Raw genomic sequence first — 111,607 nt, 5'->3', positions numbered from 1 at the left:
ATGCGAAGGTTCGAATCCTTCCTCCCCAGCCAAATAAAAGCGTGTAAGTTTTCTTACACGCTTTTTTACGCTAAGAGCAAAATAACGCTGAAAAACTTTTTTTTACCCGTTTTTACGAGTATAATCGCATAATTAGTGTCTTAGACATGGGGCAGAGGGAAGCGTAATGTTTTCTGAGCGTAAATCAAATCTAGAATCAGGTGAAGATATGGCTGCTTATGACAGTTTAATGGTGTTTACCGGTAATGCAAATCCGGAATTGGCGCAACGTGTTGTCAAACATTTGGATATTTCACTCGGTGAAGCCACCGTTTCCAAATTCTCTGATGGCGAAGTAGCCATTGAATTGTTGGAAAATGTGCGTGGTCGCGACGTGTTTATTTTGCAACCTACCTGCGCGCCAACCAATGACAACCTGATGGAAATTTTGACTATGGCCGATGCACTCAAACGTGCTTCTGCCGGTCGTATTACTGCCGCGATTCCTTACTTTGGCTATGCGCGTCAAGATCGCCGTCCTCGCTCTGTCCGTGTGCCGATTTCTGCTAAATTAGTGGCAAATATGTTGTACTCGGCAGGCATCGACCGCGTATTGACTGTTGACTTGCATGCCGACCAAATTCAAGGTTTCTTCGATATTCCGGTAGATAATATTTACGCTACCCCGATTTTATTGAACGATATTAAACAACAACGTATCGAAAATCTGACTGTTGTCAGCCCTGATATCGGTGGTGTTGTACGTGCACGTGCTGTTGCTAAATCTTTAAATGCTGATTTGGCCATTATCGATAAACGCCGTCCTAAAGCCAACGTGGCTGAAGTGATGAACATTATTGGCGATATTCAAGGCCGTACTTGCTTGATCGTAGATGATATGATCGATACGGCAAACACCTTGTGTAAAGCGGCTGTTGCCCTGAAAGAGCGCGGTGCAGAACGTGTACTGGCATACGCCAGCCATGCAGTATTCTCCGGTGAAGCAGTGAATCGAATTGCTTCTTCCGAAATTGACCAAGTAGTTGTGACAGATACGATTCCGTTGTCTGAAGCAGCTAAAAAATGTGAACGCATCCGTCAAGTTACCATTGCCGGTTTGCTGGCTGAAACGGTACGCCGTATCAGCAATGAAGAATCCGTCTCATATCTTTTCAATGAAGATGTGATGACTGGCGGCATGTTGCTGCCATAACCCGATGTCGTCTTAAGCTGGTCGCGGCCGATGACGACGATTTTATCTAAATTGGAGTATTAAACATGACTTACGAAATTCAAGCCTCTGTTCGCGAAGCCCAAGGCACTGGTGCGAGCCGCCGCCTGCGTCGCGAAGGCCAAATCCCTGGCATCCTATACGGTGAAGGTCAAGAGCCTGTTGCTATCGCTGTAGATCACAAAACTGTATTCTACGCATTGGAAAAAGAATCTTTCCATACTGCTTTGATTAAACTGTCTTTGAACGGTGAAACTAAAGACGTTATCGTGCGTGACTTCCAAATGCACCCATTCCGTCGCGAAGTTCAACACATCGACTTCCAAGCTGTAAAAGCTGATCAACCTGTACGCATCCGCGTTCCTCTGCACATTGTTAACGCTGAAAACTCTCAAGCTGTTAAACTGCAAGGTGGTCGCGTATCTCTGTTGAACACTTCTGTTGAAGTAGTTGCTTTGCCTGCAAACATTCCTGCTTTCTTGGAGCTGGATTGTGCATCAGTAGTTGCCGGCGACATTCTGCACTTGTCAGACATCAAATTGCCAGAAGGTGTTGAAAGCGTTTCTCTGAAACGTAACGAAAACTTGGCTGTTGCTACTGTTACCGGTAAAAAACGCTAATAGGTAGTTAAGATAAGAAAACCGTATCAGATAAATCTGATACGGTTTTTGTTTTGCATATAAAATCATTTGCTATAAAACTAGGTCAAATGTAACAGCATATGTACTTTATAAGATTGAAGCAATTTCATTGCGAAGTTTATTAAGAAAGCGGCCATGCCGTACCCATTGTGCGGCTGATTCATAATCCTGTTGTTCAAATGCTTGTTGCAAATCTTGATATAGGTTGTTTTGTACTTCTTGAATTTCTTGATCCAGTGCTCGGATGGCATCATGGTTTTGTTCCATTTGTGCATCCATCAATGTTTCCCGCCATTCCATCTGCTGCATGAGGAATTCTGGTGAAAACGAAGTATGTTCAGGTGCATCAGCATCGATATTTTGACTTTTCAAGAGATAAGCGGCCCGATCAATAGGGCTTTTTAATGTGCGGTAGGCATCATTAATTGTAGAAGACATCATGACGGCTTGTTTCTGCTCAAAAGCTGAGGCAGAAGCAAATTTATCAGGATGAAAGCGGGCTGCTAAAGTACGATAGGTCTGTTCGAGTGCTTCAGTATCAATATTGAAAGATGGCTCAAGCTGGAAGAGGTTGAAGTATTGAGACATGATATTAAAGGAAAAAATCTAAAGAAGAGGATTATTTTACGATATAATCCAGAAACTGTTTATACGAAAGGAAAACAATATGACCGGTAAGGTGCAATACAATAAAGGCAAAATACGAGACAATGCCTTAAAAGCCTTAGTCAAATCTGATTTGTTCCGACACAAAGTAGAACGAAAAAGAAAAGGCAAGGGCAGCTATAATAGGTAAGAAGCCAAAAAATGGCGGGATGGTTTTGATACTTTCCCGCCATTTTTTATATTTTAAACGTGGAAGCTCTCACCGCAGCCGCAAGAGTCTTTAACGTTTGGATTTTCAAATTTGAAACCTTCCTGCAAACCTTCTTTGGTGTAATCGACCTGCGTGCCGTCTAGATAAACCAAGCTTTTCGGATCGATATAAACGCGCGCGCCGTGTTCTTCAAAAATCAGATCATCCTCGTTCACTTCATCGACAAATTCCAGGTTGTATGCCATGCCCGAGCAGCCGCTGGTTTTCACACCCAAGCGCACGCCCAAGCCTTTGCCACGTTTGGTCAGGTAGCTATTGATGTGTTTGGCTGCATTTTCTGTGATGGTAATCATGCTTTTTTCCTCATTTCGCAATCATTTTCTGTTTTGCCTGCTTTTTTATTTCAGACGGCCTCTTGACTATCAGGCCGTCTGAAAACGCTGTTTTGCCCACTCTATTGCAGCGGCAATGGCAGCTTTTGCCTGCGGACTGTTTTTCCAACAGGTCGAGCCGGTCAATTGTGCGCCCTGTTCCAAAATATCGTCCAAATCTGCCGCCGCCAGCTTGGCAACATCATCCACCCCCATTTGCTGCAAACGCTGCAACACGGTTTTGCCTATGCCTTTGACGGCAAGCAGGGATTGGATTTCTTTATTGGTAAAAGGCATATCGTCTTCTTTGATTTTTCAGGTATAACGCTAAATATAAGCTGTAGCTTATTGCCCTCTCCCTAACCCTCTCCCGCGGGGAGAGGGGATAGATCGACAGGTAGTCCCAAACTTGGTAGTAACTTCAAAACGATTAAGTTTCTGCATACTTGGTTTTTCCCTACAAAAGAAGAGGGGAATGAACCACCAAATTTGCTTTTCTCGAAGACTCGCCAGAAATCTTGGGAACACTTGCCGACAAGGGTTCGCTGAATCCAGTTATTTGTTTTCCTGACGTTTGCGATAGTCGGCAACGGCTGCTTTTACTGCATCTTCAGCCAAGATGGAGCAGTGGATTTTCACGGGCGGCAATTCCAACTCTTCGGCGATTTCGCTGTTTTTGATTGCCAGTGCATCGTCAAGGCTTTTGCCTTTGACCCACTCGGTAATCAGGCTGGAAGAAGCGATGGCAGAACCGCAACCGTAAGTTTTGAATTTTGCATCTTCGATAATACCCTCATCGTTTACTTTGATTTGCAGACGCATTACGTCACCGCAGGCCGGTGCGCCGACCATGCCGGTACCGACAGACTCGTCGTTTTTGTCGAAAGTACCAACGTTGCGGGGGTTTTCGTAATGGTCGATTACTTTATCGCTGTATGCCATGATGTGGTTTCCTTTGTGTTTTTAGTGGTGTAAATGGTTTGTTTACGAATATTCAGACGGCCTGAAGTTTAGATTTTGCACGCGCCGCCTTCGCAGCCGTCATCATTCTCTGAATCAACGCCGCCTTCTACGGTAACGTCGTCAAAATCTTCGAGCAGGTTGTCGAGATTGTCGAGGTCGATTTCTTGTTCGTTCATGGGTTGTATCCTTGATTCTAATGTGGTGGCTTTTAGGTCGTCTGAAAAGGCCTTTGGGGATTTTCAGACGACCTTTTTTATTTATAGGTAGGTTGGGTTATTAAACTCAACATTTCAGGCGCTTTAATAGACTCGTTGGGTTTCCAACCCAACCTACGCTTGCTTAAAATATCGTGGTTTGTTGATGTTTTAGTCGTCTGAAAAAGACGATTGTTCTAAATTTTCTAAAATTAGGCATGCCAATAAGCTGCTATCGACATGGTATGCCTGAATACAGGCTTGAATCATTTGTTCGGCAGAGATATTTTGCCAATGTATCTGCAAACCGTTTTTCATTGCCAATTGCGTCATAAACAGGCGCAATGTTCTGCCGTTTCCTTCACGAAAAGGATGTAGGACGTTCAACTCGCCCAAATAATAGGCCACACGCTCGGCGAATTTATCTTTATCCAACCCCCGCAAATAGTTTTCGCTTTGCAGCTTCTCCAAAAGTGTACGGCTTTCGTTTTCGATAAAAGCAAAATTGGCAAATCGGGTATTACCTTTGGAAATATCAATTCGCCGGATTTCTCCTGCCCAATTATAAACATTGCCAAACAGTTCGCGATGAATGGTCTGTAAATGCGCCAAATCGAAATTGCCTGTAATGGGTTGCAAAAGCAGATTTTGGGCGGAAATAGCAGAAATGTCTCTTTCGACCTTTTCTAATTTAAGTGGATCTTGAATAGCTAATTTATTTCTAAATACACCATCATTCATATAGATTATGTCTTCACCACCGTATTTACTCATTTTTTTAGAACCTTTGTTTAATTTTTCTTATTTCTTTCTCAATATTTGTTTTACCAATCTTTAGAAGTTGCATTGCATATTGAGTTTGTCGACTAATTTCTAAATTCTCCATTTTCCATGAACCAGTGATATCATCAACATCTTTTGTCCAATGATCTTCAATAGTTAACCATTCCAAACTTCCTTTATCACGATCAATAATATCAAGATGATGTCCTCCTTGATAAACAAAAATGTTTTTACTCTTAAATAAGGAAGAGAATTTATTGAATATAGATCGATTGTATTCAATAACAGATAAAGCAAATTCAATATCTTTTTTTAATACGTCTAAATCTTGTTCATAATCTAAGTCAAATTGTTCAAAATATTTTCCATAAATAATACGTTTATAACCATTTGGCAAATTAATAATTTTAACTTTCATGGTATTCTTTCTATGAAAATAGCATACAAGACTGTCTATAAAAAGTGTTTTACTGTATTCAAAAATCAGACTCACTTTCTCAGACAGCCTTTGTTTGACATCAATCTTAATGCGCTGCCCATTCAATCGAGTTCAAATCAATCCCGTCTTTGAACATTTCCCACAGCGGAGACAGTTCGCGCAGTTTGCCGATTTTGGATTTGATCAGTTCTGCTGCGAATTGGACTTCTTCTTCGGTGGTCATGCGGCCGAAGGTGATGCGCAGGGAGGAATGTGCCAACTCGTCGTTGCGGCCGAGTGCGCGTAAAACGTAGCTTGGCTCAAGGCTTGCGGAAGTACAGGCGGAGCCGCTGGATACGGCGAGTTCTTTGACTGCCATAATCAGGCTTTCGCCTTCGACGAAGTTGAAGCTGACGTTCAGGTTGTTTGGAGCGCGGTGTTCGAGGTCGCCGTTGATGTAGACTTCTTCGATGCCTTCGATACCTTTGAGGAAGATATCGCGCAGTTTCAGGTAGTGCGCAGTGTCTTGTGCCAATTCTTCTTTGGCAATGCGGAAGGCTTCACCCATGCCGACGATTTGGTGGGTCGGCAATGTGCCGGAACGGAAACCGCGTTCGTGGCCGCCGCCGTGCATTTGGGCTTCGAGGCGGACGCGTGGTTTACGGCGTACATACAGGGCACCGATGCCTTTAGGGCCGTATACTTTGTGGCCGGACATAGACAACAAATCAACTTTGGCGTCTTCAACGTCAACAGGCACTTTGCCGCATGCTTGTGCTGCGTCAACGTGGAAAATGATTTTGCGTTCGCGACAGATTTCGCCGATGGCAGGAATATTTTGAACCACGCCGATTTCGTTGTTTACCCACATGACGGAAACGAGGATGGTGTCTTCGCGGATGGCGGCTTTCAGTACGTCTAAGTCAACCAAACCGTTTTCTTGTACGTCCAGGTAAGTTACTTCATAACCTTGGCGTTCGAGTTCACGCATGGTGTCGAGCACGGCTTTGTGCTCGGTTTTCACGGTGATGAGGTGGTTGCCTTTGGATTTGTAGAAGTGCGCCGCGCCTTTAATGGCGAGGTTGTTGGACTCGGTCGCACCGCTGGTAAAAACGATTTCTTTGGAGTCGGCGTTAATCAGGGCTGCAATGTCTGCGCGTGCTTTTTCTACGGCTTCTTCTGCTTCCCAACCGAAGCTGTGGCTATTAGAAGCTGGGTTGCCGAAAATATCGGACAGGTAGGGAATCATTTTTTCGGCAACGCGGCGGTCAACGGGAGTGGTTGCGGCGTAGTCGAGGTATACGGGGGTTTTGACGGTCATGGTTTGCTCTTTCGTTTGGTCATCTGCCTGCGGTCTTTGCCGCAAGTCGGTTTAATGAATGTGTGTAAAGGTAACGACATGACTGCTGTCGCTGCAGTTTTTTTGTTCAATGATGCTTTGCAGCGTAACGCCGCTGAGGTAGTCATTGATGGTTTTGTTTAAGTTTTCCCAAAGGTCGTGGGTCAGACAGGGGGCGCCGTGGTGGCAGTTTGCTTTGCTGCCGCATTGTGTGGCATCCAGTCGGTCTTCGGCTGCGGAGATGATTTGTGCAATATTGATTTGCTCGGCGGGAGCGGCAAGGATGTAGCCTCCGCCTGGGCCGCGTAGGCTTTCAACCAATCCGGCACGGCGCAGCTTGCTGAATAATTGTTCGAGGTAGGAAAGCGATATGCTTTGTCGTTCGCTGATGGCACTGAGTTTGACAGCGCCTGTTTGCGCGTTCATCGCCAAATCTATCATGGCGGTTACTGCAAATCGCCCTTTGGTAGTCAGTCTCATGGTGTGGTTGCCTGTGTGGGGCGTTTTTATTAGTGGGGGAATTGTCTAATATCTGAGTGTTTCAGTCAAGTATGTGGCAGCTCGGTTTGATTGTTTGTTTAAATGGTGGCATTGGCTGATTTTTAAATTGGAAAATATTTTCTTTATTTTTCTGTAATTTGGATTTAAGGCCGTCTGAAAAAAGGCTATCAACCCTACAGATATCAGGGTTAAAATGTTTTGATTTAATATTGATACTAATATAGATTATCAAAATTATTCTTAAAATTTAGTTGTTTTGATGGAGCAGAGCAAAGGGTTGTTTGAAATATTCAGACGGCCTGAACCATCCGTCTTTACTTGAACAGAGGCAATCGACAATGAAATGTGATTTAAGCAAAATAACCTGTATCGAAGACTTGCGCCTTGTTGCCAAACGTAAAATGCCGCGTATGTTTTATGACTATATTGACTCAGGCTCTTGGACGGAAACCACTTATCGTGAAAATACGTCGGATTTTAAAGACATCCGTTTCCGTCAAAAAGTATTGGTTAATATGGAAGGACGCAGCCTTGAGACCAAAATGATCGGGCAGGATGTGAAAATGCCGGTAGCGATTGCGCCGACAGGTTTCACGGGCATGGCGCACGCCGACGGTGAAATCTTGGCGGCGCGGGCGGCGGAAAAATTCGGTATTCCGTTTACGCTGTCGACCATGTCTATTTGTTCGATTGAAGATGTGGCTGAAAACACCAGTTCGCCGTTTTGGTTTCAGCTTTATGTGATGCGCGACCGCGAGTTTATGGAGAACCTGATTAAGCGTGCGAAGGATGCCAAATGTTCGGCTTTGGTATTGACAGCCGATTTGCAGGTTTTGGGTCAGCGTCACAAAGACATCAAAAACGGCCTGTCTGCGCCACCGAAACCGACCATCGCCAATTTAATCAATCTGGCGACCAAACCGGAATGGTGTATGAAAATGCTGAACACGGAACGCCGCACTTTCCGCAATATTGTCGGTCATGCGAAAAACGTGGGCGATTTGTCTTCGCTGTCTTCATGGACTTCCGAACAATTCGACCCGCGCCTGAGCTGGGACGATGTGGCGCGCATTAAAGATTTGTGGGGCGGTAAGCTGATTATCAAAGGCATTATGGAACCTGAAGATGCGGAAAAGGCAGCGAAAAGCGGCGCGGACGCATTGGTCGTTTCCAATCATGGCGGTCGTCAGCTTGACGATACCGTGTCTGCCATTAAAGCTTTGCCTGATGTGGTCAGCGCAGTCGGCAGCGATATCGAGGTTTGGATGGACAGCGGCATCCGCAGCGGTCAGGATATTTTGAAGGCTTGGGCTTTGGGTGCGAAAGGTACGATGATTGGCCGGGCGTTTCTGTATGGTTTGGGTGCGTATGGTGAAGAAGGCGTAACCCGTGCGCTGGAAATCCTGTATAAAGAAATGGATATTTCCATGGCGTTTACCGGTCATCGCAATATTCAAGATGTGGATTCCAGCATTTTGCGTTCTACACATTGGGCTCAAGATGAATTTTAATTTTTAAACATAAGAAAAGGCCGTCTGAAAATCTGTTTTCAGACGGCCTTTTTATAGGCGGCTATTTCTCGTTTTTGCGATACCATTCGATGAAGGCATCAGGTTTGACAAAGCCTAATAAGGGTTCGCTATGACTGCCGTCGGCGCGGACAACAAACACGCCCGGAGGACCGAAGAGGCCGTATTCTTTCAGTAAGGCCTGATGGTCGGGAGTGTTGGCAGTTACGTCGATTTGGAAGAAGCGCTGCATATCGACCGCTTCGTGTACCTGCGGTTGGTTGAGCGTGTAGGCGGCCATTTCTTTGCAGGATACGCACCAGTCGGCGTAGAAATCAATCAGCACGGGCTTGCTTGGGTCGGCTTTCAAGGCGGCATCCATAGCGGCTTTGAGTTCGCCGACATCGGTAAACATTTTGCCGTGGTCGGTTTCTTGTCCGGCTTCGGATGGCGGGACCAGCGTTAAGAAGTGGTGCAGGGCGGTGGTTTGTTTATTAAAGCTTTGCCAGCCAAACCATGAGCCGCCAATCAGCAGTAAAAAGCCCAATACGGCGGCAACTGTTTTCAGACGGCCTTTTTGTTTGCCGGATTTCGCCAAAAGCATAAGGGCGGGAACAATCATCAGCAAGGTGTAGAGGCCGACTACTGCGAAATAAGGCAGATGCGGTGTGGCAAGGTATACGGCAACGGCCAGTAAGATGAAGCCGAATGCGTATTTGATGCCGTTCATCCAGTCGCCTGCTTTAGGCAGGATATGGCCGCCGAATGTGCCGATGATGATGAGCGGCACGCCGGTGCCGAGCGCTAATGCATAAAGTGCAAGGCCACCCAATACGGCATCGCCGGTCTGGCCGATATAGCCCAAAGCAAATGCCAGCGGAGGCGCAACGCAAGGGCCGACAATCAGCGCGGACAAAATACCCATGATGAAGACGGAAATGATTTTGCCGCCGGAGAGTTTGTTGCTTTGGTTTTGGAAATAGGATTGGACGGAGTTGGGCAGTTGGATGTTGAAGAGACCGAACATGGACAGCGCCAGTACCACCATCAACGCGGCGGCAGCAAGTACGACCCACGGCTGTTGTAGCCATACGGTCAACAGCGCGCCTGTCAAACCGGCAATCACACCGACCAAGGTATAGGTCAATGCCAAACCTTGTACATACACCATAGACAAGATGAACGCGCGGCCTTTGCCGGCTTTTTTATCGCCCACGACAATGCTGGAAACAATCGGCAGGAGTGGATACATACAGGCTGTAAAGCTTAAGCCCAAACCTGCGACAAAAAACGCCAACAGGTTGGCGTTTAAAGTATCCCAAGAGAGCTTGAAGCGGCTGCTGTCGGGATTGTTTGTACTGGGTTGCGTGGGCATTTGGCCGTCTGAAGAGGCGGACGGTTGCAAAAAGCGGTCTTTGGCAGAAACCGGCTCGTCGCTTTGCGGCTGGTAAACCCCGTTGCCTTTTACGTCAAACTCGGTGTCCACAGGCGGATAACACACACCCACTTCGGCACAGCCTTGATAAGTCAGTGTCAGTTTGTATTGCGGTACGGCTTGTTTGTAAGGCAGGTTAACCTGTGCAGTATGGTGGTAAACCGTTTGTTTGCCGAAGAATTCGTCTTCTTTTTCTTCGCCTTTGCTGAATTTGGGTTCGGCCAAGACTTTGTCAGGATTGGTCGCAGCAACGATTTTGGACTGGTACATATAGTAGCCGTCAGCGATCTTGAACTGAACGCTGATGCCTTGATCGGTTACATTGACTTGAGGTACAAAGGCTTGCTCTGGAGGCAGCAAATCATTGGCGTCTACTGCGAATGCGAAGCTGCTCAAGCCTAAAAATGCAATGAGGAAATAAAGGAATTTTTTCATAGTATCTACGGAGATGCCGTTGAGGAACCGTCATTATAAATGATGGAAAAAATAAACGGCTTAATTTATGTTAAATATTGCGAGAGAAATCTAATGCTTTTGAATTATATCGAAATAGAGTTGCCCATATATGACCGATAGTCTCATGTTATCGTTCAATCTATGCCAAAGGCCGTCTGAAACTTTCAGACGGCCTTTATTTCTATTCGGCTCGGCTTTTAAGGATAAGCGATATAAGCGTAAGCGGAATGGTTGTGTATCGATTCGAAGTTTTCGCTTTCGACAACAAACGACTCGATGCGTTTGTCGGCAATCAGCGCAGTGGCTACATCGCGAACCATGTCTTCGACAAACTTCGGATTTTCGTACGCTTTTTCCGTTACATACTTCTCGTCAGGGCGTTTGAGCAAGCCGTAGAGCTGGCAGCTTGCTTGCGCTTCGACGTAATCGATAATTTCTTCAATGCCTACATCTGCGTTTGCAATCAGGCTGACCGTCACATGCGAACGTTGGTTGTGTGCGCCGTATTGGGAAATTTCTTTGGAACACGGACACAATGAAGTAACCGGAACCATCACTTTCAGGCTGTGGCTGTATGTACCGTTTTTGATTTCGCCGGTCAGGGTGACATCATAGTCAAGCAGCGATTGGATGCCGGAGACAGGCGCACTTTTCTTGCGGAAAAACGGGAAGGAAACGCTGATTTTGCCGGAATGGGAATCCAACAGGGCAACCATATCGGCGGTCAGTTTGTGCAGCGTATCAAAATCCAAAGCATCGGTTTGTTTTTCCATCAGGGCGACAAAGCGCGACATATGCGTGCCTTTTTGGTCGGCAGGCAGAAAAACCGTCATGGTCAGGCGGGCGACGGTGGATTGTTCGCCTTCTTTGCTTTTGAGGGAAATCGGAAAGCGCAGGTCTTTGATGCCGACCTGATTAATCGGCAGGTTGCGTAAATCGCGGCTGGATTGCACGTCTGCAATGGCGTTCATGCGTGGTATGTCCTTCATGATAGGATTGTTGAGATGCGTGTGGAGGGAGTCGGCTCGTGTCGGCCGATTTGCAAATGCGAGATTATATCACTTGCTTTATCTGCCTGCATTGATTGTTTCTATTTTTCAGATAGTGATAAAATCTTTGATTATTCACATCTACATAGGCAGAGACTAAATGAAATTCGCCACGAAAGCCATCCATTCCAGCTACGATTGCGACGAACACAACCGTGCGCTGATGCCGCCGATTTATCAAAACAGTATGTTTGCGTTGCACGAGATTGGCGAAAATGTGCCTTACCGCTACTCGCGCCTGAGCAACCCGACCCGTCAGGTTTTGGAAGATACCGTTGCCGATTTGGAGCATGGTGCGGCTGGTTTTGCGTTTTCCAGCGGCATGGCGGGGATTGATGCCGTGTGGCGCACTTTCCTGCGCTCGGGCGATACCATTGTCGCCGTCGCCGATATTTACGGCGGCGCTTATGATTTATTGGTCGATATTTATCAAAAATGGGGTGTGAACGTTGTTTTTGCCGATTTGGGCAATCCGGATAATTTGGATGAGTTGCTCAACGCACACAATGTCAAACTGGTTTGGCTGGAAACGCCGTCCAATCCACTTTTGCGCTTGGTGGACATCAAAGCGCTTGCCGCAAAAGCCAAAGCAGCCGGTGCGCTGGTCGGTATCGACAACACCTTTGCCACGCCGTATCTGCAACAGCCGTTGGATATAGGTTGTGATTTTGTGTTCCATTCCGCTACCAAATATTTGTGCGGCCATTCCGACGTATTGATGGGCGTAGTCGTTGCCAAAACCAAAGAGCTGGCTCAGCCTTTGCACGACATGATGGTGCATACTGGCGCGATTGCAGGTCCGATGGACTGCTGGCTGGTGTTGCGCGGCATCAAAACGCTGGCCTTGCGCATGAACGCACATTGCCAAAACGCACTCGAAATCGCGCGCCGTTTGGAAGCCCATCCTGCCATTGAAAAAGTGTTCTATCCCGGCCTGCCGTCTCACGAACATTACGAACTAGCCCAAGCACAAATGCCCAAAGGCATCGGCGGCGTGGTTACGGTTTATCTCAAAAACGACACGCGTGAAGCAGCCAATAGCGTGATTAAAAACATGAAACTGGTCAAAATGGCTTCCAGCCTCGGCGGCGTGGAAAGTCTGGTTAACCATTGCTATTCCCAATCCCACAGCGGCGTGCCGCATGATGTGAAAATGGAAATGGGCATCAAAGTCGGCCTGCTGCGTTTCTCGGTTGGAATCGAAGATGTGGACGATATTTGGAACGATATTTCCAAAGCATTGGATACAACTTTGTAAATAAGGCTTAAAGGTCGTCTGAAGATGAATGGTTTTTCAGACTGCCTTTAGCAATACATAAGGAATAGATATGAAAACATTATTCGGCGCATTAATGAGTATGGTAGTTTTGGCAGCTTGTACATCTCCTTCAGCATCTCAGCCTGAACAAGCCTCTAAAGCGCAGGTACAAACTCAACAAGCTGCGCAACCTACTTTAGCCGCCAAATGGCGTGTGGTCGCTTTCAATAAATTCACTGAAAAAGAATTGGCGGATAAAAACGCCTATTTGGATTTCAGCAAAATGCCTAAGGCTCATGGCAATATGGGTTGCAACGATATGATGTTTCAAGCGAATGTAATCGGAGTGGGCAAAATTGATTTTGGCCATATTGCGGTAAGCATGATGCTGTGTGAAGACATGAAGCTGGAAGATGCGTTTTTGCGCAAACAAAGCGTGTGGAACTATCGTTTTGACGGTAACGATTTGATTTTGGAACAAAAAGGCATCAGTATCCGTTTGCGCCGTGAATAATCTAAAGGCCGTCTGAAAATAAATATTTCAGACGGCCTTTTGAATCTTTATAATAAGCCCTATTTGAAACTGATACCGAATATCAAGGAAACCTATTATGGCAGCTTCTCCAGAAGCCAAGTTTACTGAAGAAAAAGTCTTGTGGATCAAACACCATACGCCTAAGCTGATGACTTTTGCCATCAGCCGCCCCGAGTCCTACCGTTTTTCGGCAGGGCAGTTTTCGCGCCTTGGTTTCCGTGACGGCGAGGGCTTTATTTGGCGCGCGTATTCCGTCGTGTCTGCCGAATACGCCGATACGCTTGAGTATTTCGCGGTATTAATCGAAGGCGGCCCGATGTCGGCGCGTTTTACTGCGATGAAAGAGGGTGATACTATTTTGCTGGATAAAACGGCTACCGGTTTCCTCTTGCCCGAGCGTTTCCCCGACGGCAAAGATTTGGTTATGCTCTGCACGGGTTCCGGCATTGCGCCTTTCCTCTCTATTATCGAGCAGCCTGAAATCTGGCAGCGTTTCGACCGTTTGGTTTTGGCGCATTCCGTCTCTTACGCCGACGAGTTGATTTTCAACCAACGCCTTGCCGATTTGAAAGGGCATCCGCTGATTGAAGAATATTTCCATAAATTCACTTTTGTGCCAGTCACCACGCGTGAGGAAACGGAAGGCGCATTGAGCGGCAAACGCATTCCCGAGTTGCTGAAAGACGGCAGCCTCGAAGCATACGCGGGATTCAAGTTCACCAAAGCGGACACGCGCTTTATGGTCTGCGGCAATCCGGCAATGGTCAAAGATACTTTCCAAGCACTGATGGATTTGGGCTACGCCATGCACCGCAACCGCATCCCCGGCGAAATCATGATGGAAAATGGTTTTTAACAGATAAATGGTCAAAGGCCGTCTGAAAGTTTCAGACGGCCTTCAATATTAAATATAAACCGAAAATTAGAGAAAATATGAATATCAAACAAATTATCCAAGCCCTGCCCAAAGCAGAGTTGCACGTCCACATCGAAGGGACGTTCGAGCCGGAGTTGATGTTTGAAATCGCCAAGCGCAACCACATAGCGATTCCTTATGAAAATGTCGATGCGGTACGGCAGGCTTATGATTTTCACAATTTGCAGTCGTTTTTGGATATTTATTATGCCGGTGCCGGCGTATTGTTGCACGAGGCGGATTTTTACGATTTGACCCGCGCGTATCTTGAGCGTTGCCATGAAGACAATGTCGTGCATACGGAAATATTTTTCGATCCGCAAACCCATACTGTGCGGGGCGTGGCGTTTGAAACCGTGATTAACGGCATTGTCCGTGCCTGCCGTGAAGCCGGGCAGCAATGGGGCATAAGCACGCGTTTGATTATGTGTTTCCTGCGTCATTTGTCGGAAGAAAGCGCATTTGAAACCTTAAATCAGGCTTTGCCATATAAAGAACACATCATCGGCGTAGGCTTGGATTCGAGCGAATTGGGGCATCCGCCGTCTAAGTTTGAGCGCGTGTTTGCGCAGGCGCAGGCGGAGGGTTTGTTGACGGTGGCACATGCTGGAGAAGAAGGCCCGCCCGAATATGTTTATGAGGCTTTGGACTTGCTGCATGTCCGCCGTATCGATCATGGCGTACGGGCGGAAGAAGATGAGGCGTTGATGGCGCGTTTGATTAAAGAACAAATGCCCTTGACCGTTTGCCCATTGAGCAATTTGAAATTAAAAGTGTTCCCTGAAATGGCGAAACACAATTTGCGCCGTATGTTGCAACGTGGCGTCTTGGTAACCGTCAATTCCGATGATCCGGCATATTTCGGCGGCTATATGAACCGCAATTTTGAAGCGCTTGCCGAGGCTTTAGATTTGAGTGCGGAAGAAATCAAAACCTTGTGCACCAATTCGTTCCGCGCTTCGTTTTTGAGCGAGGAGGAAAAGGAAGAGTGGATACGGAAGATTGAAGGTTTTGATGCTGAATAACGATAAAAGGCCGTCTGAAAAAGTTTTAGACGGCCTTTTATGTCGGCGACGGGCTTATTCGCCTACGGTTTTTTGTATCAGTTTTTCGGCGTTTGCCAAAGTGTTTGCCACTTCGTCAAAACCGATGCGGCTGCCGGCGATGAGGGCGCGCGTATCGGTATAGGCGGCGCGTACTTTGCCGTCCGTTTCGGTAACGAGGACGCGCAGGGGCAGTTGCAGGGCGAAGGCGGGGTCTTTGACCATCAGCGGCGTGCCGGCTTTGGGCGTGCCGAAGACGATGACTTTTGCCGGCTGCATCGTTAAGCCGTTTCGGCGGGCGGCTTCCTGATGGTCAATGACGGCAAAAATGTCCATTCCTTTGCTTTTTATGGCGGTTTCAAGGCGGCTGACGGTTTCGTCAAAGCTGTATTTTGAGGTGAGGGTATGCGTGGTCATAGCGGTTTCGTTTTGGGTGGACGGTTCGCCGGTAGGATGTGCCGAAGCGGTTGAAATGCAGAGTGCGGATGCGGCAATCAGGGGGAGTATGTGTTTCATCGTATTTCCTTATCGGTTTGTTTATCAGGCTTCGGACGGGGCGGCACGCGCCGCGCCTGATGTTGCGCCGCGTGCCGGAGTGCCGTATGCCGTCTGAAAGCCTGTCCTTTCAGACGGCATTATGATGGCGGTTAATAGTCGACTTTGATTTTAGGCGTTTCCTGCGCGGCTTTGTATTCTTCTTCCAATTCAAAGCGCAGCGGATACAAATTCAATTTTTCCATCAGCAGGCGGTCGCCGTCTTCGTCCGGATTGCCCGTAGTCAGCAGTTTGTCGCCGTAGAAAATCGAGTTTGCACCAGCCATGAAACACATGGCCTGCATGGATTCCGGCATATTGCTGCGGCCAGCGGAGAGGCGAACGTAACTGTGCGGCATGGTAATGCGCGCGACGGCAATGGTGCGGACAAATTCCGTCCAGTCCAAATCTTCGGCATCGGCCAGCGGCGTGCCTTCTACTTTAACCAACTGGTTAATCGGCACGCTTTCGGGCTGAGGGTCGAGGTTGGCAAGGCTGGCAATCAGGCCTGCGCGTTCGGCGCGGGTTTCGTTCATGCCGACGATGCCGCCGCAGCAGACTTTCAAACCGGCATTGCGGACTTTGCCCAAAGTATCCATGCGGTCTTCGTGTTTGCGGGTGTGGATGATGTCGTTGTAGCGTTCGGGGTCGGTGTCGAGGTTGTGGTTGTAGTAGTCCAAACCGGCTTTTTTGAAGTCTTCCGCCATGCCGTCTTCGAGCATGCCGAAGGTGCCGCACACTTCCATGCCCAAGCCTTTCACTGCGCTGATGATTTCGGAAACGACGGCTACGTCTTTGGGTTTGGGTCCGCGCCATGCCGCGCCCATGCAGAAACGGCTGGCGCCGCGCGATTGGGCGATTTTGGCTTTTTCGACGATTTCGTCCACATCCATCATCTGCTCTTTGCCCAGATTGGTGTTGTGGTGTGCCGATTGCGGGCAGTAGGCGCAGTCTTCGGGGCAGCCGCCGGTTTTGATGGAGAGCAGGGTGGAGAGTTGGATTTCGCGCGGGTTGAAGTTTTGGCGGTGGATTTCGGCGGCTTGGAAAACGAGGTCGAGGAAAGGCAGTCCAAACAAAGCCTCGACATCGCATTTTTTCCAATAACGCGCAGTCGGATGCGGCTTGCGCTCGGTTTGGCGGCGCAAGGCTACGGGAGATACGGTCATAGTGTGTTCTTTCGTGTTTACAGCGACGCAGTGTCGCTGACGGCTTGACTGCCGGCGCAATGACGGCAGCAGCAGGTTTGAAATCAATATAAAAGGCCGTCTGAAACGGCGCAGCAAGTGTAACGCTTTTGATAATGTAGAGCAAATGTTTCAGACGGCCTGAAATATGGTCTGCCCGGGTTTGCTATAATCGCATTTTTAATTTTTCCGTTTTCTTATGAACGCGCCCAAAGCCTTCGCCATACTCGGCCCGACCGCCGGCGGTAAAACCGCACTGGCCTTAAATATTGCCCGATCGTTGCCGGTGGAAATCATCAGTTTGGATTCCGCACTGGTGTATCGCGGCATGGACATCGGTACGGCCAAGCCGACTGCCGAAGAGCTTGCCGCCGTACCGCATCATTTGATTGATATTATCTCGCCGCTGGAAAGTTACAGCGCGGCGGATTTTGTCGGCGACTGCGTGCGCTTGGTGAACGAAATACATACGCGCGGACGCTATCCGCTGATTGTCGGTGGCACAATGATGTATTTCCACGCGCTGACGGAAGGTTTGAACGATTTGCCCGGCGCAGATACGGAGGTGCGCGCACAGCTTCAGGCAGAAAAAAACGAACACGGTCTGGCAGGCCTGTATTGCCGTTTGCAGGAAGTTGACCCGATTACGGCAGGCCGTCTGAAAGCCAATGACAGCCAGCGTATTGAGCGCGCTTTGGAAGTCTATCTTTTGACCGGCAAGCCTTTGAGCGAACATTTCACAGAGCAGAAGCAGGCTGCGCCTTTATTGGATTTATGTACGGTTGCCCTTATCCCCGAAGAGCGCCATTTGTTACACCGTCAAATCGAAAAACGCTTTTTAAGTATGTTGGAACACGGTTTCCTCGATGAAATGCACGCCTTACGCCGCGATTATCCGCAGCTGCATGCCGATATGCCGTCTATGCGCTGCGTGGGCTACCGTCAGGCTTGGGATTATCTCGAAGGCGAAACCGATTATGATACCTTTGTCGAAAAAGGCATTGTCGCCACGCGCCAGCTTGCCAAACGCCAGTTGACCTGGTTGCGGAAAATTCCTTTGGCGCACACGTTAGATCCTTACGCAGACAGCGATTATGTTCAGACGGCCTTAGCCTTGGCGCGTCAGCATTTTCAGGAATAATCCATGCTGACCACGCCACCACTTGCGCCTAAGACGTTGGCCGCATTAAAAAAATTGGGTATTCGTACACTGGAAGATTTACAGGAAATCGGCGCAGTCCGCGCATTTCTATTGCTGAAAGCGTCGGGTTTGACCGTAACCAAAAGCACCTTGTGGCAACTGGACACGTTGGTTTCGGGTGTGGATGTCCGGCATATTTCCGAGGAGAGAAAGACGGAGCTGGGCGAGGCCTTGAAAAACCATCCGCCTGTTGCTGTTTTTCCTTCTCAAAACGATATGGAAGCCTTTATGTGGCTGGCGATAGAACAGGCCAGACAATCGGCGGCATTGGGCGAAGTACCTGTTGGCGCGGTCATCGTATATCAAAGCGAGGTAATCGCAGCGGCACACAATACCTGCATTGGCGACCACAATGTCAGCCATCATGCCGAAATCAACGCGCTTGCCGCCGCTGGTAAGGCCTTGCAAAACTACCGTTTGGAAGATTGCGACGTGTACATCACATTAGAGCCTTGCTCCATGTGCGCATCTGCCTTGATACAGGCACGGGTCGGGCGCGTGATTTATGGTGCGGCAGAAGCTAAAACCGGTGCGGCAGGCAGCGTGGTTGATTTGTTTGCCGACAAACGTCTGAACAAGCATACCGCAATTTTAGGCGGCATATTGGCAGAAGAATGCCAAAGCGTATTGCAGGATTTCTTTGCGGCCAAACGTAAGGCCGTCTGAATTTCAGACGGCCTGTCAGCAAAAAAAAACTTTATTTTAAATTTTCGGATTTCCCATGTCAGTCAATCATTACGAAAACTTCCCTGTCGGCTCCATTGTGTTGCCACGCCGTTTGCGCAAGCCGGTTCACGCTGTTTACGCTTTTGCACGGACGGCGGACGATATTGCCGACGAAGGCAACGCCGAAGCAGCCGAACGCCTGCACCAACTGGACGAACTAAAGGCAGAGTTAGACTGCATTGCACAAGGCGGTAAACCGCAAACAGCTTTGATGCAGAGTTTGCATAACGAAGCGATTGAGCCGTTTCAATTACCGTTGCAGCCGTTTTATGATTTGCTGGCGGCGTTCGGTCAGGATGTGGTCAAAACCCGTTATGAAAACTTTGGTGAATTGATTGCCTATTGCCGCTTGTCCGCCAATCCGGTGGGGCGCATTATGCTGCATTTGTACGGACAAACCGATGAAGTGAGCATGGCGCAAAGCGACGGCATTTGCACTGCCTTGCAGCTGATTAATTTCTGGCAGGACGTGGCGGTGGATTGGCAGAAAGGGCGCGTGTACATCCCCCAGGAAGATTTGCAGAAGTTCAAAGTTAGCGAAGAACAGATTGCGGCCGGTAAAGCCGACTTTGCTTTTCAACGATTGATGGCGCACGAGTGCCAACGTGCCTTTCAAATGCTGAAGGCCGGCTCGCCGTTGGGCAAAACCCTCAAAGGGCGAATCGGTTTTGAGCTGCGCATGATTATTGTCGGCGGCCAGTTGATTTTGCAAAAGCTGGACGGTTGCAAATATGACGTGTTTAACCAGCGCCCGCTGTTGGATAAGAAAGACTGGATGATTATCATCAAGCGGGCTTTGATGAAGAAATAAAAAAAGGCCGTCTGAAATTGATGTTTCAGACGGCCTTGATGTTTTTCGATTAGCGGTTTTTCAAACGGCTGATGCGGTTGTCCAAAGAAGGATGGGTACTGAACCAAGAATCTTTGGCTTCGCTGGCAATGCCCATTGCAGTCATGGTTTGCGGCAGGTCGCTGGGGTTGCCTTTCAAGCGTTGCAGGGCGGCAATCATTTTCGGCGCACCCACCAGTTTTGCAGCGCCTGCATCGGCGCGGTATTCGCGTTGGCGGCTGAACCACATCACAATGATGCTGGCGAGGAAGCCGAATACGATTTGCAATACCATGCTGACCATGAAATATGTACCTTGCGACGTACTGCCGTCATTGTTGCGCGCCACCATGCTGGAAACGATACGCGCCAAGAAGACGACAAAAGTATTCACAATACCTTGAATCAGCGTCAGCGTTACCATATCGCCGTTACCGACGTGTGCCATTTCATGCGCCAAAACGGCTTCGACTTCATCGCGGGTCATGTGGTCGAGCAGGCCGGTGCTGACAGCGACAAGCGAGCTGTTTTTGGTCGCGCCGGTTGCAAAGGCGTTAGGCTCTGGAGAGTCGTAAATCGCTACTTCCGGCGTTTTCAGATTCCATTGGCGGGCTTGCGCTTCAACAGTTGCCAACAGCCAAGCTTCTTCTTCGCTTTGGGGCTGGTCGATGACGACGGCGCCAACCGAATGTTTGGCGATGGTTTTCGACATCAGCAGGGAGACAATCGAGCCGCTGAAGCCGACGACTGCGGAATAAGCCAACAGGCTGCCGACTTGGTCGGTACTGTTGATGCCCAAGATGGCCAAAATAACACGGATGACAACCAGAACTGCGATATTGGTTGCGATAAATAAGAAAATGCGTTTCACCGATTATTCCTTTTTAGTGTGGTTTGTGAGGTGATTTTTATATGGGCGCATTGTCTCAAAAACTCTATAGAGATGAAACAGCGCAATAGGCAAAGGTATGCAAATTCAAAGCAATTGAAGCAAAGGCCGTCTGAAAAAGCAGGATTTATGATTAAAAACAGCTTTTCAGACGGCCTGATTGCAAACAGATATTATTTTCCGAATTCCTGCAGCCAGTCTCGCGCTACCAAAAATTGATTTAATGCGGCTTCTGGAGAACCTTCTTCCGGCGCATATTGATACTCGAAGCGTACTAAAGGCGGCATGGACATCAAAATGCTTTCCGTACGGCCGCCGCTTTGCAGGCCGAACAGCGTGCCTCTGTCCCAAACCAAGTTAAATTCCACATAGCGTCCGCGACGGTAGAGTTGGAAATCTCGTTCACGTTCTCCATAAGGTGTGTTTTTGCGTTTGGCCACAATCGGCAGATACGCTGCGATATAGCCTTCCCCGACTGCCTTGATAAAGTTCAAGCAGGTATCGAAATCCCAACGGTTTAAATCGTCAAAAAACAGGCCGCCCACACCGCGTGTTTCGTTACGGTGTTTCAAATAGAAATATTCGTCACACCATTGTTTGAATTCAGGATAAACCGATTCTCCAAATGGCGCGCATACGTCCCGCGCCACTGTGTGCCAATGCACGATATCTTCTTCAAAAGGATAAAACGGCGTCAAATCAAAGCCGCCGCCAAACCACCAAACCGGCTCGGCATTTTCAGGGTAGGCAATAAAAAAGCGCACATTGGCATGGCTGGTCGGAACATAAGGATTTTTCGGATGAATGACCAGCGACACGCCCATGGCTTCAAACGCCGCGCCTGCCAATTCCGGACGATGGGCCGTAGCAGAAGCCGGCATTTTTGTTCCCTTTACATGCGAAAAATTCACACCGGCCTGCTCGAATACTGCGCCGTTTTTCAATACACGGGTTTCGCCGATACCCAGCTTCCCAGTCCATACTTCATGCACAAATTTGGCTTCGCCATCTTCTTGCTCCAGCGCGGCGCAGATTTGGTTTTGCAGTGTTTTGAGGAGGGTTAGAACGGATTCTGTGTGCATGATATTTCCTTGATGGTTTCGTATTTGTAAAATGACAGGGCGGAAGATGATTTAAGTTGTTGAAACTAATTGTTATTTTTCTGTTTCTTTATTATGGGTAAATTTTTGCATAGGCGTATCTTGCAATCAAGCGTTACTCATCGGCAATAGATTGAAAGGTATTACGGGGTTAAAAATACAGTTGCTATTCTTGCTGCATGATATTGGCAAGATTTAATTTAAATGTTTGTTGAATCTTGTTTACATCCTTAGCAAAAATATGATAGTCACTCGAAGAATAGATAGATTTTATTCTATCCAAATTAGTTTGTTGATAACATTTTTTCATTTCCGCGATGAAAAAATTATCTTTTCCTCTTTCATTGAGACAGTTATTTTCTAACAGATAGATTGCCCATGCTGTAAAAATAAATGTACTATCTTCCGGATATTCAGATAAATAAATTTCGAATTCAATTATAGAATATTCAGCTGCTTCAATTAATGTTATATCTAAATCTCTGACAAATTTTTCCGTTATATTTTTAAATAATTTCTTGAATTCTATATAATTTTTTATTTTTTCCATGATTCTATTTTCCTGTAAAAATATTTAATTGAATATTTGGATAGCGATTTCTAAACTCTAAAATAACATTGCTGCAAGATTGACAGGCCTTTAATGATGATATTGCGATACCTTTCAGACGGCCTTGATTTATTCAGTAAAAAAAGTATGTGCACCCAAATAGTTTTTGGCGTAAAACGGGGTGGAAAGTTTTTCGGTTTTGATGGTTTTGCCGCTGCTGGGGGCGTGGATAAATTCGCCGTTGCCGATGTAGAGGCCGACATGGGAATATTTGTGTGCGCCTCCGGTGTTGAAAAAGACAAGATCGCCAGCTTTTAATTTGCCGTCGGGAATTTTTCGGCTGGCGGCGGCCATATCGCGTGCGGTGCGTGGCAGGTTGACATTGAGGGCGTTTTTATAGACGAATTGGATCATGCCGCTGCAGTCAAAGCCTGTGGCTGTGGTGCTGCCGCCCCATTTGTAGGGCGTGCCGATCAGGCCTAGGCTGTGAAGCATCAATTCCTGCGAACCTTGGGTGCGGTCGATATGGGAAATGCGGACAGGTTGGACTTTTCTGGCGGTTGTTTGCGGCTTGTGGGATTTATGCTTGCCAGTGATGCCGCAGGAGGCCAACAATAGGCTGGCTGTACAAACAAATAGGGTTTTGCAGATGAGTTGATACATGGTGAATTCCTCCGGCCGCATGATTTCTGTTTTCAGACGGCCTCTATAATAATCCTTCTATGGGTAGGATGGACAGGATTTTTGAAGTAATCCGTTTCCAGAACTTGGCTTCGGGTTCGTGTGCGTAAGTTCGTTTTTCGCTTGGGTCATACCAATACAGTTTGTTGTAATTGCCAAGCGTTACCTGATAGGCGTAGTTTGGGGTGGTCGTAACGAGGGTGCGCTGCATTTGGCCTGCGATTTCGGGGCTTTCGATGACAACGCCCATTTCGGTATTGAGGCGTGCGGAACGTGGGTCGAGGTTGAATGAGCCGATGAAAACGCGTTTCTCGTCCACGATGAATGTTTTGGCATGCAAGCTGGTGGTGGAGCTACCGGTTAAGCCGCGGTCTTTGGTGGTCGGAACGGCATGATTGGGTTGGAGTTCGTATAGTTTGACCCCGGCTTTGAGCAAAGGCTTGCGGTATTTGACGTAGCCGGAATGGACGGCGGCAACGTCGGTTGCTTGGAGCGAATTGGTCAAAACGGTAACGTCCACGCCGTTGTGTATCAGTTTTTCTATGGCTTTGACACCTGATTTTGTGGGTACAAAATAGGGCGAGACAAGGTAAACGCTTTTTTCAGGTTGCTTGAGGGCGTCTTGCAGGCGTTCGGAAATAGGCGGTTTATGTCGGTCTCGGTCTAAGCCTTTGGCCGGATCGTCGCTGATTAAACGTGTGCTGACGCTTTGCCATTCCATAAGGTTGCTCTGCATTTTTTGATAGAGACTGGAATGCTCGATGCTTTGGCGATAGCGGATAAGCGTTTGGTTTTTATCTTGGTCGGTGTAATTAAGCTCTGCCAATCCTTTTTGCAGGTTTCCCCGCTTGATGATGCTGGTCGCGTTATAGGCGGAGTGGCTTGCCCAATAGCGGTCGAAGTCTTGGGAAACTTCGGTTACGACGCGGCCTGTGGCAAGGATATCGAGGTCGGCAAAGATGGTATCGTCGTTAACCTTAAAATATTCGTCGCCGATATTGCGTCCGCCCAAAATGGTGGCACGGTTGTCGGTGGTAAACGATTTGTTGTGCATTCGGCGGTTGAGTCGCGGAAAGTCGGCAACGTAGCCGAGTGCACGCCATTTTCTGAAAATAAAGGGATTAAACAGACGCACTTCGATATTGGGATGATTGTCGAGTGCCAGCAGGAGATCATCCATGCCGTTGGTGTTGTTGTCGTCCAGAAGCAAACGCACACGGACGCCGCGTTCGGCCGCGCGATGAATCAGGTTGAACAGAAGCTTGCCGGAGATGTCGTTGTGCCAGATATAGTATTGCAAATCGAGGGTATGGTCGGCGGATTCAATCAGGGCAGCACGGGCAACAAAGGCTTCATGGGCATCGTTCAGCAGATAGATATGGGAAACATCGGTCTTGGAGGATGTAGAAGGAATGCCTAATGCGCTGTCCAGCCGCGGAGTTGAAGGGATGTCAAGATAACTGCTTTGGGTGCGTTCATTCAATGAAGGCAAAAACGCGACGCACCCACCCAATAGCAGGATATAAAGAAAGGGAAGATGAAATTTCATGGGGAACCGGTACAAACAATCCCTACCTAAATGACATTTAGGCAGGGATTGAAGTGAAATTAGGTTGTTTGAATCAGCTTAGAAGGCAACATAACTTGCCGGATTGACCGGTTTGCCGTTTTGACGGATTTCAAAGTGCAACTGAGTACGAGATGCATCGGTATTACCCATGTGCGCAATGGTTTGACCGCGTTTAACGGTTTGGTTTTCATTAACCAGCAGACGTTGGTTGTGGCCGTATGCGCTCAAGAATGAGGAGTTGTGTTGGATGATGACCAAGTTGCCGTAACCGCGCAAGCCTGAGCCTGCGTAAACGACTTTACCGTCTGCCGCTGCAACGACAGGCTGACCTTGTGTACCAGCAATATCCACGCCTTTGTTGCTGCCGCCGAAGTTGGCAATAACGTTACCGGTAGTCGGACGCTGCCATGTGATGCCGCTGACGTTGCGACTGCTGCCGGTAGATACGGTTGGTGTATTGGCAGGAGTGCTTGGAGCCGGAGCAGTGGTTGTCGTTGTTGGCGTAGAAGGTTTGCTTGCAGAAGTTGCAGGTGCAACGTAGCCTTCTGGTTTCACGCGCAGGGTTTGACCAATGCTGATGGTGTTGTCGGCCAGGTTATTCCATGCACGCAGATTGTCTTGGGTAATGTTGTAGCGTTTGGAGATGTTGTAAACGGTATCACCACGAACAACGGTATGTGTCGCTGCATTAATATCAACAGGCGCGTAAGAAGGCGTGTAAGTGCCGGTGCTGCCGCTGTTGTATGTTGGAGCAGGTGTACTTGCCGGCGGAGTGTATGGAGCATCTGCCGCTGGGCTGGTGTTGGTATTGTAAGGCGCTGCGCCGTAAGGATTGTCAACGGTAGAGCCTGTTGTTGAACCACCGCTTTGTGTGCCGACGACTACAGGAGCCGGTTGTTGGCTGGCACAGGCTGCAAGTAATAAAACCAAAGCTGCCGATCCGGCATAAGATACACTTTTTTTCAACATGTTAATGACTTTCGTATTCGGGTAATTGTTCTCGTCGAGGCATATCATAATAAAAATATGCTTGTTTCTCAAGTGTTCGGCTGTTAGGGACTGTTAAGGCGCAGGGATTTCTGACCAAAAGGAAGCAGTTTGCTCCATTTGTCCGTAGGCAGTCAAATCGACTTGCAGGGGGGTTATCGTGATGAAGCCGGACGCGCATTCGCCAAAGTCGGTACCTTCTTCGCTGTCGGAAACATCGCCGACCGGCCCAATCCAATAAATTTGTTCGCCACGTGGATTATACATGGGAACAATGCTTTGTTCATGATGACGACGGCCGAGCCGTGTAATTTTTATGCCTTGGATATCCTCAGGTGCGACGGCAGGGATATTGATGTTCCATAAGATGGGTTCGGAAATAGGGCGTTTGAGAAAGTAGGAAAGCAGTATCCAAGCGGCTTTTTCCGCGGTTTCCCAATAACGGCCGCTGGAGTCGGCAAGCGAAAAAGCAATGGCGGGAATGCCCATTAAATAGGCTTCAGTCGCGGCGGCAACCGTACCGGAATAAAGCGTATCGTCGCCCATGTTTGCGCCGTTGTTAATGCCGGACAAGACTAAGTTGGGTTTGAAGTCGGCAAGGGCATGCTGGCCGACATGAATGCAATCGGTGGGGGTGCCGTTCACATAGTAAAACCCGTTTTCCGCCTGTTTCAGTTGTAAAGGACGGTCTAAAGTCAGGGAATTGCTGACGCCGCTGCGATCGCGTTCGGGCGCAACCACCCTAACATTGGCAAATTCCGAGCACACTCTTGCCAAAATAGCCAAACCGGGCGCAAGATAACCATCGTCGTTTGAGATTAATATGTTCATGTGACAATATTGTGTCTATCGGTAAGATGGGCCGTATTGTACTGGTTTGCTTGAGCGATTGTCCATGAATCGGCAACGTTTGGGCGGAAAGGATAATAATGAAACATTATGAGTTAGACCCCAAAGCTTTATTGGGCGGCGTGATTGCTTCAGACGGCAATCAGGAGATTGTTCAGCTTTCACTGCAGAAGAATAATGAAATTCCGGCATATGAGGCGGATGCGATTATTTTGCTTTTGGTTTTAAACGGCAAAGCCGAAATCAAAACGGTGGACGAAGTTTTGCAAACCGAAGGCTTGCAAGTTATCCGTCTTGAGCCAATGGAAGCGCATAGCATTCGCGCGTTGGCCGATAACACCAATATTTTGGTTATCAAACAATTAATTCACGAAACAGGTCTCAGCAAACGTTTGAGATTTGGAAGTTGCTGTCTGTGATGTCAATAAAGGCCGTCTGAAAAGTATCAGACGGCCTTTTTAAAATCAACCAGATTTATTTCAAACCTTTTTTCACCAAGTCTTCATAACCGCCATGGTTGGTTACGTTGGTGTAGCCCGCTTTTTTCAGCTCAGTCAGCGCGGCTTCTGCACGGCGGCCACTGCGGCAGTAGAGGTTGACCGGTGCGTTTTTATCCGGGCTGACGGATTTGATGCGGTCAACGATTTGGTCATGCGGAATATTGAGCGCACCTTGCAAATGGCCTTCTTTAAATTCTTCGGCAGAGCGGACATCAATCCAAACGCCTTTTGCTTTTGCAGGTTGTGCCGCACTTTTTTCAATCTTAGGCATAGAGGCTGCGGAAGCGGCCAAAGGAGTGGCAATAGCAGCGGCAAAAAGTACGGCGGTCAGCAGTTTCTTCATGGTTCAATCTCCTATTAGACAGAAAACAAATATGATGACTTTATCAGTTTAGCATTTCATCAGGCCGTCTGAAAGGGGAGTCGGCTTTCAGACGGCCTGATTTTACAAACCGATTAGCGTTGGGTTTCTACTGCTTCCAAAGCGCGTAAAGCGTAGGTATAAGCGGCACCAGCGTTCAGGGCGATAGCAGTGGCCAATGCGCCGGCGATTTCACTTTCGGTTGCCCCAGCTTTGGCTGCGGCGGCTGCATGCACGCTGATGCAGCTTTCGCAACGCGTGGTAATGGCAACGGCAATGGCGATCAGTTCGCGTGTTTTGGCATCCAGTGCTTCGGCAGCGGCTGCTTGATCCAGTGCGCCGTAGGCTTGCAGCATTTTAGGATGGTTTTTACCCAGTTCGCCGAATGCTTTTTTTACCAAGGCGGTATGTTCAGGCCAGTCTTTAAACATGATATGTCCTTTCTTAAGGTGAGTGGATAAGATAAAAAATCCTATCCGTTTGTGTTTGGTGTGTGTATTATTGCAATAATTGGAAGACTTAAATCGTCAAAACATCTCATTTATTGGTAAAAAACACTATGGATATTTTGGATAGGCTGGTCGAATTGGCGCAGGTAAGAGGCAGCGTGGATGTTCAATGTCTGTTTCAGGGGGAGTGGTATGTACGGCATGAATCAAAGCGTGCGCATGGTTTGGTTCATATCGTAACTGCCGGTTCGGGTTATATCCGAATTGATGGGGAGCAAGAGGCCAGGCTGCTGAGTGCGGGGGATGTCATTTTTTTCCCGCGCAGCGTAGGGCATACTTTGAGCAGCGACAGCAGTTGTGAAAATCTTGGCGTCAACGTGCTGACGAGTGAAAAAGGCGCATTTAAAGTCAAGCAGAGTCATACAGGAGGCGATGCGGCTTTGCATCTTTTCTGCGCACGGTTTGAATATGAAGCGCAGGCAGATATTATGGCGGGGCTGCCTGACACGGTTTTGCTGAATATCAACCATCCGTCTTTACAGTATTTGGTGGCATTGTTGCAGTATGAGAGCGGTCAGGCTTTGTCCGGTTCGGTAGCGGTTGTAAACGCATTGGCTTCGGTGTTGCTGGTATTTCTACTTCGAGCCAGCTTGGAAAAAAATGGGGAAGCGCAATTAAGCGGTTTGCTGAATGGTTGGCAGGACAAACGCCTGCGGAATTTACTTCAGGCAGTAGTAGATAAGCCGGAAGAAGAATGGAATATCGAGAAAATGACCGCAATTGCCAACTTGTCTCGCGCCCAGTTAATGCGGGTATTCAAGCAGCAGACGGGAACAAGCCCGCATGCCTTTGTAAACAGTATCCGCTTACAGCAGGGGGCATTATTGTTGAAACAGACGGCAGATTCGGTTTTATCGGTTGCACTATCGGTCGGTTTTCAATCGGAAACGCATTTTGGCAAGGCATTTAAAAAGCAATATGGGATATCGCCGGGGCAATATCGTAAGAATGATCGCGCTGATGAAGCAGCAGTACAAGCGGAAGAAATGCCGATTTACTTTATTTGAACAGATGATAAAAGGCCGTCAGAAAGTGTAAAAATGAAATCTAGGATTTCTAAAACACTTTTCAGACGGCCTTAATTTTAAAATGCGTCAATCAAACAGAATCAGTCCAGTTTTTTGAAATGACGGCGACGTTCCAATTCGCTCAAATAGCGTTTACGCAGGCGGATGGATTGTGGCGTAATTTCAACCAGTTCGTCATCGTCGATGAACTCAACTGCACCTTCCAAAGTCAATTTGATTGGCGTAGTCAGGCGCACGGCTTCATCTGTACCGCTGGCACGGACGTTGGTCAGTTTTTTACCTTTCAGAGGGTTTACCACCAAGTCGTTGTCGCGACTGTGAATACCGATAATCATACCTTCGTAGACTTTGTCGTTTGGAGAAACGAACATACGGCCGCGGTCTTCCAAGTTCCACAGGGCGTAAGCAACGGCTTCACCTTGCTCTTGAGAAACCAGTACGCCGTTGTGACGGCCGGGCATATCAGGTTTAACCGGTGCGTAGTCGTCAAAAACGTGGCTCATCAAGCCGGTACCGCGGGTCAAGGTCAGGAACTCGCCTTGGAAACCGATCAGGCCGCGTGCAGGAATGTGGTACTCCAGACGGGTACGGCCATTACCGTCGCTTTCCATATTGGTCAATTCGCCACGGCGACGGCCAAGCTCTTCCATAACGGCGCCTTGGTTGTCATCAGGTACGTCCACAGTCAGGTTTTCGTAAGGCTCGCATTTTTGACCGTTAATTTCACGGAATACCACGCGCGGTTTACCGACTGCCAATTCAAAGCCTTCGCGGCGCATGTTTTCCAACAAAATGGTCAGGTGCAATTCGCCGCGGCCGGAAACGCGGAATACATCAGCGTCGGCGGTATCTTCAACACGCAGGGCAACGTTGGTCAGCAATTCTTTTTGCAGGCGGTCGCGGATTTGGCGGGAAGTCACGAATTTGCCTTCAGTACCGGCCAAAGGAGAAGTGTTAACCATAAAGTCCATGGTCAGGGTCGGCTCATCTACGCTCAACATAGGCAAGCCTTTAGGATTGTCTTTGTCGGTAATGGTTACGCCGATACCGATGTCTTCGATACCGGAAATAATCACGATATCGCCGGCTTCAGCTTCTTCCAAAGGTACGCGTTCCAAGCCTTGGAAGCCCAACAGCTGGTTGATGCGGCCTTGGGCGACTTGTTCTTCATGATTCATAACGGCAACGACTTGGCCGGGTTTGATGCGGCCGTTCAGGATGCGGCCGATACCGAGGCGGCCGGTATAGTTGTCGTAGTCCAGTTGGGAAATTTGCAGTTGCAGCGTTTCGTCCGCGCTGCCGCTTGGTGCAGGCGTGTGTTTCAAAATGGTCTCGAACAGAGGACGCATATCGCTGCTCTCGTCGTTTTCATCCAGTTTGGCAAAGCCGGACAGGCCGGAAGCATAGACGATAGGGAAGTCCAATTGCTCGTCGGTTGCGCCCAAGTTGTCGAAGAGTTCGAAAGTTTGGTCGATAACCCAGCTTGGACGGGCAGACGGTTTGTCGATTTTGTTGATAACAACGATAGGTTTCAGACCCAAAGCCAAGGCTTTTTTGGTCACGAAACGGGTTTGCGGCATAGGGCCTTCTTGTGCGTCAACCAACAGTACGACGCAGTCAACCATGCCCAATACACGTTCCACTTCGCCACCAAAATCGGCGTGTCCCGGGGTATCTACGATGTTGATATGGTAGCCTTCGTATTCGATGGCGGTATTTTTAGCGAGAATGGTAATGCCGCGCTCTTTTTCAAGATCGTTGCTGTCCATGACGCGTTCTTCGACTTGTTGGTTGGAACGGAATGTACCGGACTGGCGCAGCAATTGGTCAACTAATGTGGTTTTGCCATGGTCGACGTGGGCGATGATGGCAATATTGCGGATTTGTTTCATGATGATTTATGTGTTTCAGCTAGGTGCTTAAAAAAAAGATAACTGGTAATTATAGCACGATTCCTAAGTATTGACCGAGTAGAAGATTCAAAAAAATGAGGCAAAAGCAGTTGAGAATAATTCATAATTAAATTTGATTGATTTTGTTGGATTATTTGCTTTTATTTATGGTTAATGAATGTAAATGTTTTTGAATAATGCAATGGATTCTTAATACTAATGTCAAAAAATTGTTATTAAAAACAGGGGATTAATTTTTCAGACGGCCTTTTAAGCGGGTTAAATTTTTTGATAATTGTTTGTATTTTAAATAGAAAATTTGTCAAAAGTGCTACTTGTGCATACAATTACCTCATTCCATAACAACACACGAATCTTCATTTCGTGATTATCAACTTTTAAAAGAAAGAGAAAGAATTATGCAAGGCAACCAAGCAGTTATTGATTACATGAACGAATTATTGTCTGGTGAGTTGGCTGCTCGCGACCAATATTTTATCCACTCTCGCCTGTACTCTGAATGGGGTTACACCAAACTGTTCGAACGTTTGAACCACGAGATGGAAGAAGAAACCACTCACGCCGAAGACTTCATCCGTCGTATCCTGATGTTGGGCGGTACGCCTAAAATGACCCGTGCCGAACTGAACATCGGTACTGACGTAGTCTCTTGTCTGAAAGCAGACTTGAATACTGAATACGAAGTACGCGATGCGTTGAAAAAAGGCATCAAATTGTGCGAAGAAGCTCAAGACTACGTTACCCGCGATTTGATGGTTGCCCAACTGAAAGACACTGAAGAAGATCACGCTCACTGGTTGGAACAACAACTGCGTCTGATCGAATTGGTCGGCGAAGGCAACTACTACCAAAGCCAACTGTAATCTAGCCTATAACATATAAGGAGCTGAATATGAAAGGCGATCGCTTAGTTATTCGCGAGCTGAACAAAAACTTAGGTTTGTTGCTGATTACCATTAACCAATACTTCCTGCATGCCCGCATTTTGAAAAACTGGGGTTTTGAAGAATTGGGCGAACACTTCTTCAAACAATCCATCCGCGAAATGAAATCCGCAGACGATTTGATCGAGCGTATTTTGTTCTTGGAAGGCCTGCCTAATCTGCAAGAATTGGGTAAACTGTTGATCGGTGAATCTACCGAAGAAATCATTGCCTGCGATCTGAAAAAAGAGTATGAAAAACATGATGCTCTGGTTGCAGCCATCGCTCTTGCAGAAGAGCAACAAGACTACGTCAGCCGTGATTTGTTGGAAAAACAAAAAGACATCAACGAAGAACACATCGACTGGCTTGAAACTCAGCAGGAATTAATTGGTAAAGTTGGTTTGCCAAACTACCTGCAAACAGCGGCGCAAGAGGACTAAAACACAAACCACTGCCAAATATAGCAGTCCCTGCTCCCATCAACGGCATATCTTTACGATATGCCGTTTTCTTTTGTGGAAATGCTTAAAGGCCGTCTGAATGTTCAGACGGCCTTGATTTTATATCGCTTTCAAACAGTATAGATAAGTAGTTTCCTTGTTTCTGGCAAACGCCAAAGGATCGGATTCATCTATTGCTTTTTTGTGTTGCGGTTTGGTTTTCAAAATATCGACTACATTGAGTGAGGCCGTCTGAAAGCATTGGTTTAGAAAGTCTTTATCACGCAAATGCAAGTGTTCTGCCAAATCTGAAATAATCAGCCAAGCTTCGCCGTTTGGATTTAAGTGATGACGTACGCCGTTGAGGAACGCAGTCAGCATGGCATGATTGGGGTCGTAAAGGGCAGTCTCAATAGCGGAGGTCGGTTTTGCCGGCAGCCAAGGCGTATTGCAGACGATAAGGTCGGCGCAACTTTCGGGAAATAAATCAATCGATTGAATGTTTACGGCTTTATCAAGGCCTAGGCGTTCGAGGTTTGCTGTGGCGCAGCCTATTGCTTTTGGGTTGGTGTCTGTAGCAATGATGTCGGGTACGCCTCGCTTGGCCAAAATGGCGGCAATAACGCCTGAGCCGGTGCCGATGTCAAAGGCCGTCTGAATATGGGGAGCGAGTGGTGCTTGGGCGATTAAATCCAAATATTCGCCACGCAGTGGAGAGAATACGCCGAAAGGAACATGGATTTTTCCGTCTAGCTGCGGAATATCTATACCTTTTTTGTGCCACTCGTGCGCACCGATAAAGCCCAGTAATTGATTCAGCGGCAAGAGAAACGGTTTGTCGTTTGGTGTATCGTAAACATCGCACAGGGCGGCGTAGATGTCGGGTGCACGTGCATTATCCAGTTGAAAATTCGGTTGGATTTCAACGGCAAGCATATTGAGCAAACGACTTTGTTGCGCCTGTTTCATACGGTGGGCGTGAAAGGCCGTCTGAATATCGGCAGGTGCGCCTTTCTTTTTTTCAGACGGCCTGCGGATACGTTTTTTCATTGCAGATAAGACTTGCTTGGCATTGTGAAAATCGCCAGTCCAAACGGTTGCAGTTTGCGCGTGGGCATTTTTTAAAATTTCTGCTGCGCCTGCTTCTTGGATGTAAACTGCCTGCTTAGGTGGCTTTTGTGTACTTTCATTGCGCCATTCAATGTTGGAGCGGTTGGTAGGGATGGTATAGGGCATAATGCGCTTCAAATCGAGGAAATAGGGGATTAGTTTACTATATTTAGGATGGGTTCGGTTTGAGATGGGCTTTTAATAGTCTGAATTAGACAAAATGTATAAAAATTTCTCAAGTTTTAAAATTTAAGCTAATATTTTTATAAAAACAGATTGTCGTTTTGTCTAAAATGAGTATAATGCAAAACCAGAATACAATAATCTTAATCAGATTTGGACAAGGAACATCATGCAATTAGACATTGACCGTTTGGTTGCCTATTTTGGTGGCGTAAACGCGCTGGCCGAAGCCCTGAAACAGCACGACCCGGAAAATGCTGCAACGACGGCGGCTATCTATAAATGGCGTACACGCGGTTCCCTGCCTTTGGCTCAGTTGCAAAAACTGACCGCTTTGGCGGAAGTGCAAGGCAGACCGCTTGATTTGAATGCTTTTTTACAAAAAAACGAATCTCTGGAGAGAACAGAAATGACACAAACCAACCGCGTTATCATTTTCGATACCACCATGCGCGACGGCGAGCAGTCGCCCGGTGCATCCATGACTAAAGAGGAGAAAATCCGTATTGCCCGCCAGTTGGAAAAGATGGGTGTTGATGTGATTGAGGCAGGTTTTGCAGCAGCCAGTCCGGGCGATTTTGAATCGGTTAATGCGATTGCCAAAATCATTACCAAATCTACAGTTTGCTCATTGGCGCGTGCCGTTGAAAACGATGTGCGCAAAGCAGGCGAAGCTGTTTCCCCTGCTCCGAATAAACGTATTCACACTTTTATCGCTACCAGCCCCATCCACATGGAGCACAAACTGAAAATGAAGCCGCAGCAGGTCATCGATGCGGCGGTCAAAGCGGTGAAAATTGCCAAAGAATATACTGACGATGTGGAATTTTCTGCCGAAGACGCAGTGCGTTCTGATTTGGACTTCCTCGCCAAAATCTTTACGGCGGTTATCGAGGCAGGCGCAACCACCATCAATATTCCCGATACTGTCGGCTACTCAATCCCTTCCGTATGGTACGAGCGTATCAGCAACATCATCAAAAGCGTGCCCAACGGCGACAAAGTAGTCTGGTCGACCCACTGCCATAATGACTTGGGTATGGCGGTTGCCAACTCGCTGGCTGCTGTTCAGGCAGGTGTGCGTCAGGTGGAATGTACCATCAACGGCTTGGGCGAACGTGCGGGTAATGCCAGCCTTGAAGAAATCGTGATGGCGTTGAAAGTGCGTCATGATTTGTTCGGCTTGGAAACCGGCATCGATACCACGCAAATCGTGCCGGTATCCAAACTGGTATCTACTATCACCGGCTATCCGATTCAGCCAAACAAAGCAGTAGTCGGCGCAAACGCCTTTGCGCACGAATCAGGCATCCACCAGGACGGCGTGTTGAAACACCCTGAAACCTATGAAATCATGACTGCCGAATCAGTCGGCTGGTCAACCAACCGCCTGACTTTGGGCAAACTCTCCGGCCGTAATGCTTTCAAAACCAAGCTGGCAGATTTGGGTATTGAGTTGGAAAGTGAAGAGGCATTGAATGCGGCATTTGCACGCTTCAAAGAGCTGGCGGATAAGAAACGCGAAATCTTTGATGAAGACCTGCACGCTTTGGTGTCTGACGAAATGGGTAATATGAATACCGAAAGCTACAAATTCATTTCCCAAAAAATCAGCACTGAAACCGGCGAAGAACCGCGCGCCGATATTGTGTTCAGTATTCGCGGTGAAGAAAAACACGCTTCCGCTAGCGGCTCAGGCCCTGTTGATGCCATCTTCAAAGCCATTGAAAGCGTGGCTCAAAGTGGCGCAACCTTGCAGATTTACTCTGTCAACGCAGTAACGCAAGGCACAGAAAGCCAAGGCGAAACTTCAGTCCGCCTGCAGCGTGGCGATCGTGTGGTTAACGGTCAAGGCGCAGATACCGATGTGTTGGTGGCGACTGCCAAGGCTTATCTGTCTGCACTGAGCAAATTGGAATTCGGTCAAGCCAAGCCTAAAGCACAAGGCAGCGGCATGATTTGATTTATTGAAAAAAGTAAAGGCCGTCTGAAATCGTAGTGATGCGTTTCAGACGGCCTTTTTTATTTGGTCAAAAAATAGTTTGTTTATTGAAGTTTAAGCAGTCGGTCTTGTTCAACAGACAATACGCCGTTTACTTTTTTGAAATAGGCAATGGCATCTTCAATATTGGTCTTGGAAGCCGGACGAATAGCAATGCCGTTCAGGTTTTTGTATTCGTAAACCAAAGTTGCACCAGAGGTTTTCACTGCTTTTAGCAATGGCGCAGAACCAGTTTGGGCATCATAGAAGATAATCAGGTTGCCGGTTGTATCTTGGGTTTGTTGCTGAGATGGAATAGCAGTTAATTGAGTAGGAGTGCTTGGGCTTTGACAGGAACAAAGCAGGGTGGAGAGTAGGACGAATGCTAGGATTTTCATGGCATTAATTCAATTTGATAAAAGAAAAAAGGCCGTCTGAACAATCGTAAAACAAAATCAAAGTTTCTCTTTACAACTTTCAGACGGCCTTTGTTCCTTATGCTTCAGGCAATTCCATGGCTAGAACGGTTTGTTCTTGTTTGGCACGGAAAGCAGCCAATTTTTCAGCCAATTCAGGATTTTCGTTGGCCAAAAGTGAAATGGCAAACAGCGCTGCATTGGCCGCTCCTGCTTCGCCAATGGCAAATGTGGCAACAGGAACGCCTTTGGGCATTTGCACAATCGAAAGCAGGGAGTCTTCGCCGCGCAGATATTTGCTGGGAACGGGAACGCCCAAGACGGGAACCGTGGTTTTGGCTGCAACCATGCCTGGCAAATGCGCTGCGCCGCCTGCGCCGGCAATGATGGCTTTGATGCCGCGTTCGCGTGCGGTTTCGGCGTATTCAAACATCAAATCAGGCGTACGGTGTGCAGAGACGACACGCGCTTCGTATTCAACGCCGAATTCTTTGAGAAATTGTGCTGCCTGCTGCATCACCGGCCAATCGCTGTTGCTGCCCATAATAATGCCGACTTGGATCATGAAGAGTTCCTTTTGCTTGAATGGATTAAGGGTAAAAAAATATTCAGACGGCCTTGGGGATGACAAGGCCGTCTGAACGTTTATCTTTGTTTGAGACTGATGGAAGCACGTTTTGCCGCTTCACTATTGGGGAAGCTTTGTATCAGTTTGCGCCATGTGCTGCGGGCGATGTCTTTTTGTTGCAGTTTGTATTGGCATTGGCCGATGCTGTACATGGCATCGGGAGCTTGCGGGCTGTTGCGGAATCGGTTGGCGTAGCGGTTGCCAATTTCGATAACGGATTCGCAGTTACCCAGACGTTGTTGGCTTTGCAGGAGCAGGTACATATTACGGCGGGCAATTTCGCTGCCATTGCCGCCGTCAGCCTCTTTCAAAATGGCTACTGCGGCAGAGAAGTTGTTACGCTGATAGTATTTTTGCGCCTGATTATAAAGGCGCAGTTCATTTTGTGAAGCTGAGTCTGTTTCAGACGGCACGCTGCCGCCATTGGCCAAATAGTTCATTTTCAGCTTGCGGTCGTCTAATCGCTGGGCCTTGGGGTTGGAAGCCGAAGTAGTCAGACGTTTGATGTTTCGTTGTTGTTCCAATGTGTGCAAGCGTTGATTTAATTCTTCAACCGTACGTTCCAGTCGGGCAATTTGTATGCCCAAGTGGTCAATCTGGGTTTGTGCGTCTAAACGCGGATAGGGGATACTTTTTTCATGTAAAGGCTCACGCGGAATATCCGGCAGGACAAAGTTAGGATTGTCGGCAGGTTGAGGAGGATGGGAAACGGCGCATGATGCGGCCAATAGAGTAAGCGGCAAAAGAAACAGGGAATGTGATAATGTTTTCATCGGATTGTGTCGTTTTATTTTTTTAGTAGTAATGTCAAACCGTCGCCGATAGGCAGGGTAATGGGAATAATGCGTGTATCGTGCGGCAGATTTTGGTTGAAATGGCGCAGGATATCCAAGCTGGGCGGATCATTTTCGGCAGCTTCATTCATGACGCGTCCTCCCAACAAAATATTGTCGATGGCAATCACGCCGCCACTCCGTACCAGTTGCAAACAGCGTTCGAAATATTGCGGCGTAGGCGGTTTGTCGGCATCGATAAGTGCCAAGTCGTAGCTTTCCGATTCGCCTTGCGCAATCAAATCGTCCAAAGTTAGCAAAGCCGGTTGCAGATGAAGCGAGATTTTATGCGCTATGCCTGCTGCCTGCCATGTTTCGCGGGCAATATCGGTAAAGGTTACATTGATGTCGCAAGCCGTGATTTTGCCGTCTTCGGGGAGGGCAAGCGCCATGGCGGTGCTGCTGTAACCGGTAAAGACGCCAACTTCCAAATATTTTTTGGCATTCAATAATTTGGCCAACCACACCAACATGGCTGCCTGCTCTTGGGCGATGGCCATCTTTCCCAGACGATGTGATTGGGTACGCTCGCGCAATGCGGTCAAAACGGGATGTTCGGATTGACCGATGCTGTTAAGGTAATGTTGTAATGCCGGATCGGTATTGTGCGTGTTGGTCGTCATGCCGATACGGGATTAGTCTTGATAGTAGGTGTAGGGTTTTTTATTGACTTTGGCTGCTTCAAATTCGGCCTGCTCTATCGGATTGAGGGTAACATCCCACAGCAAATGGCGGTTTTCGAGGCGTTGTGCTTCCATTTCGGGATTGTCTTCCATGAGTTTGTCGAGGAATTGGGTAGCTTCGGATTTGTAGTGGTACATGATGTTCTGCCTGAATCGTTGTCAGACCGTCATTATAGCCGATATTTTTTGCCAATACGCTAATTAATCGAACTTCCATAAGGTATAATGGCACGTCTTTTTTAGGCCGTCTGAAGCCTTTGCTCAATGTTTTGTCCCTTCTGCGGCAGAATATTGTGCAAAGGCTTAAGCCAGACAAGTTTCAGACGGCCTTTTTTATTGTGAAAAGAGCTGCTTATGTTAAAAAAATGGCTGCATAAAGTGTTGCCTAAAAAACACGTCAAATCGTTGCCCGAAAAGGAAATTATCCCACTTGAGCAACACCGTATCCGCGCGGATATGTTGAGCTTTGCCGCGGAAAAAATTGCCAAACGTCTGCATGAAGCCGGTTTTCAGGCTTATATTGTCGGTGGTGCCGTTCGGGATTTGTTGCTCGGGGTCGAGCCCAAAGACTTTGATATTGCAACGGACGCCACGCCGGAGCAAATCCGCAAAGTATTCCGCCGCAGCCGCATTATCGGCCGCCGCTTCCAAATCGTTCATGTGATGATCGGCCCAGAAACCATTGAAGTGACGACGTTCCGTGGCGGCGATAAGGTTCAGCAAAATGCGCAAGGCCGCATTATGAAGGACAATACTTACGGCAGCATTGAAGAAGATGCCATGCGTCGCGATTTTACTTGCAATGCGCTGTATTACGACCCGATTAAAGAGGAGATTTGGGACTTCCATCAGGGTGTGGCTGATGTTGCTGATAAAAAATTGGTGATGATAGGCGATCCTGCCGAACGCTATCAGGAAGATCCTGTCCGTATTCTTCGTGCTGTACGTTTATCGGGCAAGTTGGGCTTTGAAGTGGAAGAGCAAACGGCTTTGCCGATTGCCGAATATGGAGGCCGTCTGAAAAATGAGCCTGTTGCTCGTCTTTTTGACGAAATTCTGAAAATTCTGTTTTCCGGTTATTCCCGTGCCTGTTTGAAACGGCTAAACGAGTTGGGTATTCCCGAAGGCATCCATCCGCTTTTAGATGCCTTGAAAACTGCTGAAGCGGCTGAAAACCGTATGATTATGTTGGCCTTGAAAAATACCGATGAGCGTATCCGTGCGGATAAGTCCGTTTCCGTCGGTTTCGTATTGGCGGCGGTATTGTGGCCGACACTAAATGCTATGTGGCAACGCAATCTAAGCCATGGACAAAAACCTGTCCCTGCATTGATGGATGCGATGAACACCATGCGAGATACGGTAGAGAAGGGTTGGGGCGTACCGCAACGATTTTCTGCAACCATGCGTGAAATCTGGCAATTTCAGCCGCAATTTGACAATATGCGTGGCGCACGCCCGTATCGCCTGTTATCACAAGCCCGTTTCCGAGCCGCTTATGATTTCCTGATTTTGCGTAGCGAGGTTGGTGAGGTTGATAAAGAGATGGCTTCTTGGTGGACAACTTTCCAACATGCCGATGAGGAAACACGCCAGCAAATGACTGTTGCCAATGATCACAAACGTCAGAAACAAAGTGGATCAACTGATGGCAAACCCAAACGTCGCCGCCGCCATCCGAAAAAGAAAACCACTGAGGCTGAATAAATTATCAAAATAAGTTTAAGGCCGTCTGAAACGATTAAATCTTTTGAGATTTGGTTTTCAGACGGCCTTTTTGTATTGCAATAAAAAACCGCAGGTCTTTCAACCTGCGGTTTGCTTTTATGATTTGTTTTCTTCGCTGTCGAGGAAGCTGCGAAGGCGGTCGCTACGGGTCGGGTGGCGCAACTTGCGCAGGGCTTTGGCTTCGATTTGACGGATACGTTCACGGGTTACGTCAAATTGTTTGCCGACTTCTTCCAAAGTGTGGTCGGTATTCATATCGATACCGAAACGCATACGCAAAACTTTGGCTTCACGCGGCGTCAGGCTTTCAAGGATTTCTTTGGTCACTTCGTGCAGGCTGGTGTACATCGCAGCTTCTGCCGGTGCAACGTTGTTGGCATCCTCGATGAAGTCACCCAAGTGCGAATCGTCGTCATCGCCAATCGGTGTTTCCATGGAAATCGGCTCTTTGGCGATTTTCATGATTTTGCGGATTTTGTCTTCCGGCATTTCCATTAGCTCGGCCAGTTTAGCAGAATCAGGCTCTTCACCGGTTTCTTGCAGGTATTGGCGCGAGATACGGTTCATTTTGTTGATGGTTTCAATCATGTGAACCGGAATACGGATGGTACGCGCTTGGTCGGCGATAGAACGGGTAATCGCTTGACGGATCCACCATGTGGCGTAAGTTGAGAACTTGTAGCCGCGGCGGTATTCGAATTTGTCCACCGCTTTCATCAGGCCGATATTGCCTTCTTGAATCAAATCAAGGAACTGCAAGCCGCGGTTGGTGTATTTTTTGGCAATGGAAATAACCAAACGCAAGTTGGCCTGAATCATTTCCTGTTTGGCTGCTGAGGTTTCTTTTTCGCTCAACACCATGTTTTTGTTGATTTCTTTCAACTCTTCGATGGAAATTCGGGTTTCGGCTTCCATATTTGCCAGCTCGGTTTGTTTTTCGAGGATGGCGTGGCGGAAACGATCCAATGCGTTTGCCCATACACGGCCTTTGGCTACTTCTTCTTCTACCCATTCCAAATCGGTAATAGCTGGCAGGAAGTTTTTGATGAAGTAGTTGCGATCCATACGGACGCGGTCGATACAGATGTCGCGGATTTCACGCTCGAGTTTACGGATGTTTTCAACGCGGCTGCGCAGGTTGCTGCTCAGGTTTTCGATTTGACGTGTGGCAAAACGGACTTCTAACAGTTTGTTGGCAATGGCATCACGGTGTTTCAGGTAGTTGGCGTGCAGGCTGCCGTATTTTTCCAACTGCTTGATCATTTTGCCGTATTCGCTCTCGATAAAGGCGAAGTGTTCCAAAACTTTTTGCTTCAGTTCGGCCAAATGGGCAGCGGATATGGCTTCAGAGTCGCTACCTGAATCGTCTTCATCTTCATCGTCGCCATCTTCATCATCGCTAACGGTTTCGCCTTCTTCGTCATCTGGTTTGGCATTTTCCAAATGACCCAAGCCCAATTCGTTCAACAAGACTTCATTAGGGTCGATGATGGCTTCAACCACTTCATCCACACGGATTTCGTCGTTGCGGACTTGTTCGATCAAAGCCAGAATTTCGGCAATTGAGCCTGGGCAGGCGGAGATTGCCTGCACCATGTTTTTCAGTGCATTTTCGATTTTTTTGGCGATGATGATTTCGTCTTCACGCGTCAACAGATCGACTTGACCCATTTCACGCATATACATACGCACAGGGTCGGTTGTGCGGCCGAATTCTGAATCTGCACTGGAGAGTGCTGCTTCGGCTTCTTCAACGGCATCGTCGTCGGTCATGGCGGCGGCGTTGTCGCTCAAGAGGATGTCTTCAGCATCGGGAGCTTGCTCGGTTACTTGGATACCCAAGCCGGAAATCATGCTGACGATGTTGTCGATTTGCTCGGCATCGGACATATCGTCGGGCAGGGCATCGTTAATTTCGGAATAAGTGATGTAGCCGCGTTCTTTACCCATGATAATGAGTTGGCGCAGACGCGCGCGCTGCTCTTCGATACTCAAAGGACGGTTGTCGTCTTGGTCTTGGTATTCTTCGTAGTTTTGATTTTTAGACATGGATTGCTCTCTAGGTTGGTAGGATGCCGACGGTTTACGGTGATGTGGCCGTACCTGAAGGCGGAGCAGAGCTTTTTGTTGTGAAATCAGATTTCACTTTAATACTCTGAGGCCGTCTGAAAATATTACAGATGGGGTGTTCTGCGTGTCATGTTTCGCAGCGTGTGTTTAGATTGTTCAGACGGCCTGAGGGGTTAGTTTTGCTTTGCCGTCAAAAGTGACAGCAAGAGCCTTTTTTCATTTTCGGTCAAACCAGTTTGAATACTTTTTTGCTTTAAAGTTTCGATTTGACTGTATTTTAATTCATTTAACAACTTTTTCATGCCGATTTGGAAACTTTCGCAATCTTCTTCGTTATCCCCTTCCATTTCTTCAGAGTGAAGGGTCGATAAAAAGATTTGATTGACGGTTTCCTCATAGGGCGAACCGCGCATATATTCAAGCACTTGCGCAGTTGCAGGAGTCGTATCGTGATGCTTGATGGTTTCGGCTAAATTGGCAAGGCAGGCGAAGTCGCCGCTTAAAGCCAGATAATCGGGCAGGTCTATATATGAAGCCCAAGCCGGATTTATCAAGAGGCTGCGTATCTGTCTTTGAACCAGTGTCAGCATGGTTGGCTGTTTGACAGAAATAGGCGGCAGTTTGTAACTTTTTTGTTTGACGTGCCGCTTGGGCGCTTCTTGTCCGAGTAACTGGGCGAGGTTGTCAGGGTCAATGCCCACCAACTCGCTGAGTTTTTGTTTCAGGAGATAGCCCAATGCCGGCGCGGTAATTTGCGCTAAAAGCGGAGAACTGGTTTTGACCAATTCTGCTTTGCCTTCTTGTGTATTGAGGTTGAGGCCGTCTGAAAGATGTTCCCAAAAGTATTCCGATAGGGGCTTGCTTTGGTTTAACAAGGCATCTTCAAATTGAGCCTTGCCATAGGCGCGAATGTAGCTGTCTGGGTCGTGTTCTTCGGGTAGGAATAGAAAATGCAGCGATTTATCGTCTTTTAATTGCGGCAACGCATTTTCCAGCGCGCGCCAAGCCGCTTTACGTCCTGCGCTGTCGCCATCAAAACAAAAATAAATACTGTCTGCCTGGCGCATCAGGATTTTGACATGTTCCGCCGTGGTTGACGTACCTAAAGCCGCTACGCCGTAGCCGACGCCAAACTGCGCCAATGCGACCACGTCCATGTAGCCTTCGACCACCAAAATCCGTCCAGCCTCTTTTACGGCAGCACGCCCTTCATATAGTCCGTAAAGGTTTTTCCCTTTGTCAAACAAAGGCGTATCCGGCGAGTTGAGGTATTTGGGTTTAGAGTCGTCCAATACGCGGCCGCCAAAGCCGATAACCTGCCCGCGCGGATTACGGATAGGGAACATAATCCGATGGCGAAAGCGGTCGTAATGTTTGCCTTCGTTATCGATGACCATGCCCGTATCCACCAACGCAGTATTCGGATAGGGTTGGAACACTTGCGCCAAAGGTTGCCAACCGTCAGGTGCATAGCCCAAGCCATAATGCGCAATAACTTCCGCACTCAAGCCGCGTTTGTCCAAATAAGCCTTCGCCGCCGGATTGAATTTCAACTGTTGCGCATAAAAATCTGCTGCCGCTGCCGTCGTTTCTTCCAAAGTCTGCTGTTTTTTCTTACGTTCGGCACGGATTTCGGGATTGTCTTCCTGCCCGCGAACTTTAGGCACCGTCATGCCGACGCGATCAGCCAAAAACTGCACCGCCTCTGGAAACGACAGTCCCTGATGTTCCATCACAAAACCAATCGCCGAACCATGAGCCCCGCAACTGAAGCAATGGTAAAACTGCTTGGTCGGGCTGACTGAAAACGACGGCGTCTTTTCCTTATGAAACGGACAGCAGGCCATATAGTTCGCCCCGCCTTTCTTCAGCGGAACCTGCTCGTCGATAATATCGACAATATCGACTTTGGATAAAAGCTCATCAATGAAATCAGATGGAATCATGGCTCGACAGAAGAGGATGGACGGAAAATATTTCAGACGGCCTTATAAACAGACAAAGGCCGTCTGAAAATGGAATTTTGGATGAGGGTTGAAATGAGGTTTGTATTATAGCAAATTGTTGTAATACATGTGTCTTATCCTTTTGAGGTAGAGTATTAATAATCGTATTTCATTCGTAATTAAGATGGATATGATGTCGATAAAGCAAAGGCTGTCTGTAAGATATTCAGACGGCCTTTTCTGTTGGTTTATTTTTTGATTTAGTTGCACTTTGATGGTATGAATATGATAATGAACGTATATCCTCGGTTTTAGAAAGGTCGTTTCTCATGAAAGATTTTGCCCGTTTGCTCAATCATCCCGATATTTCCTTTTCTCCGATTCCAAATGCCATTAAAGTTGATAACCCTGCAACAGGTGAGGCTTTGGCATTTGTCCGTAAGACTGGTTCAGACGGCCTGAAGCTTTTGATTCAAAAGGCAGAGACGGCACAAAAATTATGGGCGGCAAAAACCGCGTTGGAACGCGCCGATGTGTTGTGGCGTTGGTATTTCTTAATTAAGGAAAACAAAGAAAAACTGGCGCGGATCATGACGATGGAGCAGGGCAAAAGCCTGGCTGAGGCGCGTGGCGAGATTGATTATGCGGCTTCGTTTGTGCGCTGGTTTGCCGAAGAAGCGCGGCGGATTGACGGCGATGTGCTGACGAGTGTGAAAGCATCGCAAAAACTGGTCGTGTTGAAACAGCCCGTCGGCGTTACCGCCGCGATTACGCCGTGGAACTTTCCGTCTGCGATGATTGCGCGTAAAGCCGCGCCTGCTTTGGCGGTGGGCTGCGCGATGATAGTCAAACCTGCGTCGCTCACGCCCCTGAGCGCGTATGCGCTGGCGCTACTGGCTTACGAAGCGGGCGTGCCGCAGGATTTGCTTCCCGTCGTTAGCGGTCGTTCTTCGGAAATCAGCCATGAATTTGCCACGAACCCGACCGTGCGCAAAATCAGTTTTACCGGTTCGACCGAAGTTGGCGCGAAAATTTTTGCCGACAGCGCGGCGGACATTAAAAAACTCAGTTTGGAACTGGGCGGCAACGCGCCGTTTATCGTGTTTGACGATGCCGATTTGGACAAAGCCGTCGAAGGTGCGCTCTCCAGCAAGTTCCGCAACAGCGGTCAAACCTGCGTCTGCACCAACCGCGTTTACGCCCAATCTGGCATTTACGACGAATTTTGCCGCAAATTAAGTGAAAAAGTGGCCGCGCTCAAATTGGGCAACGGCCTGGATGAAGGCGTGAACCAAGGACCGCTGATTGAGGAAAAAGCGGTGGAAAAAGTCGAGCAGCACATCGCCGACGCGCTCTCCAAAGGCGCAAGCTGCCTGACCGGCGGCAAACGTAGCGCATTGGGCGGAACGTTTTTTGAGCCGACTGTTTTAAGTGGTGTTACGGCGCAAATGGCGGTAGCTCGCGAGGAAACCTTCGGGCCTTTGTGTCCAGTGTTCCGTTTTGAAACCGAAGTCGAAGTCATCGAGGCTGCAAACAATACGGAATACGGTTTGGCAGCTTACCTTTTTACCTCCGACACCGCCCGTCAGTGGCGCGTCGGCGAAGCCTTGGAATACGGCATGGTCGGCATCAATACGGGCTTAATCAGTAATGAAGTGGCACCGTTTGGCGGCGTGAAACGCAGCGGTTTGGGACGCGAAGGTAGCAAATATGGTGCGGACGAGTATTTAGAATTGAAATATTTGTGCATTGATGTAGCGGAATAAGGCTGTACAGTAAAGGCCGTCTGAAATTTGGTTTTCAGACGACCTTTTTCAAATGCAGTAAAGCTACTTGTTAATTTTGATATTATTAGAACGAGCTTTATAAAAAAGTAAAACCATAAGAAACAAAGTTTCAAAAATTTTGTCACATGTATATAAAATTAGCTTAATAACTATTTTATATGTTTTTAATTTCATTATATGTGTATTCCAAATTTCTGGAGTTAGTTTTTCTTTAAGCGAAGGCAGCGGAAATTTTGGTACCTATATCGGCGGCAATACAACAGTGAGCAAGGCAGGATTGGTTCTTTTTGCTCACACAGTGTGGCTCATATCGATAGCGTGGGAACTTTATCTAGGCTGCAATGTTTGAAAAAAGGTGATGTGAATGTTTAAGAAAATTTTAGTCCTGTTTTGTGTAGCTTTTATCGGCGCATGCAGTTCCTTTGATGGGAACGGTTTGACAAATGGCTCATATTCTCAAGGGAAACGGCTTGATCCGAATTGTGATCATTATGCTGTCGGCGGTAGTGGCGGCGGTTGTACACCGTCAGGTCAATGGCATCTTAAAGATAAACAAGGACAAAGAATGCCATTCTAGCTTTTAAAAATGATTGTAGAACGGGCATTTAATTATTTAGGCCGTCTGATAGTTGGTTTTCAGACGGCCTTTGTTTTAGAGTAGATCCTGGATGGCTGAACGTTCTTCTTCTAATTCGGCCAGTGTGGCGGCAATACGTTTTTGGCTGAATTCGTCCGACAAATCTAAGCCTTGGACGATGCGGTAGCTGCCTTCGTCACAAATGACGGGGAAGCCGAAAATCAAACCTTCGGGAATGCCGTAAGAGCCGTCGGATGGAACGCCCATGGTTATCCATTTGCTGCTGCCGAGCAACCAGTCGCGCAGGTGGTAGATGGCGGCATTGGCGGCGGAGGCCGCGGATGATGAGCCACGCGCAGCGATAATGGCGGCACCGCGTCCGGCGATTTTCGGCATGAAGACTTCGGTGTTCCAGTCGGGTTCGGTAATCATGTCTTGGACGGACTCGCCGTTGCTGGTGGCGTAGCGATAGTCGGCGTACATGGTCGGGCTGTGGTTGCCCCAGACGCACATCTGCTCGATGGAAGTAATCGGGCGGTCGATTTTTTCGGCAATTTGGCTGACGGCGCGGTGATGGTCAAGACGCATCAGGGCGGTAAAATTTTCCGGCGGGATGTCGGGTGCGGATTTCATGGCGATGTAGGCGTTGGTATTGGCCGGATTGCCGACGACGAGGACTTTAACGTTGCGATTGGCAACTTTGTTCAACGCCGCGCCTTGTACTTTGAAAATTTCGCCATTGGCGTGCAGCAAGTCGGCGCGCTCCATGCCTTGGGTACGCGGGCGCGCTCCAATCAAGAGGGCAATGTCGGCATCTTTGAAGGCGACTTCGGGGTCGTCTGTGGCGAAGATGTCGGCAAGGAGCGGGAAGGCGCAATCCTGCATTTCCATAATCACGCCGCGCAATGCCTGTTGTGCCTGCGGCAGGTCGAGCAGCTGCAGGATAACGGGTTGGTCGCGTCCTAGCATGATGCCGCCGGCGATACGGAAAAGGGTGGCATAGGCGATTTGGCCTGCCGCGCCGGTAACGGCGATTCGGACGGGTGGCTTGAGGGTCATATTTTTCCTTTTGAAGTCGTTGTTTTACTTGATTTTCGGATTATAGCAGTATTATGTGGCGAATGATGTAGGAAGGCCGTCTGAAATTTGATTTTCAGACGGCCTTCAGTGTTTGAAAAGATTATTCGCCGTTTTTCTTTTCAGCTTGTTCTTCTGCTGCTTCATAGGCTTCGACGATTTTCTGCACCAAAGGATGACGGACGACGTCTTCGCTGGTGAAGGTGTGGAAATACAGGCCTTCTACGTCGCGCAGTTTTTCGCGTGCATCTTTCAAGCCGGATTTGATGTTGCGTGGCAGGTCGATTTGGCTGATGTCGCCGGTAATGACTGCTTTGGCACCGAAGCCGATACGGGTCAGGAACATTTTCATTTGTTCGGGCGTGGTATTTTGCGCTTCGTCCAAAATGACATACGCGCCATTTAAGGTGCGGCCGCGCATATAGGCCAGCGGTGCAATTTCAATCAAACCTTTTTCCATTAATTTGGTTACGCGGTCGAAACCCATTAAATCATAAAGCGCATCATAAAGCGGTCGCAGGTAGGGATCGACTTTTTGCGCCAAATCGCCCGGCAGGAAGCCTAATTTTTCGCCTGCTTCGACTGCGGGACGCACCAAAACAATGCGTTCGATTTGATGTTTTTCCATGGCATCGACTGCGGCGGCAACGGCAAGATAGGTCTTACCCGTACCGGCAGGGCCTAAGCCGAACACGACATCGTGGTTGAGCAAGGCGCGGATATAGCCGTTTTGACGCGGGGTGCGGCCGCCGATGCTGCCGCGTTTGGTGCGGAAATAGTATTGTTGGTCGTGGTGTTTTTCTTCGTGTTTTTCATCTGCGGTTTTTGCTTCGACGGCCGCGAGGCTGATGGCGTTGTCGTCCAAGTCGCCTTTTTCTGCGGTTTCGGCAAGCGACAGCAAGGCACGGCGACCTGCATGTGCCAGTTCACCCATGAAGGTGAAATGTTCGAAGCGGCGGCTGATTTGGATATCAAGGGCTTTGCCTAAGGCTTCGAGATTGCTGTCGAGCGCGCCGCACAGGCGTTGCAACACGGTATTGTCAATTTCTTCAAACTGCAGATGGACGGTGTGGGTCATATTGGTTTCCGTAAATAAATCTAATTTTTCCGTATTATACCCTTGTTCAGACGGCCTGATTTATAATACGTCGCTTCTTTTTAATAAACCGGTTCAATCAAAATGAATCACACTGCTTCTCCTCAATCGGAATTTCTGCGCGGTATCAAAGAATGTTCCCCCATGCTGATCGGCTTGTTGCCGTGGGCACTGATTTTGGGTATGCAGGGCGGGCAAAAGGGCATGAGCTGGCTGGAAATGCTGTTGATGACGGGTATGAACTTTGCCGGAGGTTCGGAATTTGCCGCAGTCAATTTGTGGGCAAATCCTTTGCCGATTATGCTGATTGCAACAGTTACGTTTATGATTAATTCGCGCCATATACTGATGGGTGCGGCGATTGCGCCGTATATGAGGGATATGCCGCTGAAAAAGGCGATGCCCGCGCTGTTTTTTATGTGTGATGAAAGCTGGGCAATGGCGTTTGCTGAAATTCAAAAGCGTAAGGCGGCAGGTTTGCCAGCGTTCAATATGCCGTTTTATGCCGGCGTGTGTTTTATTTTGTATGTAACTTGGATTGGTTTTGCGGCATTTGGCGCGGCAGTCGGTCCGATATTTGGCGATGTGGCGGCTTGGGGCTTCGGTATGGCATTTCCTGCGGTGTTTTTAGTGTTGCTGCGCGGGATGTGGAAGAACTTTGCGGCTTCGCGCCCTTGGTTTGTCAGCCTGATTGTGGCGTGCACAACCTATTTGACCGTGGATGGCGCATGGTATGTTCCGGCCGGAACGTTATCGGGTTTGTTGGCGGCGTATTTGTGGGGAGAGCAAAAATGAAGGATTTGTTGTCGCTGCAATCGTTTCTGCTGTTTTTAAGCATGTTGGCCGTTACCTATTCAACCCGATTAATCGGCTTTTTTGCATTGCGCAATCGTACCTTGAGCCGTCGCGCGCAAGTGGTTATGGAAGCCGCGCCGGGTTGCGTGTTGATTTCTGTAATTGCGCCTTATTTTGTATCGGACAAACCACATGAGCTGATTGCCATTGCTTTGACGGTATTGGCCGCCAGCCGGTTTTCAATGTTGGTAACGGTATTAATCGGGGTCGGTACTTCGGGCATACTCGGTTATTTGATGAAATAAAAAATTTTCAGACGGCCTTACTTGTTATAATAGCCGTCTGAATTTTTTGATAAAGCAAAAACATGGCAAACCAACGACTCATCTATGGCTTTCACGCCGTCAATGCCCGTTTGTGGCAAAACCCGAAATCGATTACCGAACTCTATATCCAAGAGGGCAAATCCGATGCACGCACCCGCGATGTATTGGATAAAGCGGCCTCTGAAAACGTACGCGTGCATTTTGCCGATGCCGACCGCCTGAATGCCATCAGCAAAGGGGCGCGTCATCAGGGTGTGGTCGGGTTTATCGATGCCTCCAAAAACCATGTTCACTTGGAAGATGTGTTGGAAAACCTGAGCGAACCACCGTTTTTGCTGGTATTGGACGGCATTACCGACCCGCACAACCTCGGCGCGTGCCTGCGTACTGCCGATGCGATGGGTGTACATGCCGTGATTGCGCCCAAAGACAAAAGCGCCGGCTTGAATGCGACTGTCAGCAAAGTTGCCTGTGGCGCGGCGGAAACCGTGCCGTATATTACCGTAACCAATCTTGCCCGTACTTTGCGTGAATTGAAAGAATACGGCATTTGGATTGTCGGCACGGACATGGGCGGCGACTCCGACCTTTACCACTGCGACTTGCCCGACAGCGTGGCTTGGGTAATGGGCAACGAAGGCGAAGGCATGCGCCGCCTGACGCGCGAACATTGCGATATGCTGGTATCGATTCCGATGTTTGGCACGGTAGAAAGCATGAACGTTTCCGTCAGCGCAGGCATGGTATTGAGCGAAACCCGCCGTCAACGCGTGTTGAAATCGGAAAAATAAAAAGTTTAATTAAAAGGCCGTCTGAATGTTTTTCAGACGGCCTTTCAAAATTTTAATGTTGTTCCAAACGTTTGATTTCCGTTTCTTCTAAAACTTCCGCCTCCACCAAAGGAATCGTAACATCGGCATCTGTTGATGGTTTTAAAAGCTCATATACGGTTTTTTTAACGGCTGTTTCAATACGAGAACGCATTGCCCATACGAATAAAAACAATAAGATAAAAAATGAGGTAAAGATAAATAGTCCGTATAGGTAGCTGCCTAAAAGCTGGCCTATATAGAGTGAAAGGCTAAGTAAAACCAAAATGACGGCTACTGCTCCTGTAATGGCGAAGAGTAGGTAGAAAACGCTTGGTGCCGCATATTCAGAAGCCGTTTCTGCCAATTGTTCCTGTTTTTCTCGAACACTGTCGGAAATCGGGTCAATGATGGCTTCACGAAATTTCCGCTTTATAAAATCAAACATAGTTTCCCCTTTTTTATAATGGTTAAAGAAATAGCATTATCTTATAAATAAGAAATTTATGCCAAAGCATTTGGAAATTTGGATGTATTGGGAAGTAGTAAATATACCGATTAGTTGAGATGAAGGGATAGGCTATTATTGAGTACAGCCTTGTGAAGGTTGGAGCAGCTCTTCTTATATTGAATAATAAAGTAGAAAAAATATAAATTATTCAAATATTTAAAATAAATGGAATAAATTTGTAATAATATGTTTTGTGCTAAAAGATTTGAGTTTTAATTCTCTTGATTTTTATGACTAAAGCAAGATGTTATAAGGCTGAGACGATTTTGCAAAAGTCTCAGCCCCGATTTATCTTACATTAACTTTTCTTCCGGCGACGTTCGCCAGGCAGCAGCATATCTGCCCATTTGATGATGTTGGCGACTTCTGCCGGATTGAGTTCGTAGAACTGGCCGCGTTTGAGGCGGTTTGGCAGACCGATGGGGCCAAAGCCTACGCGGACGAGGCGGCTGACGGTCAGGCCTTGGCTTTCAAAAATGCGGCGTACTTCGCGGTTGCGGCCTTCTTTGATGACGACGTTGTACCATTTGTTCGCGCCTTCGCCACCTTGTTCGTAGATGCGTTCGACTTTTGCCAAACCGTCTTCGAGCATCACGCCTTCTTCGGTCAGGACGCGCATTTGTTCGGTGGTCAACTCGCCCAATACGCGCACGGCGTATTCGCGTTCGACTTCAAAGCTGGGGTGGGCAAAACGTTGAACCAGTTCGCCGGAAGTGGTCAGGATCAAAAGGCCGCTGGTATTGATGTCCAAACGGCCGATGGCTACCCAGCGGCTGCTGGCTGCTTGTGGCAGGCGGTCGAAAATGCTGACGCGTCCTTGCGGGTCGTCGCGGGAAACGATTTCGCCTTCTTGTTTGTAGTAGAGGATGATGCGTGGCAGGCGGTCTGCCCATTTGAGTTTGATGATACTGCCTTTGACGGTAACGTGGTCGTCGGGTGTGACTTTTTCGCCCAATTGGGCTACGCGGCCGTTGACCGTTACCCAGCCGTTGCTGATCCATTCTTCCATTTCGCGACGTGAGCCGACGCCAGAGGCAGCCAGGACTTTTTGCAGGCGCTCGGGTTCAAAGCGTGAAAGGTCGCTGCGACGTTCTTTCAAATCGCGGGCGTGTTCCATGATTTTTTGGTTGGGATTGCGGACAACCAGTTTTTTGGCTTTGGCAGTACGTTGTTTAGGCGCGGTATTTTGAGCTTTGGGGCCGTCTGAAACTTTTTGGCCGTAAGGTTTGCCTGATGTTTTGCGCTCGTCATCTGGACGTTTTTTATTGGCAAAGGATTTGGCCGGTTTGGAAGGTTTTTTGGCGGTAGATGATACGCCGTCGCGCCATTGGCGTTTGCTGGAAGGCTGTTTGGACATGATTTTTCCTAACTCGCTTGAAAAAGCGGTTCTTCTGCGGCAGTTGCGGCAGGGGTTGGATTGGGGGAAAAGGCCGTCTGAAAATCAGATTCAGACGGCCTGCCGATGAAAGGCTGTATTGTAACTCAACCAGTAAATTTTTGTTTGAAAATCCGAAAATTATGGCGAAAGGCGTTCGCGTATCCAGTTGCCGTCAACCAGGCGGTATTGGATGCGGTCGTGCAGGCGGCTCGGGCGGCCTTGCCAGAATTCGATGCGGTCGGGAATAACGAGGTATCCGCCCCAATGCGGAGGGCGGGGAACATGCAGGGGATGTTTGACACCGACGGCCGCGGCTTTGGCCACCAATACGGCTTTGCTGGAAATCACTTCGCTTTGCGCACTTGCCCATGCGCCGATACGGCTGGTATATGGGCGGCTCTCAAAATATTCGTCCGAAGCGGCAGCATCAAGTTTTTCAATGCGTCCTTCAACGCGCACTTGGCGTTCGAGTTCCGGCCAGAAAAAAGTCATAGCGGCAAAAGGGTGTGCCGTATAGGAGCGGCCTTTGCGGCTATGGTAATTGGTAAAGAAAACAAAGCCTTTGGGGTTGACTTCTTTCAGCAATACCATGCGGCTATTGGGCCTGCCGTCTTCGCCCACGGCGGCAACGTTGACCGCTGTCGGCTCGTTGACTTCGGCGTGAATCGCTTCGTTCAGCCATTGCTCGAATTGGACAATCGGGTCGGCGTGGCATTCGGCTTCCGACAGCTCGCGTTTGCTGTAATCTTCGCGGATATTGTGCAGATCCATGATTTTTCTCCTTAGGTCTGACTGAATCATACTCCGTTTTTTCAGACGGCCTCAAGGGCATTTGTGTATAATCGTAGCCCTTTCCAATATAGAACAATACGGAGTCCTGTCATGCAAACCGAAGTCGAACTGAAAATCTTAAATCCGAAAATGGCCGATTCCCTGCCTGCTTATGCAACGCCCGGTTCCGCCGGTTTGGACTTGCGTGCCTGCTTGGATGAAGCTGTTGTATTGCAGCCGGGCGATGTGTATCTCGTGCCGACCGGTTTGGCGGTGCATTTGGCCAACCCTGCGTATGCAGCCGTTTTGTTGCCGCGTTCCGGCTTGGGTCATAAGCACGGTATTGTTTTGGGCAATTTGGTCGGTTTGATTGACTCGGATTATCAAGGTGAATTGAAGGTTTCTTTGTGGAACCGTGGTAAAGAAGCGTTTACCATCGAGCCGATGGAGCGTATCGCACAAATGGTGATTGTGCCAGTTGTCCAAGCCGCGTTTAAGGTTGTGGACGAGTTTGCCGCCAGCGAGCGCGGTGAAGGCGGATTCGGTAGCACCGGCAAAGCCTGATGATTTAAAAGGCCGTCTGAAACAGGATAAATTGAAATATTCGATTTCAGTTTGCCGTTGTTCAGACGGCCTTTTTGTTGTGCCAACCTTTGCATAATTACACACAAGATTGCATTTTTATATCTTGCCTGCATGGCCGGCGCACCCAATAATACAGGCCGTCTGAAACCTTTACGGAGCGTTGTTATGTCCCGCCCCTCACTTTTTCTGCCTTTGTTTTTGATTATCTTTGGCGCGATTTGGTTTTTACGCGCTACGGATATTTTGCCTGCGACATCGACAATGATTGCCGGCGCATTAATTATTTTGGGCTTTGCCGTGTTGATTATGGACGGCATCAACAAACAGTCCATTGTTTCCGGCCCGATGCTGGTTTATATCGGTACAGCCATTTATCTGCACATGAGCTACTGGATTTACCTCTCGCCGTTGCTGGCCATCGGCATGGTTGTGTTGGGTTGCCTGCTGTTGCTCTCGCGCAGCGATATGATTCCTGAGAAACACACAAAATAGAAAGATGAGAGATTTGGGTTTTGCCCTATAAAGGCCGTCTGAACAATGGTATAATTCGCCGCTTCAGACGGCCTTTTTTATTGTGGTTTAAATTTGAAATTTGCCCTCCCGGCCGCACCGTTTTCTTACATTTTGCAAAGTTTCCGCCATGACCCAAGACAAAATCCTTATTCTCGACTTCGGCTCGCAAGTTACCCAGCTGATCGCCCGCCGCGTGCGCGAAGCCCATGTTTACTGCGAATTGCATTCTTTCGACATGCCTTTGGAAGAAATCAAAGCCTTCAGCCCGAAAGGCATCATCCTCTCCGGCGGCCCTAATTCCGTTTACGAATCCGATTATCAAGCCGATACCGGTATTTTTGATTTGGGCATTCCGGTTTTGGGCATCTGCTACGGCATGCAATTTATGGCGCACCACTTGGGCGGCGAAGTTAGCCCGGGCAACCAACGTGAATTCGGTTATGCGCAAGTGAAAACCATCGACAGCGAGCTGACACGCGGCATTCAAGACGATGCGCCAAACACGCTCGACGTATGGATGAGCCATGGCGATAAAGTTTCCAAACTGCCTACCGGCTTCTCTGTTATCGGCGACACCCCGTCTTGCCCGATTGCCATGATGGAAAATGCTGAGAAACAATTCTACGGTATCCAATTCCACCCTGAAGTGACCCACACCAAACAAGGCCGCGCGCTGTTGAACCGCTTTGTCTTGGATATTTGCGGCGCACAACCAAGCTGGACCATGCCGAACTACATCGAAGAAGCCGTTGCCAAAATCCGCGAACAAGTCGGCAGCGACGAAGTGATTTTAGGTTTGTCCGGCGGCGTGGACTCTTCCGTAGCCGCCGCGCTGATTCACCGCGCCATCGGCGACCAATTGACCTGCGTGTTTGTTGACCACGGTCTGTTGCGTTTGAACGAAGGCAAAATGGTGATGGATATGTTTGCCCGCAACTTGGGCGTACGCGTGATTCACGTTGATGCCGAAGAGCAGTTTTTGGCGAAACTTGCCGGCGTGACCGATCCGGAGAAAAAACGCAAAATCATCGGTGCGGAATTTATCGAAGTCTTTGACGCTGAGGAGAAAAAACTCACCAACGCCAAATGGTTGGCGCAAGGTACGATTTACCCTGATGTAATCGAATCCGCAGGCGCAAAAACCAAAAAAGCCCACGCCATCAAATCCCACCACAACGTCGGCGGCCTGCCTGAAAACATGAAGCTCAAGCTGCTTGAGCCTTTGCGTGATTTGTTCAAAGACGAAGTACGCGAATTGGGCGTCGCTTTGGGTCTGCCTCGCGAAATGGTGTACCGTCATCCGTTCCCAGGCCCGGGTTTGGGCGTGCGTATCTTGGGCGAAGTGAAAAAAGAATACGCCGACTTGCTCCGTCAAGCAGACGATATTTTCATTCAAGAATTGCGCAATACTACCGATGAAAACGGCACATCTTGGTACGACCTGACCAGCCAAGCCTTTGCCGTATTCCTGCCTGTGAAATCCGTCGGCGTGATGGGTGACGGCCGCACTTACGATTACGTTGTAGCTTTGCGTGCCGTGATTACCAGCGACTTTATGACTGCGCACTGGGCAGAGCTGCCATACTCGCTGCTCGGTCGCGTGTCCAACCGCATCATCAACGAAGTCAAAGGCATCAACCGCGTGGTTTATGATGTCAGCGGCAAACCGCCTGCCACGATTGAGTGGGAATAATCCCTCAATAATAAAGGCCGTCTGAACAGATATTGTTCAGACGGCCTTATTTATTAGGGACCTAAGCCCAATTAAAATTGATTTTTCAATTCACGCAAAGCGGCGAAGACTTCGAGTTCGCTGTTTAATTTTCGTCCGCTCAATTCTTCGGCGCGTGCCTGAACTTGGGGCAGGTGTACGCGGAAAAACGGATTGACTTTGCGCTCGTGCGCCAGGCTGACAGGCAGTGTCGGCGTGTGTTCGGCTGCGGCCAAGGCCGTCTGAATGTCGATGTTGTCCGGCTCGATGTGCTGGGCAAAGCGTAGATTGGAGGCGGTGTATTCGTGCGCTGGATAAAACAGTGTTTCTTCGGGCAGCTGGTTGAATCGGTGGAAGCTGTCGTAAAGCTGCTCGATTGTGCCGGTAAATACGCGGCCGCAACCGGCGGAAAACAAGGTATCGCCGCAGAAAACGTGCAGGCCGTCTGAATTTTCCAACAGATAGCTGATGTGGCGGTCGGTATGGCCGGGGGTTGCCCAAACGGTAACCAAGCCTTCGCCAAACGGGAACTGCGTACCTGCGGTGACGGTATGCGTCGCCACGTCGATGTCGCTTTCGCCATAGATTGGGGATTCTAAAAAGCCATGGAACAAGCTTTTTGCGCCGCCGGTATGGTCGGGGTGCGGATGGGTAATCCATGTTTGCGCCAGCATCAGGCGGTTGTGGACGAGGAATTTCAAAACGGGCGTGGCATCGGATGGATCGACGCAGGCAGCATGGTTGCCTTCTTGAATCATCCAGATGTAGTTGTCGTTTAGGGCTTTAATTGGCGTGATTTTCATATGCTTTCTTCTGGTTTTGGGTTTCAGACGGCCTCTAAATAATCTTTGATATTCGGGCTTTGGCCGAACACGGCTTCATGGGCTTGATGGATGCACAGTCGGTTGAACAGCAATCTTTGGGTTTGGTCGCTGTCGATAATCCGCACTTGGCCTTGCAGTTTGGGCGCGTCGTGATGAAAGGTATTCTTAAACGCGTGCCAACGGTCGGTTTGCAGATGGACGACGGCAAACATATCGTGCGAGATATTAACGCCGACACTGAATAGCTTGGCCGAGGCTTGCAGGCAGAAACTGCTGTCGCCAAACAGGCATAGCCCCGTGTTTTCCGGATAGCGGAACAATTCGATTTTCACGGCTTCGGGTTCGGCAAAGATGTTGCAAAACAACCGTTCAAACAACGACGGCTGCGCTACGCCTTCGCTCAACATACCGTAAAGCCCGCCCAGCCAATCAACATAGCCGAGAAAAGTGAAACGGTAGTCCTGCATAATGGCTTCGATGCGCTTGGGGTCGCGTTTGCTGATCAAGCGGACAAATTCAAAACCGACTTCCGGCAGCCGCGCCCGAAGTGTTTGATGCAGGCGGTGGACAAACAGGTTTTTATGGTTGTGCGGATTGCGCAGAATGCCGAGGAATTTTAGCCGCAATATCCGCCAAAAGGCATCCGGTACTTTGACGGTATCGGCATTTGCCGTAGGTGTTTTCAGATGGCCTGCAGGTAAGGTGCGCAGGTGGTTGCAGGCCTCTTCGTAGCCGCTTTCATGACGGTTGAACCAGCTTTCCAGATTGTATTGGTTGGCGGAGTCTTCGACAAAGGTCAGTGTATAGAGGTTTTTCGCCGCCAAGTTGCCGATGATGTTGACGCTTATCGCTTCGCTGCGGTTTTGTTCTTTGCTACGGGCTTTTTCGCCAGTATGAAACATTGACAGAGGCAGGCGGTAAACGTTTTGGTTTTGCGGGCTGACCTGCGGATTATGCGCATGCTGCCGCTGCTCGGTTTGGGCGATGAAGTGGTGTTCCTTCGTCGGATTCGCAGTCAACAGGGCGTAAGGCTTTTCTCCGCATTCGGAAAATTCACAATCGCTGAGGATAAAGGCTTGTCGAGTCATAATGTCGGGAAAGGCCGTCTGAATATGTCGATTATAGTTTAAAAGTGGCAATTATACAGAATGACGGCGACGAGTTTGGTCTTTATACGCAAAAGGACGCAAAAAGGTCATCTGAAAACGGATATAGCGAGGTTCGCTAAATCGTTTTCAGACAACCTTAAATCAACGGACTGTTCAACACTATTTATTCTTCTTTTTGGAAAACATGGTTGCGGTGATACTCGAAATATTTTTCGCTTTCAGGTTCGATTTTTAATTTCATATCGGGAGAAATTCCAAGCCGCTTTTGATTTTCCAGATCGATTTTCGGACTGATTTTTATCGTACCGTCGGCATCAAACGTAATCAGTCCGCTATCGAATAATGCGTCAATATTGGGTGCGAGCATCAGTCCATTGAAGGGATCTAACCTCTCTTCATTATTGCATTTGCTCCAAGGTTTGATATGGCTGGCAATAAGTAAAGACCGAACATCTAGACCTGTTAGCGGGCAGTTCGGATACAGTTCGAGTAGTTTTTGCCGGAATCTGCCTTGCCCTTGACGGGCTTTTATCAAAGTTTCAATTTCGGTTCGCTTTTCTGGATTAGTCTCGGAGGCTAAACATTCTTCGAGTTCGTCTATATCAGATTTTAAGGACAGGGTAGAAGCTACCTGAAAATTTGGTATTCCCATGAGCCGTCCTACCAGTAATCCGTTTTTCTTACAGGTTCCGCATGGAGTTAGTTCTCTCCTGTATTCATCCAGGCTCCATTTTTCAAGTTCTTCAATTGAGTTTGAGCAAACTTTGAAATATTTTCCAGTTGTGCGCCCCGGCCTTTTATTTAGTTGGTTACAATTAGCAAAATGTATTTTGGGATAATCTTTCCAAATCTTAGAAGGGTCTTTAGTTTGATCTATATTTAATACAAATCCATTTGGGTTTTCATCAATCCATTTAATATAGTCATCATCATTCGGCATGTTTTTAAAAATTACTATGTTAGACATAAGCTTCTCCAAATCTTTCTATAAATTCAATTAAGTTTATTTGTATATAGGTTCGGGACAAAAAATCTAGGCCGTCATTCCCGCGCAGGCGGGAATGACGGCGGTCGGCTCGGTCTTATACGCAAAAGAACATAAAGGTCGTCTGAAAACAGATATAGCAGGTTTCACTAAATCGTTTTCAGACGACCTTTTCTTTAAAGCCGAATCAAATCAGCCTGCCGGTTAACCCAAAGCCTTCCTTGCTCCGGCGAAGAGGCGGTACCAGCCGGACAGTTCCGTCCAGTCTTCCGGTTTCCAGCTCATTTGTGCGGCGCGGTACACGCGTTCGGGGTGGGGCATCATGATGGTGACGCGGCCGTCGGCGTTGGTCACACCGGCGATACCTTGAGGAGAGCCGTTAGGGTTGAGCGGATAAGTTTGGGTCACTTGGTTTTGACCGTCTACATATTGCAGCGCAATGCCCAAATCGGCGGAAATATTGCCGCCGTGAAGTGCGAAGTCGGCGCGGCCTTCGCCGTGGCTGACCACGACAGGCAGGCTGGAGCCTTGCATTTCGTTCAGAATCAGCGATGCGGATTTTGGAACATGAACCATACTCAGGCGCGCTTCAAACTGTTCGCTCAAGTTGCGTTTGAACTTCGGCCATGTTTCTGCGCCCGGGATAATCTCGGCAAGGTTGCTGACCATTTGACAGCCGTTGCACACGCCCAATGTCAGCGTGTTCGGGTCGGCGAAGAAGGCGGCAAATTGGTCGCGCAGAGCAGGGTGGAACAGGATGGATTTCGCCCAGCCTTCGCCTGCGCCGAGTACGTCGCCGTAGCTGAAGCCGCCGCACGCCGCCAGCATTTTGAAGTCGGCAAGGTGGACGCGGCCTGCCATCAGGTCGGACATATGCACGTCGTAAGCATCGAATCCGGCGCGGGTGAAGGCGGCGGCCATTTCGATTTGTCCGTTCACGCCCTGTTCGCGCAGGATGGCGATTTTGGGTTTCGCGCCGCTGTTGACGAAAGGCGCGGCGATGTCTTCGTTCACGTCGAACTTCACGTCGGCAAACAATGCGCTGCGGTCGTTGTCGTCAATCAGGGCAAACTCACTGTCGGCGCAGGCAGGGTTGTCGCGCAGACGTTGAATGGCGTGGCTGGTTTCCTGCCATGCGCGTTGCAGGTCGGTAAGGGATTGATTGAAAAATTCTTCTCCTGCATTGATGACCATATGGCCGCTGTCGGCAAACTCTCCCAAATGGTGCAGCGTGAGATTCAGTTTCTCGCACAAATTGAAAATATATTCGTGGTCGGCAGCGTGAACAGCAATAACGGCTCCTAATTCTTCGTTAAACAGGGTAGTTAGGACAAATTTTTGCCATTCTTGAGACGAGTAATACTCGTTTTGAACGTTAATATTTTTACTTACCATTGTCAGCAGGTCGAGATTCATGCCACGGCGAGAAGCAAATGCCATTTCTGCCAGAGTCACAAACAAACCGCCGTCGCTGCGGTCGTGGTAGGCCAGCAACTTATCTTCTTGAACGAGTTGCTGAATTAACTGATAAAACGCTTTCAGATGGCCTGCATCAATATCAGGTGCTTCGCCGCCGCTTCGGTTATACACTTGAGCCAGTGCAGAACCACCCATACGGCACTTGTTGTTGCCTAAGTCAATCATCAGCAGAATAGCGAATGAATTGGCATTGTCTTTTAATACGGGCGTAACGGTTTTGCGTACGTCTTGAACTGGCGCGAACGCGGAGATAATCAGGCTCAACGGCGAGACGACAGATTTTTTCTCTTCGCCGTCCTGCCACACGGTTTTCATTGACAGGCTGTCTTTGCCTACGGGGATGCTCAGATCCAATGCCTGACAGGCTTGGGAGACGGCTTCGACGGTGCGGTAAAGTTTTTCGTCTTCGCCTTCGTTGCCGCATGCCGCCATCCAGTTGGCGGAGAGTTTGATATTGCCGATGTCGCCGATGTTGACTGCCGCGATGTTGGTGATGGCTTCGCCGACGCACATTCTGCCCGAAGCAGGCGCGTCAAACAGGGCGACAGTCGGTTTTTCTCCCATAGACATCGCTTCGCCACGATAGGTATTGAAGCCCATCATGGTAACGGCGCAGTCGGCTACGGGGGTTTGGTATTTGCCGACCATTTGGTCGCGGTGGGTCATGCCGCCGACGCTGCGGTCGCCTATGGTAATCAGGAAGTTTTTGGCGGCTACGGTAGGCAGACGCAGAACACGGTAGGCGGCTTCGGTAATGTCGATATCGCCGGCGTTAAACGGTTTTTCAGATGGCGTAACTGTTTTGTCGGTACGCGTGGTTTTAGGCGGTTTGCCGAGCAAAACGTTCAGCGGCAAATCGACAGGGTTGTTGGAGAACAAGTCGTCGCGTACTTTCAAATGGCCGTCGTCGGTCGCCGTGCCGACTACGGCAAACGGGCAGCGTTCGCGTTCGCAGATGGCGCGGAAGGTCTCCAAATCTTTTTCCAAGATGGACAACACATAACGTTCTTGCGATTCGTTACACCAAATTTGCAATGGGCTGAGGCCGTGTTCTTCTAGCGGCACTTCGCGTAATTTGAATACCGCGCCGCGTCCGGCATCATTGACGAGTTCTGGGAAGGCGTTGGACAAGCCGCCTGCGCCGACGTCGTGGATGGAGATAATCGGATTTTTGTCGCCGAGTTGCCAGCAGCGGTCGATGACTTCTTGCGCGCGGCGTTCGATTTCAGGGTTGCCGCGTTGTACGGAGTTGAAGTCCAAAGATGCGTCGTTTGTGCCGGTGTTCATGGAAGAAGCAGCGCCGCCGCCCAAGCCGATGAGCATACCCGGGCCGCCCAGTTGGATAAGCAATGCGCCTTCGGGGATTTCGTCTTTGTGTGTTTGCTGTGCCTGAATGCTGCCCAAGCCGCCGGCAATCATAATCGGTTTGTGATAGCCGCGAACCTGACCGTCGAACTTCTCTTCAAAAGTACGGAAGTAGCCCAAGAGGTTCGGACGGCCGAATTCGTTGTTGAACGCTGCGCCGCCGATCGGGCCTTCAATCATGATGTCTAAAGGAGAAGCAATATGGCCGGGTTTGCCGTAAGCTTGTTCCCAAGGTTGCTCCAAGCCAGGGATATTCAGGTTGGAGACGGTAAAGCCGGTCAAGCCTGCTTTCGGACGTGAGCCTTTACCTGTTGCGCCTTCATCGCGGATTTCACCGCCCGCGCCCGTTGCCGCGCCCGCAAACGGCGCGATGGCGGTCGGGTGGTTGTGTGTTTCCACTTTCATGATGATATGGGTGTCTTCTTCGTGGAAACGGTAGCCTTGGTTTTCTGCCGCATTTGGATAGAAACGTTCGACTTTTGCGCCTTCGATCACGGACGAATTGTCTTTATAGGCAACGACCGTGCCTTCGGGATGCGCATTGTGTGTGTCGCGAATCATGCCGAAAAGGGATTTCGGTTGTTTTTCGCCGTTGAGGATGAAGTCGGCGTTGAAGATTTTGTGGCGGCAGTGTTCGCTGTTTGCCTGCGCGAACATCATCAATTCCACATCGGACGGATTGCGGTTTAAAACTTGGTAGTTTTCGACCAGATAATCGATTTCGTCGGCTGAAAGCGCCAAGCCCATTTCGGTATTGGCTTTGACCAATGCCTCTTTACCGCCGCCCAATACATCTACGCTGGAGAAGGTTTCCGATTGGATATGGTGGAACAGTTGCGCCGCCGCATCGATGTCGGTCAACACGCTTTCGGTCATGCGGTCGTGCAACAGGGCAGCCCATTGTTGTTTTTGCCCGTCGGTAAGCGTACCTTCCAACCATACGGCCATGCCGCGTTCGATACGCTCAATACCTTCCAAACCGCAGTTTTCGGCGATATTGGTTGCTTTGGAAGCCCAAGGCGAAATGGTGCCCAAACGGGGTGTTACCAAAAATAAATGCAAGCCCTCGCGCGCTTTGGGCGTTTGTTCAACGCTTTGCGCTGCCAGTAAGGCTTGCAGTTTTTCGACTGTCGCGGCATCAAGTGTTTTTTCGCTACCGACAAAATACCAAAATTCGCTGCTTAATTTGACTTCGGGCAGGCCGAGGGCGGCTGCTTTTTGGAAGAGTTTTTCAACACGGAAATCGGAAAGGGCGGTTACACCGCGCAAGGGCAGAACAACAGACATGGATTCAGCTCACAAAATGCAGTTGGGGAATCCATTATTATACCTGAAAAATGCAATTTTGCTTGTGAATTTATACTTCAAGTGTTGACAATTTTTGCTTGTAAATTGAAGGGAAATGAGGTGATCGTGTCACCTGCTTTTTTATTTTGTACCTGATTATTCGATTGTTTTTGTTTATTTTTGAAGAATCGGGAGAAGGGGGACGGATAGACGTAACGATATAAAGTGAAAATTATTTGATTGTTGTCTTTGATATTTTGCTGACAATAAGGCCGTCTGAAACCTTACTTTCAGACGGCCTTGCTTTATCCTTTTCTTTTGTTTCCCAACATATCCAGCAATCCTGCCAGATTGCTTTTTCCTTCTTCCTTGCTCACAATCGGCTCTCCGCCTTTGCGGCCTAAAATCTTGATGTCTTCCTGCGGCATTTCGTCTATGAAGCGGCTCGGCTCGGGGAATTGCCATGTGCCTTGCTTTTTGCGTTTGAGGCAGTGGGTCAGTGTAAGCTGGCGTTTGGCGCGGGTAATGCCGACATACATCAGACGGCGTTCTTCTTCGACATTGTCTTCTTCGATGCTGTCGTTGTGTGGCAAGATGCCTTCTTCGCAACCGACAAGGAAAACGTAGGGGTATTCCAAGCCTTTGGAAGCGTGCAGGGTGGAGAGTTTGACGGCATCGACTTCTTCTTCGCTTTTGCCCTCCAAAAGCGTCATCAGGGCGATGGTTTGGGCAAGCTCGATGATGTTTTTGCCGTCTTGCTTGCCTTTGCGTTCCAGCCAGCCGGTCAGGTCGGTAACGTTGCGCCATTTGATTTCGCCTGCTTTGCCTTCCTCATTGGCCAACAGGTGGTTTTCGTAGTCGATTTCTTTCAGCAGGTTATGAATAAGCTCGCCTGCTTCGTTGGTTTCGGCTTTGGCGCGGTAGCTTTCAATCATATCCATGAAGGCTTGCAGGTGTTGGCGGTTGGTATTATTCAACAGGGCAAGCGCTTCTTCGGTTTGCGCGGCTTCATATAGGCTGCATTCGTGTTCGTGCGCGTAGGTGTTGAGCTTGCCCAATGTAACGTCGCCGATGCCGCGTTTGGGCGTGGTTACGGCGCGCAGGAAGGCGGGATCGTCGTTGGGATTGGCGAGCAGGCGCAAGTAGGACAAAACGTCTTTGATTTCGGCTTTGTCGAAAAAGCTTTGTCCTCCGGAGAGTTGGTAGGGAACACGCGCGCTGCGCAAGGATTCTTCAAAAATCCGCGCCTGATGGTTGCCGCGGTATAACACGGCGAAATCGGCGTATTGGGTTTTGTCGCCGCCGACCAGCTTCTGTTTGACGATTTGGCTGACGACCCAGTCGGCTTCGTGTTGCTCGTTTTGGCAGGCGACGACTTTGACGATTTCGCCTTCGCCGAACTGCGACCAAAGTTTTTTGGTAAAGAGTTTGGGGTTGTTTTCGATAACTTTGTTGGCGATTTTGAGAATCCGTGCGGTGGAGCGGTAGTTTTGCTCCAGCTTGATGACTTTCATCTGCGGATAGTCTTCCTGCATTTTACGCAGGTTTTCCATGTTTGCGCCGCGCCATGCGTAGATCGACTGGTCGTCGTCGCCGACGGCGGTAAACATGCCTTCCGCGCCGGTTAAGAGCTTCATCAGCGTAAATTGGCAGGTGTTGGTGTCCTGACATTCGTCAACCAACAGATAACGCAGCCGCCGCTGCCATTTGTTTCGTACTTCGCTGTTCTGCTGCAAGAGTACGGCTGGCAGGCGGATTAAGTCGTCGAAGTCCACCGCCTGATAGCTTTGCAGGGTTTCCTGATAACTCGCATAGACGCGCGCTGTTTGCTGTTCCCACACATTAGAGGCCGTCTGAACGACATCTTCAGGCGTTTTTAAATCGTTTTTCCAAAGGGAAATTTGATGCTGCGCTTTGAATATGGCTTCTTTGCCCGTACCGCCCAAGAGCTCGCCGATGATTTTGGCGCTGTCGGTAGAGTCGAGAATGGAAAAGTTTTTTTTGTAACCGATTTGATTGGCCTCTTCGCGCAAAATCTTCATACCCAAAGAGTGGAAGGTGCAAATCGTCAGCCCGCGCGTTTGCGACTTAGGCAACATTTTGGAGACGCGCTCCTGCATTTCCATGGCGGCTTTATTGGTAAAGGTAATCGCGGCAACGGTATGTGGCAAATAGCCGACATTGACGATTAAATGTTTGATTTTTTGCGTAATCACGCCGGTTTTGCCGCTGCCTGCGCCGGCAAGGACGAGCAGGGGGCCGCCTAGATATTTGACCGCGGCTTGCTGTTGGGGGTTGAGTTTCATTGAAGGGGAAGACGGGTAATGTGGGGAGCAATTATACAACAAGGCCGTCTGAAATTTTCAGACGGCCTTGGGCGTTTTTTAGAGTAAATCTTATTCAAAATATTTCAATTTGCCTTTGAAGTCTTCCAGCTTCTCATAGCCTTTTTGCGCCATGATGGCTTTTAATTCAAGGGAAACCCGTTCAAAAATGTCTACGCCTTGCTGGTGTAGCGCCGTGCCGATCTGCACCATACTTGCACCGCACAAGATGTGTTCAAACGCATCACGACCGCTATAAACGCCGCCTGTTCCAATGACTTGGATAGACGGATCCAGTCTTTGATGGAACGCGTGGACATTGGCGAGCGCAGTCGGTTTGATGTATTGGCCGCCTATGCCGCCGAAGCCGTTTTTCGGGCGGATGACGACGGATTCGTCTTCGATATACATGCCGTTGCCGATGGAGTTGGCGCAGTTGACGAATTTTAGGGGATAGCGGTTGAACACTTTCGCCGCTTGATCAAAATGGGCTATATCGAAATACGGCGGCAATTTGATGCCCAAGGGCTTGTCGAAGTAGGTAAACGCATTATCCAAAATCATCTCGGTTGTTTCAAAGTCATAGGCGATTTGCGGTTTGCCGGCGACGTTTGGGCAGGATAGGTTGAGTTCGGTAATGCCGTTAAACCCGCTATTTTGCACTTTTTCCAACAGGATATGTGTTTCGCCGGGCGATAGACCGACCAATGATAGGAAAAATGTCCGTTCCGGCTCAGATTCTTGAAGGGTAAGCAGGTAATCCAGATAGTAATCAATGCCTTGATTCGGCAAACCCATCGAATTGATGCTGCCGAGAGGCACGTCCCGATAACGCGGCTCGGGGTTGCCTTGACGCGCGGTAAGCGTTGCGGTCTTGGTAATGAAAGTGCCTGCAGAAGACTGTCTGACTGCTTCCAATTCCTCAACGGTCATACACGACACACCTGCTGCGTTCATCAGGCAGTTGTCAAAAGAAAAACCGGCGATTTGGGTTTTCAACGATACCATCTCCTGCTCCTTTTCTTCGTAAAATCAAATTGTTTGCCAAGCGTAACACGAAGAGGCGGTACGATTTTTAACAAACATCAAATGACAAAGCATGTAGGCGGATGTTGTTTTCAATATTGAAAAAAGGCCGTCTGAAAAACTCAAACGGTCTTTTAGACGGTCTTCGCTATATGGCATCAATTAGGGAATAAAAGCTGTCGGCTGATTTGGATATTGGGTTTTGAAAATCAGGCCAACCATTCCGCCAAGGCCGCTTCAAAACGTTTCAAGCCTTCGGCCATGTCTTCATCGTTCAGCAGCAGGCTGGGGGCGAAGCGCACGACATTGGCGCCGGCAACCAGTACCATCAGGCCGTGTTTCAAAGCGGCGGCGGTAATTTCCGAAGCCTTGCCTGCGTATTCGTCTGCCAACACGCAGCCGAGCAGCAAGCCCATGCCGCGGACTTCTTTAAATACGCCGGTTTTTACGCCTATTTCACGCAAGGCCGTCTGAAGTTTTTGGCCTTGTTGCTGAACGTGTGTCAATGTTCCAGGCGCATTGATGATGTCAAACGCACGGCTGCCGACCGCGCATGCCATCGGATTGCCGCCGAAAGTCGAGCCGTGCGTCCCCGGCCCGAAGGTCGGGGCGATTTTATCGGTGGTCAGAATCGCACCGATGGGGAAACCGCAACCCAAGGCTTTGGCGGAGCTGATGATGTCGGGTATGATGCCGTAATGCTCGTAGGCAAACAGTTTGCCTGTATGGCCCATGCCGGTTTGCACTTCGTCCAAAATTAGCAAGGCGCCGTGTTTGTCGCACAAACGGCGTGCGGCTTGCAGGTATTCTTGAGAGGCAGGCAGAATGCCGCTTTCGCCTTGAATCGGCTCGATAATCACGGCGCAGGTTTTGTCGCCGACGGCGGTTTCCAATGCGGCAATATCATTAAATGGAACATGGGTAATATCTGACGGCAGCGGCGCGTAATCTTTGCTGTATTTGGGCTGGCCGCCGACGGATACGGTAAACAGGGTGCGACCGTGGAAGCTATTGAGGCAGGAGATGATTTCGGTTTTGTGTTCGCCAAAATGATCGCGGCCGTATTTGCGCGCCAGTTTTAAAGCGGCTTCATTGGCCTCTGCGCCGGAATTGCAGAAAAACACTTTGTCGGCGAAGGTGTTTTCGACCAATTTTTTGGCCAATTCTTGCGCCGGTTGGGTGGTGTAGATATTAGAAATGTGCCAGAGTTTTTGCGATTGTTCGGTTAAGGTTGCGACTAAATCGGGATGGCAATGCCCCAGTGCGTTCACTGCAATACCGCCTGACAGGTCAATGTATTCTCGTCCTTCGGTATCCCAAACCCGGCTGCCGAGCGCGCGTTCCGGAATCATGGGGGCGAATGAGAAATTGGGCGTCAGGTAGTTTTGCATGTTCTTTTCCTTTTGATATTGTCAACAATTTTTTCAATTATGCGCTTATTGATTGAGAGATTCAATATGGCAATCAGGCCGTCTGAAAACTGGCTTTCAGACGGCCTGATGCTTATTTATGCTTGATTTCCCAGCATTGATGGATTTTTTTGTTGCGGAAATCGTCGGGAACGGACTGCTTGGAAATGTCTTTGACGGCGTATTGCTCCGATACCGAGTCATCCAAGACGAAGCTGCGCAAGTTGTTGGAGAAGTACAAAATGCCGTCTGAAGCGAGCAGGCTCATCGCACCGGCTATGAGTTTTGGGTGGTCGCGCTGGATGTCGAGGATGTCGAGCATCTTTTTGCTGTTGGAAAAGCTGGGCGGATCCATGACGATCAGGTCGAACTTTTTGCCTTCGGCGGTGGCATTTTGCAGATATTGGAACACATCGGCGCGGACGATTTTGTGTTGTTCGGGGCTGATGCCGTTGAGTTCAAAATTGCGTTTTGCCCACTCGAGATAAGTGTTGGATAAATCGACGGTTTCGCTGGATACCGCGCCGCCGGTGGCGGCATAGACGGTGAAGCTGCCTGTGTAGGAAAACAGGTTGAGGAAGCGTTTGCCTGTTGCGGTTTCGCCGACTTTTTTGCGCGTATTGCGGTGGTCGAGAAAGAGGCCGGTGTCGAGGTATTTGTCGAGGTTGACCCAAAACTTGCGGCCGTTTTCGGTGATGACGAAATCGTCGCCGGTTTTGCCGGTTTTCTCGTATTGCTGCAAACCTTTTTGACGTTCGCGACGTTTGAGGTGGATTTGTTCGGGCGCAAAACCGGTCACAAATCCGATGGCTTCCAATACATCGGCAAGCCATGCTTCGTATTCTTCGGGCTGCATCAGCCAGCCGGTATCGTATTCCTGAAGATGGATTTGGTCGCCGTAAACATCGACGGCAAAGGGAAATTGGGGAATATCTCGGTCGTAAATGCGCCAGGCTTCGATATCGTTGCGTTTGGCCCATTTCATAAGATGTTTGATGTTTTTGCCCAAGCGGTTGGCAAAGGGGGTAATGTCGGTCATGGTTTCAGACGGCCTGAATAAGTATTGGGAAGGGGTTGGATTTTAACGCACTTGATGCCTTTTTGCTTGACTGTTATCCATAAAATCTATATTATCCGCCGTTCGCCTTTTGATACGAAGCCATCGTCATCCAACCTAAACCGCCGTTTCGGGCGCGTTTCTTTTATTGCTTGCATATTTGCAAAGCCTTTTCTGTGCAGGTTGTCGTCGATGTTAACCACAAGCAAGATGCTTGCGACAACCCTGTAACTTCACATTTCCCGTATCGTTACTTTCCTTTGCTTCAGGTCGTCTGAAATTGTTCAGGCGTGCGCGTTGTTGTCTCTTAGGATAGATATGTCTATTAAATTTGCCGATTTGAACCTTGATAAAAACATTTTGTCTGCCGTAAGCAGCGAGGGTTATGAAAGCCCGACCCCGATTCAGGCGCAAGCGATTCCGTTTGCTTTGGACGGCCGCGACATTATGGCTTCGGCACAAACCGGTTCAGGCAAAACCGCAGCCTTCCTGCTGCCGACTTTGCAAAAACTGACCAAGCGCAGCGAAAAACCGGGCAAAGGCCCGCGCGCTTTGGTATTGACCCCGACCCGCGAATTGGCGGCTCAAGTGGAAAAAAACGCGCTGGCGTATGCTAAAAATATGCGTTGGTTCCGTACTGTCAGCATTGTCGGCGGCGCATCTTTCGGCTACCAAACCCGTGCTTTGAGCAAACCGGTTGACCTGATTGTCGCCACTCCGGGCCGTCTGATGGATTTGATGCAGAGCGGTAAAGTTGATTTTGAACGTTTGGAAGTGCTGATTCTGGACGAAGCTGACCGCATGTTGGACATGGGCTTTATCGACGACATCGAAACCATCGTGGAAGCAACGCCGAGTGACCGTCAGACTTTGTTGTTCTCCGCCACTTGGGACGGCGCGGTGGGCAAACTGGCGCGCAAACTAACCAAAGACCCTGAAACCATCGAAGTTGAGCGTGTGGATGATCAAGGTAAAATCGAAGAGCAGCTGTTGTACTGCGACGATATGCGCCATAAAAACCGCCTGCTCGACCACATCTTGCGCGATGCCAATATCGATCAATGCGTGATTTTTACATCCACTAAAGCCATGACCGAAGTTATCGCGGATGAACTGTACGAAAAAGGTTTTGCCGCCAACTGCCTGCACGGCGATATGCCGCAAGGCTGGCGCAACCGCACGCTGATGGACTTGCGCAAAGGCCGTTGTAAAATTTTGGTTGCCACCGACGTTGCCGCACGCGGTATCGACGTACCGACCATTACCCACGTTATCAACTACGACTTGCCAAAACAGGCTGAAGACTACGTTCACCGCATCGGCCGTACCGGTCGCGCAGGCCGTACCGGTATCGCGATTACTTTTGCCGAAGTGAACGAATACGTCAAAGTACACAAAATCGAAAAATACATCGGCCGTAAATTGCCTGAGCTGACCATCGAAGGCATGGAGCCGACACGCAAACGCAAATCAGCCGGCGGTAAACCGAAAGGCAAAGGCGGCTGGGGCGATCGTAAATCCGGCGGTTGGCGCGGTGATAAGAAACCGGCTAAAGAAGGTTTCGGCGGTAAAGCTCGCGGCGAAGGCCATAAAAAAGATGGGTTCAAGAAAGATGGCTTTAAGAAAGATGGTTTCAAAAAAGCTGACGGTTTCAAAAAAGGCGGCGAAGGCTTTAAAGGCAAGCGTAAGTCTAACGACAGCTTTGGCGGCAAACACAAAAGAGGTTGATTTTTTCAATCTTAAGGCCGTCTGAAAAAGACATAAAGGCGTGTGAAGACACGCCCTTTTTTATGGTTAAAAGTTTTCGCAATAAAAAAGCGTGGGATTGGTCCCACGCTTTTTTAGACGGCCTCTTACAAAGCAGCCAATACAGCATCGCCCATTTCGGAGCAGGAAACCAGTTTGGTACCTTCTTCGTAAATGTCGCCTGTACGCAGGCCTTGTTGCAGCACTTTTTGAACGGCATTTTCGACTTGTTGCGCGCGTGCTTCGTCGTTCAAACTGTAACGCAGCAGCATGGCAAGAGACAAAACGGTCGCCAGCGGATTGGCTTTGTTTTGACCGGCAATGTCTGGAGCTGAGCCGTGGGACGGTTCGTACAGGCCTTTGCCGTTTTCGTCCAAAGAAGCGGAAGGCAGCATACCGATAGAACCGGTCAGCATGGAGGCTTCGTCGGAGAGGATATCGCCGAAGATGTTGCCGGTGGCAATCACGTCAAATTGTTTAGGCGCGCGTACCAACTGCATGGCTGCGTTATCAACGTACATATGGGAAAGTTCGACATCAGGGTATTCTTTGCCGATTTCTTCAAAGATTTCACGCCACAGTTCGGTGGTTTCCAATACGTTGGCTTTGCCTACGGAGCAGACTTTTTTGCTGCGTTTTTGGGCGGATTGGAAGGCAACGTGGGCAATACGGCGGATTTCGCTTTCGCTGTATTTCATGGTGTTATAGCCTTCGCGTTCGCCGTTTTCTAAAACACGGATGCCGCGCGGTTCGCCAAAGTAAATATCGCCGGTCAGTTCGCGTACGATAAGGATGTCGAGACCGGCTACGATTTCCGGTTTCAGAGTGGAAGCATTGGCCAGCTCTTTATACAAAATGGCAGGGCGCAAATTAGCAAAAAGATTCAAGTCTTTACGGATGGCCAACAAGCCGCGCTCAGGGCGCAGCGGACGGTCAAGATTGTCGTATTGAGGAGAACCGACTGCACCAAGCAGAACCGCATCGGCTTTACGGCAAAGGTTTTGCGTGAATTCTGGATAAGGATGGCCGTATTCGTCATAGGCTTCGCCGCCCAAAGGCGCGTATTCGTAGCTGACATCCAAACCTTGTTCGATAAGTTTGTCGAGTACACGGACGGTTTCTGCAACGATTTCAGGGCCGATGCCGTCGCCGCGCAAGATAGCGATATGTTTGGTCATTTCGGGTTTCCTTATGGGAAGGTTTTAGGTAAAGGGCAGGTCGCCTGTTTTTCAGACGGCCTTAAATCAATTTGCTCTGAAAACGCTGATTGTACCATTATGGTACTGGTAAAGCTGGGTAGAAATCGCGTAGGCAGATTCTTCAAATGCCTGCAGGGCAATATTCGCCATCGCCTGCAAAGCCTCTTCATCGGATGGGCTGCAAACGAGCAGGGCGTTGCGCGCCGGGACTGCAAAAACGGGGTTGGCCGGCAGCATAGAATCGTCTTTAAGTACTTCGTCCAAAAGCAAAATCAGGGAAGCATCATAGTCGTTGTCCAAATGGATTTGAGCCAATGACCAACCTTCGGCATGATGAATTTGAACACGTCCATTCATCCGTTGGCGCAGATTATCCATGGCGGTACGATACAAGGCGTCTTCATCTTCAATACCGGCCTCTTTCATATGCTCACGATTGAGCGTATGCATGGATTCTTCCGTATCCACCATATAAAGCAACATGATATCGCCCGCAATCGGTTTGTATACCAGATAATCGGCAGGTTCGGCTTCGTCCGTATTTGTAATCAGTCTGGCTTTTTCCAGATAAATCGTATTTTTAATCGTCGGAAGAATTTGTTGTGCTGAAACACTGGCATCAGTATCTTGAATCTTATAGATAACCGCTAAATTGGCAGCAACAATAGCCTCCAAGGCCTCGGGATTTTGCAGATAACTTGTGTAATGGTTGCTCAAATATGTGCTGAACGATGCTTCATCGTCTTCGAAAAAATGGACAATGATCGGCGAAGACGCAATAGTTTCGCCCCAGTCGATTTTTGCCTCAAGATCCAATTCTTCTTGAATGCGACGGGCAAAGTATTCGACAAATTCCTGCCAAGTCATTAATTTAGGTTTGGAGCGGAACAACCTGCTGAAAAAAGACATATTGTGTCCTGATAAGGGGATAAGGCCATCTGAAATATTATAGACGTTCGGTTTCAACACGGATTTTAAAAACGACTTTGCGTATGTTCGGCCTGTCGCCGACCAATGGGGCATGCGCATCATTTGGGAAGAATAGCGCAAATTCGCCAGGCTCCAAGGTCAGCCAAGTTTCCGGCTCGCAGTCGAAAAATTCGATATCGCGCTTTTCATTGTAGCCTAAACCGTTTTTCAGACGGCCTCTGTCTATCCAGCCATATGTTTCATTGCCATCAATCGGCGTTTGAATATCAATATGTTTTAAGTGCGCTTCAGGCTGAGCTTCGCCTTTAGTCCTCATCGGCTCACTGCCGATAAAAATACGGATATTGGGATTCTCGCACGGCACTTGGCCGTCCGGCAGCTTGGTAAAATCTAGGGTTTGCAACAGATGGAAGGCCTCAGCAAAGTCGGGATGCAAGGCAGCGTAGCGGGTGGCATTGCTTATGGTGTCGGTAATCATGGTATATTTGTGTAGATTAAAGGCCGTCTGAAACACTTAAATTTTTCAGACGGCCTTTTGTATATCAACCGTTAAACAGCCAAGGCTGGCTTTGGCGGCGTTTTTCTTCAAAGGCGTGAATTTCGTCGGCGTGTTGCAGGGTCAGGCCGATTTCGTCCAAGCCGTTTAAGAGGCAGTGTTTGCGGTGTTCGGTAATGTCGAATGTGAACGTTTCGCCGCTTGGTGTGGTCAGGGTTTGCTCGGCAAGGTCGATGGAGAGCTGATAGCCTTCGTTGGCTTCAACTTCTTTGAAAAGCTGGTCAACCTGTTCTTCTGTCAAAACGATAGGCAAAAGGCCGTTTTTGTAGCAGTTGTTGAAGAAGATGTCGGCAAAGCTGGGGGCGATGACGGCGCGGAAGCCGTAGTCGTCCAATGCCCAAGGGGCGTGTTCGCGTGAAGAGCCGCAACCGAAGTTTTTACGCGTCAACAGGATTTGTGCGCCTTGATAGCGTGGTTGGTTCAGGGAGAAATCCGGATTCAACGGGCGTTTGCTGTTGTCCATGCCCGGTTCGCCGTGGTCGAGGTAACGCCATTCATCAAAGGCATTGGGGCCGAAGCCGCTACGTTTGATGGATTTCAGAAATTGTTTGGGGATGATGGCGTCGGTATCGACGTTGCTGCGGTCGAGCGGGGCGACGATGGCGGTAATTTTGGTAAAGGCTTTCATGTCAGATTCTTATAATAATAATAGGAAATTTTATGGCTATTCGGGTCAGCGTGTGCTGTGCAAACCGATTCGGTTGCCTTCTGTGTCTTCGATAAAGGCTGCAAATCCGTTGGCAATGCGGAATTTCTCTTGTAACAGTTTGCCGCCTGCTACAACGGCTTTTTCTGCTGTTTCGGCACAATCCGGGCAATTAAAGAAAATGGTTGTACCGCCGTGGCCGGGCTGGGCGTTGCTGTCGTGCCAAATCATGCCGGCCGTACCGTGTTGTGTGTAATCGGCCGGAAAAATGATGAAACGGAATCCGTTACCGCCAACGTCTTGCAGAGGTTTGCCGAATACGGATTCGTAAAAGGCTTTGGCGCGATCCAGATCATGAGCGTGAATACCAAACCAGCTTGACGGATTGCTCATTGTTTCTTCCTTTGCTTGGAATCGTGAAAATGTCTGAAAAATTAATAATGTATCAGGCCGTCTGAAACGGAGTTAGGAGCTTCAGACGGCCTGATTTACCGAATTATTCGGTAGCGGCTTCGATTTTTTCTCCAACATGGCTCATGCCGCGGCCTACTGCATTGCCGCCTTTTTTAACGGCTTCGCCAGTTTTGTCGGCAACGTGTTCTGCGGTTTCTTTGGTTTTGTCCCAATTGCGGCTGGTATCGTCTTTTGCGCCGGACCAAGTGCTGGAACAAGCTGACAGAATAAGGGCTGCGGCAGCCAATGCAAACAGTTTTTTCATACTAGATTCCTTTCAAGTTATCAATGATTAAGAAGGTTTTCGGACGTTTTGCGCAATATAATAAGAAAACTTGTTTGAGCAAGGTATTGTTTCAGTCGGCCTGATGAATAAAGGCCGTCTGAAAATATTTTAAGCCATAGTGCGGATATCGGTAAAGTGGCCGGTCACCGCGGCTGCGGCTGCCATGGCAGGGCTGACGAGGTGGGTGCGTCCGCCGTTGCCTTGACGGCCTTCAAAGTTCCGGTTGGAAGTAGAGGCGCAACGTTGTCCCGAGGTCAGGCGGTCGGCATTCATGGCGAGGCACATAGAGCAACCCGGCTCGCGCCATTCAAAACCGGCTTCTATAAACACTTCGTGCAAGCCTTCTTTTTCGGCCTGTTCTTTAACCAAACCGGATCCGGGAACAATCAATACGCGTTGTACATTGTCCGCTTTTTTACGGCCTTTGGCGATGGCGGCGGCTTCGCGCAAGTCTTCGATACGGCTGTTGGTGCAAGAACCGATAAAGACGATATCGACAGGGATTTCGTTTAATGGTGTACCGGCTTCCAAGCCCATGTATTCAAGGGCGCGTTCCATGCCGCTGCGTTTGACCGGATCGGTTTCTTCGGCAGGATTAGGCACTTTGCTGCTGATGTCTAAAACCATTTCAGGCGAGGTGCCCCAAGTTACTTGAGGTTCGATGTCTTCGGCTTTGAAGTGGTATTCTTTATCGAATACGGCGCCTTCGTCAGACACCAGCGTGCGCCAGTACTCGACGGCTTTATCCCACGCTTCGCCTTTAGGTGCGAAAGGTTTGCCTTTTACATAGTCGATGGTGGTTTGGTCGACGGCAACCATGCCTGAGCGCGCACCGGCTTCAATCGCCATATTGCACAAGGTCATGCGGCCTTCCATGGAAAGGCTGCGGATGGCTTCGCCGCCAAATTCAATGGCGTAGCCTGTACCGCCTGCCGTACCGATTTGGCCGATGATATAAAGCGCCACGTCTTTGGCGGTAACGCCGGGTTTCAGACGGCCTTCAACGGAAATCAGCATGGATTTGGATTTTTTAGCGGTAATACATTGGGTCGCCATGGTGTGCTCGACTTCGGAAGTGCCGATACCGTGCGCCAATGCGCCGAATGCGCCGTGAGTAGAAGTGTGCGAGTCGCCGCAGACAACGGTCATGCCGGGCAGGGTAGCACCTTGCTCCGGGCCCATAACGTGCACAATGCCTTGACCTTTATCCATGAACGGGAAGTAGGCGAGTGCGCCAAACTCTTTAATGTTTTTGTCCAAAGTGTCGACTTGCAGTTTGGAAATCGGATCTTGGATACCTTTGTCCCAGTCGCCTGTCGGGGTGTTGTGGTCGGCTGTGGAGACTACGCTGTCAATACGCCAGAGTTTGCGGCCGGCCATTTTCAAGCCTTCAAATGCTTGCGGGCTGGTTACTTCGTGAACCAGGTGTCGGTCGATGTAAAGCAGGACAGTGCCGTCTTCTTCTTCGCGGACGACGTGGCTGTTCCAAAGTTTATCGTAAAGGGTTTGTGCGCTCATGATGAGTATTCTTTGCTATTGGTAGGTATGAATGATGGTTTGCGTTTATGGGCGGATTTTAGGCTTTTTATAGGGGCTGCGCAATAGGAATTTGTCCAATTTTTAAAATTTGTTGCAAAGTTTCAAAAACACTTGTCAAAAATTAGACAAATTGTAGAATTGTTGACAAAAAGATGCATCTTATCTGAAAGAATACTTGTCGAAATGCACTAAAAAGTTCTATCATTCTCACTCAACATCCACACTTACCAAGAGGTATAAAGAATGAAATTACCGGTAATGGCTCCTGAGCATCTGACTCAATTACGGGAATTTGAGAAAAAAGTCCTTGCCAATCATGCCAAAATCGAAGCATGGTTCCGTTCGCATTGGAACGAACACCGTCCACCATTTTATGGTTCGGTTGACATCCGTAATGCCGGTTACAAAATTTCATCTATCGATATGAACCTGTTTCCGGGCGGCTTCAATAATTTGAATCCCAACTTTATCCCGCTGGCGGCGGTTGCCGCGCAAGATGCGGTACAGCGTGCCTGTGAAACGGCAAAATCCGTATTGATTATTCCTGAAAACCACACACGCAACACATTCTATCTGCAAAACGTTTACGCACTCAGCGAGATTTTGCGTTCGGCAGGATACGAAGTGCGCTTGGGCAGTTTGAATCCTGAAGTGACTGAGCCAACCGAGTTTGAAACCGCGTTGGGCGACAAAATTTTGCTTGAGCCTTTATTGCGTACCCGTGAGCGTGTACATCTCGCAGACGGTTTCTCGCCTTGCGTTGTTTTGTTGAACAATGACTTGTCTGCGGGTGTTCCTGAAATCCTTAAAGACATCAGTCAAACCGTATTGCCTCCATTGCACGGCGGCTGGACGACTCGCCGTAAAACCGAACATTTCGGCGCGTACAACCAAGTTGCAGCCGACTTTGCCAAGTTGATTGACATCGACGAATGGCAAATCAATCCTTATTTTGAAAAAATCAGTGGTTTGGACTTCCAAGAGCGTGAAGGTGAGGATGCGTTAGCGGAAGCAGTAGAACGTGTGCTGGCGAAAATTCAAGCCAAATACGACGAGTTGGGCATTACCGACCAGCCTTTCGTTATTGTGAAAGCCGACGCAGGTACTTATGGCATGGGCGTAATGAGCGTTAAATCTGCAGATGAAGTACGCGGATTGAACCGTAAAAACCGCAATAAAATGGCGAAAGTCAAAGAAGGTTTGGAAGTCAGCGAAGTCATTGTCCAAGAAGGTATTTATACCTACGAAACCATGGATGGCGCCGTGTGCGAACCCGTTGTGTATATGATGGACCGTTTCGTAATCGGCGGTTTCTTCCGTGTACACGAAGGCCGTGGCGTGGACGAAAACCTCAACGCCGGCGGTATGGTATTTGTCCCGCTGTCCAACAGCATCCCCACCGGCAGCGGCGACAATTCCCAAGAAGCCCCCGAAGCCTGCAAGCGCGTATTTGAACAATGGGACTCGCTCGGCATGCCACGCTCTGAAAAAGACTGTGATGTGGACAACGAACACAACCGCCTCTACGTTTACGGCGTAATGGCGCGCCTGTCCTTGCTTGCCGCTGCATTGGAGTTGGAGAAAACCGCGCCCCAAGCCTAATAAAGCGTTGATCGATATTGTCAGGCCGTCTGAAAATTAGTTTTCAGACGGCCTTTTCTGTCTGTACAATTCATTCTAACTAAAAAAACATGATTTATTTTTATGAGCAAACCAGCCAATCCAGTTGAAATAACCGACAATCTGCAAGACCAAACCATGAAGCGCAGCAATACCGACAATGCGCCGCGTTCTGCTATCCATCAAACCTTGTATTCCGCCGATACCTTTGCTCAGCATGATTATCTTGCCGGAAAAAACTTGCCCGATATTGTCCGTCCGCAAGAAGGCCAAATCAACTGGCTACATTTTGTCGGTATCAATGATGTTGCCTTGCTCAAGCACGCGCTTGAGCCTTATGGCATTCATGAGCTGGTTATTGAAGATATTCTCAGTCGTAAGCAGCGTCCGAAAATTGAAGATTACGGCAACTATGTTTTTACTGCCGCACAGGTTTACCACTATACCTCTACGGGCAAACTCCATTCTGACCAAGTGTATGTGATTATCGGCAAAGATTTTGTGTTGTCTTTCCAACAAAAACCGCTGGGCTTATTCAGCCATCTTCGCCGGCAGATGCACGAGAATCCGCACAATATTTTGAACAAAAATACAGCGTTTCTTGCTTATTGCCTGCTCGACCGTATTGTGGACGACTATTTCATTGTTTTGGAGTCGTACAACAACCGTGTCGAAGTAATAGACAAGTCGCTGTTTAAAAATGAAAACAGCGATATTCTCAGTAAGATTCACCGACTCAAACGCGATGCCGTCCGTCTGCGGCGCACACTTTTGCCATTGCGCGATGTGTTCTACCAACTGGCCGTACGCGGCGATTTTGCCATTTTCAAAGGCGAATCGACCGTCTATCTGCGCGATGTGTACGACCACAATATGCAGCTTATCGAATCGCTTGATGCCTCGCGTGATATGGTGTTGAGCATGATGGACATTTATCTTTCCTTCCAATCCAACCGCATGAACCAGCAAATGCGCGTGTTGACGGTTATCACCATCATCTTTATGCCGCTGACCGTCATCACCGGTATCTACGGCATGAACTTCGACAATATGCCCGAGCTGCATTGGCATTACGGCTATTTCATGGTTTTGGGTGTGATGCTGTGCATCATCATCGGACTGCTGATTTTCTTTTCGCGTAGAAAATGGTTATGATCAGGTGTGGTAGATTGAATTTTTCCACTCAAAAACGGTAGAATCAAAATTCCTACAAAACATGCCGTCTGAAATACTAGGCGGCCTTAAAAACAAACCACTTCAAGAGGCCAAACTATGGAACAAGCACGCCAACTTCCTTCTCACGAACTCATTATGTCCGAGCTGATGATGCCGGATACGGCAAATTTCAGCGGCAACGTCCACGGTGGCGAATTATTGCGCTTGCTCGACCAAGTCGCTTATTCCTGTGCCAGCCGATACAGCGGCAACTACTGCGTTACCTTGTCTGTCGATAAAGTTTTGTTTAAAGAGCCTATCCATGTCGGCGAACTGGTAACCTTTTACGCCAGCATTAACTACACCGGCCGCACTTCTATGGAAGTCGGCATCCGTGTAGAAGCGCAAAACATCCGCACCGGTGAAGTGCGCCATACCAACAGCTGCTACTTCACCATGGTTGCCGTAGAAGACGGCAAGCCAGTTGCCGTGCCACCTTTGGAAATCAATACATCGCGCCAACGTTGCCGTTATGAAAAGGCTAAAAAGCGCAAAGCATTGAGCTTGCAGGCTTCCGATGAAGATTCTGGCTGCAACTAAATTAAATTTATTAAATAATGAAGGCCGTCTGAAATCCTGTTTCAGACGGCCTTCACGCAAAAGCCATAAACCGCTTGTTTTGTGGTAGAATCAACAAGATTTTTGCCATACGAAATTACAGATAATCATGACCGACGCAACCATCCGCAACGACCATAAATTTGCACTTGAAACCCTGCCTGTCAGCCTTGAAGACGAAATGCGCAAGAGCTACCTCGATTACGCCATGAGCGTGATTGTGGGACGAGCCCTGCCGGATGTCCGCGACGGTCTCAAGCCGGTACACCGTCGCGTGTTGTACGCGATGCACGAGTTGAAAAATAACTGGAATTCCGCCTATAAAAAATCGGCGCGTATCGTCGGCGACGTTATCGGTAAATATCACCCCCACGGTGATATAGCCGTTTACGACACCATCGTCCGCATGGCGCAAGACTTCTCCATGCGTTATGTACTGATTGACGGTCAGGGCAACTTCGGTTCTGTCGACGGATTGGCCGCAGCAGCCATGCGTTATACCGAAATCCGCATGGAAAAAATTTCCCATGAAATGCTGGCGGATATCGAAGAAGAAACCGTCAATTTCGGTCCCAACTATGACGGCAGCGAACATGAGCCGCTGGTATTGCCGACCCGTTTCCCGGCGTTGTTAGTCAATGGTTCGTCCGGTATTGCCGTCGGTATGGCAACCAATATCCCGCCGCACAATTTGGGCGATACCATCAATGCTTGCCTGCGTTTGTTGGATGAGCCTGAAACTGAAATCGACGAGCTGATCAACATTATCCAAGCACCCGATTTCCCAACCGGCGCAACTATTTATGGCTTGAGCGGCGTGCGCGAAGGCTATAAAACCGGCCGCGGCCGTGTAGTGATGCGCGGTAAAACCCATATTGAGCCTATCGGTAAAAACGGCGAGCGCGAAGCCATCGTTATCGATGAAATCCCATATCAAGTAAACAAAGCCAAGCTGGTTGAGAAAATCGGCGAGTTGGTACGCGAAAAAACGTTGGAAGGCGTATCCGACCTGCGCGACGAGTCCGACAAATCCGGTATGCGTGTCGTGATCGAATTGAAACGCAATGAAAATGCCGAAGTCGTTTTGAACCAACTCTACAAACTGACCCAGCTGCAAGACAGCTTCGGTATCAACATGGTGGCCTTGGTTGACGGCCAGCCGCGTTTGCTGAACCTGAAACAAATCCTGTCCGAGTTCCTGCGCCACCGTCGCGAAGTCGTTACCCGTCGTACTTTATTCCGCCTGAAAAAAGCGCGTCATGAAGGCCATATTGCTGAAGGTAAAGCGGTGGCCTTGTCTAATATCGACGAAATTATCCGCCTGATTAAGGAATCTGCCAATGCGCCGGAAGCCAAAGAAAAACTGCTGTCCCGCCCATGGCGCAGCAGCTTGGTTGAAGACATGCTCAACCGTACGGATTTAGACCTGCACATGATGCGCCCTGAAGGCTTGCCAGAGAATTTGGGTCTGCACAGCCAAGGCTATTATCTGAGCGAATTGCAAGCCGATGCCATTTTGCGCATGAGCTTGCGTAACCTGACCGGTCTCGATCAGGAAGAAATTGTCGGCGAATATAAAAACCTGATGAGCAAAATCATTGATTTCGTGGATATTCTTTCCAAACCTGAGCGCGTTACCCAAATCATCCGCGAAGAATTGGCAGACATCAAAGCCAACTTTGGCGATGAGCGTCGCAGCGAAATCAATCCGTTTGGCGGCGATATCGCCGATGAAGACCTGATTCCGCAACGTGAAATGGTCGTTACCCTGACTCATGGCGGCTACATCAAAACCCAGCCGACTACCGATTATCAGGCGCAGCGTCGCGGCGGCCGCGGCAAACAGGCAGCGGCAACCAAAGACGAAGACTTTATCGAAACCCTGTTTGTTGCCAATACGCATGATTATTTGATGTGCTTTACCAATTTGGGCAAGTGCCATTGGATTAAAGTGTACAAACTGCCGGAAGGCGGCCGCAACAGCCGTGGTCGTCCGATTAACAACGTTATCCAATTGGAAGAGGGCGAAAAAGTCAGCGCGATTTTGGCCGTCCGCGAGTTCCCGGAAGACCAATACGTTTTCTTCGCCACTGCACAAGGCATGGTGAAAAAAGTCCAGTTGTCTGCGTTTAAAAACGTCCGCAGCCAAGGCATTAAAGCCATCGCGCTTAAAGAAGGCGATTACTTGGTCGGCGCAGCGCAAACCGGCGGTGCGGATGACATTATGTTGTTCTCCAACTTGGGCAAAGCCATCCGCTTTAACGAATATTGGGAAAAATCCGGTAACGATGAAGCAGAAGATGCCGATATCGAAACCGAAAACGAAGATTCAGACGGCCTGGATGATGAAAATGCCGAAAACGCATTGCCAAGCGGCAAACACGGTGTCCGTCCGTCCGGTCGCGGCAGTGGCGGTTTGCGCGGTATGCGCCTGCCGGCCGATGGCAAGATTGTCAGCCTGATTACCTTTGCCCCTGAAGCCGAACAAAGCGATTTGCAAGTATTGACCGCTACCGCCAACGGCTATGGCAAACGTACCCCGATTGCCGATTACAGCCGTAAAAACAAAGGCGGCCAAGGCAATATCGCTATCAATACCGGCGAGCGCAACGGCGATTTGGTTGCCGCAACTTTGGTCAGTGAAACCGACGACCTGATGCTGATTACCAGCGGCGGCGTCCTGATTCGTACCAAAGTTGAGCAAATCCGCGAGACCGGCCGAGCAGCCGCAGGTGTCCGCCTGATTAATCTGGATGAAGGTGAAACCTTGGTCAGCTTGGAACGCGTGGCCGAAGAGGCTGAAGATGAAGCCCCTTTAGAAACCGATGCAGCTGAAAACCAAGTGGTAGAAACTGAAGATACTCCGTCTCAAGAATCTTAAACGTCAATGAAAAAGGCCGTCTGAAAAGTTTTCAGACGGCCTGCTTATTCCAAAAGAAAATCCCGTGAGCGCAACCGAACCGTTCGATTTACCTCTTTTTCTGAAAAATCTGCCCAATCTGCCGGGCGTGTACCGTTTTTTTGACGAAGACAATAATGTTTTGTATGTCGGCAAAGCGGTCAATCTCAAGCGGCGCGTTTCCAGCTATTTTCAAAAAAACGACCATTCGCCGCGCATCGCATTGATGGTAAAACAGGTTCACCACATCGAAACCACCATCACGCGTTCCGAAGCCGAAGCGCTGATTCTCGAAAACAACTTCATCAAAGCCTTGTCGCCGAAATACAATATCCTTTTCCGCGATGATAAAAGCTATCCTTATTTGATGCTCAGCGGCCATCAATATCCGCAAATGGCGTATTACCGCGGCACGCTGAAAAAGCCCAATCAATATTTCGGTCCGTATCCCAACAGCAACGCCGTACGCGACAGCATTCAAGTGTTGCAAAAAGTATTTATGCTGCGTACCTGCGAAGACAGCGTATTCGAGCACCGCGACCGTCCTTGTCTGCTTTACCAAATCAAACGCTGCACCGCTCCTTGTGTCGGCCACATCAGCGAAGAAGATTACCGCGACAGCGTGCGTGAAGCCGCGACTTTCCTCAATGGCAAAACCGACGAACTGACGCGCACCTTGCAACACAAAATGCAAACCGCCGCCGCCAATCTGCAATTTGAGGAAGCAGCCCGTTACCGCGATCAAATTCAAGCGCTCGGCATCATGCAGAGTAATCAGTTTATCGACAGTAAAAATCCGAACAATCCAAACGATATCGATTTGCTCGCGCTGGCGGTTTCAGACGGCCTGGTTTGCGTACACTGGGTTAGCATCCGCGGCGGACGGCATGTCGGCGATAAAAGCTTTTTCCCTGACACCAAAAACGACCCCGAACCAAACGGGCAAGACTACGCCGAAGCCTTCGTCGCCCAACACTATCTGGGCAAAAGCAAACCCGACATCATCATCAGCAACTTTCCCGTTCCCGATGCGCTGAAAGAGGCTTTGGAAGGCGAACACGGCAAGCAGATGCAATTTGTCACCAAGACCATAGGCGAACGCAAGGTCTGGCTGAAAATGGCGGAACAAAACGCACAAATGGCGATTGCACAACGTCGCCTGCAACAAAGCAGCCAGCAACACCGTATTGACGAACTGGCAAAAATCCTCGGCATGGATTCAGACGGCCTCAACCGCCTTGAATGTTTCGATATCAGCCACACGCAAGGCGAGGCCACTATTGCGTCCTGCGTTGTGTACGATGAGCAAAACATCCAGCCTTCGCAATATCGCCGCTACAACATCACGACCGCCAAGCCCGGCGACGACTATGCCGCCATGCGCGAAGTGTTGACGCGCCGTTACGGCAAAATGCAGGAAGCCGAAGCCAACGGAGAGGCCGTCAAATGGCCGGATGTCGTGTTGATTGACGGCGGCAAAGGGCAAATCGGCGTAGCCGTATCGGTATGGGAAGAACTCGGGCTGCACATACCTTTGGTCGGTATCGCCAAAGGCCCTGAGCGCAAAGCCGGTATGGAAGAACTCATACTGCCTTTTACCGGCGAAGTCTTCCGCCTGCCGCCCAATAGCCCGGCCTTGCATTTATTGCAAACCGTACGCGATGAATCGCACCGCTTTGCGATTACAGGCCACCGCAAAAAACGCGACAAAGCACGCGTTACTTCCTCACTCAGCGAAATCCCCGGTATCGGCAGCAAACGCCGCCAAGCATTGCTTACCCGATTCGGCGGTCTGCGCGGCGTGATTGCGGCCAGCCGCGAGGACTTGGAAAAAGTGGAAGGCATCAGCAAAGCCTTGGCGGAAACCATTTATGAGCATCTGCACTGATTGGCTTGAACAGCAAAAAGGAACAATATGAAACCTGTCATCATCAAAAATATCGAGATCGGCAAAGGTATGCCTAAAATTGCCGTGCCGCTGGTGGCCGCCAATACGCAGGAATTGGAGCAGGCTTTGCGCGTATTGAAAGAGACGGCTTTTGACATTATTGAATTTCGTGCGGATTTTTTTCAAGAAGCGCTTGATGCCGATTTTATTGCCGAACAATTAAGCATCGCTCGACAGGCTTTTCCTGACAAGCCCTTGCTATTTACGTTTAGAAGAGCGCAAGAGGGCGGCAATACGCCTTGTTCGGACGACTATTATTTTAAATTATTGGAAAAAATCATCCGTTCCAAACAAGCCGATATTATCGACATCGAGCTTTTTGCCGAGGAAAGCGGCGTAAAACAAACCATTGCTTTGGCACATGAGTATCAAACTGTCGCCTTACTTTGTAATCACGATTTCCAATCCACGCCGTCTTTGGCAGACATTACAGGCCGTCTGAAAACAATGGCCGAGTGGGGCGCGGATATCTGCAAAATTGCCGTTATGCCGCAATCGTCGCAAGATGTATTGACCTTATTACAGGCTACATATGATGTTTCACAAATTATCGACCGCCCGATTATTACTATGTCCATGAATAAAATCGGTGCGATCAGTCGTCTGGCCGGCTCGACTTTTGGCTCGGCCGTTACCTTTGGTGCAGCACAAAAAACGTCGGCCCCCGGCCAAATTGATGCCAACGAATTAAGGAAAATCTTGGCAATTTTGGGATAGTTTAATTATTAATATTCAAGGCCGTTTGAAAAATATTTTTCAGACTGCCTGATTTTTTTAAATTTATTTCTTTTAATTTTAAATAAAATAGGTAACAATGGGTTTCCTATTTTAATAACCAGAGGAGAAATAAAATGACTACTACTAAAGAAAACCTAGCGAACCCAGGTCCAGTAGGCCTGTGTGGCTTTGCATTGACAACTTGGTTGCTCAGTCTGATTAACGGCGGCTTTTTTACTGCTCAAGAGGGTGTCGGCTTAGTTTTGGGCATGGCTCTCGCCTTTGGTGGTATCGCCCAAGTTATTGCCGGTATGTTTGAGTTCAAGAAAGGCAATACGTTTGGCTTTACCGCTTTTATCAGCTATGGCGCCTTCTGGTGGACATGGGCTTTGTTTACCATCTTTTTTAAAGGTGAAACAGCCCCGGCATTTATCGGCTGGTATCTTTGCGCATGGGGTATGTTTTCGCTGATGATGTTTGTGGCTACCTTGACCAAGCCTAAAGTATTGAGCGGTATTTTCTTTTGCTTGACACTGACTTTCTTTGCACTGGGTATTGGCGATGGCATGGAAAATCATAGCATTGTCCATATCGGCGGTTGCTTAGGCTTGGTAACTGCACTTGGTGCGTTCTACTTGGCCGCTGCGGAAGTCATCAACGAATCTTTCGGCCGTACGGTTTTGCCGATTGGCGAACGTAAATAAGGTTGCTTAAACAAAATGCCGTCTGAACGGTGGACATGAAATCAAGGATTTCAGCCACAATGTTCAGACGGCATTTTTTATTTGTCTTCAAATAAATCGACATCAAATAAATCCGGCTCTTTAATTCGCTCCCGACAATCAAGCTTGATGTCTTCGGTAACCCGACAGCAGCACGGCAAAATTTCTCCGGGCGCGACAAAAGCGAGCGGAAAATTATCATAAGAGACTTTTCCATCCAAGATTTTAACCCGGCATGAACCGCAATAACCGCTACGACATTGGTATTCAACCTCGTGTCCAGTGCGCTCCAAGCCCTCCAATAAGGTTTCGCCTTGTTGGAGTTGGAAGGTTTTGTCGTGTGTGCTGATGAGTGCCATATGATTTGTTTGGATTGGAAAGGCCGTCTGAAACGGTGTAAAGACGAAATCAAAGATTTCTGCCACACCGTTCAGACGGCCTTGATCATAAAACCGAATGTTCGATTACAGCTCGAAATCGCCCAAATCGTCCGCGCTGACTTCCGAATCAATCTGACCGATTAAGTAAGAAGAAATTTCCACTTCCTGCGGCGCAACCTGTACATTGTCAGAAGACAGCCATGCGTTGATCCAAGGAATTGGATTTTGGGTCGCACCTTCAAATCCGGCAGGAAGGCCAACCGCCTGCATACGTAGATTGGTAATGTATTCAACGTATTGAGCCAGAATTTCCTTGTTCAGGCCAATCATTGAGCCGTCTTTAAACAGATAGGCCGCCCATTCTTTTTCCTGCTCGGCTGCTTTTTTGAAGAGGTTGAAACACTTGTCCTGCAATTCATTCGCAATTTCAGCCATTTCAGGATCATCGGCACCGGCACGCATCAGGTTGAGCATATGCTGGGTGCTGGTCAGGTGCAGGGCTTCGTCACGGGCAATCAGTTTGATGATTTTGGCGTTGCCTTCCATCAATTCGCGCTCGGCAAAGGCGAAAGAGCAGGCGAATGAAACGTAGAAGCGGATGGCTTCCAATACGTTGACGCACATCAGGCAGAGATAGAGCTTTTTCTTCAATTCACGCAAAGACACGGTCACGAGCTTGCCGCCGACATTGTGCGAACCTTCGCCCAACAGATTGTAATACTGAGTGTATTCAATCAAATCATCGTAATAGCAGGCAATGTCTTCAGCACGGGCGATAATGTATTTGTTTTGCACAATATCATCGAACACGACTGAAGGATCATTCACGATATTACGGATGATATGAGTGTAGCTGCGTGAGTGGATGGTTTCGCTGAAGCTCCACGTTTCAATCCAAGTTTCCAGCTCGGGAATAGACACCAAAGGCAAGAACGCAACATTCGGGCTGCGGCCTTGGATCGAATCGAGCAGGGTTTGGTATTTCAGATTGCTGATGAAAATATGTTTTTCGTGTTCGGGCAGATTGGCGTAGTCGATACGGTCGCGCGATACGTCGATTTCTTCCGGACGCCAGAAGAAAGACAATTGTTTTTCGATCAGTTTTTCAAATACTTCGTATTTCTGCTGGTCATAACGCGCGACATTTACCGGTTGACCAAAAAACATCGGCTCTTTCAGCGCGTCGTTTTTGGTTTTGGAAAAGGTGCTGTATGACATGGTTAGGTGTTCGCAGGACATAATGTCTCTCTTTTTAAAAATTAGTCGACTTTTCTATTAATTGTTAATTCACCATATGAAACATGTTGAATTTTATCAATAAAGTGCCATCCTAAAATAGCGAAGACTAAAAGAACACTAATAAATACATAAAATTTATATTCAGCTAAGAATGACCAAATGGCATCCATATTTTTCCTTTTCTGGAAAATAACAACTTAGCTTCATATAGTAGTAGGTTTTAATTTAAGAAAATCCTTAAAGCCTTCTACTATCTAGAAGCCTTGGATATATTTCAAAAATCAGCCTGTTTTAAATCTTACAAGCCCCGCCCGAACAGCCGTCATCTTGAATATCGGTCTGCGTATCGTCTGCGCCATCGCGGGTGTTGTGGTAGTACAGGGTTTTGACGCCGTATTTATAGGCGGTCAGCAGGTCTTTGAGCATTTGTTTCATGGAAACTTTGCTGCCTTCAAATTTGTTCGGGTCGTAGGCGGTATTGGCAGAAATCGATTGATCGACGAATTTTTGCATTACGCCGACGAGTTTCAGGTAGCCTTCGTTGCCAGGAAGCTGCCACAGGGTTTCGTAGGCATCTTTCAGGGTTTCAAATTCCGGTACGACTTGTTTCAAAATACCGTCTTTTGATGCTTTAATGCTGACCAGGCCGCGTGGAGGCTCGATGCCGTTGGTGGCGTTGGCAATTTGCGAGCTGGTTTCAGACGGCATGAGTGCGGTCAGGGTGGAGTTGCGCAGACCGTATTTGACGATGTCGGCGCGCAAGCTTTCCCAGTCGTAGTGCAAAGGCTCGTTGCACACGGCGTCCAAGTCTTTTTTGTAGGTGTCGATAGGCAGTTTGCCTTGCGAATAAACGGTTTGGTTGAACAGCGGGCATGCGCCGTATTCTTTGGCAAGGTTTACCGATGCTTTGAGCAGGTAATACTGCATGGCTTCAAAGGTGCGGTGGGTCAGGCCGAGGGCTGAGTCGTCGCTGTAACGTACGCCGTTTTTTGCCAGATAGTAGGCGTAGTTGATTACGCCGATGCCGAGTGTGCGGCGGTTCATGGTTGCGGTGCGTGCGGCTGCAACCGGATAGTCTTGATAATCCAGCAGGGCATCAAGTGCGCGTACGGTCAAATCGGCAAGCTCTTCCAGTTCGTCCAAGTTGTTCAATGCGCCCAAGTTGAAGGCGGACAAGGTACACAAGGCAATTTCGCCGTTCGGATCGTTGATGTTGTCCAAAGGTTTGGTCGGCAGGGCGATCTCCATGCACAAGTTGGACTGATGAACAGGCGCAACGCGTGGATCAAACGGGCTGTGCGTGTTGCAGTGGTCAACATTTTGGATGTAGATACGACCGGTACCGGCGCGCTCCTGCATCAGGGTGGAGAACAATTCTGTTGCCGGTAAAGTGCGTTTGCGGATGTTTGGATCTTGCTCGTATTGAGTGTAGAGACGCTCGAATTCGTCTTGGTCGGCGAAGAAGGCATCATATAAACCCGGAACTTCATTCGGCGAGAACAGGGTAATGTTGCCGCCTTTAATCAAGCGGGTGTACAGCAGGCGGTTGATTTGCACACCGTAGTCCAGTTGGCGGATACGGTTGTCTTCTACGCCACGGTTGTTTTTCAATACCAACAGGCTTTCGGCTTCAATGTGCCACAATGGGTAGAACAAGGTTGCCGCTCCGCCGCGTACGCCGCCTTGTGAGCAGGATTTAACGGCCGCTTGGAACATTTTGAAGAATGGGATACAGCCGGTGTGTTGCGCTTCGCCGCCGCGGATTTCACTGCCCAAGCCACGGATACGGCCGGCATTGATGCCGATGCCTGCGCGTTGGGAAACGTATTTCACAATCGCGCTGGTGGTGGCGTTGATGGAGTCGAGGCTGTCGTCGCATTCAATCAACACGCAGCTTGAGAATTGACGGGTAGGCGTACGCACGCCGCTCATGATAGGCGTAGGCAGCGATACTTTAAATGTGGAAACGGCGTCGTAAAAGCGTTTGACGTAATCCAAACGGGTCTCTTTCGGATATTTGCTGAAGAGACACATGGCCACCAAAATATATAAGAACTGAGGTGTTTCATAAATTTGGCGGGTAACGCGGTTTTGAACCAGATATTTGCCTTCCAGCTGTTTTACGGCAGCATAAGAGAAGGTCATGTCGCGGCTGTGGTCGATATAGGCATTCAGCTCGTCGAATTCTTCGCGGCTGTAATCTGCGATGATGTGGCGGTCATATTTGCCTGCTTCGGTCAGTTTTTTAACGTGATCGTAGAGGTGAGGCGGCTCGAATTCGCCATAAGCGATTTTACGCAGATGGAAAATGGCGAGGCGGGCAGCCAGATATTGATAATCGGGCGTATCTTGTGAGATCAGGTCGGCCGCGGCCTTGATGATGGTCTCATGGATGTCGTCGGTACGGATACCGTTGTAAAACTGAATATGAGATTTGAGCTCGACTTGCGATACGGAGACGTTTTGTAAGCCTTCTGCCGCCCAAGTAACAACACGGTGGATTTTGTCTAAATCGATATTTTCCAAGCGTCCGTCGCGTTTGGTTACTTTAATATTCGTTGCTGCATTCATTGTTCAGTCTTCCCATTAAAAAACACAAGATACGGTATGTGATTGCTTTGAACGGCACAATATAATGTATTTTTCTTTGTTTAACTAGACTTGACAATGCGCTTTTTTCGGGGGCTGATTAAGGAGAGGGAGGGCTCAGACTAGGATTCATGTGGCTTTGTGGCGATTTGGCATTATTTTGCATTTACATCACATTTGGTTAGACATTGGCTAGAGGCTTATGAAATAAAGAAATTTATATTCAGCTTCTGTCTTCATGGACGGTATGTTAAATTTTGCAAAGCAAGAAGGATAGTACCGTAATTGCTTACACTCATTTATCAACACATTGGGCAGTTTGCCGAGGTATCAGGCGAGGCATATAATGGAAGAACTATCCAACCTGAATTGGGAGCGAATCATGTTGACACTGAAAACTTTAGGTTCTGCAATGGCAGTGGTTGCCGTATTGAGTTTGGGTACTTATTCTGCCGAAGTGGTGGCCAAACCGCATGGCCATCATGTGAGCAAACACCAGCCAGCGAAGAAAAACAAATTGCATCCTGCTTGTAAGAGATACCTTGAGCGCCGTGCCGCTTGGTATCGCTACAAAGGTAACAAGGCTGAATTGAGGGAAAACCGAAAAGCGGCAAAAGCGTTCCGCGGTTTGCCTTATACTGAGCAAAAAATTCAATGCCAAGCTGCTTATCAGGCATTTGATGATTTTGATCACGGCAAATTCCGCCGCCGTTAATCGTCTGATTTAAACGAAGGCCGTCTGAATGTTTCAGACGGCCTTTGATATTTATTTCTCAACAATGATTTTGTTTTCGGCTTGAGGCTCGTATTGGGTGGATTCATCACCGTAATACAACACGCCCAGCTTGATGGGGATGCGGCCTTGCGATTTGCGGTGGGCATTGGAGTCGCGCAGGGAGTAGGCGCAACCGCAATATTCTTGTTGGTAGAAATGCTCACGCTTGCTGATTTCAATCATGCGTGCGCTGCCGCCGCCTTTGCGCCAGTTGAAATCCCAATAAACCAAGTCATCGTACGGCTCGGCAGCGCGATGGCCGCAGCCGTTGATTTGTTTCATGTCTTTCCAGCGTGAAATGCCCAGTGAGCTGGTGAAGACATGGAAGCCGTTTTCATGGGCGTATTGCGCCGCTTTTTCAAAACGCATGTCGAAACACATGGTGCAACGGATACCACGTTCGGGTTCAAATTCCATGCCTTTGGCTTTGGCGAACCATTCTTTACGGTCATTTTCATAGTCGTCGTCTTTATCGACAAAGGGGATGCCGAATTTGTCCGCAAAGCGCATATTTTCTTCTTTGCGCAACATATATTCTTTGTGCGGATGGATATTGGGGTTGTAAAAATAAATGGTGTAGTCGATGCCGCTGGCAAGCATGGCTTCCATCACTTCGCCGGAACATGGGGCACAGCAGGAATGCAGCAGGACTTTTTTATGGCCGCCGGGCGGAACGAGAATAGGGCGGTCAATATCGGTAACGATGGGAGTGTTTAATTCGGTCATGGTTGGATTCTATTTATTGTTAAGTGTTTCAGACGGCCTTGGGTATCGGGGCCGTCTGAAATATAAGATGAAGCGTATATTTTAACAGAGCTGCACTTTATGGAACAGTTTGCTACTGCTTTTTCTTTTCGTTCAATGGCTTGAACTCTTGCGCATCAGGAGGCGGGGCTGCGAAGATGGTGTCTGGATTGGGGTGTGCCGCAAATTCTGTCAGCAGGTTGCGATAGTCCAGCGACTGCTTCATCAGTTCGGCGGCAGCGGTGCGTAGGTTGTCCACGTCTTCCGGCGGCAGATAGAAGCTGGTCGGAATATTCAATACCTTATCCCTCAGCCGGGATGGCGGAAGGTCTTTGAGATTCAGGCTGACGAAAGAGAAATAGATGTTTTCATTCTGCTTGTCTTTGTTCCATTGATCGACAAAGGCCCTGAAGCGGCGCAAAGACTCTTGCGAATGTTGGTCGATCGGGATATTCACGATGGCGGAAACAACATCGCGGAAGCCGGGTACGGCCGCGCTTTTATCCAAATTGCTGCTGACTTCGTTTTGGGCATTGACGTTGATGACGACAATATGGCGGATTTTGTTTTGTTTGATTTTATGCGTCAGAATTTTTTCCGGATACATTTCCGTCATATCCAAAAGGCTGCGCATGCCCAGATTGTCGGTCAGGCCGCCGTCTATCAGGTGGATGTAGGGGCGGTTTTTGCTGTTGCTGTATTTTTGGAAACGCTCAAAAAATTCTTTTCGGGTTTGCAGCTGTCTTTTACCGGCTTCGCTGTCGGAGACAAGTTGCAGCGGCGGCGTGTATTGGCAATGGCCGCCGTTGTTATTGAGCGTAATCGGTGCGAACACCATAGGCACGGAGCTTGAAGCGGCAACGGCGCGGGCAAGTCGCAAGTCGCCCAAGTCGATACACATCGGGTCGAAATATTCCTGTGTGAAATTGAAACGCTCGCCTATGCCCATATCGGTGGCGGAAATGATGGCAAACGGGTCTTTGGCATTTTTTTCCAAATCGCGGAAAGTGGTTTTACCGAAAAGGTAGTTTTCAAACTGCTCCTGCAACAGATCGCCGCGTCCGTATTCAGGCGAGGCCAGTCGGGGCAGATTGGACATGGAAAATGCTTGTTTGACGACTTGGCGTTGGAAGTTTTGGTGTAGGAAACGTTTATAAAACAAAGGAATGGTTTCTTCGCCCTTGAGTGCAAAATAAGCTGCCAAAACCGAGCCGCCGGATACGCCGACCACTACATCGACATTCGACATCAAAGACTGTTTTTTGCCGCCGATGGTAATCTGTTGCTTATGAAGCTGCTCCAACACGCCATAACCCAAGGCCGCCGCACGCGTACCGCCGCCGGAGAACATCAACACAACAAGCGTATCGTCTTCGTCGTTGCGCTGAAGCCGGCTGGTTTCAAAGCGGTAGCCGCGTTGCAGGTCGACCGTATCAATACCGGCAACAGGCTGATATTTTACCAGTGAGCAGGCGGATAATAGGGCTGCGGAGAGCAGGGAAAGGGCAGATTTAAAAGAGAATTTCGGCATAAACACAGGAAAGTCGGTTGTTTATTCAAAACGGATTATAAAGGTTTTCAGACGGACTTTATAGAAGGCAGACTTTCAGACGGCCTTTTTGCGTCGATTTTCCGTTATAATCGACACAATCTTTATCTTTCCAAACCCTTATGGCGCAACCAAACCGCATCAACCACGAACCTATCTTTCTGCTTGCTTCCGCCCCTTGGCGCGAGAGCAGCTTGTGGGTGGAGGCTTTCAGCCGCCGCTATGGGCGGGTGGCTTTGTTGGCCAGAAGCGCGCGCAAACGGCAGAGTGAATTGCGCGGCGTGTTGGTGCCGTTTGTGCCGGTGAGCGCATCTTGGTATGGTTCGCAAGAGTTGAAGACCCTGCATCGCGCCGAATGGATAGGAGGTTGGCCGCAGCCGCAGGGCAGGGCTTTGTTTAGCGGATTGTATGTGAACGAGTTAATGCTGAAATTGACCGTCCGCGAAGATCCGTTGCCCGAGCTTTACGATGTTTTGGCGGAAACCATGAAAACCATTTGTTGCGAGGCCAACCACATTGCCGCTTTGCGCCGTTTTGAATGGTCGCTGCTGACACGCTTGGGCTTTGCCCCCGATTTGTTCCATGACGGCAACGGCAATGAAATCAACGGCGAAGAAACGTATTGGCTTACGCCGGAAGAGGCTGTGGTGCCTTTGGCCGAGACCGACCGTTTTCACGCGATCAATAAAGGCGTTGCCGTATTGGGTGCGACTTTAATCGATTTGAGGGAAGGCAGTTTTGTTCATCAGGAAAGCCTCGGTCAGGCTTTGAAAGTGACACGGCTTTTGATTGACAACCTTCTCCCCGAGGGCATCAAGTCTCGGCAGGTTTTGCAGCAGTTGCAACAGTTTGGCTTGGGCAGTTGAATTTTTTCAGACGGCCTTTGATAGGTAATGACTCAGGCCGTCTGAAACCTTAATGAAAGGACATTATTATGTTGTTAGGCGTAAACATCGACCATATTGCCACCGTCCGCAATGCGCGCGGTACGATTTATCCCAGCCCTGTCGAAGCGGCGCTGATTGCGGAAACCCACGGCGCAGACTTGATTACCATGCACTTGCGTGAAGACCGCCGCCATATTAAAGATGCGGACGTATTCGCCGTTAAAAACGCCATCCGCACGCGCCTGAATTTGGAAATGGCGCTGACGGAAGAAATGCTGGAAAACGCGCTCAACGTCATGCCGGAAGATGTGTGCCTTGTGCCTGAAAAACGTCAAGAAGTGACCACCGAAGGCGGTTTGGACGTATTGGCGCAACAGGATAAAGTGGCAGAGTTTACTAAAATCCTGACCGACGCAGGCATCCGCGTGTCCTTGTTTATCGATGCCGACAACGCACAAATCCAAGCCGCTTATGATGTCGGTGCACCCGTTATTGAATTGCACACCGGTGCATATGCCGATGCGCACAGCCACGCCGAGCAAATGAAACAATTTGAGCGTATTCAAAACGGCGCGCATTACGCCAGCGATTTGGGTTTGGTCGTCAATGCCGGACACGGCCTGACCATTCACAATGTTACGCCGATCGCTCAAATTCTCGCCATCCGCGAGCTGAACATCGGCCATTCGTTGATTTCCCAAGCACTCTTCCTCGGCCTGCCAGAAGCTGTCCGCCAAATGAAGGAAGTCATGTTCAGAGCCAGAATGCTGCCTTAACGGCATCAGCCATACAGGCTAAAGCGGTTTGCTTTGGCCTGTATCCACACTTTCAGACGGCCTGACTATTTAAACAAGGAGCAGACCCATGATTTACGGAATCGGTACAGACATTGTTTCCCTCAAACGCATTATCCGCCTGAATAAAAAATTCGGACTGGCATTTGCGCAACGCATTCTCAGCCCGGAAGAACTGTTGGAATTTCCGCAGGCAGGCAAACCGGTTAACTATCTTGCCAAACGCTTTGCCGCCAAAGAGGCTTTTGCCAAAGCCGTCGGTACGGGCATACGCGGCGTGGTGTCTTTCCGCAATATCGGTGTCGGGCATGACGCATTGGGCAAGCCTGAATTATTTTTTGCACCGGCTTTGACCAAATGGCTGGAAGAGCAGGGTATCCGAAATTGCCATCTCAGTATGAGCGATGAAGAAGATACCGTCATGGCTTTTGTCATTGCGGAAAAATAAGGCCGGATTTAGGTATTCTGAAATAGAGCATCCTTTTCAGACGGCCTAAAGGGTTAGGTATTTGTTGAAGGTCGGGCGTATAGGCCCGACATCGTTTTTTTTACGCATAAATCGGCAGGTGTCGCCGCCTGCCGTATATTAAGAATAATCTCATGATGACTGAAGACACACGTCCATTGGTACAAGTGGTTGCCGGAATTTTGCTCGACCAAAACGGCCGCTACTTGCTCAGTTCGCGCCCAGAGGGCAAACCGTATGCCGGTTATTGGGAATTTGCCGGAGGCAAGGTTGAGGTAGGCGAAAGCGATTTTCAAGCCTTGCAGCGCGAGTTTGAAGAAGAACTCGGTATCCGTATCCTTGCTGCTACGCCGTGGCTGACGAAAGTCCATTCCTACGAACACGCACATGTACACCTGCATTTTTTATGGGTGGAAGCCGACCAATGGACGGGCGAAATCCAATCGAGGGAAGGGCAGAAATGGGCATGGCAAAAGGCAGGGGATTTTACCGTTGCGCCGATGTTGCCTGCCAATAGCGCATTATTACGTTCCCTCTCTATTCCGCGCCAGCTTCAAGGCCGTCTGAACAGCGGCTTGAGCGGTCAAAACAGCATGGGCGAATATCATGTTGCGCCATATGGATTGGCTCATCAAACCGCCTCTGCCGTATTGCTGGATTTTGCCGATTGGCAACAAGGCAAGCTGATAGAAGCGCCCAGCGTGTGGCCAATCATTGAAAATGCCGAACAATGGCAGCAGGTGCAAAATGCCGATGCTGTCGTATGGAAAGTAGCGAATGAAGCGGCAGCCAAGCAAGTTGTCGATATTTTGGCGCAAGGCGTGGCTATGCCGCTGATTGTGGCAGCTCCGGAAAGCATGGTTTCCATTTATCGCGAACAGTGGCAGAGCATGGGTGTGCATGCCGTTTTGACCGATAATGACATTGAGGCCGTCTGAAATGAGTAAAAATCAAAAACTACTGATTGCCGCTGTTTTACTGATTGTGTTTGCGGCGACCAAACTGCTGCTCTTGGATTGGTGGCAGCGGCAACAGACAAAAGCGAATGTAGTCGAATGTAGTTTGACACAAGGCTGCGTTCTGCCTGACGGTTCAAAAGTGCGTGCAACCTCCATCAATACACACGAACCTTTCGATATTATGGTGGAGAATGTGCCGAAGAATACGGGCGCGGTCAGTATCAGTTTCAGTATGAAAAACATGGACATGGGCTTCAACCGCTACAACCTGACGCAACAATCGTCGCAAAGTTGGCAGGCTGCGCAAATCCGCTTGCCGTTTTGCGTCGAAGGCCGCCATGATTACACTGCCGACATTACTATTGGCAAGCAGACTTTTCAGACGGCATTTAGTGCAGAGTAGTCATCATGCAAAGGCCGTCTGAAAATTTAAAGGCAAAAATTTTAATTTTTTTAGACGGCATATTTAAAAGTTCTTTATAAATGAATCAATTATAAATTATTTTTAGACAGATTGTTTACAATTATTCTGACTATCAGCCAAAAACACAAAACGGACAGAAGCTAGGCCACACAAGGGTTTGATGTGGTACAGCCTGTCCGTTTTTTACATTTGTTGTGAAAAAATCGTTTATTAATAACTGAATTTTTTATAATTTTTTTGAAAAAAGTGTTTGACAAGACCGGTTTTATTTTTTAAATTTGTTTCCATAAATAAAAACTACATCGCACTACAAAGGAACATCATCATGAATCTGTATCAAACCACTCTCTCTTGTTATAGATTTTCTCCCATCTCTGCCGCTCCCGTCGCCGCCAGTTTATTGGCAGTCGCAACGGTCTGAAGGCTCTCGACCCGAATCCAGTTTCCGCATTCCTACAAACGTTTCGGGTTTTAAAATATCTGTATCTCCAATCGAATCCATATTTTGATTAATAAAAATTAAAAAACGTACGCCTCCGCTTCAGCCTTATTGTATTTATTGTTTTTGATAACTATTTGTATTTATTGATTTTAAATTTTCAGATGGTTGATGATTGAAATTTTACAGGCCGTCTGAAAACAGTTTTTAGAACGATTGTTTCTTTTTAAACGGTTCGTTTCAAGTTGTGAAAAAACCGAGCCGTCCGATTAATACTGATGAAAAAAGTCTATAAAGGAGAAATATGATGAGTCAACACTCTGCCGGAGCACGTTTCCGCCAAGCCGTGAAAGAATCAAATCCACTTGCCGTGGTCGGTTGCGTCAATGCTTATTTTGCACGATTGGCCACTCAAAGCGGTTTCAAAGCGATTTACCTGTCTGGCGGCGGCGTGGCAGCCTGCTCTTGCGGTATCCCTGATTTGGGCATCACCACAATGGAAGATGTTCTGATCGACGCGCGACGCATTACGGACAACGTGGATACGCCTCTGCTGGTGGACATCGATGTGGGTTGGGGCGGTGCATTCAATATTGCCCGTACCATTCGCAACTTTGAACGCGCTGGTGTTGCAGCGGTTCACATCGAAGATCAGGTAGCGCAAAAACGCTGCGGCCACCGTCCGAACAAAGCCATCGTTTCTAAAGATGAAATGGTCGACCGTATCAAAGCTGCCGTAGATGCCCGCGTTGATGAGAACTTCGTGATTATGGCGCGTACCGATGCGCTGGCGGTAGAAGGTTTGGATGCCGCTATCGAACGCGCCCAAGCTTGTGTCGAAGCCGGTGCGGACATGATTTTCCCTGAAGCCATGACCGATTTGAAAATGTACCGCCAATTTGCAGATGCAGTGAAAGTGCCTGTATTGGCCAACATTACCGAGTTTGGTTCTACACCACTTTATACCCAAAGCGAGCTGGCTGAAAACGGCGTGTCGCTGGTTCTGTATCCGCTGTCATCGTTCCGTGCAGCAAGTAAAGCCGCTCTGAATGTTTATGAAGCGATTATGCGCGATGGCACTCAGGCCGCAGTGGTTGACACTATGCAAACCCGTGCCGAGCTGTACGAGCATCTGAACTATCATGCCTTCGAGCAAAAACTGGATAAATTGTTTCAAAAATAAGTAACCGCTTTCAGACGGCCTTTCAACAAATACGCATCGGTCGTCTGAAAAAATAAAACCCATAAAATACAAAGGAGAAATACCATGACTGAAACTACTCAAACCCCGACTTTCAAACCTAAAAAATCCGTTGCGCTTTCTGGTGTTGCGGCCGGCAATACCGAATTGTGTACCGTTGGCCGTACCGGCAACGATTTGAGCTATCGCGGTTACGACATTCTGGACTTGGCACAAAAATGCGAGTTTGAAGAAGTCGCCTACCTGCTGATTCACGGCCATCTGCCCAACAAATTTGAGCTGGTCGCTTATAAAACCAAGCTCAAATCCATGCGCGGCCTGCCTATCCGTGTGATCAAAGTTTTGGAAAGCCTGCCTGCACATACCCATCCGATGGACGTGATGCGTACCGGCGTATCCATGCTGGGCTGCGTTCATCCTGAACGTGAAAGCCATCCGGAAAGCGAAGCGCGCGACATCGCCGACAAACTGATCGCCTGCCTCGGCAGCATCCTCTTGTACTGGTATCAATATTCGCACAACGGAAAACGCATTGAAGTTGAAAGCGACGAAGAGACCATCGGCGGTCATTTCCTGCACCTGTTGCACGGCAAACGCCCAAGCGAATCACACATCAAAGCCATGCACGTTTCACTGATTCTGTATGCTGAACACGAGTTCAACGCTTCTACCTTTACTGCCCGCGTGATTGCCGGTACAGGGTCTGATATGTACTCTAGCATTACCGGTGCAATCGGCGCGTTGAAAGGTCCGAAACACGGCGGCGCGAACGAGGTGGCTTACGATATTCAAAAACGCTACCGCAATGCCGACGAAGCTGAAGCCGACATCCGCGAACGTATCGGCCGCAAAGAAATCGTGATCGGTTTCGGTCATCCGGTATACACCATCTCCGACCCTCGCAACGTTGTCATTAAAGAAGTGGCACGCGGTTTGAGCAAAGAAACCGGCGATATGCGCCTCTTTGACATTGCCGAACGTTTGGAAAGCGTGATGTGGGAAGAGAAAAAAATGTTCCCGAATCTGGACTGGTTCTCCGCCGTTTCCTACCAAAAATTGGGCGTACCGACCGCTATGTTCACACCGCTGTTCGTAATTTCCCGTACAACCGGTTGGAGCGCACACGTTCTCGAGCAACGCAAAGACGGCAAAATCATCCGTCCGAGCGCAAACTACACAGGCCCTGAAGATTTGGCATTCGTGGAGATTGAAAACCGCTAATACGCGTAACATCAGGGTGGGCCGCCTGCCCGCCCTATCTCGAAATGTCGTTTGAAAACAATGAATAAATTAAGTTTTCGTTTTTCGACGGCCTAGTGCAGTATGCGAGAGAGAGAGAGCCGGCCGTTTGGAAAACATGCTGCTCTGCTGTCGTCATTCCCATACAGGCAGAAATTCAAAAGTTGAAATGTTCTGCTGTAAAAAGTGCCGAAAAATTTGAGTTTGGATTTCCGTCTATACGGGAATGATGGTAGCGGAGCAGCAATTTTTTTTCATACCGCGAATAGATTTCAGACAACAAGTAATAAAACAGAATTTATGGTTTCAAACGGCCTTAAGGTCCGAATCAACAGGCCGTCTGAAACCCCAAAACCAAAAAAAGAATAGATTTAGGAGAACCGACATGACTGCCAACCAACGCTACCGCAAAGCTTTGCCCGGTACGGATTTGGAATATTACGACGCGCGTCAGGCGTGTGAAGACATTAAACCAGGCTCTTACGACAAGCTGCCGTATACAAGCCGTATCTTGGCTGAGAACTTGGTCAACCGCGCAGACAAAGTCGACCTGCCTACGCTGCAAAGCTGGTTGGGCCAACTGATTGAGGGAAAACAGGAAATCGACTTCCCCTGGTATCCGGCGCGCGTGGTGTGTCACGATATTCTGGGTCAGACAGCGTTGGTGGATTTGGCAGGCCTGCGCGATGCGATTGCTGAAAAAGGCGGCGATCCTTCCAAAGTGAATCCGGTGGTGCAAACCCAGCTCATCGTTGACCACTCTTTGGCCGTTGAATGCGGTGGTTACGATCCTGATGCCTTCCGCAAAAACCGCGAAATCGAAGACAGACGTAACGAAGACCGTTTCCACTTCATCAACTGGACAAAAACCGCATTTGAAAATGTGGATGTGATTCCGGCGGGCAACGGCATTATGCACCAAATCAACTTGGAAAAAATGTCGCCGGTTATCCAAGTCAAAAACGGCGTGGCGTTCCCCGATACCTGTGTCGGTACAGACTCTCATACGCCGCACGTCGATTCATTGGGCGTGATTTCCGTAGGCGTGGGCGGTTTGGAAGCCGAAACCGTGATGCTGGGTCGTGCATCCATGATGCGTCTGCCTGATATTGTCGGCGTTGAGCTGACCGGCAAACGCCAGCCGGGCATTACTGCCACCGACATCGTGTTGGCACTGACCGAATTCTTGCGTAAAGAGCGCGTGGTTGGCGCATTTGTCGAATTCTTCGGCGAGGGCGCAAGAAGCCTGTCTATCGGCGACCGTGCCACCATTTCCAATATGACCCCTGAGTTCGGTGCGACTGCCGCGATGTTCGCTATTGATGAGCAAACCATTGATTATTTGAAACTGACAGGTCGTGACGACGCGCGAGTGAAATTGGTAGAAATCTACGCCAAAACCGCAGGCTTGTGGGCAGATGCTTTAAAAACTGCCGTTTATCCGCGCGTATTGAAATTTGATTTGAGCAGCGTAACGCGCAACATGGCAGGCCCAAGTAACCCGCATGCCCGTTTTGCGACCGCCGATTTGGCCAGCAAAGGCTTGGCAAAACCTTACGAAGAGCCTTCAGACGGCCAAATGCCTGACGGTGCAGTGATTATTGCCGCGATTACTTCGTGTACCAATACTTCCAATCCGCGCAACGTTGTCGCCGCCGCGCTGTTGGCACGCAATGCCAACCGCCTCGGCTTGCAACGCAAACCTTGGGTAAAATCTTCGTTTGCCCCGGGTTCAAAAGTAGCCGAAATCTATTTGAAAGAAGCAGGCCTGCTGCCTGAAATGGAAAAACTCGGTTTCGGTATCGTTGCCTTCGCATGTACCACCTGTAACGGCATGAGCGGCGCACTGGATCCGAAAATCCAAAAAGAAATCATCGACCGCGATTTGTACGCCACCGCCGTATTGTCAGGCAACCGTAACTTCGACGGCCGTATCCATCCATATGCGAAACAGGCTTTCCTCGCTTCGCCTCCGTTGGTCGTTGCCTACGCGTTGGCAGGCAGCATCCGTTTCGATATTGAAAACGACGTACTCGGCGTTGCAGACGGCCGTGAAATCCGCCTGAAAGATATCTGGCCTACCGACGAAGAAATCGATGCCATCGTGGCCGAATATGTGAAACCGCAACAATTCCGCGATGTTTATATCCCGATGTTCGATACCGGCACAGCACAAAAAGCACCAAGCCCGCTGTACGACTGGCGTCCAATGTCTACCTACATCCGCCGCCCACCTTACTGGGAGGGCGCACTGGCAGGGGAACGCACATTGAGCGGTATGCGTCCGCTGGCGATTTTGCCCGACAACATCACCACCGACCACCTCTCGCCGTCCAATGCGATTTTGGCCAGCAGTGCCGCAGGCGAATATTTGGCAAAAATGGGTTTGCCTGAAGAAGACTTCAACTCTTACGCAACCCACCGCGGCGACCACTTGACCGCCCAACGCGCCACCTTCGCCAATCCGAAACTGTTTAACGAAATGGTGAGAAACGAAGACGGCAGCGTACGCCAAGGTTCGCTGGCACGTGTTGAACCTGAAGGTCAAGTGATGCGTATGTGGGAAGCCATCGAAACCTATATGAACCGTAAACAGCCGCTCATCATCATTGCCGGTGCGGACTACGGTCAAGGCTCAAGCCGTGACTGGGCTGCAAAAGGCGTACGCCTCGCCGGCGTGGAAGCGATTGTTGCCGAAGGTTTCGAGCGTATCCACCGCACCAACTTGATCGGTATGGGCGTGTTGCCGCTGCAATTCAAACCGGGTACCAACCGCCACACCCTGCAACTGGACGGTACGGAAACCTACGATGTTGTCGGCGAACGCACACCGCGCTGCGACCTGACCCTCGTGATTCACCGTAAAAACGGCGAAACCGTTGAAGTTCCGGTTACTTGCCGCCTCGATACCGCAGAAGAAGTGTTGGTATATGAAGCCGGTGGCGTGTTGCAACGTTTCGCACAAGACTTTTTAGAAGGAAATGCAGCGTAAGGTAAATCGGGTATCGTCAAAATACCCGGGCTACGCTCAAAAAGGTTTTCAGACGGCCTCGAATGTTTGAGAGGCCGTCTGAAAAAACCATACTAGAAATACAAAGGAGAACTCGAAATGCCGCAAATTAAAATTCCAGCCGTTTACTACCGCGGCGGTACATCTAAAGGCATTTTCTTCAAACGTACCGATCTGCCGGCCGCTGCGCAGGAAGCAGGCGAGGCACGCGACAAAATCCTCTTGCGCGTACTCGGCAGCCCCGACCCTTACGGCAAACAGATTGATGGTTTGGGCAATGCCAGTTCGTCCACCAGCAAAGCTGTGATTTTAGACAAATCCGAACGTGCCGATCACGATGTCGATTATTTGTTCGGGCAAGTTGCTATCGACAAACCTTTTGTCGATTGGAGCGGCAACTGCGGTAATCTGACCGCCGCCGTGGGCGCATTTGCCATCGAACAAGGCTTAGTCGATAAAGACAAAATCCCTTCAGACGGACTGTGTACCGTCAAAATCTGGCAGAAAAACATCGGCAAAACCATTATTGCCCATGTGCCGATTCAAAACGGCGCAGTTTTGGAAACGGGCGATTTTGAGCTTGACGGCGTAACGTTCCCGGCAGCCGAAGTGCAAATTGAATTTTTAGATCCAGCCGATGGCGAAGGCAGTATGTTCCCAACCGGCAATTTGGTCGATGAAATTGATGTGCCGAATATAGGCCGTCTGAAAGCCACGCTTATCAATGCCGGGATTCCAACCATTTTCCTGAATGCCGCAGATTTGGGCTACACAGGCAAAGAGTTGCAAGACGACATCAACAACGATGCCGCGGCTCTGGAAAAATTTGAAACCATCCGCGCGTATGGCGCGCTGAAAATGGGTTTGATCAGCGATGTATCCGAAGCCGCCACCCGCGCCCATACTCCGAAAGTCGCTTTTGTTGCTCCCGCGGCCGATTACACTGCTTCAAGCGGCAAAACCGTCCAAGCTGCCGACATCGACTTATTGGTACGCGCGCTGAGCATGGGCAAATTGCACCACGCCATGATGGGGACCGCTTCAGTTGCCATCGCTACCGCAGCCGCCGTGCCCGGAACGCTGGTCAACCTTGCAGCCGGAGGCGGAGCGCGTAAAGAAGTCCGCTTCGGTCATCCATCAGGTACGCTGCGTGTAGGTGCCGCCGCTGAATGTCAGGATGGGCAATGGACGGCTACCAAAGCAGTTATGAGCCGTAGCGCACGCGTGATTATGGAAGGACAAGTCCGAGTGCCGGAAGATTGCTTTTAAGTTTTCAGACGGCCACGCCATTAAACAAGGCCGTCTGAAAACCAAATAAGCAGATTTTAGTTGGGTAGCGATACCTGCAATGGAGATTAGGATTGGGCATGAAGCCTGACTAAACACCAAACCAAAGGCAATCTGGAAAGCTCTCAAATGTTTTTGCTCTTTTCAGACGGCCTGAAGCCAAAAAAACAATCAAAATTCAAAGGAGAAACACCATGTCCAACCAACTCATTCTTGTTCTGAACTGCGGCAGCTCTTCACTCAAAGGTGCTGTTATCGACCGTAAAAACGGTAAAGTTCTCTTAAGCTGTCTCGGCGAACGTTTGGGTACGCCCGAAGCAGTCATTACGTTCAGCAAAGACGGCAAAAAATGCCAAACAGCTTTGACCGGCCGTAACGACCACGCCGGTGCAGTAGGCATGTTGCTGAAAGAACTGGAAAAACACGGCCTGCACGACCGTATTAAAGCCATCGGCCACCGCATCGCACACGGCGGCGAAAAATACAGCGAATCTGTTTTGATCGACCAAGCAGTCATGGATGAACTCGATGCCTGCATTCCGCTCGCTCCGTTGCACAATCCTGCCAATATTAACGGCATTTTGGCTGCGCAAGAGCATTTCCCGGGCCTGCCCAATGTCGGCGTGATGGATACCTCGTTCCACCAAACCATGCCGGAGCGTGCCTACACTTATGCTGTTCCGCGCGAATTGCGTAAAAAATACGCTTTCCGCCGCTACGGTTTCCACGGTACCAGTATGCGTTACGTTGCTCCTGAAGCCGCACGCATCTTGGGCAAACCGTTGGAAGACATCCGCATGATTATTGCCCACTTAGGCAACGGCGCATCCATTACCGCAATCAAAAACGGCAAATCTGTCGACACCAGTATGGGCTTCACGCCGATCGAAGGCTTGGTAATGGGTACACGCTGCGGCGACATCGACCCGGGCGTATACAGCTATCTGACTTCACATGCCGGTTTGGATGTTGCCCAAGTTGATGAAATACTGAACAAAAAATCAGGTTTGCTCGGTATTTCCGAACTCTCCAACGACTGCCGTTCTTTGGAAATTGCTGCGGATGAAGGCCATGAAGGCGCACGCTTGGCTTTGGAAGTCATGACTTACCGCCTTGCCAAATACATTGCTTCGATGGCTGTGGCTTGTGGCGGCGTTGACGCACTCGTGTTCACCGGCGGTATCGGCGAAAACTCGCGTAATATCCGCGCTAAAACTGTTTCCTACTTGGATTTCTTAGGTCTTCACATCGACACCAAAGCCAATATGGACAAACGCTACGGCAACTCCGGTATCATTAGCCCGACAGGTTCTATGCCGGCTGTTTTGGTTGTTCCAACCAATGAAGAGCTGATGATTGCCCACGATACTGCTCAGTTGGCCGGTTTTATGGAAGAAGCAGGCTAGGGCGGAGATTCCCCTAAATCATAAACAATAAAAAGTGCGGATTCATCATCCGCACTTTTTTAATTACATCTTAATCAAGCCACTTGGGTTTGATGCTCGTCGCCGTTGCGCTCACGAACTGCGCCCAAGCGGTAAACGGTTTCGCCTTGTTCGCTCAAGAATGCTTGTACCGCATCGGCATCTTCTTTGGCAATGATAACAACCATGCCGATACCGCAGTTGAATGTACGGTACATTTCTTGGGTTTCCACATTGCCTGCTTTTTGCAGCCATTGGAATAGTTTAGGCAATTCCCACGCTTTGGCATCGATTTGTGCGACGGTATTTTCAGGCAAAACGCGAGGTACGTTTTCGGTAATGCCGCCGCCGGTAATATGGGCCATGCCTTTAATGGTGAATTTTTCCAAAGCGGCAAGGATAGGTTTCACATACAGGCGGGTAGGGGCGATGATGGCTTCGCGTAAGGTTTTGCCGTTGTCGAATTCTGCATCCAAATCGGGATTGTCGCGCTCGATGATTTTGCGTACCAAAGAGTAGCCGTTGGAGTGTGCGCCGTTGGAAGCCAAGCCCAAAACAACGTCTCCGGCCTGAATGCTGCGGCCGTTAATCACGCGTTCTTTTTCAACCACGCCGACGGCAAAACCGGCCAAGTCGTATTCGCCTTCGGGATACATGCCCGGCATTTCGGCAGTTTCACCGCCAATCAAAGCGCAACCGGATTCTTCGCAACCTTGGGCAATACCTTTAATCACATCAGTCGCGCGGGCAACGTCCAGCTTGCCGCAAGCGAAATAGTCCAAGAAGAACAAAGGTTCTGCACCTTGAACCAAAATGTCGTTGACGCTCATGGCAACCAAATCGATGCCGACGGTATCGTGTTTGTCCCAGTCGAATGCCAGTTTCAGCTTGGTGCCGACGCCGTCCGTACCGGAAACCAATACCGGATTTTTGTATTTTTTGCCGATTTCGACCAAAGCGCCGAAACCGCCCAAATCACCCAACACTTCAGGGCGCATAGTACGCTTGGCAAAAGGTTTGATGTTTTCGACCAGTTGATCGCCTGCGTCGATATCCACGCCTGCGTCACGATAGCTCAAAGAAGTGCTCATTGGATTTCCTTATTCGGGTATGGGTAGATTGTTGGAGCGTATTTTATCTTAAATTAGAGGATTCAGGCTGAATTTTTTGGCATTATTGTCAACAATTTTTATTTTATCTTAATAGCCGTCACGCGTTCAGACGGCCTTTGTGAATCTGTTATACTGCTTATTTATTTCGAAAACCTTAAACATCAATTGGGAAATACCTTTTTATGTATCAAAAGAAAGCGCGCAGTGTAAAACCGTGGATTATTATGGCTTGCGTTATCGCGGCCTTTATTTGGCTTTTATATGCCTTAGGCAATGTTTTGACGCCGTTTATTGTGGCTGCCGTTTTGGCCTATGTTTTGAATCCCTTGGTCGAATGGCTGCAATTGAAGCGTATCCGCCGAGCACCGGCCTCTATGATTATTATGGCGCTTGCTTTGCTGATATTGCTGTCGTTGGTGCTGATTATCGTGCCTATGTTGTTGAACCAGTTTAACAATCTGGCCGAACGCCTGCCGCAAATCGTGGGCTTTGTTCAAAACAAACTGCTGCCGTGGCTTAACAGCGTCAGCGGGGATTATATTCAAATCGATCAAGAATCAATCATCGCATGGTTGCAATCGCATACGGATGAGTTGAGCAATACGCTCAAAGAATGGATTCCGACCTTGATGCGTCAGAGCGGTAACGTCATCAGTGGCGTCAGCAATTTGGTGTTGTTGCCTTTGTTGCTGTATTACTTCTTGTTGGATTGGAAACGCTGGTCTTCCGGAATCAGCAAACTGGTTCCACGCCGTTTTATCGAGACCTACACGCGTATCAGCGGCAATATGGATGAAGTTTTGGGCGAGTTTCTGCGTGGCCAGCTGATGGTTATGATGATTATGGGCTTGGTCTATGGCTTGGGCTTGATGCTGGTCGGTTTGGATTCCGGCTTTGCCATCGGTATGATTGCCGGTATTTTGGTATTTATTCCGTATTTGGGCGCATTTACCGGCCTTTTACTGGCGACAATCGCCGCGCTTTTACAATATGGCTCATGGCAGGGTTTGTTGATGGTCTGGGCTGTATTCGGTGTCGGCCAATTCTTGGAAAGCTTTTTCATTACGCCTAAAATCGTCGGCGACCGCATTGGTTTGTCGCCTTTCTGGGTGATTTTCTCATTGATGGCTTTCGGACAACTGATGGGTTTTGTCGGTATGCTTGCCGGTCTGCCGCTTGCCGCCGTAACATTGGTTTTATTGCGTGAAGGCGCATCTGCCTATTTCGGCAGCCATTTCTACAAACATAAATAAATCGATAATATTAAGGCCGTCTGAAATCCAAGTTTCAGACGGCCATTGATAACAAAGGAAGTCTATATGTTAGCCATTATCGGCGGCAGCGGTTTGACCAAACTGCCGGAGCTTGAAATTACTGAACGAAAAATCGTACGCACTCCATACGGCTTAACCAGCAGCCCTATTTTGTTCGGCAGGTTGGGGCGCTTGGATATTGTTTTCCTTGCCCGACACGGCTTCAGCCATACCATCGCGCCGCATGAAATCAACTACCGCGCCAATATCTGGGCGTTGCACTCTTTAGGCGTTGAAAACATCATTGCCATTTCTTCAGTCGTCGGTATCAATCCTGATTTTGAAAACGGCAGTTTGGTGTTGCCGGACGATTTGATCGACTATACCTATGGCCGTAAAGATACTTTTTTTGAAGGTCAAGAATGCCCGGTTGTCCATACCGATTTTTTCAACCCTTATTGCGATGAATTGCGACAAGAATTGTTGAATATCACGAAAGCGCACAATGTGCCGATTTACGACTCCGCCGTTTATGGCTGCCTGCAAGGTCCGCGCCGTCCAACCCGCGCAGAAATCGCCCGTTATCGCCGTGACGGGGTAGATGTACTCGGTATGACCGGTATGCCTGAAGCCGTTTTGGCCAGAGAGTTGAAAATGGCCTATGCTCACTTTTGCAGCGTCAGCAGCATTGATTGCTTTGATAGCGGAGTAGGGACTGTGGGCTGTAATGAACAGACTTCTATGGCGATGACGAAAATCCGACAGTTATTGAATGGTTTGTAACTGATAATGCCGTCTGAAATGATGTTTTCAGACGGCATTGTTTATTTAAGAAGCCGTTTCACGCGCCCAATGGGGCAGGGAGGCTTTTTGTTTGCGGAACGAGGCAAGTTTCATACCCCGACATTTTTCAAAAATCAATTCGACCCCGCTTTGCAGCTGTAAAATCAAATTGGTATGCGTTTCCGTTTTAATAAAATCGATATTGCGTTGTACTAAGCGCTGAATGACGGCATATACATCAAGGCAGCCATTTGCAAAAAACCACGGATTCAATTTTACCCAACGGCCGCCGCTTAGTGCAGCATCAGGCTGAAAATCAGCGCGAATCTGTGTCAAACGATTGTCGGAGAAATGCAGTTCGATATCGCCATAAAGCCAAATATTCCAGCCTTTTTGTACCAACAAGCCTTTAGGAACGCAATCAGGCGCAGGAAACATCTGCAAAATAGACTCTGCCGATTGTCCGATTTCCAGATAATCAAACCGGCCGGTATACAAAAAATCATAAATATCAATGGCAATAGGAAAGTGGTAGCGCATGGCAACAACCATAGAAAAGCAATTAACCAAGCTATCTTAAACTTAAAATATAATGAAATCAATTCTTATTACTATTTATTCAATATAAGAAAGGCCGTCTGTTGTTCAGACGGCCTTGTAGCCTTTGGCTTAAACCCATATTTTGGTTTACTCAGCCTTTAAATCAGCCACGCATTGCTTATCGCGTGCCTCAAAAGCTTCCGCGCCACCCAAGAGCTTGAGTTGCTCCTCTGGGCTGATTTTGCCGAAGTTTCGGATTTGTTCGTCAGAGAGTTTGCTTAAGGGCTGATCCCACATACAGACACAATAGTCTTGAGCCAATTTCTCGTTTTGCGCATCCAAACCTTTTGCCTTCAAATCAGTTTGCCATTTTTCAGCAAAAGGAATGTTTTTTACGCAAGACTCCACCACATTTTGTTTCATCTGCGGCTTGTTCATGGCGCATTGTGAGAGCAGGGCAGTCAGAGCCAGCAAAGACAAAATAATCCATGCCCAAATGCGAATGGTGCGGATTTTTGCCTTGGCTTTCTTTCTAGCTGCCAGTTGCTCTTCAGACGGCCTTTCCGTTTGTTGCTCAGTCATGCAGGCTTTCCATGCGGATCATGGTGATCGGAGCATCCACGCAGCTCAGAGCTTCAATCGCTGCGATAGCGCGTTTGACGTTGTGTTCCACTGTGGTGTGGGTCAGAATCACGATTTCAGCAGTACTTTGATTAATCACGCCTTTTTGAATCAAAGCCTCGATAGAAACATTTTCTTTGGCCAAGAGGGCGGCAATTTGACCCAAAGTGCCCGGTTCGTCAGTTGCTTGAACGCGCAGATAGTAGCTGCTGGTGATTTCATCCATAGGCAGAATATTTTGCACTTGAACTTGCGAAGGTTGGAATGCCAAGTGAGGGACACGATGGTCAGTTTCCGCTTCAATCAGGCGGGCAATATCAATAATATCGGCAACTACGGCAGAAGCAGTCGGCAATGCACCGGCTCCTGCACCGTAATACAAGGTTTCACCAACCATATCGGCATTGACACGGACAGCATTCATCACGCCGTTAACGTTAGCCAGCAAACGGCTTTCAGGAATCAGAGTAGGGTGTACGCGCAACTCGATGCCTTTGTCGGTTTTACGGGTAATACCCAACAACTTGATACGATAGCCAAGTTCTTCAGCGTATTTGATATCGCGGCTGTCGAGTTTGCTGATGCCTTCCAAATAGCAGGCAGAAAAGTTCATCGGCGTACCAAATGCCAATGCGCTCATGATGGTGATTTTATGGCCGGCATCATGACCTTCGATATCAAAAGTAGGGTCAGCTTCTGCATAGCCCAAAGCCTGAGCTTCTTTCAATACGTCTGCAAACGCGCTGCCTTTTTCACGCATTTCAGTAAGAATGAAGTTGCTGGTACCATTAATAATACCGGCGATACTGCGGATTTGGTTTGCAGCCAAGCCTTCACGCAAAGCCTTGATAATAGGGATACCGCCGGCAACAGCAGCCTCAAACTGCACCATGACATTTTTTTCTTCCGCCAAAGGGAATATTTCATTGCCGTATTCAGCCAGCAGTTTTTTATTGGCAGTAACAATGTGTTTGCCGTTTTCAATCGCTTTCAATACCGCATCTTTGGCAATACCAGTACCGCCAAACAATTCAACAACAACATCAACATCTTGATGTTGAACCAGCTCAAACGGATCTTTGATAAAAGCAGCATTCGGGCAAATTTGTTTGGCTTTTTCTTCGCTCAAATCACAAACAGCAGAAATACGGACTTCACGTCCCAAACGGCGGCTAATTTCCGCAGCGTTGTCCTGCAATACAGTAGCCGTACCGCCACCGACTGTACCCAAACCTAAAAGACCGATATTTACTGGCTTCATTGTGTCTCCTTTTGAGCCGATACTTTAAAATAATCACGAAAAACCAAGGCTTGTTATAATCGCTTGCAATCGTAAATTCAGAGCAAAGCATCAATGCACAAGGTCAAACGTTGAATCCTACCTGATATTGCTTGATTTTGCACCTTTTTTTGCAAGGTTTCCCAAGGCCGTCTGAAAATCGTTCTACCATAAAAACAGGAATTGCCATGAAAATCACAGAAAACCATATCGATAAAGCCACATCATTTTTTTCATCCTCACAAGGCATATTGCAAATCGGTGAACAAACATATTCAGAACCCATTTGCTGGCAAGATGGCAAAATTAGCATCATTCCTCAAGCAACCATCGAAGAATTAAACGAACAAATTTTTATATCAGCAATTGAAACAGCAGAAAACCGTCCAGAAGTCATTATTATAGGTACAGGAGCAAAACAACAATTCCTACATCCAAAAATTACCGTAGCCTTATCAGCCTACGGAATCGGCTTCGAATGCATGAACACAGCCTCAGCTTGCCGAACTTTGGTTTTACTGCAAGGAGAAGAACGAAGCACATGGGCTTGGTTGTGGCCATAATCTGTAGAAAAGACTATTGCATCACACTAGTCTAAGTTCGCATAATTTATATTATGTTAAATTCATAATACTAGTATTTTAGCCTGCCAACTCCTGTTTCTCTTATTAAAGAAGAACTTCTACGTTCACAATGAGATTCCTGCCTCCAGATTTAAAAAAATCACATCTTGCAACTAGCGGAACACTTTTTCTAAGTATGTCTAGTACAAGGTACTTCTTCTCAAGGAATATGAAGGTACTTGGTATCGTACTAAGGCTCCCTGCTCCCTACTCGACTTCATTACTCGATAATTAAGGTGACAACTGGCGCAATTAGCCTGTTAGCTGCCTTTAAGAGGTTCAAACACATCGCCTTCAGATGGCTTTGCACACTTACTTTGTTCTGCCCCAAATAGACTGCCCGGGCATAGCGGAATTTACGGT

General features: G+C 48.8%; 106 protein-coding genes and 1 pseudogene. 47 read left to right on the top strand and 60 right to left on the bottom strand.

The features are described from left to right. The first annotated feature begins 208 nt into the window (after positions 1–208). On the top strand, positions 209–1,192 hold the full coding sequence (locus HMPREF2865_RS00580; protein WP_141752503.1) for a ribose-phosphate pyrophosphokinase: 984 nt from the start codon (positions 209–211) through the stop codon (positions 1,190–1,192). Between the two features lie 65 nt (positions 1,193–1,257). Continuing rightward, positions 1,258–1,830: a 50S ribosomal protein L25/general stress protein Ctc gene (locus HMPREF2865_RS00575; RefSeq protein WP_004519902.1), complete on the top strand. Its 573-nt coding sequence runs from the start codon at positions 1,258–1,260 to the stop codon at positions 1,828–1,830. A 108-nt stretch (positions 1,831–1,938) separates the two neighbouring features. Here HMPREF2865_RS00575 and hscB read toward each other — a convergent pair whose 3' ends face one another. Continuing rightward, positions 1,939–2,439, bottom strand: coding sequence for a Fe-S protein assembly co-chaperone HscB (gene hscB / locus HMPREF2865_RS00570; RefSeq protein WP_070644899.1), 501 nt, complete (start codon positions 2,437–2,439; stop codon positions 1,939–1,941). Between the two features lie 79 nt (positions 2,440–2,518). Between hscB and HMPREF2865_RS12290 the strand changes: the two are divergent. Continuing rightward, a pseudogene (locus tag HMPREF2865_RS12290) lies at positions 2,519–2,741 on the top strand (alternative ribosome-rescue factor A). Here HMPREF2865_RS12290 and iscA read toward each other — a convergent pair. From iscA to iscR, 8 genes are all read right to left on the bottom strand, one after another. Further along, positions 2,701–3,021: an iron-sulfur cluster assembly protein IscA gene (iscA, locus tag HMPREF2865_RS00560; protein ID WP_003685774.1), complete on the bottom strand. Its 321-nt coding sequence runs from the start codon at positions 3,019–3,021 to the stop codon at positions 2,701–2,703. The pseudogene HMPREF2865_RS12290 and the gene iscA overlap by 41 nt on opposite strands. A 69-nt stretch (positions 3,022–3,090) precedes the next feature. Beyond that, positions 3,091–3,336 (bottom strand): recombinase RecA, encoded by a 246-nt coding sequence (locus tag HMPREF2865_RS00555; protein ID WP_070644895.1) that lies wholly within the window; start codon positions 3,334–3,336, stop codon positions 3,091–3,093. A 258-nt stretch (positions 3,337–3,594) separates the two neighbouring features. Beyond that, entirely contained in the window at positions 3,595–3,981 is a 387-nt protein-coding gene (gene iscU / locus HMPREF2865_RS00550) for a Fe-S cluster assembly scaffold IscU (RefSeq protein WP_003674559.1), read from the bottom strand. Positions 3,982–4,049: 68 nt separating this feature from the next. Beyond that, entirely contained in the window at positions 4,050–4,178 is a 129-nt protein-coding gene (locus tag HMPREF2865_RS12285; RefSeq protein ID WP_256388723.1) for a hypothetical protein, read from the bottom strand. A gap of 189 nt (positions 4,179–4,367) precedes the next feature. Next, positions 4,368–4,970 (bottom strand): Fic/DOC family protein, encoded by a 603-nt coding sequence (locus tag HMPREF2865_RS00545; protein ID WP_070644893.1) that lies wholly within the window; start codon positions 4,968–4,970, stop codon positions 4,368–4,370. A gap of 4 nt (positions 4,971–4,974) precedes the next feature. Continuing rightward, on the bottom strand, positions 4,975–5,397 hold the full coding sequence (locus HMPREF2865_RS12280; RefSeq protein ID WP_225905478.1) for a hypothetical protein: 423 nt from the start codon (positions 5,395–5,397) through the stop codon (positions 4,975–4,977). Between the two features lie 106 nt (positions 5,398–5,503). After that, positions 5,504–6,718 (bottom strand): IscS subfamily cysteine desulfurase, encoded by a 1,215-nt coding sequence (locus tag HMPREF2865_RS00535; protein WP_070644890.1) that lies wholly within the window; start codon positions 6,716–6,718, stop codon positions 5,504–5,506. A gap of 51 nt (positions 6,719–6,769) precedes the next feature. After that, entirely contained in the window at positions 6,770–7,216 is a 447-nt protein-coding gene (gene iscR / locus HMPREF2865_RS00530; protein ID WP_003746476.1) for a Fe-S cluster assembly transcriptional regulator IscR, read from the bottom strand. 359 nt (positions 7,217–7,575) lie between these two features. On the opposite strand from iscR, the gene HMPREF2865_RS00525 reads away from it, so the two are divergent. Next, a complete protein-coding gene (locus tag HMPREF2865_RS00525; RefSeq protein WP_070644888.1) occupies positions 7,576–8,748 on the top strand; it encodes an alpha-hydroxy acid oxidase in 1,173 nt (390 codons plus the stop codon). A 61-nt stretch (positions 8,749–8,809) separates the two neighbouring features. On the opposite strand, the gene dsbD is transcribed toward HMPREF2865_RS00525, so the two are convergent. Continuing rightward, a complete protein-coding gene (dsbD, locus tag HMPREF2865_RS00520) occupies positions 8,810–10,615 on the bottom strand; it encodes a protein-disulfide reductase DsbD (protein ID WP_070644886.1) in 1,806 nt (601 codons plus the stop codon). 218 nt (positions 10,616–10,833) lie between these two features. Beyond that, positions 10,834–11,607, bottom strand: coding sequence for a GTP cyclohydrolase FolE2 (gene folE2, locus HMPREF2865_RS00515; RefSeq protein ID WP_049329433.1), 774 nt, complete (start codon positions 11,605–11,607; stop codon positions 10,834–10,836). A 178-nt stretch (positions 11,608–11,785) separates the two neighbouring features. Here folE2 and HMPREF2865_RS00510 point away from each other — a divergent pair, with 178 nt between their 5' ends. The 4 genes from HMPREF2865_RS00510 (at position 11,786) to HMPREF2865_RS00495 (ending at position 15,419) form a co-directional block, all read left to right on the top strand. Continuing rightward, the gene (locus tag HMPREF2865_RS00510; RefSeq protein WP_070644884.1) at positions 11,786–12,943 is read left to right on the top strand and encodes a trans-sulfuration enzyme family protein; all 1,158 of its coding nucleotides are present in this window, start codon (positions 11,786–11,788) and stop codon (positions 12,941–12,943) included. Between the two features lie 70 nt (positions 12,944–13,013). Next, entirely contained in the window at positions 13,014–13,457 is a 444-nt protein-coding gene (locus tag HMPREF2865_RS00505; RefSeq protein ID WP_070644882.1) for an META domain-containing protein, read from the top strand. 97 nt (positions 13,458–13,554) lie between these two features. Next, on the top strand, positions 13,555–14,334 hold the full coding sequence (locus HMPREF2865_RS00500; protein ID WP_070644880.1) for a ferredoxin--NADP reductase: 780 nt from the start codon (positions 13,555–13,557) through the stop codon (positions 14,332–14,334). 77 nt (positions 14,335–14,411) lie between these two features. After that, positions 14,412–15,419 (top strand): adenosine deaminase, encoded by a 1,008-nt coding sequence (locus HMPREF2865_RS00495; protein ID WP_070644878.1) that lies wholly within the window; start codon positions 14,412–14,414, stop codon positions 15,417–15,419. A 54-nt stretch (positions 15,420–15,473) separates the two neighbouring features. Here the strand turns inward: HMPREF2865_RS00495 and HMPREF2865_RS00490 are convergent, their stop codons facing one another. Both HMPREF2865_RS00490 and bioB read right to left on the bottom strand, forming a co-directional pair. After that, the gene (locus tag HMPREF2865_RS00490; RefSeq protein ID WP_003680761.1) at positions 15,474–15,953 is read right to left on the bottom strand and encodes a DUF302 domain-containing protein; all 480 of its coding nucleotides are present in this window, start codon (positions 15,951–15,953) and stop codon (positions 15,474–15,476) included. A 131-nt stretch (positions 15,954–16,084) separates the two neighbouring features. Next, positions 16,085–17,137, bottom strand: a complete 1,053-nt coding sequence (gene bioB, locus HMPREF2865_RS00485; RefSeq protein ID WP_004519884.1) for a biotin synthase BioB — start codon at positions 17,135–17,137, stop codon at positions 16,085–16,087. Between the two features lie 217 nt (positions 17,138–17,354). Here bioB and miaA point away from each other — a divergent pair, with 217 nt between their 5' ends. The 3 genes from miaA to hpnC are packed head-to-tail and all read left to right on the top strand — an operon-like array spanning position 17,355 to position 19,893. Further along, positions 17,355–18,296, top strand: a complete 942-nt coding sequence (gene miaA / locus HMPREF2865_RS00480; RefSeq protein WP_070644876.1) for a tRNA (adenosine(37)-N6)-dimethylallyltransferase MiaA — start codon at positions 17,355–17,357, stop codon at positions 18,294–18,296. Between the two features lie 3 nt (positions 18,297–18,299). After that, the gene (tadA, locus tag HMPREF2865_RS00475; protein ID WP_070644874.1) at positions 18,300–19,022 is read left to right on the top strand and encodes a tRNA adenosine(34) deaminase TadA; all 723 of its coding nucleotides are present in this window, start codon (positions 18,300–18,302) and stop codon (positions 19,020–19,022) included. A gap of 55 nt (positions 19,023–19,077) precedes the next feature. Next, positions 19,078–19,893 (top strand): squalene synthase HpnC, encoded by an 816-nt coding sequence (gene hpnC, locus HMPREF2865_RS00470; RefSeq protein WP_070644872.1) that lies wholly within the window; start codon positions 19,078–19,080, stop codon positions 19,891–19,893. A 49-nt stretch (positions 19,894–19,942) separates the two neighbouring features. Here hpnC and htpX read toward each other — a convergent pair whose 3' ends face one another. From htpX to surE, 7 genes are all read right to left on the bottom strand, one after another. Then, positions 19,943–20,782, bottom strand: coding sequence for a protease HtpX (gene htpX, locus HMPREF2865_RS00465; RefSeq protein ID WP_063075823.1), 840 nt, complete (start codon positions 20,780–20,782; stop codon positions 19,943–19,945). Between the two features lie 191 nt (positions 20,783–20,973). Further along, a complete protein-coding gene (hemF, locus tag HMPREF2865_RS00460) occupies positions 20,974–21,882 on the bottom strand; it encodes an oxygen-dependent coproporphyrinogen oxidase (protein WP_070644870.1) in 909 nt (302 codons plus the stop codon). A gap of 184 nt (positions 21,883–22,066) precedes the next feature. After that, positions 22,067–22,450: a hypothetical protein gene (locus HMPREF2865_RS00455; RefSeq protein WP_002219725.1), complete on the bottom strand. Its 384-nt coding sequence runs from the start codon at positions 22,448–22,450 to the stop codon at positions 22,067–22,069. 129 nt (positions 22,451–22,579) lie between these two features. Then, on the bottom strand, positions 22,580–23,113 hold the full coding sequence (locus HMPREF2865_RS00450; protein ID WP_070644868.1) for a C40 family peptidase: 534 nt from the start codon (positions 23,111–23,113) through the stop codon (positions 22,580–22,582). 43 nt (positions 23,114–23,156) lie between these two features. Continuing rightward, positions 23,157–24,680, bottom strand: coding sequence for a phospholipase D family protein (locus HMPREF2865_RS00445; RefSeq protein WP_070644866.1), 1,524 nt, complete (start codon positions 24,678–24,680; stop codon positions 23,157–23,159). Between the two features lie 78 nt (positions 24,681–24,758). Beyond that, positions 24,759–25,670 (bottom strand): peptidoglycan DD-metalloendopeptidase family protein, encoded by a 912-nt coding sequence (locus HMPREF2865_RS00440; protein WP_070644907.1) that lies wholly within the window; start codon positions 25,668–25,670, stop codon positions 24,759–24,761. A 93-nt stretch (positions 25,671–25,763) separates the two neighbouring features. Next, positions 25,764–26,519 carry a 5'/3'-nucleotidase SurE gene (surE, locus tag HMPREF2865_RS00435; RefSeq protein ID WP_070644864.1) on the bottom strand — a complete coding sequence of 252 codons (756 nt, stop codon included), beginning with the start codon at positions 26,517–26,519 and terminating at the stop codon, positions 25,764–25,766. A 98-nt stretch (positions 26,520–26,617) separates the two neighbouring features. Between surE and HMPREF2865_RS00430 the strand changes: the two genes are divergently transcribed. Further along, positions 26,618–26,956 carry a cupin domain-containing protein gene (locus HMPREF2865_RS00430; RefSeq protein WP_004520298.1) on the top strand — a complete coding sequence of 113 codons (339 nt, stop codon included), beginning with the start codon at positions 26,618–26,620 and terminating at the stop codon, positions 26,954–26,956. A gap of 55 nt (positions 26,957–27,011) precedes the next feature. Here HMPREF2865_RS00430 and HMPREF2865_RS00425 read toward each other — a convergent pair whose 3' ends face one another. Beyond that, the gene (locus tag HMPREF2865_RS00425; RefSeq protein WP_070644862.1) at positions 27,012–27,380 is read right to left on the bottom strand and encodes a rhodanese-like domain-containing protein; all 369 of its coding nucleotides are present in this window, start codon (positions 27,378–27,380) and stop codon (positions 27,012–27,014) included. A gap of 113 nt (positions 27,381–27,493) precedes the next feature. Then, positions 27,494–27,829, bottom strand: coding sequence for a carboxymuconolactone decarboxylase family protein (locus tag HMPREF2865_RS00420; protein ID WP_003686488.1), 336 nt, complete (start codon positions 27,827–27,829; stop codon positions 27,494–27,496). A 128-nt stretch (positions 27,830–27,957) separates the two neighbouring features. On the opposite strand from HMPREF2865_RS00420, the gene HMPREF2865_RS00415 reads away from it, so the two are divergent. Continuing rightward, positions 27,958–28,914 carry a cupin domain-containing protein gene (locus tag HMPREF2865_RS00415; protein WP_070644860.1) on the top strand — a complete coding sequence of 319 codons (957 nt, stop codon included), beginning with the start codon at positions 27,958–27,960 and terminating at the stop codon, positions 28,912–28,914. Between the two features lie 101 nt (positions 28,915–29,015). Here HMPREF2865_RS00415 and typA read toward each other — a convergent pair whose 3' ends face one another. After that, positions 29,016–30,827 (bottom strand): translational GTPase TypA, encoded by a 1,812-nt coding sequence (gene typA / locus HMPREF2865_RS00410; RefSeq protein WP_070461822.1) that lies wholly within the window; start codon positions 30,825–30,827, stop codon positions 29,016–29,018. A 419-nt stretch (positions 30,828–31,246) separates the two neighbouring features. Here typA and bfr (HMPREF2865_RS00405) point away from each other — a divergent pair, with 419 nt between their 5' ends. After that, a complete protein-coding gene (gene bfr, locus HMPREF2865_RS00405) occupies positions 31,247–31,711 on the top strand; it encodes a bacterioferritin (protein WP_070461824.1) in 465 nt (154 codons plus the stop codon). A 29-nt stretch (positions 31,712–31,740) separates the two neighbouring features. Continuing rightward, positions 31,741–32,214 (top strand): bacterioferritin, encoded by a 474-nt coding sequence (bfr, locus tag HMPREF2865_RS00400; RefSeq protein WP_003680736.1) that lies wholly within the window; start codon positions 31,741–31,743, stop codon positions 32,212–32,214. 120 nt (positions 32,215–32,334) lie between these two features. On the opposite strand, the gene HMPREF2865_RS00395 is transcribed toward bfr (HMPREF2865_RS00400), so the two are convergent. Beyond that, on the bottom strand, positions 32,335–33,450 hold the full coding sequence (locus HMPREF2865_RS00395) for a methyltransferase (RefSeq protein WP_070644858.1): 1,116 nt from the start codon (positions 33,448–33,450) through the stop codon (positions 32,335–32,337). 226 nt (positions 33,451–33,676) lie between these two features. Here HMPREF2865_RS00395 and HMPREF2865_RS00390 point away from each other — a divergent pair, with 226 nt between their 5' ends. Then, on the top strand, positions 33,677–35,470 hold the full coding sequence (locus HMPREF2865_RS00390) for a 2-isopropylmalate synthase (protein WP_070644856.1): 1,794 nt from the start codon (positions 33,677–33,679) through the stop codon (positions 35,468–35,470). An 83-nt stretch (positions 35,471–35,553) separates the two neighbouring features. On the opposite strand, the gene HMPREF2865_RS00385 is transcribed toward HMPREF2865_RS00390, so the two are convergent. From HMPREF2865_RS00385 to HMPREF2865_RS00365, 5 genes are all read right to left on the bottom strand, one after another. After that, positions 35,554–35,886: a hypothetical protein gene (locus HMPREF2865_RS00385; protein ID WP_070461830.1), complete on the bottom strand. Its 333-nt coding sequence runs from the start codon at positions 35,884–35,886 to the stop codon at positions 35,554–35,556. 97 nt (positions 35,887–35,983) lie between these two features. After that, positions 35,984–36,469, bottom strand: coding sequence for a 5-(carboxyamino)imidazole ribonucleotide mutase (purE, locus tag HMPREF2865_RS00380; RefSeq protein ID WP_003686478.1), 486 nt, complete (start codon positions 36,467–36,469; stop codon positions 35,984–35,986). Positions 36,470–36,549: 80 nt separating this feature from the next. Continuing rightward, positions 36,550–37,305: a tetratricopeptide repeat protein gene (locus tag HMPREF2865_RS00375; protein ID WP_070644854.1), complete on the bottom strand. Its 756-nt coding sequence runs from the start codon at positions 37,303–37,305 to the stop codon at positions 36,550–36,552. Between the two features lie 14 nt (positions 37,306–37,319). Continuing rightward, positions 37,320–37,988 (bottom strand): class I SAM-dependent methyltransferase, encoded by a 669-nt coding sequence (locus HMPREF2865_RS00370; protein WP_070644852.1) that lies wholly within the window; start codon positions 37,986–37,988, stop codon positions 37,320–37,322. A gap of 12 nt (positions 37,989–38,000) precedes the next feature. Further along, complete coding sequence (locus tag HMPREF2865_RS00365; RefSeq protein WP_070644850.1) at positions 38,001–38,186, bottom strand: DUF3460 family protein; 186 nt, start codon at positions 38,184–38,186, stop codon at positions 38,001–38,003. A 216-nt stretch (positions 38,187–38,402) separates the two neighbouring features. Between HMPREF2865_RS00365 and HMPREF2865_RS00360 the strand changes: the two genes are divergently transcribed. Beyond that, positions 38,403–39,755 (top strand): polynucleotide adenylyltransferase PcnB, encoded by a 1,353-nt coding sequence (locus HMPREF2865_RS00360; protein WP_070644847.1) that lies wholly within the window; start codon positions 38,403–38,405, stop codon positions 39,753–39,755. 117 nt (positions 39,756–39,872) lie between these two features. On the opposite strand, the gene rpoD is transcribed toward HMPREF2865_RS00360, so the two are convergent. Together rpoD and dnaG are read right to left on the bottom strand one after the other, a co-directional pair. Continuing rightward, positions 39,873–41,825, bottom strand: coding sequence for an RNA polymerase sigma factor RpoD (rpoD, locus tag HMPREF2865_RS00355; RefSeq protein ID WP_070644845.1), 1,953 nt, complete (start codon positions 41,823–41,825; stop codon positions 39,873–39,875). A 194-nt stretch (positions 41,826–42,019) separates the two neighbouring features. Beyond that, positions 42,020–43,792, bottom strand: coding sequence for a DNA primase (gene dnaG, locus HMPREF2865_RS00350; RefSeq protein WP_070644843.1), 1,773 nt, complete (start codon positions 43,790–43,792; stop codon positions 42,020–42,022). Positions 43,793–44,121: 329 nt separating this feature from the next. On the opposite strand from dnaG, the gene HMPREF2865_RS00345 reads away from it, so the two are divergent. Both HMPREF2865_RS00345 and HMPREF2865_RS12100 read left to right on the top strand, forming a co-directional pair. Then, a complete protein-coding gene (locus HMPREF2865_RS00345) occupies positions 44,122–45,558 on the top strand; it encodes an NAD-dependent succinate-semialdehyde dehydrogenase (RefSeq protein ID WP_070644841.1) in 1,437 nt (478 codons plus the stop codon). Positions 45,559–45,943: 385 nt separating this feature from the next. Then, positions 45,944–46,156 (top strand): hypothetical protein, encoded by a 213-nt coding sequence (locus HMPREF2865_RS12100; protein WP_168163623.1) that lies wholly within the window; start codon positions 45,944–45,946, stop codon positions 46,154–46,156. A 75-nt stretch (positions 46,157–46,231) separates the two neighbouring features. On the opposite strand, the gene HMPREF2865_RS00340 is transcribed toward HMPREF2865_RS12100, so the two are convergent. Both HMPREF2865_RS00340 and HMPREF2865_RS00335 read right to left on the bottom strand, forming a co-directional pair. Beyond that, positions 46,232–47,215 carry a malate dehydrogenase gene (locus HMPREF2865_RS00340; RefSeq protein ID WP_070644839.1) on the bottom strand — a complete coding sequence of 328 codons (984 nt, stop codon included), beginning with the start codon at positions 47,213–47,215 and terminating at the stop codon, positions 46,232–46,234. Positions 47,216–47,336: 121 nt separating this feature from the next. Next, positions 47,337–48,311 carry a PhoH family protein gene (locus tag HMPREF2865_RS00335; protein WP_070644837.1) on the bottom strand — a complete coding sequence of 325 codons (975 nt, stop codon included), beginning with the start codon at positions 48,309–48,311 and terminating at the stop codon, positions 47,337–47,339. Positions 48,312–48,413: 102 nt separating this feature from the next. Here HMPREF2865_RS00335 and HMPREF2865_RS00330 point away from each other — a divergent pair, with 102 nt between their 5' ends. The 3 genes from HMPREF2865_RS00330 (at position 48,414) to rlmB (ending at position 50,241) form a co-directional block, all read left to right on the top strand. Beyond that, a complete protein-coding gene (locus HMPREF2865_RS00330) occupies positions 48,414–49,124 on the top strand; it encodes an AzlC family ABC transporter permease (RefSeq protein WP_070644836.1) in 711 nt (236 codons plus the stop codon). Beyond that, entirely contained in the window at positions 49,121–49,429 is a 309-nt protein-coding gene (locus HMPREF2865_RS00325; RefSeq protein ID WP_003680717.1) for an AzlD family protein, read from the top strand. Before HMPREF2865_RS00330 ends, HMPREF2865_RS00325 begins: the two co-directional genes overlap by 4 nt. 62 nt (positions 49,430–49,491) lie before the next feature. Continuing rightward, positions 49,492–50,241: a 23S rRNA (guanosine(2251)-2'-O)-methyltransferase RlmB gene (gene rlmB, locus HMPREF2865_RS00320; protein ID WP_004520319.1), complete on the top strand. Its 750-nt coding sequence runs from the start codon at positions 49,492–49,494 to the stop codon at positions 50,239–50,241. Between the two features lie 52 nt (positions 50,242–50,293). Here rlmB and HMPREF2865_RS00315 read toward each other — a convergent pair whose 3' ends face one another. The 3 genes from HMPREF2865_RS00315 to pdxH form a co-directional block, all read right to left on the bottom strand. Then, on the bottom strand, positions 50,294–50,707 hold the full coding sequence (locus HMPREF2865_RS00315) for a hypothetical protein (protein WP_070461848.1): 414 nt from the start codon (positions 50,705–50,707) through the stop codon (positions 50,294–50,296). A gap of 361 nt (positions 50,708–51,068) precedes the next feature. After that, positions 51,069–52,127 (bottom strand): pseudouridine synthase, encoded by a 1,059-nt coding sequence (locus HMPREF2865_RS00310; protein WP_070644834.1) that lies wholly within the window; start codon positions 52,125–52,127, stop codon positions 51,069–51,071. A 159-nt stretch (positions 52,128–52,286) separates the two neighbouring features. Beyond that, positions 52,287–52,919, bottom strand: a complete 633-nt coding sequence (pdxH, locus tag HMPREF2865_RS00305) for a pyridoxamine 5'-phosphate oxidase (RefSeq protein ID WP_003686383.1) — start codon at positions 52,917–52,919, stop codon at positions 52,287–52,289. Positions 52,920–53,030: 111 nt separating this feature from the next. Here pdxH and dut point away from each other — a divergent pair, with 111 nt between their 5' ends. The 3 genes from dut (at position 53,031) to guaA (ending at position 55,710) form a co-directional block, all read left to right on the top strand. Continuing rightward, positions 53,031–53,483: a dUTP diphosphatase gene (gene dut, locus HMPREF2865_RS00300; RefSeq protein WP_003680707.1), complete on the top strand. Its 453-nt coding sequence runs from the start codon at positions 53,031–53,033 to the stop codon at positions 53,481–53,483. Positions 53,484–53,669: 186 nt separating this feature from the next. After that, positions 53,670–53,996, top strand: coding sequence for a hypothetical protein (locus tag HMPREF2865_RS00295; protein WP_039862324.1), 327 nt, complete (start codon positions 53,670–53,672; stop codon positions 53,994–53,996). Positions 53,997–54,144: 148 nt separating this feature from the next. Next, a complete protein-coding gene (gene guaA, locus HMPREF2865_RS00290) occupies positions 54,145–55,710 on the top strand; it encodes a glutamine-hydrolyzing GMP synthase (RefSeq protein ID WP_070644832.1) in 1,566 nt (521 codons plus the stop codon). A 71-nt stretch (positions 55,711–55,781) separates the two neighbouring features. Here the strand turns inward: guaA and gloB are convergent, their stop codons facing one another. The 8 genes from gloB to HMPREF2865_RS00250 all read right to left on the bottom strand — a co-directional run bounded on the left by gloB (position 55,782) and on the right by HMPREF2865_RS00250 (position 68,575). After that, positions 55,782–56,531, bottom strand: coding sequence for a hydroxyacylglutathione hydrolase (gene gloB, locus HMPREF2865_RS00285; RefSeq protein ID WP_049335243.1), 750 nt, complete (start codon positions 56,529–56,531; stop codon positions 55,782–55,784). 23 nt (positions 56,532–56,554) lie between these two features. Next, positions 56,555–57,640: a hypothetical protein gene (locus HMPREF2865_RS00280; RefSeq protein WP_070644830.1), complete on the bottom strand. Its 1,086-nt coding sequence runs from the start codon at positions 57,638–57,640 to the stop codon at positions 56,555–56,557. Positions 57,641–57,824: 184 nt separating this feature from the next. Further along, positions 57,825–58,628, bottom strand: coding sequence for an HNH endonuclease (locus tag HMPREF2865_RS00275; RefSeq protein WP_070644828.1), 804 nt, complete (start codon positions 58,626–58,628; stop codon positions 57,825–57,827). A 222-nt stretch (positions 58,629–58,850) separates the two neighbouring features. Next, positions 58,851–62,777 carry a phosphoribosylformylglycinamidine synthase gene (purL, locus tag HMPREF2865_RS00270; RefSeq protein ID WP_070644826.1) on the bottom strand — a complete coding sequence of 1,309 codons (3,927 nt, stop codon included), beginning with the start codon at positions 62,775–62,777 and terminating at the stop codon, positions 58,851–58,853. A gap of 305 nt (positions 62,778–63,082) precedes the next feature. Beyond that, positions 63,083–65,083: a DNA helicase Rep gene (gene rep / locus HMPREF2865_RS00265; protein ID WP_070644824.1), complete on the bottom strand. Its 2,001-nt coding sequence runs from the start codon at positions 65,081–65,083 to the stop codon at positions 63,083–63,085. Between the two features lie 90 nt (positions 65,084–65,173). Next, complete coding sequence (locus tag HMPREF2865_RS00260; RefSeq protein WP_070644822.1) at positions 65,174–66,109, bottom strand: dihydroorotate oxidase; 936 nt, start codon at positions 66,107–66,109, stop codon at positions 65,174–65,176. Positions 66,110–66,336: 227 nt separating this feature from the next. Then, positions 66,337–67,518 carry an acetylornithine/succinyldiaminopimelate transaminase gene (locus HMPREF2865_RS00255; protein WP_070644820.1) on the bottom strand — a complete coding sequence of 394 codons (1,182 nt, stop codon included), beginning with the start codon at positions 67,516–67,518 and terminating at the stop codon, positions 66,337–66,339. Between the two features lie 112 nt (positions 67,519–67,630). After that, positions 67,631–68,575, bottom strand: coding sequence for a class I SAM-dependent methyltransferase (locus tag HMPREF2865_RS00250; protein WP_070644818.1), 945 nt, complete (start codon positions 68,573–68,575; stop codon positions 67,631–67,633). 336 nt (positions 68,576–68,911) lie between these two features. Between HMPREF2865_RS00250 and HMPREF2865_RS00245 the strand changes: the two genes are divergently transcribed. After that, the gene (locus HMPREF2865_RS00245) at positions 68,912–70,321 is read left to right on the top strand and encodes a DEAD/DEAH box helicase (RefSeq protein WP_070644816.1); all 1,410 of its coding nucleotides are present in this window, start codon (positions 68,912–68,914) and stop codon (positions 70,319–70,321) included. A gap of 125 nt (positions 70,322–70,446) precedes the next feature. Here HMPREF2865_RS00245 and leuB read toward each other — a convergent pair whose 3' ends face one another. The 7 genes from leuB to leuC all read right to left on the bottom strand — a co-directional run bounded on the left by leuB (position 70,447) and on the right by leuC (position 75,927). After that, positions 70,447–71,517, bottom strand: coding sequence for a 3-isopropylmalate dehydrogenase (gene leuB, locus HMPREF2865_RS00240; protein WP_004520344.1), 1,071 nt, complete (start codon positions 71,515–71,517; stop codon positions 70,447–70,449). A 66-nt stretch (positions 71,518–71,583) separates the two neighbouring features. Further along, on the bottom strand, positions 71,584–72,447 hold the full coding sequence (locus HMPREF2865_RS00235; RefSeq protein WP_070644814.1) for a DUF1444 family protein: 864 nt from the start codon (positions 72,445–72,447) through the stop codon (positions 71,584–71,586). A 37-nt stretch (positions 72,448–72,484) separates the two neighbouring features. Continuing rightward, positions 72,485–72,946 (bottom strand): NanQ anomerase/TabA/YiaL family protein, encoded by a 462-nt coding sequence (locus HMPREF2865_RS00230; RefSeq protein ID WP_070644812.1) that lies wholly within the window; start codon positions 72,944–72,946, stop codon positions 72,485–72,487. Positions 72,947–73,010: 64 nt separating this feature from the next. After that, positions 73,011–73,652 (bottom strand): 3-isopropylmalate dehydratase small subunit, encoded by a 642-nt coding sequence (gene leuD / locus HMPREF2865_RS00225; RefSeq protein WP_003677355.1) that lies wholly within the window; start codon positions 73,650–73,652, stop codon positions 73,011–73,013. Positions 73,653–73,697: 45 nt separating this feature from the next. After that, positions 73,698–74,063 carry a VOC family protein gene (locus HMPREF2865_RS00220; RefSeq protein ID WP_070644810.1) on the bottom strand — a complete coding sequence of 122 codons (366 nt, stop codon included), beginning with the start codon at positions 74,061–74,063 and terminating at the stop codon, positions 73,698–73,700. 103 nt (positions 74,064–74,166) lie between these two features. Then, complete coding sequence (locus HMPREF2865_RS00215) at positions 74,167–74,388, bottom strand: hypothetical protein (protein WP_070644808.1); 222 nt, start codon at positions 74,386–74,388, stop codon at positions 74,167–74,169. A gap of 129 nt (positions 74,389–74,517) precedes the next feature. Then, positions 74,518–75,927, bottom strand: a complete 1,410-nt coding sequence (leuC, locus tag HMPREF2865_RS00210) for a 3-isopropylmalate dehydratase large subunit (protein WP_070644806.1) — start codon at positions 75,925–75,927, stop codon at positions 74,518–74,520. A 264-nt stretch (positions 75,928–76,191) separates the two neighbouring features. On the opposite strand from leuC, the gene gshA reads away from it, so the two are divergent. The 7 genes from gshA to HMPREF2865_RS00175 all read left to right on the top strand — a co-directional run bounded on the left by gshA (position 76,192) and on the right by HMPREF2865_RS00175 (position 85,609). Then, on the top strand, positions 76,192–77,550 hold the full coding sequence (gene gshA / locus HMPREF2865_RS00205) for a glutamate--cysteine ligase (RefSeq protein ID WP_070644804.1): 1,359 nt from the start codon (positions 76,192–76,194) through the stop codon (positions 77,548–77,550). A 102-nt stretch (positions 77,551–77,652) separates the two neighbouring features. Further along, positions 77,653–78,723: a magnesium/cobalt transporter CorA gene (gene corA / locus HMPREF2865_RS00200; protein ID WP_070644802.1), complete on the top strand. Its 1,071-nt coding sequence runs from the start codon at positions 77,653–77,655 to the stop codon at positions 78,721–78,723. Between the two features lie 117 nt (positions 78,724–78,840). Continuing rightward, positions 78,841–79,323: an acyl-CoA thioesterase gene (locus HMPREF2865_RS00195; protein WP_070644800.1), complete on the top strand. Its 483-nt coding sequence runs from the start codon at positions 78,841–78,843 to the stop codon at positions 79,321–79,323. Between the two features lie 127 nt (positions 79,324–79,450). Further along, positions 79,451–82,222 (top strand): DNA gyrase subunit A, encoded by a 2,772-nt coding sequence (gene gyrA, locus HMPREF2865_RS00190; protein ID WP_070644797.1) that lies wholly within the window; start codon positions 79,451–79,453, stop codon positions 82,220–82,222. A gap of 64 nt (positions 82,223–82,286) precedes the next feature. Further along, positions 82,287–84,128 carry an excinuclease ABC subunit UvrC gene (gene uvrC, locus HMPREF2865_RS00185; RefSeq protein ID WP_070644796.1) on the top strand — a complete coding sequence of 614 codons (1,842 nt, stop codon included), beginning with the start codon at positions 82,287–82,289 and terminating at the stop codon, positions 84,126–84,128. Positions 84,129–84,155: 27 nt separating this feature from the next. Next, complete coding sequence (aroD, locus tag HMPREF2865_RS00180) at positions 84,156–84,905, top strand: type I 3-dehydroquinate dehydratase (protein ID WP_070644794.1); 750 nt, start codon at positions 84,156–84,158, stop codon at positions 84,903–84,905. A gap of 134 nt (positions 84,906–85,039) precedes the next feature. Next, complete coding sequence (locus HMPREF2865_RS00175) at positions 85,040–85,609, top strand: acetate uptake transporter (protein ID WP_070644792.1); 570 nt, start codon at positions 85,040–85,042, stop codon at positions 85,607–85,609. 77 nt (positions 85,610–85,686) lie between these two features. Here HMPREF2865_RS00175 and yfaE read toward each other — a convergent pair whose 3' ends face one another. From yfaE to nrdA, 3 genes are all read right to left on the bottom strand, one after another. After that, a complete protein-coding gene (gene yfaE, locus HMPREF2865_RS00170) occupies positions 85,687–85,986 on the bottom strand; it encodes a class I ribonucleotide reductase maintenance protein YfaE (protein WP_003686421.1) in 300 nt (99 codons plus the stop codon). Between the two features lie 105 nt (positions 85,987–86,091). Then, positions 86,092–87,225, bottom strand: coding sequence for a class Ia ribonucleoside-diphosphate reductase subunit beta (gene nrdB, locus HMPREF2865_RS00165; protein WP_070644905.1), 1,134 nt, complete (start codon positions 87,223–87,225; stop codon positions 86,092–86,094). A gap of 312 nt (positions 87,226–87,537) precedes the next feature. Beyond that, positions 87,538–89,817 (bottom strand): class 1a ribonucleoside-diphosphate reductase subunit alpha, encoded by a 2,280-nt coding sequence (gene nrdA / locus HMPREF2865_RS00160; protein ID WP_070644790.1) that lies wholly within the window; start codon positions 89,815–89,817, stop codon positions 87,538–87,540. 400 nt (positions 89,818–90,217) lie between these two features. On the opposite strand from nrdA, the gene HMPREF2865_RS00155 reads away from it, so the two are divergent. After that, positions 90,218–90,550, top strand: coding sequence for a stress response protein (locus HMPREF2865_RS00155; RefSeq protein ID WP_070644903.1), 333 nt, complete (start codon positions 90,218–90,220; stop codon positions 90,548–90,550). A 51-nt stretch (positions 90,551–90,601) separates the two neighbouring features. On the opposite strand, the gene HMPREF2865_RS00150 is transcribed toward HMPREF2865_RS00155, so the two are convergent. After that, positions 90,602–91,336: an epoxyqueuosine reductase QueH gene (locus HMPREF2865_RS00150; RefSeq protein ID WP_004464372.1), complete on the bottom strand. Its 735-nt coding sequence runs from the start codon at positions 91,334–91,336 to the stop codon at positions 90,602–90,604. A gap of 112 nt (positions 91,337–91,448) precedes the next feature. Beyond that, on the bottom strand, positions 91,449–92,885 hold the full coding sequence (locus tag HMPREF2865_RS00145) for a patatin-like phospholipase family protein (RefSeq protein ID WP_070644788.1): 1,437 nt from the start codon (positions 92,883–92,885) through the stop codon (positions 91,449–91,451). A 140-nt stretch (positions 92,886–93,025) separates the two neighbouring features. Between HMPREF2865_RS00145 and recO the strand changes: the two genes are divergently transcribed. The 10 genes from recO to HMPREF2865_RS00095 all read left to right on the top strand — a co-directional run bounded on the left by recO (position 93,026) and on the right by HMPREF2865_RS00095 (position 105,015). Beyond that, positions 93,026–93,769, top strand: coding sequence for a DNA repair protein RecO (gene recO / locus HMPREF2865_RS00140; protein ID WP_070644783.1), 744 nt, complete (start codon positions 93,026–93,028; stop codon positions 93,767–93,769). 68 nt (positions 93,770–93,837) lie between these two features. Then, complete coding sequence (pdxJ, locus tag HMPREF2865_RS00135; RefSeq protein ID WP_070589100.1) at positions 93,838–94,566, top strand: pyridoxine 5'-phosphate synthase; 729 nt, start codon at positions 93,838–93,840, stop codon at positions 94,564–94,566. Between the two features lie 88 nt (positions 94,567–94,654). After that, complete coding sequence (gene acpS, locus HMPREF2865_RS00130) at positions 94,655–95,032, top strand: holo-ACP synthase (RefSeq protein WP_070644781.1); 378 nt, start codon at positions 94,655–94,657, stop codon at positions 95,030–95,032. Positions 95,033–95,187: 155 nt separating this feature from the next. After that, positions 95,188–95,988, top strand: coding sequence for an NUDIX domain-containing protein (locus tag HMPREF2865_RS00125; RefSeq protein WP_210399341.1), 801 nt, complete (start codon positions 95,188–95,190; stop codon positions 95,986–95,988). A gap of 1 nt (position 95,989) precedes the next feature. After that, complete coding sequence (locus tag HMPREF2865_RS00120) at positions 95,990–96,412, top strand: hypothetical protein (protein WP_070644777.1); 423 nt, start codon at positions 95,990–95,992, stop codon at positions 96,410–96,412. 767 nt (positions 96,413–97,179) lie between these two features. Beyond that, complete coding sequence (gene prpB, locus HMPREF2865_RS00115; RefSeq protein WP_002233567.1) at positions 97,180–98,055, top strand: methylisocitrate lyase; 876 nt, start codon at positions 97,180–97,182, stop codon at positions 98,053–98,055. An 84-nt stretch (positions 98,056–98,139) separates the two neighbouring features. Next, entirely contained in the window at positions 98,140–99,294 is a 1,155-nt protein-coding gene (gene prpC / locus HMPREF2865_RS00110; protein ID WP_070644775.1) for a bifunctional 2-methylcitrate synthase/citrate synthase, read from the top strand. Positions 99,295–99,697: 403 nt separating this feature from the next. Next, positions 99,698–102,304: a Fe/S-dependent 2-methylisocitrate dehydratase AcnD gene (gene acnD, locus HMPREF2865_RS00105; protein ID WP_070644773.1), complete on the top strand. Its 2,607-nt coding sequence runs from the start codon at positions 99,698–99,700 to the stop codon at positions 102,302–102,304. Between the two features lie 117 nt (positions 102,305–102,421). Next, complete coding sequence (prpF, locus tag HMPREF2865_RS00100; RefSeq protein WP_070644771.1) at positions 102,422–103,591, top strand: 2-methylaconitate cis-trans isomerase PrpF; 1,170 nt, start codon at positions 102,422–102,424, stop codon at positions 103,589–103,591. A 212-nt stretch (positions 103,592–103,803) separates the two neighbouring features. Then, entirely contained in the window at positions 103,804–105,015 is a 1,212-nt protein-coding gene (locus tag HMPREF2865_RS00095; protein ID WP_070644769.1) for an acetate kinase, read from the top strand. Positions 105,016–105,089: 74 nt separating this feature from the next. Here HMPREF2865_RS00095 and purM read toward each other — a convergent pair whose 3' ends face one another. Beyond that, entirely contained in the window at positions 105,090–106,124 is a 1,035-nt protein-coding gene (gene purM / locus HMPREF2865_RS00090) for a phosphoribosylformylglycinamidine cyclo-ligase (RefSeq protein ID WP_003686290.1), read from the bottom strand. 203 nt (positions 106,125–106,327) lie between these two features. Here purM and HMPREF2865_RS00085 point away from each other — a divergent pair, with 203 nt between their 5' ends. After that, on the top strand, positions 106,328–107,398 hold the full coding sequence (locus HMPREF2865_RS00085; protein WP_070644765.1) for an AI-2E family transporter: 1,071 nt from the start codon (positions 106,328–106,330) through the stop codon (positions 107,396–107,398). Positions 107,399–107,464: 66 nt separating this feature from the next. Beyond that, a complete protein-coding gene (locus HMPREF2865_RS00080; protein ID WP_070609003.1) occupies positions 107,465–108,181 on the top strand; it encodes an S-methyl-5'-thioinosine phosphorylase in 717 nt (238 codons plus the stop codon). Positions 108,182–108,226: 45 nt separating this feature from the next. On the opposite strand, the gene HMPREF2865_RS00075 is transcribed toward HMPREF2865_RS00080, so the two are convergent. The 3 genes from HMPREF2865_RS00075 to HMPREF2865_RS00065 all read right to left on the bottom strand — a co-directional run bounded on the left by HMPREF2865_RS00075 (position 108,227) and on the right by HMPREF2865_RS00065 (position 110,603). Continuing rightward, on the bottom strand, positions 108,227–108,721 hold the full coding sequence (locus HMPREF2865_RS00075; RefSeq protein WP_063075906.1) for a hypothetical protein: 495 nt from the start codon (positions 108,719–108,721) through the stop codon (positions 108,227–108,229). Between the two features lie 147 nt (positions 108,722–108,868). Beyond that, positions 108,869–109,303: a hypothetical protein gene (locus tag HMPREF2865_RS00070; protein ID WP_004520379.1), complete on the bottom strand. Its 435-nt coding sequence runs from the start codon at positions 109,301–109,303 to the stop codon at positions 108,869–108,871. Further along, positions 109,296–110,603 (bottom strand): homoserine dehydrogenase, encoded by a 1,308-nt coding sequence (locus HMPREF2865_RS00065; RefSeq protein WP_070644763.1) that lies wholly within the window; start codon positions 110,601–110,603, stop codon positions 109,296–109,298. The genes HMPREF2865_RS00070 and HMPREF2865_RS00065 overlap by 8 nt, the downstream gene beginning before the upstream one ends. Positions 110,604–110,809: 206 nt before the next feature. On the opposite strand from HMPREF2865_RS00065, the gene HMPREF2865_RS00060 reads away from it, so the two are divergent. Further along, on the top strand, positions 110,810–111,184 hold the full coding sequence (locus HMPREF2865_RS00060; RefSeq protein ID WP_070644761.1) for an Mth938-like domain-containing protein: 375 nt from the start codon (positions 110,810–110,812) through the stop codon (positions 111,182–111,184). The last annotated feature ends 423 nt before the right edge of the window (positions 111,185–111,607 follow it).

The sequence above is a fragment of the Neisseria sp. HMSC073G10 genome (genome assembly GCF_001812605.1).
GTDB classification, from domain to species: Bacteria; Pseudomonadota; Gammaproteobacteria; order Burkholderiales; family Neisseriaceae; genus Neisseria; species Neisseria subflava_A.
The sequence above is the reverse complement of the archived record's forward strand: the minus strand, read 5'-3'. Positions and strand labels throughout refer to the sequence as shown.

What these genes read in the sequence shown, in the direction of transcription:
- HMPREF2865_RS00580 (WP_141752503.1), top strand. Translation starts at nt 209, where the DNA reads ATGGCTGCTTATGACAGTTTAATGGTGTTTACCGGTAATGCAAATCCG.
- HMPREF2865_RS00575 (WP_004519902.1), top strand. Translation starts at nt 1,258, where the DNA reads ATGACTTACGAAATTCAAGCCTCTGTTCGCGAAGCCCAAGGCACTGGT.
- hscB (WP_070644899.1), bottom strand. Translation starts at nt 2,439, where the DNA reads ATGTCTCAATACTTCAACCTCTTCCAGCTTGAGCCATCTTTCAATATT.
- iscA (WP_003685774.1), bottom strand. Translation starts at nt 3,021, where the DNA reads ATGATTACCATCACAGAAAATGCAGCCAAACACATCAATAGCTACCTG.
- HMPREF2865_RS00555 (WP_070644895.1), bottom strand. Translation starts at nt 3,336, where the DNA reads ATGCCTTTTACCAATAAAGAAATCCAATCCCTGCTTGCCGTCAAAGGC.
- iscU (WP_003674559.1), bottom strand. Translation starts at nt 3,981, where the DNA reads ATGGCATACAGCGATAAAGTAATCGACCATTACGAAAACCCCCGCAAC.
- HMPREF2865_RS12285 (WP_256388723.1), bottom strand. Translation starts at nt 4,178, where the DNA reads ATGAACGAACAAGAAATCGACCTCGACAATCTCGACAACCTGCTCGAA.
- HMPREF2865_RS00545 (WP_070644893.1), bottom strand. Translation starts at nt 4,970, where the DNA reads ATGAGTAAATACGGTGGTGAAGACATAATCTATATGAATGATGGTGTA.
- HMPREF2865_RS12280 (WP_225905478.1), bottom strand. Translation starts at nt 5,397, where the DNA reads ATGAAAGTTAAAATTATTAATTTGCCAAATGGTTATAAACGTATTATT.
- HMPREF2865_RS00535 (WP_070644890.1), bottom strand. Translation starts at nt 6,718, where the DNA reads ATGACCGTCAAAACCCCCGTATACCTCGACTACGCCGCAACCACTCCC.
- iscR (WP_003746476.1), bottom strand. Translation starts at nt 7,216, where the DNA reads ATGAGACTGACTACCAAAGGGCGATTTGCAGTAACCGCCATGATAGAT.
- HMPREF2865_RS00525 (WP_070644888.1), top strand. Translation starts at nt 7,576, where the DNA reads ATGAAATGTGATTTAAGCAAAATAACCTGTATCGAAGACTTGCGCCTT.
- dsbD (WP_070644886.1), bottom strand. Translation starts at nt 10,615, where the DNA reads ATGAAAAAATTCCTTTATTTCCTCATTGCATTTTTAGGCTTGAGCAGC.
- folE2 (WP_049329433.1), bottom strand. Translation starts at nt 11,607, where the DNA reads ATGAACGCCATTGCAGACGTGCAATCCAGCCGCGATTTACGCAACCTG.
- HMPREF2865_RS00510 (WP_070644884.1), top strand. Translation starts at nt 11,786, where the DNA reads ATGAAATTCGCCACGAAAGCCATCCATTCCAGCTACGATTGCGACGAA.
- HMPREF2865_RS00505 (WP_070644882.1), top strand. Translation starts at nt 13,014, where the DNA reads ATGAAAACATTATTCGGCGCATTAATGAGTATGGTAGTTTTGGCAGCT.
- HMPREF2865_RS00500 (WP_070644880.1), top strand. Translation starts at nt 13,555, where the DNA reads ATGGCAGCTTCTCCAGAAGCCAAGTTTACTGAAGAAAAAGTCTTGTGG.
- HMPREF2865_RS00495 (WP_070644878.1), top strand. Translation starts at nt 14,412, where the DNA reads ATGAATATCAAACAAATTATCCAAGCCCTGCCCAAAGCAGAGTTGCAC.
- HMPREF2865_RS00490 (WP_003680761.1), bottom strand. Translation starts at nt 15,953, where the DNA reads ATGAAACACATACTCCCCCTGATTGCCGCATCCGCACTCTGCATTTCA.
- bioB (WP_004519884.1), bottom strand. Translation starts at nt 17,137, where the DNA reads ATGACCGTATCTCCCGTAGCCTTGCGCCGCCAAACCGAGCGCAAGCCG.
- miaA (WP_070644876.1), top strand. Translation starts at nt 17,355, where the DNA reads ATGAACGCGCCCAAAGCCTTCGCCATACTCGGCCCGACCGCCGGCGGT.
- tadA (WP_070644874.1), top strand. Translation starts at nt 18,300, where the DNA reads ATGCTGACCACGCCACCACTTGCGCCTAAGACGTTGGCCGCATTAAAA.
- hpnC (WP_070644872.1), top strand. Translation starts at nt 19,078, where the DNA reads ATGTCAGTCAATCATTACGAAAACTTCCCTGTCGGCTCCATTGTGTTG.
- hemF (WP_070644870.1), bottom strand. Translation starts at nt 21,882, where the DNA reads ATGCACACAGAATCCGTTCTAACCCTCCTCAAAACACTGCAAAACCAA.
- HMPREF2865_RS00455 (WP_002219725.1), bottom strand. Translation starts at nt 22,450, where the DNA reads ATGGAAAAAATAAAAAATTATATAGAATTCAAGAAATTATTTAAAAAT.
- HMPREF2865_RS00450 (WP_070644868.1), bottom strand. Translation starts at nt 23,113, where the DNA reads ATGTATCAACTCATCTGCAAAACCCTATTTGTTTGTACAGCCAGCCTA.
- HMPREF2865_RS00445 (WP_070644866.1), bottom strand. Translation starts at nt 24,680, where the DNA reads ATGAAATTTCATCTTCCCTTTCTTTATATCCTGCTATTGGGTGGGTGC.
- HMPREF2865_RS00440 (WP_070644907.1), bottom strand. Translation starts at nt 25,670, where the DNA reads ATGTTGAAAAAAAGTGTATCTTATGCCGGATCGGCAGCTTTGGTTTTA.
- surE (WP_070644864.1), bottom strand. Translation starts at nt 26,519, where the DNA reads ATGAACATATTAATCTCAAACGACGATGGTTATCTTGCGCCCGGTTTG.
- HMPREF2865_RS00430 (WP_004520298.1), top strand. Translation starts at nt 26,618, where the DNA reads ATGAAACATTATGAGTTAGACCCCAAAGCTTTATTGGGCGGCGTGATT.
- HMPREF2865_RS00425 (WP_070644862.1), bottom strand. Translation starts at nt 27,380, where the DNA reads ATGAAGAAACTGCTGACCGCCGTACTTTTTGCCGCTGCTATTGCCACT.
- HMPREF2865_RS00420 (WP_003686488.1), bottom strand. Translation starts at nt 27,829, where the DNA reads ATGTTTAAAGACTGGCCTGAACATACCGCCTTGGTAAAAAAAGCATTC.
- HMPREF2865_RS00415 (WP_070644860.1), top strand. Translation starts at nt 27,958, where the DNA reads ATGGATATTTTGGATAGGCTGGTCGAATTGGCGCAGGTAAGAGGCAGC.
- typA (WP_070461822.1), bottom strand. Translation starts at nt 30,827, where the DNA reads ATGAAACAAATCCGCAATATTGCCATCATCGCCCACGTCGACCATGGC.
- bfr (WP_070461824.1), top strand. Translation starts at nt 31,247, where the DNA reads ATGCAAGGCAACCAAGCAGTTATTGATTACATGAACGAATTATTGTCT.
- bfr (WP_003680736.1), top strand. Translation starts at nt 31,741, where the DNA reads ATGAAAGGCGATCGCTTAGTTATTCGCGAGCTGAACAAAAACTTAGGT.
- HMPREF2865_RS00395 (WP_070644858.1), bottom strand. Translation starts at nt 33,450, where the DNA reads ATGCCCTATACCATCCCTACCAACCGCTCCAACATTGAATGGCGCAAT.
- HMPREF2865_RS00390 (WP_070644856.1), top strand. Translation starts at nt 33,677, where the DNA reads ATGCAATTAGACATTGACCGTTTGGTTGCCTATTTTGGTGGCGTAAAC.
- HMPREF2865_RS00385 (WP_070461830.1), bottom strand. Translation starts at nt 35,886, where the DNA reads ATGAAAATCCTAGCATTCGTCCTACTCTCCACCCTGCTTTGTTCCTGT.
- purE (WP_003686478.1), bottom strand. Translation starts at nt 36,469, where the DNA reads ATGATCCAAGTCGGCATTATTATGGGCAGCAACAGCGATTGGCCGGTG.
- HMPREF2865_RS00375 (WP_070644854.1), bottom strand. Translation starts at nt 37,305, where the DNA reads ATGAAAACATTATCACATTCCCTGTTTCTTTTGCCGCTTACTCTATTG.
- HMPREF2865_RS00370 (WP_070644852.1), bottom strand. Translation starts at nt 37,988, where the DNA reads ATGACGACCAACACGCACAATACCGATCCGGCATTACAACATTACCTT.
- HMPREF2865_RS00365 (WP_070644850.1), bottom strand. Translation starts at nt 38,186, where the DNA reads ATGTACCACTACAAATCCGAAGCTACCCAATTCCTCGACAAACTCATG.
- HMPREF2865_RS00360 (WP_070644847.1), top strand. Translation starts at nt 38,403, where the DNA reads ATGTTAAAAAAATGGCTGCATAAAGTGTTGCCTAAAAAACACGTCAAA.
- rpoD (WP_070644845.1), bottom strand. Translation starts at nt 41,825, where the DNA reads ATGTCTAAAAATCAAAACTACGAAGAATACCAAGACCAAGACGACAAC.
- dnaG (WP_070644843.1), bottom strand. Translation starts at nt 43,792, where the DNA reads ATGATTCCATCTGATTTCATTGATGAGCTTTTATCCAAAGTCGATATT.
- HMPREF2865_RS00345 (WP_070644841.1), top strand. Translation starts at nt 44,122, where the DNA reads ATGAAAGATTTTGCCCGTTTGCTCAATCATCCCGATATTTCCTTTTCT.
- HMPREF2865_RS12100 (WP_168163623.1), top strand. Translation starts at nt 45,944, where the DNA reads ATGTTTAAGAAAATTTTAGTCCTGTTTTGTGTAGCTTTTATCGGCGCA.
- HMPREF2865_RS00340 (WP_070644839.1), bottom strand. Translation starts at nt 47,215, where the DNA reads ATGACCCTCAAGCCACCCGTCCGAATCGCCGTTACCGGCGCGGCAGGC.
- HMPREF2865_RS00335 (WP_070644837.1), bottom strand. Translation starts at nt 48,311, where the DNA reads ATGACCCACACCGTCCATCTGCAGTTTGAAGAAATTGACAATACCGTG.
- HMPREF2865_RS00330 (WP_070644836.1), top strand. Translation starts at nt 48,414, where the DNA reads ATGAATCACACTGCTTCTCCTCAATCGGAATTTCTGCGCGGTATCAAA.
- HMPREF2865_RS00325 (WP_003680717.1), top strand. Translation starts at nt 49,121, where the DNA reads ATGAAGGATTTGTTGTCGCTGCAATCGTTTCTGCTGTTTTTAAGCATG.
- rlmB (WP_004520319.1), top strand. Translation starts at nt 49,492, where the DNA reads ATGGCAAACCAACGACTCATCTATGGCTTTCACGCCGTCAATGCCCGT.
- HMPREF2865_RS00315 (WP_070461848.1), bottom strand. Translation starts at nt 50,707, where the DNA reads ATGTTTGATTTTATAAAGCGGAAATTTCGTGAAGCCATCATTGACCCG.
- HMPREF2865_RS00310 (WP_070644834.1), bottom strand. Translation starts at nt 52,127, where the DNA reads ATGTCCAAACAGCCTTCCAGCAAACGCCAATGGCGCGACGGCGTATCA.
- pdxH (WP_003686383.1), bottom strand. Translation starts at nt 52,919, where the DNA reads ATGGATCTGCACAATATCCGCGAAGATTACAGCAAACGCGAGCTGTCG.
- dut (WP_003680707.1), top strand. Translation starts at nt 53,031, where the DNA reads ATGCAAACCGAAGTCGAACTGAAAATCTTAAATCCGAAAATGGCCGAT.
- HMPREF2865_RS00295 (WP_039862324.1), top strand. Translation starts at nt 53,670, where the DNA reads ATGTCCCGCCCCTCACTTTTTCTGCCTTTGTTTTTGATTATCTTTGGC.
- guaA (WP_070644832.1), top strand. Translation starts at nt 54,145, where the DNA reads ATGACCCAAGACAAAATCCTTATTCTCGACTTCGGCTCGCAAGTTACC.
- gloB (WP_049335243.1), bottom strand. Translation starts at nt 56,531, where the DNA reads ATGAAAATCACGCCAATTAAAGCCCTAAACGACAACTACATCTGGATG.
- HMPREF2865_RS00280 (WP_070644830.1), bottom strand. Translation starts at nt 57,640, where the DNA reads ATGACTCGACAAGCCTTTATCCTCAGCGATTGTGAATTTTCCGAATGC.
- HMPREF2865_RS00275 (WP_070644828.1), bottom strand. Translation starts at nt 58,628, where the DNA reads ATGTCTAACATAGTAATTTTTAAAAACATGCCGAATGATGATGACTAT.
- purL (WP_070644826.1), bottom strand. Translation starts at nt 62,777, where the DNA reads ATGTCTGTTGTTCTGCCCTTGCGCGGTGTAACCGCCCTTTCCGATTTC.
- rep (WP_070644824.1), bottom strand. Translation starts at nt 65,083, where the DNA reads ATGAAACTCAACCCCCAACAGCAAGCCGCGGTCAAATATCTAGGCGGC.
- HMPREF2865_RS00260 (WP_070644822.1), bottom strand. Translation starts at nt 66,109, where the DNA reads ATGGTATCGTTGAAAACCCAAATCGCCGGTTTTTCTTTTGACAACTGC.
- HMPREF2865_RS00255 (WP_070644820.1), bottom strand. Translation starts at nt 67,518, where the DNA reads ATGCAAAACTACCTGACGCCCAATTTCTCATTCGCCCCCATGATTCCG.
- HMPREF2865_RS00250 (WP_070644818.1), bottom strand. Translation starts at nt 68,575, where the DNA reads ATGACCGACATTACCCCCTTTGCCAACCGCTTGGGCAAAAACATCAAA.
- HMPREF2865_RS00245 (WP_070644816.1), top strand. Translation starts at nt 68,912, where the DNA reads ATGTCTATTAAATTTGCCGATTTGAACCTTGATAAAAACATTTTGTCT.
- leuB (WP_004520344.1), bottom strand. Translation starts at nt 71,517, where the DNA reads ATGACCAAACATATCGCTATCTTGCGCGGCGACGGCATCGGCCCTGAA.
- HMPREF2865_RS00235 (WP_070644814.1), bottom strand. Translation starts at nt 72,447, where the DNA reads ATGTCTTTTTTCAGCAGGTTGTTCCGCTCCAAACCTAAATTAATGACT.
- HMPREF2865_RS00230 (WP_070644812.1), bottom strand. Translation starts at nt 72,946, where the DNA reads ATGATTACCGACACCATAAGCAATGCCACCCGCTACGCTGCCTTGCAT.
- leuD (WP_003677355.1), bottom strand. Translation starts at nt 73,652, where the DNA reads ATGAAAGCCTTTACCAAAATTACCGCCATCGTCGCCCCGCTCGACCGC.
- HMPREF2865_RS00220 (WP_070644810.1), bottom strand. Translation starts at nt 74,063, where the DNA reads ATGAGCAATCCGTCAAGCTGGTTTGGTATTCACGCTCATGATCTGGAT.
- HMPREF2865_RS00215 (WP_070644808.1), bottom strand. Translation starts at nt 74,388, where the DNA reads ATGAAAAAACTGTTTGCATTGGCTGCCGCAGCCCTTATTCTGTCAGCT.
- leuC (WP_070644806.1), bottom strand. Translation starts at nt 75,927, where the DNA reads ATGAGCGCACAAACCCTTTACGATAAACTTTGGAACAGCCACGTCGTC.
- gshA (WP_070644804.1), top strand. Translation starts at nt 76,192, where the DNA reads ATGAAATTACCGGTAATGGCTCCTGAGCATCTGACTCAATTACGGGAA.
- corA (WP_070644802.1), top strand. Translation starts at nt 77,653, where the DNA reads ATGAGCAAACCAGCCAATCCAGTTGAAATAACCGACAATCTGCAAGAC.
- HMPREF2865_RS00195 (WP_070644800.1), top strand. Translation starts at nt 78,841, where the DNA reads ATGGAACAAGCACGCCAACTTCCTTCTCACGAACTCATTATGTCCGAG.
- gyrA (WP_070644797.1), top strand. Translation starts at nt 79,451, where the DNA reads ATGACCGACGCAACCATCCGCAACGACCATAAATTTGCACTTGAAACC.
- aroD (WP_070644794.1), top strand. Translation starts at nt 84,156, where the DNA reads ATGAAACCTGTCATCATCAAAAATATCGAGATCGGCAAAGGTATGCCT.
- HMPREF2865_RS00175 (WP_070644792.1), top strand. Translation starts at nt 85,040, where the DNA reads ATGACTACTACTAAAGAAAACCTAGCGAACCCAGGTCCAGTAGGCCTG.
- yfaE (WP_003686421.1), bottom strand. Translation starts at nt 85,986, where the DNA reads ATGGCACTCATCAGCACACACGACAAAACCTTCCAACTCCAACAAGGC.
- nrdB (WP_070644905.1), bottom strand. Translation starts at nt 87,225, where the DNA reads ATGTCATACAGCACCTTTTCCAAAACCAAAAACGACGCGCTGAAAGAG.
- nrdA (WP_070644790.1), bottom strand. Translation starts at nt 89,817, where the DNA reads ATGAATGCAGCAACGAATATTAAAGTAACCAAACGCGACGGACGCTTG.
- HMPREF2865_RS00155 (WP_070644903.1), top strand. Translation starts at nt 90,218, where the DNA reads ATGTTGACACTGAAAACTTTAGGTTCTGCAATGGCAGTGGTTGCCGTA.
- HMPREF2865_RS00150 (WP_004464372.1), bottom strand. Translation starts at nt 91,336, where the DNA reads ATGACCGAATTAAACACTCCCATCGTTACCGATATTGACCGCCCTATT.
- HMPREF2865_RS00145 (WP_070644788.1), bottom strand. Translation starts at nt 92,885, where the DNA reads ATGCCGAAATTCTCTTTTAAATCTGCCCTTTCCCTGCTCTCCGCAGCC.
- recO (WP_070644783.1), top strand. Translation starts at nt 93,026, where the DNA reads ATGGCGCAACCAAACCGCATCAACCACGAACCTATCTTTCTGCTTGCT.
- pdxJ (WP_070589100.1), top strand. Translation starts at nt 93,838, where the DNA reads ATGTTGTTAGGCGTAAACATCGACCATATTGCCACCGTCCGCAATGCG.
- acpS (WP_070644781.1), top strand. Translation starts at nt 94,655, where the DNA reads ATGATTTACGGAATCGGTACAGACATTGTTTCCCTCAAACGCATTATC.
- HMPREF2865_RS00125 (WP_210399341.1), top strand. Translation starts at nt 95,188, where the DNA reads ATGACTGAAGACACACGTCCATTGGTACAAGTGGTTGCCGGAATTTTG.
- HMPREF2865_RS00120 (WP_070644777.1), top strand. Translation starts at nt 95,990, where the DNA reads ATGAGTAAAAATCAAAAACTACTGATTGCCGCTGTTTTACTGATTGTG.
- prpB (WP_002233567.1), top strand. Translation starts at nt 97,180, where the DNA reads ATGAGTCAACACTCTGCCGGAGCACGTTTCCGCCAAGCCGTGAAAGAA.
- prpC (WP_070644775.1), top strand. Translation starts at nt 98,140, where the DNA reads ATGACTGAAACTACTCAAACCCCGACTTTCAAACCTAAAAAATCCGTT.
- acnD (WP_070644773.1), top strand. Translation starts at nt 99,698, where the DNA reads ATGACTGCCAACCAACGCTACCGCAAAGCTTTGCCCGGTACGGATTTG.
- prpF (WP_070644771.1), top strand. Translation starts at nt 102,422, where the DNA reads ATGCCGCAAATTAAAATTCCAGCCGTTTACTACCGCGGCGGTACATCT.
- HMPREF2865_RS00095 (WP_070644769.1), top strand. Translation starts at nt 103,804, where the DNA reads ATGTCCAACCAACTCATTCTTGTTCTGAACTGCGGCAGCTCTTCACTC.
- purM (WP_003686290.1), bottom strand. Translation starts at nt 106,124, where the DNA reads ATGAGCACTTCTTTGAGCTATCGTGACGCAGGCGTGGATATCGACGCA.
- HMPREF2865_RS00085 (WP_070644765.1), top strand. Translation starts at nt 106,328, where the DNA reads ATGTATCAAAAGAAAGCGCGCAGTGTAAAACCGTGGATTATTATGGCT.
- HMPREF2865_RS00080 (WP_070609003.1), top strand. Translation starts at nt 107,465, where the DNA reads ATGTTAGCCATTATCGGCGGCAGCGGTTTGACCAAACTGCCGGAGCTT.
- HMPREF2865_RS00075 (WP_063075906.1), bottom strand. Translation starts at nt 108,721, where the DNA reads ATGCGCTACCACTTTCCTATTGCCATTGATATTTATGATTTTTTGTAT.
- HMPREF2865_RS00070 (WP_004520379.1), bottom strand. Translation starts at nt 109,303, where the DNA reads ATGACTGAGCAACAAACGGAAAGGCCGTCTGAAGAGCAACTGGCAGCT.
- HMPREF2865_RS00065 (WP_070644763.1), bottom strand. Translation starts at nt 110,603, where the DNA reads ATGAAGCCAGTAAATATCGGTCTTTTAGGTTTGGGTACAGTCGGTGGC.
- HMPREF2865_RS00060 (WP_070644761.1), top strand. Translation starts at nt 110,810, where the DNA reads ATGAAAATCACAGAAAACCATATCGATAAAGCCACATCATTTTTTTCA.